The sequence below is a fragment of the Desulfoprunum sp. genome (assembly GCF_053613775.1).
Genome location: NZ_JBSHXH010000008.1, coordinates 575,710 through 691,052, shown reverse-complemented (window position 1 = coordinate 691,052; position 115,343 = coordinate 575,710). Strand labels below are relative to the sequence as shown.

Annotated in this window: 98 protein-coding genes and 2 pseudogenes (2 of these 100 only partly in view); 37 read left to right on the top strand and 63 right to left on the bottom strand. The window is 54.3% G+C overall.

Annotated features, from left to right (window positions below; all coding sequences use genetic code 11):
- The 6 genes and pseudogenes from ACWGKN_RS17875 to ACWGKN_RS17850 all read left to right on the top strand — a co-directional run.
- Positions 1-575: the 3' portion of a glycosyltransferase family 2 protein gene (locus tag ACWGKN_RS17875; RefSeq protein ID WP_452095725.1), read on the top strand. Its footprint begins 424 nt before the window's first position; 575 of the gene's 999 nt are visible here — the last part of the coding sequence; its start codon lies beyond the left edge, outside the window; it ends in the stop codon at positions 573-575.
- Positions 559-1,335, top strand: a complete 777-nt coding sequence (locus tag ACWGKN_RS17870) for a hypothetical protein (protein WP_452095724.1) — start codon at positions 559-561, stop codon at positions 1,333-1,335. The genes ACWGKN_RS17875 and ACWGKN_RS17870 overlap by 17 nt, the downstream gene beginning before the upstream one ends.
- Positions 1,328-2,671, top strand: a complete 1,344-nt coding sequence (locus ACWGKN_RS17865; protein WP_452095723.1) for a polysaccharide pyruvyl transferase family protein — start codon at positions 1,328-1,330, stop codon at positions 2,669-2,671. The genes ACWGKN_RS17870 and ACWGKN_RS17865 overlap by 8 nt, the downstream gene beginning before the upstream one ends.
- Positions 2,668-3,909, top strand: coding sequence for a Coenzyme F420 hydrogenase/dehydrogenase, beta subunit C-terminal domain (locus tag ACWGKN_RS17860; RefSeq protein WP_452095722.1), 1,242 nt, complete (start codon positions 2,668-2,670; stop codon positions 3,907-3,909). Before ACWGKN_RS17865 ends, ACWGKN_RS17860 begins: the two co-directional genes overlap by 4 nt.
- 66 nt (positions 3,910-3,975) lie before the next feature.
- Positions 3,976-5,201: pseudogene (locus ACWGKN_RS17855) on the top strand (ISAzo13 family transposase).
- Positions 5,202-5,300: 99 nt separating this feature from the next.
- Positions 5,301-6,581, top strand: a complete 1,281-nt coding sequence (locus tag ACWGKN_RS17850) for a hypothetical protein (protein WP_452095721.1) — start codon at positions 5,301-5,303, stop codon at positions 6,579-6,581.
- Positions 6,582-6,706: 125 nt separating this feature from the next.
- Here the strand turns inward: ACWGKN_RS17850 and ACWGKN_RS17845 are convergent, their stop codons facing one another.
- From ACWGKN_RS17845 to ACWGKN_RS17795, 11 genes are all read right to left on the bottom strand, one after another.
- A complete protein-coding gene (locus tag ACWGKN_RS17845) occupies positions 6,707-8,425 on the bottom strand; it encodes a transposase (RefSeq protein ID WP_452095720.1) in 1,719 nt (572 codons plus the stop codon).
- 496 nt (positions 8,426-8,921) lie between these two features.
- A protein-coding gene (locus ACWGKN_RS17840; protein ID WP_424255536.1) for an IS5 family transposase occupies positions 8,922-9,759 on the bottom strand; the annotation gives its coding sequence in 2 pieces (ribosomal slippage) (positions 8,922-9,348 and positions 9,347-9,759; 840 coding nt in all).
- A gap of 326 nt (positions 9,760-10,085) precedes the next feature.
- On the bottom strand, positions 10,086-11,228 hold the full coding sequence (locus ACWGKN_RS17835) for an IS110 family transposase (protein ID WP_452095719.1): 1,143 nt from the start codon (positions 11,226-11,228) through the stop codon (positions 10,086-10,088).
- Between the two features lie 282 nt (positions 11,229-11,510).
- A complete protein-coding gene (locus ACWGKN_RS17830; protein WP_452095718.1) occupies positions 11,511-12,389 on the bottom strand; it encodes a glycosyltransferase in 879 nt (292 codons plus the stop codon).
- 60 nt (positions 12,390-12,449) lie between these two features.
- Positions 12,450-13,406, bottom strand: a complete 957-nt coding sequence (locus ACWGKN_RS17825; protein ID WP_452095717.1) for a glycosyltransferase family 2 protein — start codon at positions 13,404-13,406, stop codon at positions 12,450-12,452.
- A 220-nt stretch (positions 13,407-13,626) separates the two neighbouring features.
- Positions 13,627-14,832, bottom strand: coding sequence for a glycosyltransferase family 4 protein (locus ACWGKN_RS17820; protein ID WP_452095716.1), 1,206 nt, complete (start codon positions 14,830-14,832; stop codon positions 13,627-13,629).
- Positions 14,833-14,873: 41 nt separating this feature from the next.
- Positions 14,874-15,794: a hypothetical protein gene (locus tag ACWGKN_RS17815; protein ID WP_452095715.1), complete on the bottom strand. Its 921-nt coding sequence runs from the start codon at positions 15,792-15,794 to the stop codon at positions 14,874-14,876.
- 6 nt (positions 15,795-15,800) lie between these two features.
- On the bottom strand, positions 15,801-16,844 hold the full coding sequence (locus tag ACWGKN_RS17810) for a lipid II:glycine glycyltransferase FemX (protein WP_452095714.1): 1,044 nt from the start codon (positions 16,842-16,844) through the stop codon (positions 15,801-15,803).
- The gene (locus ACWGKN_RS17805) at positions 16,841-17,860 is read right to left on the bottom strand and encodes a Gfo/Idh/MocA family protein (RefSeq protein WP_452095713.1); all 1,020 of its coding nucleotides are present in this window, start codon (positions 17,858-17,860) and stop codon (positions 16,841-16,843) included. Before ACWGKN_RS17805 ends, ACWGKN_RS17810 begins: the two co-directional genes overlap by 4 nt.
- A gap of 272 nt (positions 17,861-18,132) precedes the next feature.
- Complete coding sequence (locus tag ACWGKN_RS17800; RefSeq protein WP_452095712.1) at positions 18,133-19,638, bottom strand: hypothetical protein; 1,506 nt, start codon at positions 19,636-19,638, stop codon at positions 18,133-18,135.
- A gap of 37 nt (positions 19,639-19,675) precedes the next feature.
- A complete protein-coding gene (locus ACWGKN_RS17795) occupies positions 19,676-20,395 on the bottom strand; it encodes a polysaccharide biosynthesis/export family protein (protein ID WP_035225668.1) in 720 nt (239 codons plus the stop codon).
- Between the two features lie 256 nt (positions 20,396-20,651).
- Here ACWGKN_RS17795 and ACWGKN_RS17790 point away from each other — a divergent pair, with 256 nt between their 5' ends.
- Entirely contained in the window at positions 20,652-22,937 is a 2,286-nt protein-coding gene (locus ACWGKN_RS17790; protein WP_452095711.1) for a tetratricopeptide repeat protein, read from the top strand.
- Between the two features lie 1,013 nt (positions 22,938-23,950).
- Positions 23,951-24,613, top strand: coding sequence for an isoprenoid biosynthesis glyoxalase ElbB (elbB, locus tag ACWGKN_RS17785; RefSeq protein WP_424252708.1), 663 nt, complete (start codon positions 23,951-23,953; stop codon positions 24,611-24,613).
- A 28-nt stretch (positions 24,614-24,641) separates the two neighbouring features.
- On the opposite strand, the gene mnmE is transcribed toward elbB, so the two are convergent.
- The 6 genes from mnmE to rpmH all read right to left on the bottom strand — a co-directional run bounded on the left by mnmE (position 24,642) and on the right by rpmH (position 29,628).
- A complete protein-coding gene (mnmE, locus tag ACWGKN_RS17780; protein WP_452095710.1) occupies positions 24,642-26,030 on the bottom strand; it encodes a tRNA uridine-5-carboxymethylaminomethyl(34) synthesis GTPase MnmE in 1,389 nt (462 codons plus the stop codon).
- 90 nt (positions 26,031-26,120) lie between these two features.
- Positions 26,121-27,089 (bottom strand): Jag family protein, encoded by a 969-nt coding sequence (locus ACWGKN_RS17775; protein ID WP_424254797.1) that lies wholly within the window; start codon positions 27,087-27,089, stop codon positions 26,121-26,123.
- Positions 27,090-27,152: 63 nt separating this feature from the next.
- Positions 27,153-28,829 (bottom strand): membrane protein insertase YidC, encoded by a 1,677-nt coding sequence (gene yidC / locus ACWGKN_RS17770; protein WP_452095709.1) that lies wholly within the window; start codon positions 28,827-28,829, stop codon positions 27,153-27,155.
- 75 nt (positions 28,830-28,904) lie between these two features.
- Positions 28,905-29,099 carry a membrane protein insertion efficiency factor YidD gene (gene yidD / locus ACWGKN_RS17765; RefSeq protein ID WP_424254800.1) on the bottom strand — a complete coding sequence of 65 codons (195 nt, stop codon included), beginning with the start codon at positions 29,097-29,099 and terminating at the stop codon, positions 28,905-28,907.
- 33 nt (positions 29,100-29,132) lie between these two features.
- Positions 29,133-29,531: a ribonuclease P protein component gene (rnpA, locus tag ACWGKN_RS17760; RefSeq protein WP_452095708.1), complete on the bottom strand. Its 399-nt coding sequence runs from the start codon at positions 29,529-29,531 to the stop codon at positions 29,133-29,135.
- Positions 29,491-29,628, bottom strand: coding sequence for a 50S ribosomal protein L34 (gene rpmH, locus ACWGKN_RS17755; protein WP_183348282.1), 138 nt, complete (start codon positions 29,626-29,628; stop codon positions 29,491-29,493). Before rpmH ends, rnpA begins: the two co-directional genes overlap by 41 nt.
- A gap of 340 nt (positions 29,629-29,968) precedes the next feature.
- Between rpmH and ACWGKN_RS17750 the strand changes: the two genes are divergently transcribed.
- The 6 genes from ACWGKN_RS17750 (at position 29,969) to ACWGKN_RS17725 (ending at position 38,341) form a co-directional block, all read left to right on the top strand.
- Entirely contained in the window at positions 29,969-30,802 is an 834-nt protein-coding gene (locus ACWGKN_RS17750) for a class I SAM-dependent methyltransferase (RefSeq protein ID WP_424254790.1), read from the top strand.
- 76 nt (positions 30,803-30,878) lie between these two features.
- The gene (trkA, locus tag ACWGKN_RS17745) at positions 30,879-32,231 is read left to right on the top strand and encodes a Trk system potassium transporter TrkA (RefSeq protein WP_035225688.1); all 1,353 of its coding nucleotides are present in this window, start codon (positions 30,879-30,881) and stop codon (positions 32,229-32,231) included.
- 3 nt (positions 32,232-32,234) lie between these two features.
- On the top strand, positions 32,235-33,773 hold the full coding sequence (locus tag ACWGKN_RS17740; protein ID WP_424254788.1) for a TrkH family potassium uptake protein: 1,539 nt from the start codon (positions 32,235-32,237) through the stop codon (positions 33,771-33,773).
- Complete coding sequence (gene mnmG, locus ACWGKN_RS17735; protein ID WP_035225690.1) at positions 33,766-35,655, top strand: tRNA uridine-5-carboxymethylaminomethyl(34) synthesis enzyme MnmG; 1,890 nt, start codon at positions 33,766-33,768, stop codon at positions 35,653-35,655. The genes ACWGKN_RS17740 and mnmG overlap by 8 nt, the downstream gene beginning before the upstream one ends.
- 14 nt (positions 35,656-35,669) lie before the next feature.
- Positions 35,670-36,518, top strand: coding sequence for a prolipoprotein diacylglyceryl transferase (lgt, locus tag ACWGKN_RS17730; protein WP_424254786.1), 849 nt, complete (start codon positions 35,670-35,672; stop codon positions 36,516-36,518).
- A complete protein-coding gene (locus ACWGKN_RS17725; protein WP_452095707.1) occupies positions 36,518-38,341 on the top strand; it encodes a YgiQ family radical SAM protein in 1,824 nt (607 codons plus the stop codon). Before lgt ends, ACWGKN_RS17725 begins: the two co-directional genes overlap by 1 nt.
- Positions 38,342-38,806: 465 nt before the next feature.
- On the opposite strand, the gene ACWGKN_RS17720 is transcribed toward ACWGKN_RS17725, so the two are convergent.
- The 5 genes from ACWGKN_RS17720 to efp all read right to left on the bottom strand — a co-directional run bounded on the left by ACWGKN_RS17720 (position 38,807) and on the right by efp (position 44,194).
- Positions 38,807-39,709 carry a polysaccharide biosynthesis tyrosine autokinase gene (locus tag ACWGKN_RS17720; RefSeq protein WP_052159563.1) on the bottom strand — a complete coding sequence of 301 codons (903 nt, stop codon included), beginning with the start codon at positions 39,707-39,709 and terminating at the stop codon, positions 38,807-38,809.
- 56 nt (positions 39,710-39,765) lie between these two features.
- Positions 39,766-40,692 carry an ExeA family protein gene (locus ACWGKN_RS17715; RefSeq protein WP_424254782.1) on the bottom strand — a complete coding sequence of 309 codons (927 nt, stop codon included), beginning with the start codon at positions 40,690-40,692 and terminating at the stop codon, positions 39,766-39,768.
- Positions 40,693-40,718: 26 nt separating this feature from the next.
- Positions 40,719-42,314, bottom strand: coding sequence for an XrtA system polysaccharide chain length determinant (locus ACWGKN_RS17710; protein WP_424254780.1), 1,596 nt, complete (start codon positions 42,312-42,314; stop codon positions 40,719-40,721).
- 388 nt (positions 42,315-42,702) lie between these two features.
- Positions 42,703-43,623, bottom strand: a complete 921-nt coding sequence (gene epmA, locus ACWGKN_RS17705; protein ID WP_424254778.1) for an EF-P lysine aminoacylase EpmA — start codon at positions 43,621-43,623, stop codon at positions 42,703-42,705.
- 7 nt (positions 43,624-43,630) lie between these two features.
- A complete protein-coding gene (gene efp, locus ACWGKN_RS17700; protein WP_035225702.1) occupies positions 43,631-44,194 on the bottom strand; it encodes an elongation factor P in 564 nt (187 codons plus the stop codon).
- Positions 44,195-44,485: 291 nt separating this feature from the next.
- Here efp and ACWGKN_RS17695 point away from each other — a divergent pair, with 291 nt between their 5' ends.
- From ACWGKN_RS17695 to ACWGKN_RS17680, 4 genes are all read left to right on the top strand, one after another.
- On the top strand, positions 44,486-44,983 hold the full coding sequence (locus tag ACWGKN_RS17695) for a metallophosphoesterase family protein (protein ID WP_452095706.1): 498 nt from the start codon (positions 44,486-44,488) through the stop codon (positions 44,981-44,983).
- Positions 44,984-45,006: 23 nt separating this feature from the next.
- Positions 45,007-45,492 carry an HIT family protein gene (locus ACWGKN_RS17690; protein ID WP_424254773.1) on the top strand — a complete coding sequence of 162 codons (486 nt, stop codon included), beginning with the start codon at positions 45,007-45,009 and terminating at the stop codon, positions 45,490-45,492.
- Complete coding sequence (gene mutS / locus ACWGKN_RS17685) at positions 45,489-48,164, top strand: DNA mismatch repair protein MutS (protein ID WP_424254771.1); 2,676 nt, start codon at positions 45,489-45,491, stop codon at positions 48,162-48,164. Before ACWGKN_RS17690 ends, mutS begins: the two co-directional genes overlap by 4 nt.
- A 164-nt stretch (positions 48,165-48,328) precedes the next feature.
- The gene (locus tag ACWGKN_RS17680; protein ID WP_052159565.1) at positions 48,329-50,221 is read left to right on the top strand and encodes an N-acetylmuramoyl-L-alanine amidase; all 1,893 of its coding nucleotides are present in this window, start codon (positions 48,329-48,331) and stop codon (positions 50,219-50,221) included.
- A gap of 159 nt (positions 50,222-50,380) precedes the next feature.
- Here ACWGKN_RS17680 and ACWGKN_RS17675 read toward each other — a convergent pair whose 3' ends face one another.
- The 9 genes from ACWGKN_RS17675 to ACWGKN_RS17635 form a co-directional block, all read right to left on the bottom strand.
- Positions 50,381-50,794 carry a F0F1 ATP synthase subunit epsilon gene (locus tag ACWGKN_RS17675; RefSeq protein WP_035225714.1) on the bottom strand — a complete coding sequence of 138 codons (414 nt, stop codon included), beginning with the start codon at positions 50,792-50,794 and terminating at the stop codon, positions 50,381-50,383.
- A gap of 19 nt (positions 50,795-50,813) precedes the next feature.
- On the bottom strand, positions 50,814-52,235 hold the full coding sequence (gene atpD, locus ACWGKN_RS17670; protein ID WP_035225716.1) for a F0F1 ATP synthase subunit beta: 1,422 nt from the start codon (positions 52,233-52,235) through the stop codon (positions 50,814-50,816).
- Positions 52,236-52,282: 47 nt separating this feature from the next.
- On the bottom strand, positions 52,283-53,155 hold the full coding sequence (gene atpG / locus ACWGKN_RS17665; RefSeq protein ID WP_035225718.1) for an ATP synthase F1 subunit gamma: 873 nt from the start codon (positions 53,153-53,155) through the stop codon (positions 52,283-52,285).
- An 18-nt stretch (positions 53,156-53,173) separates the two neighbouring features.
- On the bottom strand, positions 53,174-54,697 hold the full coding sequence (gene atpA / locus ACWGKN_RS17660) for a F0F1 ATP synthase subunit alpha (protein ID WP_035225720.1): 1,524 nt from the start codon (positions 54,695-54,697) through the stop codon (positions 53,174-53,176).
- On the bottom strand, positions 54,698-55,243 hold the full coding sequence (atpH, locus tag ACWGKN_RS17655; protein WP_035225722.1) for an ATP synthase F1 subunit delta: 546 nt from the start codon (positions 55,241-55,243) through the stop codon (positions 54,698-54,700). It lies immediately after the preceding gene.
- Positions 55,240-55,941 (bottom strand): F0F1 ATP synthase subunit B family protein, encoded by a 702-nt coding sequence (locus ACWGKN_RS17650; protein WP_452095705.1) that lies wholly within the window; start codon positions 55,939-55,941, stop codon positions 55,240-55,242. The genes atpH and ACWGKN_RS17650 overlap by 4 nt, the downstream gene beginning before the upstream one ends.
- Positions 55,942-55,952: 11 nt before the next feature.
- Complete coding sequence (locus ACWGKN_RS17645; protein WP_035225724.1) at positions 55,953-56,378, bottom strand: ATP synthase F0 subunit B; 426 nt, start codon at positions 56,376-56,378, stop codon at positions 55,953-55,955.
- A gap of 290 nt (positions 56,379-56,668) precedes the next feature.
- Positions 56,669-59,317, bottom strand: coding sequence for an alanine--tRNA ligase (gene alaS / locus ACWGKN_RS17640; protein ID WP_452095704.1), 2,649 nt, complete (start codon positions 59,315-59,317; stop codon positions 56,669-56,671).
- A gap of 88 nt (positions 59,318-59,405) precedes the next feature.
- Positions 59,406-59,984, bottom strand: coding sequence for an isochorismatase family protein (locus ACWGKN_RS17635; protein ID WP_035225730.1), 579 nt, complete (start codon positions 59,982-59,984; stop codon positions 59,406-59,408).
- 641 nt (positions 59,985-60,625) lie between these two features.
- On the opposite strand from ACWGKN_RS17635, the gene ACWGKN_RS17630 reads away from it, so the two are divergent.
- Together ACWGKN_RS17630 and ACWGKN_RS17625 are read left to right on the top strand one after the other, a co-directional pair.
- The gene (locus tag ACWGKN_RS17630) at positions 60,626-60,913 is read left to right on the top strand and encodes an ArsR/SmtB family transcription factor (RefSeq protein ID WP_052159567.1); all 288 of its coding nucleotides are present in this window, start codon (positions 60,626-60,628) and stop codon (positions 60,911-60,913) included.
- Positions 60,914-60,960: 47 nt separating this feature from the next.
- Positions 60,961-61,176, top strand: coding sequence for a YgaP family membrane protein (locus ACWGKN_RS17625; protein ID WP_035225732.1), 216 nt, complete (start codon positions 60,961-60,963; stop codon positions 61,174-61,176).
- 30 nt (positions 61,177-61,206) lie between these two features.
- Here ACWGKN_RS17625 and ACWGKN_RS17620 read toward each other — a convergent pair whose 3' ends face one another.
- The 5 genes from ACWGKN_RS17620 to aroC all read right to left on the bottom strand — a co-directional run bounded on the left by ACWGKN_RS17620 (position 61,207) and on the right by aroC (position 69,647).
- Positions 61,207-61,431 carry a hypothetical protein gene (locus tag ACWGKN_RS17620; protein WP_035225734.1) on the bottom strand — a complete coding sequence of 75 codons (225 nt, stop codon included), beginning with the start codon at positions 61,429-61,431 and terminating at the stop codon, positions 61,207-61,209.
- 44 nt (positions 61,432-61,475) lie between these two features.
- Positions 61,476-65,753, bottom strand: coding sequence for a PEP/pyruvate-binding domain-containing protein (locus ACWGKN_RS17615; protein ID WP_035225737.1), 4,278 nt, complete (start codon positions 65,751-65,753; stop codon positions 61,476-61,478).
- Between the two features lie 121 nt (positions 65,754-65,874).
- Positions 65,875-66,879, bottom strand: coding sequence for a type I glyceraldehyde-3-phosphate dehydrogenase (gap, locus tag ACWGKN_RS17610; RefSeq protein WP_035225739.1), 1,005 nt, complete (start codon positions 66,877-66,879; stop codon positions 65,875-65,877).
- Positions 66,876-68,573: a glycogen synthase gene (locus tag ACWGKN_RS17605; protein WP_424254757.1), complete on the bottom strand. Its 1,698-nt coding sequence runs from the start codon at positions 68,571-68,573 to the stop codon at positions 66,876-66,878. Before ACWGKN_RS17605 ends, gap begins: the two co-directional genes overlap by 4 nt.
- Before the next feature lie 3 nt (positions 68,574-68,576).
- Positions 68,577-69,647 carry a chorismate synthase gene (aroC, locus tag ACWGKN_RS17600; RefSeq protein ID WP_035225741.1) on the bottom strand — a complete coding sequence of 357 codons (1,071 nt, stop codon included), beginning with the start codon at positions 69,645-69,647 and terminating at the stop codon, positions 68,577-68,579.
- A gap of 504 nt (positions 69,648-70,151) precedes the next feature.
- Here aroC and ACWGKN_RS17595 point away from each other — a divergent pair.
- The 5 genes from ACWGKN_RS17595 (at position 70,152) to ACWGKN_RS17575 (ending at position 73,856) form a co-directional block, all read left to right on the top strand.
- Positions 70,152-70,556, top strand: a complete 405-nt coding sequence (locus tag ACWGKN_RS17595) for a secondary thiamine-phosphate synthase enzyme YjbQ (RefSeq protein ID WP_035225744.1) — start codon at positions 70,152-70,154, stop codon at positions 70,554-70,556.
- A 12-nt stretch (positions 70,557-70,568) separates the two neighbouring features.
- The gene (locus tag ACWGKN_RS17590; RefSeq protein ID WP_035225747.1) at positions 70,569-70,829 is read left to right on the top strand and encodes a hypothetical protein; all 261 of its coding nucleotides are present in this window, start codon (positions 70,569-70,571) and stop codon (positions 70,827-70,829) included.
- A 3-nt stretch (positions 70,830-70,832) separates the two neighbouring features.
- Positions 70,833-72,611, top strand: a complete 1,779-nt coding sequence (locus ACWGKN_RS17585) for a UbiD family decarboxylase (RefSeq protein WP_035225748.1) — start codon at positions 70,833-70,835, stop codon at positions 72,609-72,611.
- Complete coding sequence (locus ACWGKN_RS17580; protein WP_424254752.1) at positions 72,602-73,348, top strand: pseudouridine synthase; 747 nt, start codon at positions 72,602-72,604, stop codon at positions 73,346-73,348. Before ACWGKN_RS17585 ends, ACWGKN_RS17580 begins: the two co-directional genes overlap by 10 nt.
- A 223-nt stretch (positions 73,349-73,571) precedes the next feature.
- Positions 73,572-73,856 carry an HU family DNA-binding protein gene (locus tag ACWGKN_RS17575; protein WP_035225750.1) on the top strand — a complete coding sequence of 95 codons (285 nt, stop codon included), beginning with the start codon at positions 73,572-73,574 and terminating at the stop codon, positions 73,854-73,856.
- A 41-nt stretch (positions 73,857-73,897) separates the two neighbouring features.
- On the opposite strand, the gene rimO is transcribed toward ACWGKN_RS17575, so the two are convergent.
- From rimO to hemL, 7 genes are all read right to left on the bottom strand, one after another.
- Entirely contained in the window at positions 73,898-75,265 is a 1,368-nt protein-coding gene (gene rimO, locus ACWGKN_RS17570) for a 30S ribosomal protein S12 methylthiotransferase RimO (RefSeq protein WP_035225752.1), read from the bottom strand.
- 1 nt (position 75,266) lies between these two features.
- Positions 75,267-76,001 carry a phosphorylase family protein gene (locus tag ACWGKN_RS17565; RefSeq protein ID WP_052159568.1) on the bottom strand — a complete coding sequence of 245 codons (735 nt, stop codon included), beginning with the start codon at positions 75,999-76,001 and terminating at the stop codon, positions 75,267-75,269.
- A gap of 105 nt (positions 76,002-76,106) precedes the next feature.
- Positions 76,107-76,358 carry an ATP synthase F0 subunit C gene (gene atpE, locus ACWGKN_RS17560; protein ID WP_035225754.1) on the bottom strand — a complete coding sequence of 84 codons (252 nt, stop codon included), beginning with the start codon at positions 76,356-76,358 and terminating at the stop codon, positions 76,107-76,109.
- Between the two features lie 83 nt (positions 76,359-76,441).
- Positions 76,442-77,164: a F0F1 ATP synthase subunit A gene (atpB, locus tag ACWGKN_RS17555; protein WP_035225756.1), complete on the bottom strand. Its 723-nt coding sequence runs from the start codon at positions 77,162-77,164 to the stop codon at positions 76,442-76,444.
- Positions 77,165-77,173: 9 nt separating this feature from the next.
- A complete protein-coding gene (locus ACWGKN_RS17550; RefSeq protein ID WP_424254746.1) occupies positions 77,174-77,578 on the bottom strand; it encodes an ATP synthase subunit I in 405 nt (134 codons plus the stop codon).
- 37 nt (positions 77,579-77,615) lie between these two features.
- Positions 77,616-77,846 carry an AtpZ/AtpI family protein gene (locus tag ACWGKN_RS17545; RefSeq protein WP_035225761.1) on the bottom strand — a complete coding sequence of 77 codons (231 nt, stop codon included), beginning with the start codon at positions 77,844-77,846 and terminating at the stop codon, positions 77,616-77,618.
- Positions 77,847-77,933: 87 nt separating this feature from the next.
- Positions 77,934-79,226: a glutamate-1-semialdehyde 2,1-aminomutase gene (hemL, locus tag ACWGKN_RS17540; protein ID WP_424254744.1), complete on the bottom strand. Its 1,293-nt coding sequence runs from the start codon at positions 79,224-79,226 to the stop codon at positions 77,934-77,936.
- 342 nt (positions 79,227-79,568) lie between these two features.
- Here hemL and trxA point away from each other — a divergent pair, with 342 nt between their 5' ends.
- The 3 genes from trxA (at position 79,569) to ACWGKN_RS17525 (ending at position 81,744) form a co-directional block, all read left to right on the top strand.
- The gene (trxA, locus tag ACWGKN_RS17535) at positions 79,569-79,895 is read left to right on the top strand and encodes a thioredoxin (protein WP_035225767.1); all 327 of its coding nucleotides are present in this window, start codon (positions 79,569-79,571) and stop codon (positions 79,893-79,895) included.
- A gap of 79 nt (positions 79,896-79,974) precedes the next feature.
- Positions 79,975-80,910, top strand: coding sequence for a thioredoxin-disulfide reductase (trxB, locus tag ACWGKN_RS17530; RefSeq protein ID WP_035225770.1), 936 nt, complete (start codon positions 79,975-79,977; stop codon positions 80,908-80,910).
- Between the two features lie 12 nt (positions 80,911-80,922).
- Positions 80,923-81,744: an outer membrane protein assembly factor BamD gene (locus ACWGKN_RS17525; RefSeq protein WP_052159569.1), complete on the top strand. Its 822-nt coding sequence runs from the start codon at positions 80,923-80,925 to the stop codon at positions 81,742-81,744.
- A 93-nt stretch (positions 81,745-81,837) separates the two neighbouring features.
- Here the strand turns inward: ACWGKN_RS17525 and ACWGKN_RS17520 are convergent, their stop codons facing one another.
- From ACWGKN_RS17520 to ACWGKN_RS17510, 3 genes are all read right to left on the bottom strand, one after another.
- Positions 81,838-82,284, bottom strand: coding sequence for an NIL domain-containing protein (locus tag ACWGKN_RS17520; protein WP_035225775.1), 447 nt, complete (start codon positions 82,282-82,284; stop codon positions 81,838-81,840).
- An 82-nt stretch (positions 82,285-82,366) separates the two neighbouring features.
- A complete protein-coding gene (locus ACWGKN_RS17515; protein WP_424254738.1) occupies positions 82,367-82,963 on the bottom strand; it encodes an AAA family ATPase in 597 nt (198 codons plus the stop codon).
- Positions 82,960-83,982 carry a hypothetical protein gene (locus tag ACWGKN_RS17510; RefSeq protein ID WP_035225781.1) on the bottom strand — a complete coding sequence of 341 codons (1,023 nt, stop codon included), beginning with the start codon at positions 83,980-83,982 and terminating at the stop codon, positions 82,960-82,962. The genes ACWGKN_RS17515 and ACWGKN_RS17510 overlap by 4 nt, the downstream gene beginning before the upstream one ends.
- 150 nt (positions 83,983-84,132) lie before the next feature.
- Here ACWGKN_RS17510 and ACWGKN_RS17505 point away from each other — a divergent pair, with 150 nt between their 5' ends.
- The 5 genes from ACWGKN_RS17505 to ACWGKN_RS17485 all read left to right on the top strand — a co-directional run bounded on the left by ACWGKN_RS17505 (position 84,133) and on the right by ACWGKN_RS17485 (position 91,483).
- Positions 84,133-84,642: a hypothetical protein gene (locus ACWGKN_RS17505; protein WP_452095703.1), complete on the top strand. Its 510-nt coding sequence runs from the start codon at positions 84,133-84,135 to the stop codon at positions 84,640-84,642.
- Positions 84,627-87,194 carry a protein translocase subunit SecDF gene (locus ACWGKN_RS17500; RefSeq protein ID WP_035225788.1) on the top strand — a complete coding sequence of 856 codons (2,568 nt, stop codon included), beginning with the start codon at positions 84,627-84,629 and terminating at the stop codon, positions 87,192-87,194. Before ACWGKN_RS17505 ends, ACWGKN_RS17500 begins: the two co-directional genes overlap by 16 nt.
- A 1-nt stretch (position 87,195) precedes the next feature.
- Positions 87,196-87,939 (top strand): YkgJ family cysteine cluster protein, encoded by a 744-nt coding sequence (locus tag ACWGKN_RS17495; RefSeq protein WP_452095702.1) that lies wholly within the window; start codon positions 87,196-87,198, stop codon positions 87,937-87,939.
- 31 nt (positions 87,940-87,970) lie between these two features.
- Positions 87,971-88,615, top strand: a complete 645-nt coding sequence (locus ACWGKN_RS17490) for an HAD family hydrolase (RefSeq protein ID WP_424254735.1) — start codon at positions 87,971-87,973, stop codon at positions 88,613-88,615.
- A gap of 354 nt (positions 88,616-88,969) precedes the next feature.
- A complete protein-coding gene (locus ACWGKN_RS17485) occupies positions 88,970-91,483 on the top strand; it encodes a ubiquitin-conjugating enzyme E2 (RefSeq protein ID WP_452095701.1) in 2,514 nt (837 codons plus the stop codon).
- 37 nt (positions 91,484-91,520) lie between these two features.
- On the opposite strand, the gene ACWGKN_RS17480 is transcribed toward ACWGKN_RS17485, so the two are convergent.
- Complete coding sequence (locus ACWGKN_RS17480; protein ID WP_035232616.1) at positions 91,521-92,492, bottom strand: KpsF/GutQ family sugar-phosphate isomerase; 972 nt, start codon at positions 92,490-92,492, stop codon at positions 91,521-91,523.
- A 428-nt stretch (positions 92,493-92,920) separates the two neighbouring features.
- Between ACWGKN_RS17480 and metK the strand changes: the two genes are divergently transcribed.
- Together metK and ahcY are read left to right on the top strand one after the other, a co-directional pair.
- On the top strand, positions 92,921-94,084 hold the full coding sequence (metK, locus tag ACWGKN_RS17475) for a methionine adenosyltransferase (protein WP_424254731.1): 1,164 nt from the start codon (positions 92,921-92,923) through the stop codon (positions 94,082-94,084).
- A 45-nt stretch (positions 94,085-94,129) separates the two neighbouring features.
- Positions 94,130-95,428: an adenosylhomocysteinase gene (gene ahcY / locus ACWGKN_RS17470; protein ID WP_035232612.1), complete on the top strand. Its 1,299-nt coding sequence runs from the start codon at positions 94,130-94,132 to the stop codon at positions 95,426-95,428.
- 211 nt (positions 95,429-95,639) lie between these two features.
- Here the strand turns inward: ahcY and ACWGKN_RS17465 are convergent, their stop codons facing one another.
- The 8 genes and pseudogenes from ACWGKN_RS17465 to dnaG form a co-directional block, all read right to left on the bottom strand.
- A complete protein-coding gene (locus ACWGKN_RS17465) occupies positions 95,640-95,882 on the bottom strand; it encodes a dissimilatory sulfite reductase D family protein (RefSeq protein WP_035232627.1) in 243 nt (80 codons plus the stop codon).
- A gap of 88 nt (positions 95,883-95,970) precedes the next feature.
- Positions 95,971-97,098 carry a dissimilatory-type sulfite reductase subunit beta gene (gene dsrB, locus ACWGKN_RS17460; RefSeq protein WP_035232610.1) on the bottom strand — a complete coding sequence of 376 codons (1,128 nt, stop codon included), beginning with the start codon at positions 97,096-97,098 and terminating at the stop codon, positions 95,971-95,973.
- A 55-nt stretch (positions 97,099-97,153) separates the two neighbouring features.
- Positions 97,154-98,435 (bottom strand): annotated as a pseudogene (dsrA, locus tag ACWGKN_RS17455) (dissimilatory-type sulfite reductase subunit alpha).
- A gap of 273 nt (positions 98,436-98,708) precedes the next feature.
- On the bottom strand, positions 98,709-100,292 hold the full coding sequence (locus ACWGKN_RS17450; RefSeq protein ID WP_424254726.1) for a glucose-6-phosphate isomerase: 1,584 nt from the start codon (positions 100,290-100,292) through the stop codon (positions 98,709-98,711).
- A gap of 61 nt (positions 100,293-100,353) precedes the next feature.
- Positions 100,354-101,016, bottom strand: a complete 663-nt coding sequence (gene rpe, locus ACWGKN_RS17445) for a ribulose-phosphate 3-epimerase (RefSeq protein WP_035232606.1) — start codon at positions 101,014-101,016, stop codon at positions 100,354-100,356.
- 68 nt (positions 101,017-101,084) lie between these two features.
- Positions 101,085-102,188, bottom strand: coding sequence for a DNA-processing protein DprA (dprA, locus tag ACWGKN_RS17440; RefSeq protein ID WP_424254723.1), 1,104 nt, complete (start codon positions 102,186-102,188; stop codon positions 101,085-101,087).
- 85 nt (positions 102,189-102,273) lie between these two features.
- Positions 102,274-103,923, bottom strand: a complete 1,650-nt coding sequence (locus tag ACWGKN_RS17435; protein WP_424254721.1) for a sigma-70 family RNA polymerase sigma factor — start codon at positions 103,921-103,923, stop codon at positions 102,274-102,276.
- 208 nt (positions 103,924-104,131) lie between these two features.
- A complete protein-coding gene (gene dnaG, locus ACWGKN_RS17430) occupies positions 104,132-105,958 on the bottom strand; it encodes a DNA primase (RefSeq protein WP_424254719.1) in 1,827 nt (608 codons plus the stop codon).
- A gap of 127 nt (positions 105,959-106,085) precedes the next feature.
- Between dnaG and ACWGKN_RS17425 the strand changes: the two genes are divergently transcribed.
- Positions 106,086-106,811, top strand: coding sequence for a hypothetical protein (locus tag ACWGKN_RS17425; RefSeq protein WP_035232620.1), 726 nt, complete (start codon positions 106,086-106,088; stop codon positions 106,809-106,811).
- 225 nt (positions 106,812-107,036) lie between these two features.
- Complete coding sequence (locus ACWGKN_RS17420) at positions 107,037-108,719, top strand: ABC1 kinase family protein (protein WP_452095700.1); 1,683 nt, start codon at positions 107,037-107,039, stop codon at positions 108,717-108,719.
- Positions 108,720-108,757: 38 nt separating this feature from the next.
- Here ACWGKN_RS17420 and ACWGKN_RS17415 read toward each other — a convergent pair whose 3' ends face one another.
- The 8 genes from ACWGKN_RS17415 to holB all read right to left on the bottom strand — a co-directional run.
- The gene (locus ACWGKN_RS17415; protein WP_424254717.1) at positions 108,758-109,459 is read right to left on the bottom strand and encodes a DUF533 domain-containing protein; all 702 of its coding nucleotides are present in this window, start codon (positions 109,457-109,459) and stop codon (positions 108,758-108,760) included.
- 126 nt (positions 109,460-109,585) lie between these two features.
- Positions 109,586-110,278: a triose-phosphate isomerase gene (locus ACWGKN_RS17410; protein WP_052159852.1), complete on the bottom strand. Its 693-nt coding sequence runs from the start codon at positions 110,276-110,278 to the stop codon at positions 109,586-109,588.
- Between the two features lie 28 nt (positions 110,279-110,306).
- Positions 110,307-110,633, bottom strand: coding sequence for a DUF167 domain-containing protein (locus ACWGKN_RS17405; RefSeq protein ID WP_035228676.1), 327 nt, complete (start codon positions 110,631-110,633; stop codon positions 110,307-110,309).
- 52 nt (positions 110,634-110,685) lie between these two features.
- Positions 110,686-111,606 carry a DivIVA domain-containing protein gene (locus ACWGKN_RS17400; RefSeq protein WP_035228675.1) on the bottom strand — a complete coding sequence of 307 codons (921 nt, stop codon included), beginning with the start codon at positions 111,604-111,606 and terminating at the stop codon, positions 110,686-110,688.
- Between the two features lie 43 nt (positions 111,607-111,649).
- On the bottom strand, positions 111,650-111,949 hold the full coding sequence (locus tag ACWGKN_RS17395) for a YggT family protein (RefSeq protein WP_035228674.1): 300 nt from the start codon (positions 111,947-111,949) through the stop codon (positions 111,650-111,652).
- Between the two features lie 15 nt (positions 111,950-111,964).
- Positions 111,965-113,896, bottom strand: coding sequence for a methionine--tRNA ligase (gene metG / locus ACWGKN_RS17390; protein ID WP_035228673.1), 1,932 nt, complete (start codon positions 113,894-113,896; stop codon positions 111,965-111,967).
- A 40-nt stretch (positions 113,897-113,936) separates the two neighbouring features.
- A complete protein-coding gene (locus ACWGKN_RS17385) occupies positions 113,937-114,839 on the bottom strand; it encodes a PSP1 domain-containing protein (RefSeq protein WP_452095699.1) in 903 nt (300 codons plus the stop codon).
- Positions 114,840-114,866: 27 nt separating this feature from the next.
- A protein-coding gene (gene holB, locus ACWGKN_RS17380) for a DNA polymerase III subunit delta' (RefSeq protein ID WP_424254710.1) crosses the window boundary here: on the bottom strand, positions 114,867-115,343 show its end. 570 nt of this gene lie beyond the right edge of the window; 477 of the gene's 1,047 nt are visible here — the last part of the coding sequence; its start codon lies off the right edge, out of view; its stop codon occupies positions 114,867-114,869.

The following is a 115,343-nucleotide window of genomic DNA, read 5'->3' as shown; positions in this document are numbered from 1 at the left end:
TCAAGCAGAGCTTATTTGTCAGGGAGTCTTTATTTAAAGGCTATGCATGGACATCCACAGTTTTAGCCAAACTTGAAACAATCATAGATGTTGGCCTGTTCGACGAAGAACTCTCAATCAATGAAGACACGGATTTATTTTTTCGGTTGTCCACTAAGGGAGGAGTTGTGGTGAATCCGAAAGTGCTGGCAAAAGCTTTTCGCAGGAATGAATCTGAAAGTATTAATCTAAGTGCTCAGTTTTTGGTAAATAAAGAAATGAATTATAAAAGTCTTATTAAAATATATAAAAAACTTTCCAAATACGATCTTTCAACAATGCAGCATTCTTTGGTGAAAAAACAATTGAGTAGTTCCTGGTTTGATTTAGGGATTGTTTATTATAATAATAAAAATCATAAACAAGCACGGTACTGCTTTTTTACATCACTTCGAGCCTATCCTACTGGAAAAAATTTAGCTAAACTGATACTAGGATTAATCGGTCAGCAAGGAATCAGTTTTATCGAAAAAAAAAGGCAACAAAAAAAGGGATTCCGGCGCTCAGAATATTATAATAATGACTCAGCTAAATAACATAACGCTTATTGCCGCAGTTAATAACCATTCGGTTTTAGAGTCGAACCTGCTCCGCTCCCCTCTTTTGAAGCACAAAAATGTCCAGTTCATCCCAGCGGAAAACTTTACAAGCGCAAGCCAAGCCTATAACTATGGAATAGCAAATGCCACTGGGAAATTCTTGGTTTTTGCTCATCAGGACGTTTATATCCCGGCACCTTGGCTTCATCAAATGGATAACGCCATTAATTTTCTCGAAAAAAAACGATTACCATGGGCTGTACTTGGAGCAGTTGGCGTGGATGGCAGCGGTATAGTGAAAGGTCGTTGTTGGTCTACAGGCCTGGGACGAGAGGTTGGCGTTTCGATTAGAGAACCAGAGCCAGCTGTATCAGTAGATGAATTGATTATAATTGTCAGAAAGCGTTCCGGCCTCACATTTGACAACAATTTACCTGGCTGGCATTTATATGGTACCGACATTGTCCAGGAAGCACTGAAGCAAGATTTTGGCGCATATATTATTCATGCTCCAGTCATTCACAATAGTTTACCTGTTCTAAGCCTGGACGCTGGTTTTGTAGAATGCTCTCGTTATTTGCAAAGAAAATGGACCCACCGCCTTCCTATCCAAACATGTTGTATCAGATTGACTCGTTTTGGCTGGCCACTTTTATATAGACGTATCAGGCAGTTACATGTTGCTTTGGATTCCAGAGACTCCTTTAGTCCACTACCGGACCCAGTAATAAAAGCACAAGAGTTAATGTATGAATAATAGAGCGGAAAAGGATATTATGCAGGGTAATTTTGTCCCCTACAAAGTTTGTTTAATGGGGGCATCACTGGATACAGGGAATAAGGGAGTGTCCGCTCTCTGTGCTTCGTTTGTAAAATCAATGCTGGAAGTGAAGCCTGATGCTGAAATCAAGCTTTTTCTTGGAAATCGATCTTCCAATCCGCAACAGCTGAAATTAGCAAAAAGGGATGTAGTACTTGAGGTCATTAACTTCAGAATGTCCCCTAAAGCTAAATTAGAAAAAAATCTATTATGGATTTTTTTTCTGGCATGTCTTCAGAAAATCACTCCTCTATCTCTCTGGCGGCAAAAAATTATTCATGGAAATTGTTGTTTACATGAAATAGCGCAAGCTGATTTTATAGGTGATGTTCGTGGTGGAGACAGTTTCAGTGATATTTATGGTTTAAAAAGCTTTATTATTTCTTCATTACCTGTAGTTGTTGTAATTCTGCTAAGGAAAAAACTTATTTTATTACCGCAAACCTATGGCCCTTTTGACAGCTTTATAGCAAAAATAATAGCGTGCTTTATAATTAAACATGCCGATAAACTTTATAGCCGTGACTTGGCCAGTATCGATTATGTTGAGAAATTGTCAGGAAACTGCTTAAATAAAAAGTCTATCCAATTTTGTCCTGACATGGCGTTTAAATTAGATTCTATTGCTCCAGAACATATTGATATTGCGCCACCATTAGAATTTGAAAAAAAACATCCACTGATTGGTATTAATGTCAACGGGTTAATGTATAATGGTGGTTACACAGGAAAAAATATGTTTGGCTTAAAAGTTATCTATAAAGAATTGATTGTTCATTTAATTGAAAAGATTCTTGAAGAGACCGAAGCACACGTTCTGTTCGTGCCGCACACATTTGGTGCTCCAGGCAATATAAATAGCGACCCGGATGCATCACAAAAGATTTTTTCATTGCTTGGTACAGGATGGAAAAATCGATTGCATATGGTTTCTGCTGAGTATGATCAATCTGGAATTAAGGGAGTTATAAATTTATGTGATTTCTTTATTGGGTCACGTATGCATGCTTGCATTGCTGCACTATCACAACATATTCCAACAGTTGGTATTGCCTATAGTAAAAAGTTTTTAGGTGTATTTGAGGCAATAGGGGCAGGTCAAACTGTGTTGGACGCAAGATCATTAACTGAAGATATCATTATTAAACATACTTTGAGCTTTTATCATCAACGAGAAACCATATCAATGGGCCTAGAAGGAAATATCTCTGAGGCACAAAAAACAATAACGGTAATGTTTAATAATTTGATTGATTGCCACGATACCAGATGAGATCAATAAAAAAAATACAAGATGTTGTTGATTGGGGTCTTTGTGTGGGCTGTGGTGCATGCTATGCATTGTGCGACATGGGTGCTGTCAGTCTTGTTAATATTGTTAATATAGGAGTCAGGCCCCAATTTAAAACAGATCTCTGTGAAAATTGTGTTGAGTGTTTGAGCATATGCCCAGGATTTTCTGTCGATGCAACCTTGTCCGCTCCGCGGACCGATGAAGAATATATTGATAATTTCTTAATTGGGCCGACTATCAGTATTTGGGAAGGATTCGCAACGGATAAAGAAATTAGATTCCGTGCTTCATCAGGTGGCTTATTGACTGCTCTTGCATTATACTGCCTTGAGAAAGAGGGGATGGAACTTGTTTTACACACTGGGGCTCATCCTGGAAAACCCTGGGAGAATAAAACCAGAATCAGCAAGTCAAAAGATGAATTGCTGACTAATGCTGGTTCACGGTATGTAACGTCATCTCCATGCGATCTGTTTAGAGTTATTGAAGAAAGCTCTCGACCTTGTGTTTTTATTGGAAAACCTTGTGATACTGCAGCAATTACCGCGTTAAGGAAGAAACGTCCTAAATTGGATGAGAATCTTGGGTTGGTTCTGACCTTTTGTTGTGCTGGAGTCCCCAGTGTCCTGGCCAGTTTGGACCTGATGAGAAAGTTTAATGTCAATAAAGAAGCAGTTACTCATCTTTCATATAGGGGAGATGGTTGGCCCGGAGGCTTCACCATAACAAGTAAGGATGGGGTGAAAAAAATTCTATCAAATTATACAGCGAGTTGGCATTTTTTACAAAAGTATCGTTCTTTCCGCTGCCATATCTGCCCTGACGGCCTAGGTGAGCTTTGTGACATTTCATGCGGCGATGCGTGGCACAGATACAACGAAAAGACCGACAACCCAGGCCTATCACTCGCCATGGTCAGAACGCACCGTGGGCAGGAGTTACTCAACAGGGCTGTAGCTTCAGGCTACTTAGAATTAACTCCTTCGAGTCCGGAGAGTGTAATAGAGGCTCAGGGTTTAATTGAAAGGCGCAAAGTAGTATTTGGTCGTCAGCTTGCAATGAAAATATTAACAGTGCCAACAACTAAGTTTATTGGCTTCAGGCTTTTCAAAACGTGGTCGCGGACAACACCAGTTGTTATGGTAAAGTCCGTACTTGGAACTTTAAGAAGGCTTATTCAGCGAAGTTTGTGGCATCGTAACAAACTGATACCCTAAGGGACATGGAAATTACTAAAATACCGTTTATAGTGTTTTCATATCGCAAACAAGGAGGAATTGCATATGAAGACATCGACTCTGGATCGGAATGGCGTGTCGCCCGAATTAGCTGAGATGATTTCACGGTTGGTCGCGTTGATCCCTTGGCCATCTCGTCGCCAGGCTATGGGAGACGTGGCAGTTACCATCCTGGATGGCAAACCTCGTGTTGCCGAAGATGAATTTGGCTGGAGCCGGTCCGCTGTGACCCTTGGTATCAACGAGTTCCGCAGTGGCATAATCTGTGTAAACGATCTAACCGAACGGCACAAACCGAAATCGGAGGAAAAGAATCCCAAGCTGTTGGATGATATCCGAAAAATCATGGAGCCATCCAGTCAAGCTGAACCCCGGTTACGAACAACGCTACTCTATACGAACATGACGGCGCAATCGGTTTTCGATGCCCTTGTTGCAGAAGGATGGTCGCCGGAATCACTGCCAACTGTACGCACCATTTCCAATATTCTGAACCGGCATGAATACAGGTTGCGTACAGTAGAGAAAACCAAGGTGCAAAAAAAACGGCGGAAACCGACAGCATCTTCGAAAATGTCTGGTACGTGAATGCCTGGGCGGATGCTGAACCTACCGCATTAAGGATCAGCATCGACACCAAAGCGACTGTGCATGTCGGCGAATATTCAAGAGGCGGTCAATCACGCGGCCGGTCTGCGGTTGAAGCCTTGGATCATGACATGCAGCCCAAGGAAAAACTTGTGCCTGGTGGGATACTTGAACCGGTATCCGGCAAGTCGTTCCTTTTTTTCGGCAACAGCTACAAAACCAGCGATTTCCTGGTCGATGGTCTCCTGCTTTGGTGGGAAGCAAGAGAACAGAATCTTTTTCATGTGAAGCAACTGGTCATCAACCTGGATAATGGCCCTGAGTGTAATGGCCACCGAAGTCAATTCCTGTATCGAATAGCAGAGTTTGCCGACTCGACCGGGCTGATAATCAGGTTGATCTATTATCCTCCCTATCATAGCAAATACAATGCAATTGAACGATATTGGGCCGGACTGGAGAAGTCATGGAATGGCTATTTGCTCGACAGCGTTGCTACGGTATTGAACCGTGCTGGAAATTTCGCTTGGCGAGGAATACAGGCCACCACAAGTCTCTTGGATGCTGTGTACGAAAGAGGGATCAAGCTCTGCGGTAAAGCAAAAAATGATCTTGAAAATCGCTTGCTACGCTCTACTGATCTGCATTGGTGGGATATTACAATCTATCCTGAAATGGTATAATTATAACTTCTGAATCCCTAACAGCTTACCTGATAATCACATCCACCTTCCGCCTGAATTATAATAGAATTAATTGCATATTTCACAGAGCAGGTACTTTTGAATAATTTCACAGTAATCTTTTTGCTTATAAATGTTGTCGTTTTATTGATTTTGCCTCGACGCTTCGCACCAGTACCTCTGCTTATTGCTGTCTGTTACATGACTTATGGCCAGGGCTTTTCCGTTGGCTCTTTTTCTTTTACGGTTATTCGAGTGTTGATCGTAACAGGAATCATCAGGGTGCTTCTCCGCGGGGAACGCATAAAAGGAGGCCTGAACAAGCTTGATTGGCTGATGTTGTTCTGGGCTTCCTGGGCTCTGACCAGCAGTTTGTTTCGGCCGGATGTAACAGCTGCCCTGATCTTTCGTCTCGGGCTTGTTTATAATACCTGCGGGATTTATTTTCTTTTTCGAATTTTTATTCAATCAGTTGAAGATGTTTGGAGGATGATTTATCTACTGATTTTCATACTTCTACCCATATCTTTTGAAATGATTAACGAGCACTTATTGAATCATAACTTTTTTTCTATCTTTGGTGGTGTGCCATCTATACCATTTGTTCGAGAAGGAAGTATACGGGCCCAAGGGCCTTTTAGACATCCCATTCTCGCTGGTACTGTAGGTGCGGTTTGCATGCCACTGGCAATTGCCCTCTGGAGTAAACACCGCAAAGCAGCAGTTATTGGAATGTTTTCTTGTGTCACAATTGTCATCTGTTCAAAGTCCAGTGGGCCTCTAGTCAGTCTATTAACAGGTGTTGGAGCTATGACTATGTGGCGCTATCGTTACAATATGAAAGCTCTACGTTGGCTGTTTGTAGGAGGTTATATTGTTTTAGATATTGTAATGAAGGCAGATCCATATTACCTGATGGGAAGAATACCCCTGGTTAAAGGGAGTACGGGATGGCATCGTGCAGAGCTTATTAATACGGCGATAAGGCATTTCAACGAGTGGTGGCTTTGGGGAACGGACTATACCCGGCACTGGATGCCAACCGGTGTGAGTTGGAGCCCCGATCACACAGATATTACAAACCATTATATTAAAATGGGCGTATTGGGTGGCCTTCCTTTGATGATACTCTTTGTTCTGATTTTGGCTAAGGGCTTTTCATATGTTGGCCAGGTAATTGCACAACCAGAAGATGCTATGTCACATGTTGTATTGTTCATGATCTGGGCATTAGGTGCATCACTTTTTGCCAATGCTGCTACTATGATTTCGGTTTCTTATTTTGACCAGTCATTTGTTTTTTTATATCTTGTGCTAGCGATGACAGGCTCAATTTGGTCGGATTGGAAAATTAAGAAATCAGGTAATCCTGTACCATGATTGTGATTCCATATTCTGATATGGCTGTCAAAGTCAATAAAGTAAAAGAGAACCGTTCCTTGCTTATAACACCGATTTTCGCGTCGGCTTTAACCGACACAATCATTAACATGCACCAATCCCGTTCAACTGAACTGGAAAGACAAGTTAGCGCCGTTCAGCCAGGGCATCTGTTTGGGCAGGGTTGACCAGGCAACGGACCGCAACACAGGATTATGGGCGCGCTTGGAGAACTTCACAGTGATGTTCCCGTCCCGAACTTCGACAGTACCCCCGCCCTTGACGAAGTTCCGGAAAATTTTTGCTGCATCGCAGTCTTCGAAACCACGCAATTGCCGGGCCAGACGGCAATACAGGGTATCTGCAATCATCGTCATGATCACATCAAAGTGGACCTTGATCAGGATCGGCGACGACAGGGCATTGAGATGGAAAAACTTGACCGCCTCGGCGATCCCATTTTCGACACGCCACCGCCTGGCGTAGTTGCCGACCAGCAGTTCCGCCGGCATCTCAAAGTCGTTGGTGATCAGAAAGGCCGGCTTCTCCCTGCCGTTGCCACGGACTATGATCTGCCGGACTTCGCCGACATAACCGCGCAGTGCAATTCTCGATTCGTGCACCATCGGTTGCGGATACTTACGTTTATCGTGGGGGATGGTAATCCGTTTCCAGGGCGCAAGTTTCTCCGTCTCCGCGACAAGCTTATGGCCCCGCCGCCTGAGGGTGATGAACCCGATCTTCTGGAGGTTGAGTTCGGAGAGATTCTCGTAGGTGGTCAGTTTGGAATCAAAGATGAACGTCGAGTCCATCGGCTTTTTGATGCCCCGCCAGAAGGAGAGAAAGGCGAGAATCTGGTCATCGGCCTCACTGCGCTGAATATCGGCGGCGGAAAAAAGAATCAGTCTGCTGTCGGCATCTTGGGCCAGGAGAGTAAGGGCCCCTTTCATCCGTTTGCCCCTGGCGCCGGCCCAGTGTTCCTGGAGAACCGATTCATCGCCGAAGTGCGGGATGGTGTGGAAATCAAGGTTGATGATCGAACCGGAACAAAGGGCCAAGCGCATGACCTGGCGGATGAAGGCATCCTGCAGGCGGAGAAGATGATCGGCGTCGAGGGAATACGAGTAGGTGGAGAGGGCGGTACATTTCGGCAAGACGTTGAGACCGGCGAAGAGGCCCGGCCCCGGATCGAAAACGTGCCCGTCGACATGGGCGTAGCGCTCGGTACCGAGAAGCTTCAAGGCCAGAATGGAGAAGAGGTAGTTGGTTGCGGAAAGGCTCTTGCTCTCCGGAAGCTTGGCCTCCTTGATAACGGCATCAAGATTGAGTTGGGCAATGAATGGAGCGAAGAGAAACACCCCGGCACCGGCGGATTCGAACCGTTGCCCCTCGAGTCGTTCGATTGCGACTGGTGCGGCAGCTTCCGGCGCCTCCGCCCCTCCAATGGTCCGGCCGATCTTCAGCTGGGTTCGTCGGGGAAGCTTTTTAAATCCTTCTTCGGCCAGGATACGTTCGATGGTGCGCACGGAAATGTCTATCGCCTCCCGGTGGAGCAGTTGGGAAATATCGCCGGCCGAGAGTTCGCGCTGCCGCCATGCAACAATTTTCTGCCGGGTTGCGGCATCGATTCTCCGTCGCGGGCGACTGCCTTCGGCCACTGCTTCCGAGAAGTCGATCTTTTCATGACGGAACTGATGCCTGAGAACACGGAGATAGCCGACGCTCAACCCGAAACGTTCGGCAACAATGTGGTCCGGAAGACGCTCGACAAAGGAAGCCCGTAGCGCTTCGTACTTGCGCTGCCATTTGTCGACCGGTTTGGTGAAAAAGTTGGCATCTCTCATGCCCTTGATTATACATAATGACGCTTATGCTAGTCAATTTAAAAACACAAAACAGATAAAATCAACGCAGGCCGAAATTGGGTTTCAAGGCTATATCCGTATGTACATGTAATTATATTATTTATTGACAAGGGTTCCTGTGGTCTGCTGACTATCCTCGTGTTTTATGTTTGTATTTTTGCATCCTTTAAGCGTCATTGCAGATAACAAAACAAGGGATATACCATACTCTCTTTGATAATATTATATTTTAAAACAGTATGTTACTCCTGGTATTGCATAGGGGCTGCCCTTTCGGGCATTAATCAGAAACGCTTCGCGAAAATCGGTGTTATAAGGGTTCGTTGTTGCGTATAAATCCCAGGGCAAAGACAGAGACGGGATCCTGTGGCGACGTTTGATCACTCTGATATACGCGGGTTGGTTACCGCATGACTTGGCTTCATCGCGGAGCTGCCTCTCTCTAAAAGCTGAAGTTCGGCCAAAGCCTTAGTGCTTATCCGTAAATAATGCCTACCTTTCGGAAGGCAATGATCGCCGCGGCCATATGCAGCAAGGCCGTATAGGTGTCCGCTCGCTTCTCGTAGCGGACCAAGATCTTTCGGAAGCGGTTGAACCATGAATGGCTCACCTCAACCACCCACCGCCTGGCTTTCCAAGCGGGATTGTTGCTTTTCTCTTGTATCTCCTCCCCGCGTGCTTTCACGTGAGGGATGTACTCATGGGATACAATTATTTGCTTGGCCGGATTGCCATCGTAGGCTTTATCGGCACACAGGTGCTGCTCAATATCTTTGGGACGCTCGATGACGATCTCCACCAACACAAGTTCCAATTGGGTCACATCATGCCGGTTGGCTCCGGTCACGACGAGCGATAACGGGACACCACGGCCGTCCACTAACAGGTGTCGTTTGGTTCCTTTTTTTTCCCCTGTCGGTCGGGTTCCGACCAACCGCTTCCTGCGCCAGGGGAGCCTTGACCATGGCTCCGTCAATGCTTTGCCAACTCCAGGCGATACCCTCCATTTCATCATATTCGGCAAGTCCGGCTCGCCAGAGTGCGAGAAAAAACCCAGCTTCCATCCATCGCATGAAATGAGCATGGATCGCACTGGGGCTGCCGTAAATCTCTTTGGGCAATGCCTTCCATTGGCAGCCAGTTCGCAACACATACACGATCGCTTCAAAGATACGACGCGGGAGCATCGGCTTTCTGCCCCCGCCCGGCTTGCGCTTGTAGGTCAGGTTCGGATCGCGTTGCGGCTTTGGAATAAGCGGCTCAACTCTTTCCCAAAACGAATCGGATACTTCCCACGACTTGATTTTTGCCATATTGTCTCCGTGATAGGGGTTCGTTATGGCTACCAGCATAGCAAAAATTATGAGGAAAGTATATTTTATTTACGGATAAGCACTTATTCGAATAGAATTGTCGAGGATTCTCCTGAACGTGATCGCGTCTCTGTCTCTGACCCGGGAGGGTTGTAGTTTTTTCGTTCGTAGTCTCCTGTACGCAATAAATAGATTTGTCGGTTTTGTCTATTGCCTGTCAATCTACCCCCGAGGGAGCTGTCGATCTTGCTGATGTGAGAATGGGCTCCTCGTAAAAGCTCGTCGGAGCAGCAGCAAGATCGACAGCGGGTTTGATCCCCGGGTTCTTAAAGGTCTGAATTTGATCGAACCCATTCCTCGGGCGCCGGAAGAATTGCCCGGGCGATGGCCCACATGAAAGCGGCAAGTTCGCGAGCCGTTGCCGTAATCACGGTATTGCGGTTCTTGCCTCTGGCCATCAGTCTTTTGAATCGGCCACAGAGCCGGATCTGGGCTTTCCAGGCTATCTGTCGAACCTCTTGGGGCAAACCCTCCAGTCGAGCCAGCAGGACTCGGCTTTCCCTAGCCGGGTGACAGTACGTATGGGCCGCTTCAGTGAGCGTCCTCCGGACATGGCCATTGCCGGTCTTGGTGATGCCTCCGCGTTTGACCGTTTCGCCAGAGGAGTGTTCGCTGGGTATAAGACCCAGGTAGGCCATGAGTTGTTTGGCCGAGTCGAAACGGGTCAGGTCACCAAGTTCGGCGACGGTGGTTGCGGCAACGATCAGGGAGACGCCGCGCAGCGCCTGCAAGGCGTTTACCAGCGGCGCCAGACGCCACTGCGCCACCAACTCCTGGATTTGCCGGGTGAGACGCTGCACTCGCTCCAACTGCTCGTGGACCGCATGGACATATTCCTGGAGGGCGATCTGCTGTGCCCGATGCGGCATCTTGATGTCGGCGATCCATCCCCAGTGGGCCTTGCTCCAATACGACAGCCCGCTGTAGCGGTAACCATGGCGCAGAAGAAAGGCCAACAGCACCTGGCGGGCCACGCGATGAGCCTTGACCGCATCCTCCCGGCCACGGGTCAGGTCGCGCATGGCTTCATCGTCGGTGGTTGGAACGTACACCGCCGTCAGTTCGCCCGCGCGGTGCAACCGGGCCAGATTCAGCGCGTCGCGGCGATCGTTCTTGATTCGATCGCCACTTTTTCGCGGTATCTTTGACGGGGCTGCCACGATACAGTCGAGCCCCATTTTTGTCAAAGAGCGGTAGATATCGTATCCGCAGGGGCCTGCTTCATAGACCAACCGCAGGCCAGCGCCTCCTGTGCTTTGCAACTTGCGGACAACCTTGTGCAGCGATGCAAGATCGCCGCTAATGCTGCCATAGAACCATACGTCTCCGTCTCGGCCTGCATCGGCTAATGCAACATCAATGGAGTTTTTGTGCACATCGAGACCGACAAATATGGTATTCTTCCTCATGACCTGCCTCCTTGGTTGTGGTTCTGTGGGGTGAACAACTTTCGCTCACAACATAACCCACGTTGGCAAGGGGCAGGTCTTTTCTTTCACTGACAGCCATTATGTCTAAACCAATTCAATTTTCTTTCTAAACCAATTCAATTTTCTTTCTGATTACCCACGAAACTCGTCCATATTTTCAGGGGAACACTTTTCCCAGTAGTATATTGACATATGTTTTACGATGTTCCATCATAACACAAAAGCTTGTGTGAAAAAAGTTGGTTCAATGGACGCTAAGCTTTATTTCCAGATCGTTTTCATTCCAAACATTTTTTTCATTTGTTCCTTTCTAAGATATTTTATCAATTTTTTATCAGCGACCTGGGGTATTTTGCCAAGATACCCTCCAAAAAACCCACTCAGAAGTGCAAACGACATGATAAAATATGGCTTTTCGAACATTCTTTTACTGCATTTACCTAGCATAAAAAGAGGATGATAACCCGTAATATAATTTGCCATCCCATTTTTATACCAATTTCTCCAGATACCATCTGCGGAACCGGTAGGCTTATGCTGTATTAACTTTAAATCGTTAAATCGCCTGGTTTTGTAACCCAGCATATTTGCTTTAATTTCATCTAAGGTGTCCCATCCCGGTGCTTTGATTAAACCACCAATTTCTTCCCAACATTTTTCCTTATAGATTTTTGTAGCACCTCGTACGTGAAAAATGGGATCTTTTTCTGTCACCAATTTTCCATTAACTGAACTATAGACAGTTCCCCCGCCAATACCTAATGCACTGTCTTTAAGAAAATAATCAAAACATATTTCAAAATAATCTTCTTGGAACGAAAGGTCGCCATCTAATTTTACTATAAAATCAAATTCTTTGACTGTAATCTGATTGTAAGCATCATAAAAAGCCTCTATAACGCCCCCCCCAGACTTTCTATAACCCCGATCAGCTCTATAAACAGCATTGATCCAATCATAGCTCTTTGCATATTTCTGAATTATCTCTTTTGTGCCATCGCTGGAACCATCATCTACTATCCACCATTGAAGAGGTTGGATAGTCTGTGACACCATTGAGAATATTGTTTTTTCAAGATATTCAACCTCATCTCTAACTGGTGTCACAACAACGTATTTAATATTTTTATTATTATACATGTGAATTTTAAAATTATTGCTTTAATCTTTAAAAAATAAATAAAAGTTAATCAAAAGAGGTTAGTCAGTTACAGAAATTGCTTCTCGCTTCCTACTCAAAAGAAACTTTAATGCAAACAAATGACGTTTAATCTTGAAGCAAGTAGACTCTCTTCTCGACGGTGCAATTGAATAGGATAATAGACCTACAACAACTCTTACTAAATGATGAAAGCAAATTATATGCAAGAAAACAATTTGCTCAAAAAAACTATGATGTTTTCTCCAATAATATAGCTTTGATCGCTGCATTTCTAGGTAAAACCTCACTGGGGCATTTTCGGAGCTTGCCCCCCCATAATGTATTGCTTGCACTGAGGGATAGTAAGTTCTCCTCCAGTCAGCAGCAGCAAACCTTTTACACCAGTCTAAATCTTCTGAATAGATGAAAAACATTTCGTCAAGCAAACCGACGTCATTCAATGCTTTTCTGTTAATAAACCAGAAACATCCACTAAGCACATCAACATCATGGATAGTATCGTGAGACCAGTAAGACATCATGTCTCCACAAAATAATTTTACTTTGGGAAAAATACTATCTAACGCAAGAGCACGACAAAACGAATTCCATAGATTAGGAAAACCTCTACATGAACGTTGCAATGTTTTATCAGAATTAAGTATCCTTGGACCAAGAATACCAATATCTTGGTTTTCTTCCATGTAGCACAACAGTTGATTAAAACAGTCCGGTAAAATTTCCACATCTGAATTTATAAGGCTCAGATATTTTCCACCACTCTGCTTAATTCCAATATTATTAGCCTTTGCAAAACCAAGATTGTCATGGTTGCAAATTAATTGCACTTTTGGAAATCGAGTCCGAACCATATCCTGGGACCCATCGGTTGACGCATTATCAACTACAATAACTTCTATATCGAATTTCTTGTTTTCTTTATAAATAGAATCTAAACATTTTTGTAGATAGTCTTTTGCATTCCAACTAACAATAATTATTGATATATCAACCATAAAAACTATTTTCCCAAATTAGTAATTCTTAAACTGTCGCATTAGGAGTTTTCCACTTTGACGGAATCACTCATAGTGCTGTTCAATCTTCAAATTTCTTTTCATTTTTTTAAAAAACTGTAATCTGTAGTGCCAATAATATCCATCATTAATTATCGACTTTAAAATTCCTTAACATAGGTACTAAGGTATCTGATTAATCTTACAAAAAAACAATGTGCTAACAAGAAAGTGTCGAATAGGTTTCATCTAGTATTTTTGCAGCGCAATCCCAGTTCAATTCATTTCTGATTCTGGCAAAACCGGCCAAACCTAATTCTTTACTCAATTTCTCATCGTGCAACAATTGTTGGATATGTTTAGCAAAACCAACTATATCTCCGGGCTCTGTTAATAGGGCAGATCCACCTGTTGAATACCGGGTCTCTTTTAAATCAAATGCCACTATTGGTTTTTCTGCAGCCATATATTCCATAACTTTGATAAATGTAGAATGAATATTCAATTCGTTTTTGGGAGCGGGCTCGACGCCGATGTCAGCTAAATATAAATATTCTTTTATTTTCTCTCTATCATAAATTACTCCTGTAAAATTAACATATTCATCAAGTTCCATTTTAGTTGTAGCTTGCCTCATTGAGGCTAGAGAATCACCTCCTCCTACAACGTTACAAATAAAATTTTTTTCATTCAAGTTATGAACTAGATAATGAAGCGCTTGTAATAATTCATCTACTCCATCCTGAGGGTTTATGGCTCCAATAAAGAGTAATATTTTCTTATCATTTTTTTTGTTTACAACCATTGAATTTTTAATGTCATCAGCATCTAACTGACAGTCTTTTAGTATTGGGTTATTTCTTACGATAAAAATTTTGTCTGAGTTGACATTATGTCTTTCCTGCTCAATTTCCTTATAAGTCGCATTGGTGGCAATTATGGCGTCTGCTAATTTGCAAGAAAACCTCTCACATTTGATGAGCGTATTATATATTAAGTCTTTTTTTCCTGAAAACCTTGACATATATAAGTTGGGTGACAAATCATGATGATCAAAAATAAATTTCATACCAAACAGTTTACTTAAAAGGCCAACAACAAAAAGTGTATCTGGAGGGTTATGAACATGAACTACCCGGTATTTCTTAAAAGGAGCAGAACAAAGAAAAATACATACAGCAACAAAGGTAAAGTAAAAATACTCTAAGATATAACGTATTTTTCCCAATTTCATGTCAGGCAATTCAGGAATCCTATATATTATAATATCACCATCTTTCTCAAAGTATTTCTCAGATTTTTTTTTCAGGGCAATAACAGAAATGCACATCCTTTCTCTAAGATGATATGCTTCCTTTCTAACGCGTATGTCAGCAGGAAAATAATTTTCAACAATCATCAAAATATTTGGTTTCTTTTTATGCATAATTTCGCTTCTTTTTTTTCCAATTTATTTTGTGGAGCCAATTAGCCTTTCTTGCAAAATTTTGCCATTTCACGTGGTAATGCATGCCAGAACTCCCCTTCATATTCCGAACGGATATATTCTAATAGTTCGATATAAAAATGTACTGGGTACTCCTCTTGACCGAGCGCATTCTCACCAAAGTTCATATAATCAGGATGGGTCAAGATCAATGCCATACCGCCCTGTTCAACAACCCAGTCCAATTTCTCTTTCCAGATAGCGATACTTTTTTCCTGCATCAGGACAAAGAGGGTAAAATCCTGTGGCAGGGTATATGGCAGTTCGACAAATCCATTGCCAAGGGCATTGGGATCGACCCAAAAAGGAAATATCGTCTTTCGACTCTCCGGTTTTGGTTCAAAAGGGTCGGTGTCAAAGGTTGAGGCATCATATTCGATATGTAACTGGTGTATCCATTCCAGATTGCAGTGCATTGCACCAGAACGAAACCCTTTGCAATCCCACTCTTTGAGATATGAATTGATCCGTTCAACACCTTTTGTGAATGTATTTTTAGATTTAAAAAGTTTGCCATCATGCTTAAGGTCGTGAACGCCTATTTCAAAATCATTATTTTTAAAATGCTGCCTCAAATCTGGTGACAGGGTATAATCACGTTCCGGGACAAAGTTAAAAGCTGAACGAAACCCCATATCCTGGTCAAGGTTCATAAGTGTTGCAGCATTGTCATATCCTTTTTTTGTATCAACATCGTGCGTAAGAACCAGTGCAAATTTTTTATTATCCGGCCACCCGGTCCAATTTTCTGGGGGTTTTGCGGTTCTTGAATCAATTGGCCATATGTCCTCGCAGGAGGTAAGTCTATTGAACAACAACTTTCTTCTTAAGAAGAGTTGTATTTTTCTCGGCAAAAAAGGCTTTAAAGTATAAAAAATATCTATGAAATAACTATTGATCAAAGTTACTTAACCTATATGCCGATAGCAGATCATCCCAATAATTTTCAGTATTGGTGCAGGCAGCTTGTTAAAAAAACTTGTATACCAACCAGCTACGGCAGGTGCATTAGTGATGTTTTTGTGTTGAAAAAAATACCGATAGTAATTAACCGTCGTTTCTTTAGCACCCCAGCCTGTCTTAAATTGTCTCAATCCTGTATGATCCTGCTCCGTTCTGCCGAGATTAAAACTACAAAATCCATGCCAAGAATAGTGTTCTAATGCTTTCCATATAACTAGATTATTTGCTCTCAGATGCTGGCATCGTTTATCCGATGCAGCGTACTTATATATTGCTTTATCGCCAAAATGAAAGCAGAGTGCCCCGGCAATAGCTTTTCCATGGTGGCGGGCTATCAAGAGGAGCCCATGTTTTTGTTTAATGACGAATTGATGTATGTTTTTAAAAAAAGAAAAAGGTTGCGGCGGGAGCCCATGCCTCTTTCTTGTTATAACATTCAAACGGTAAAAATCTTTCATTGATTCGAGCGAATCACATACGGCTACTTCCACTCCAACTTTTTGAGCCTTCCTGATATTCCTCTTGTGACTGTCACAAAAATTGTTATAAACGTGTTGCATACCTTGAGAGAGAATGATTATATGTTCATAACACCAGGAAGAAACCGGAATATTTTGATTTAAACCATCTCCACCTCTAATTTCGATATATTTCCAGTCTGCCTTTTCTCCATACTCCCTGATGGTGTTCCAAAATTTATCAGCCCTAAGTATATCATTGATAATCGGTTGACAGAAATCGGTGAATGGAAGCGACACCCCCCTCTTGCCAGTCAGAAAACTATCAATTTCCATTATCGGCACGAGGTCTGAGAGCTTGTCATTGTCTCTTACTGCAAAATAGAGTGGCGTATAGCCATAGGTGGCGTATAAAACTCTGGCCCAGTGCGAGGAATGAAAAAAAGTGCTCTCTGGTTGTGTCTGTAAAAGCTTATCCCATCCGGTAAATTGGAGCGGATTGATAATTTCAATTGTGGCGGTTTCACTCAAGAGACTTTTTTGATCTCCGTTTTGTTACCGCCATTTTTCAGAGATTTAGAGGCAGCCTCAAGGATTTGCACCACCCGCAGGCTTTCTTCCGCACCTGATAGAGGAGTGTCGCCGGTCTTGATGCAGTCGAGAAAGTGCTGACATTCTATTTTTAAGGGTTCGTCCTGTTTGATATAGGGCGAATACATGTCACCATAGTGATAGGAGTGTTGGAATTCAGCGAAGGTATCATAATGCGGTGGTGTCTCTACCCGCTTATCATAGATCTTAACCTTCTCGTTTGGCTCGATATCATTATAGACCAGCATTCTCTTGCTGCCTACGAAAGTCATTTCTCTTATCTTATTGGGGTCAAGCCAGCTGCTTTTAATGGTGGCAAAGCCATTGTCTTGAAAATCAATGGACATATTGGTTATATCCTCAATTCCCGCATTCACATGGGCCTTGCCCTGGCAGTTAACCGAAACCGGCTCCGATTCCATAATACTGAGGATAATGGAAATATCATGGGGCGCCAGATCCCACGCCACGTTGATATCTTTTTGGAATAATCCAAGATTCAATCGGCGGGCACTGATATAGAGGAGCTTGCCCAGATCACCGCTTTTAACAATTTCTTTTATGCGCCGTACCGTTTGAGAGTAGAGAAAGGTATGGCCCACCATCAGGGTAAGCTTGTTCTTCTCAGCCAGTTTTTTAAGCTGTACACATTCGTCAACCGAGGAGGCCATTGGTTTTTCTATTAAAGTATGTTTGCCGGCTTCCATACTTTTTTTGGCCAGTTCGAAATGCAGATGCACCGGCGTTGCAATGGCAATGGCATGAATCTCCGGATCGTTGACAATTGCATTGAAATCCGTGACCGTCTCAGTCCCAGGGTAGAGACTCTTCATGCGTGCCAACCGGGTGTTATCTATGTCACAGATGGTTTTGACCCGGCACTCCCCGAGTGCGTTAAAATTACGAATGAGATTCGGCCCCCAGTAACCGCAACCGACAATACCGATGTTAAGCATTTCTTCTCCTTGCTTTCATGAAGGTATTCACTGAATATGTTCTATTCTAAGTATATTGTGCCTTTTGTGAAATTACAAATCACACAACCGCGTCTCCACTTGTATTTCGAAAGGATGAGGCAATTTGCGTTGTCATTTCGAGCGCTAGCGAGAAATATCGACCTTCGTGGCAGGAGATCTCTCCCTGCGGTCGAGATGACAGCGGGGGAAGGTCGAGATAACCGGCCAAAAAGTCGAAATGACCAGGTTGAAGTTCGCGATACCGTCTTGTATTACCAGCGAAAAAGCTCCTTGGCGTAGGACAGGGTCAGCATGATCTGGTGCTCATCGTATTCATCACTTGGATCGTCGGAGGTCTGATCGGCGTACCGGTAACTGAGATCGAGGGCGTACCACTGCCAGAACTCGTAGCGTAAGGAGCAACCGGTATAGAAGCGCTGAGTTGTCACCGTTTCGATCAGGTCGTTTTCCAGTTGCTGGGCGGCATCGGGCGGTGGCAACGTGGCGCCCCCCCGGACGACCTCGTCCTGGTCTTCATCGCGATAGCCGGCAAACAGTGCCACGGTGGTTGATTGAAGCAGCTGATAGGAGAAATCGGCCCGGCCGTCCCAGTAGTCGATCAGGCCGTTCTCGTCGACCTCGCCGGTGAAGTTGCGGCGCTCCAGGCCCTTTTGCACGCCGAGGTGAAATCTTCCGCGTTCGATAGTGTAATCGGCGCCGATCTCGCCGTTGTAACCCCAGGTGTCATCCTGGCCGTCGGTCGTGGCATAGGAAGGCCCGGCCCCGAGATTGTAGGTAACGTGAGGGGAACGATTCCAACGCCAGCCGAAGGTCAGGTCGTGGATCTCGGAATCGCCCCGGGCTGCGTCATCGTAATCATAGACCGCAAGCCCGTATTCCAGGCTCAGCGGGTGGCGGGCAATGCCGTCGTACTCTACGCCGGCATCAGCATAATATTCTTTCAGATCGTCGGACGGTTCCTTTGCCACATCCCCCGTCTGTGATTCTGTGGCGGTTGCGGGTGTACCATTGTCCGACTCGTCGTAGAGGCCGCGGACATACCGTCCGCCCAGCGAGGCCTTCCACTCTCTGTCCAACCGATGGGCCAGCGCAATGCTGGCCTGATGCCGATCAAAGTCCTGGTAATCGTCATTAGCACCGTTATCGTTCCGCAGAATCCCATAGTCATATCCCAGGGAGAAGACACTGTCCTGGCCATAGGCGTAATCGGAGAGAAACTGCAGGGTGTTGGTCGTGTACTTCCGTCTTCCCTCTTTATCCGTGATCCGGTCGCCCTCACTCTGTCCGGCGGCCGCTGGCGTTGCCGTCGCTCCTGAATCCTGTGGCGCCGCGCTCGTCTCCGTCACCGCAGTGTCTTCCGCAATGTCGGACTGCAGCAGATTGTCGATTACCGACAGCGTCCAAGCCTTGCTCATCTGGTTGCGGTAGGACAGCGAGGCGGCGTGGTTGACCCCATCCTCCTCGTTGTCGTAATCGTAGTAAAAACCGGGCTGGTAGCTGAGGCCGAGGGAACTGCGCTCGGTGCTCCTGTCAATGGCGATCAGCGGCCGGATCAGGATCCGCTGATAGTCATCCTCGTCATCATCAACAGTAACCCCCGCCGCCTCGAGTTCTTCCGGGGAAGCCGTGTACTGCCGGTCATAGATGTCGACCCCGGTGCTCAGTCCTCCCCGCACGGCAACCACGGCGGCATCGCCGTCCGTGGACGGGTACAAGGTGAACAGGGCAAGCAGAACGGGAAGGCTGTATCGTTTCATGCATCCACCTCGGTGAAAGTTCTCAGATGTCCCTGCCTCAATGGACGATGATGGTGTCACCGGGCTGCACCATGATGTTGCGTTCCAGGTTCTTGCCCTTCATGAAACCGTCATAATCGAATTTAAAGGTATTGCCATCGAAAAGCTTGTCCTTGGGGCCATCCTTGCGGACCAGGGTGATCTTCGAATTGGCCCACTCGGTGAACCCGCCGCTCCGGGCGACGGCCTGAACGATCGTGATCGGATAGTCGAGCTGGAAGACCCCCGGCGTCGTCACCTTGCCCATCACCGTATAGCGCTGGCTGTTGCTCTGCACCAGGACCGTCGTCACCACCGGGTCATCGAACACCGTGGCGTAGATGACCTTCAGGTAGTCGGCCAGCTGCGTCAGGGTCAGCCCGGCCGCCTCGACATCGCCGATGTGGCGGAGGGAAACCTTGCCGTCGATCCTGACCTGGACCCCGCTGCCGGCTTCTTTGGCCGCCTCGCCGCCGCCTTCCCGCGCCGTGCCCTGGACCGGGGCGACTGCCATGTCGCCTTCGCCGTAAACGCTGATGCCGAGGATATCGCCGGCGCCGATGCGGTAATCGGTATCAGCCGCACCCACCTGGGCGCCGGCAAGGATGTCGGCCCTGGCCTTGGCCTTCAATTCTTCGGTCGCCGGGACATCGGCCGTCGACTGCGCCCCGAAGATCATCGCCGGCACCAGTGCGGCCGACAGGCCAATCAGGAAAAGGACAGCGGCTATCTTCTTCATGTGTCTCTCCTCATCTTGTTTATTTAATAAGCAAAATTTTTCGAACAGACCCGAACACCCAGTTGAACCCAATTATTTTCCGGATTAACGGAACTATTTCTTGGAAAACCGATCACGATCCCGGAAGAATAATCTTTTTCATATGAAACTGTGAGTTTTTTTTATACACTGTTGCATATCTGACGTCAGATGCTGCATTTGGCAAGCCATTTCTTCTAAAAAACGACATCCATCCCCACAACGACAGGTCCTGACCATGCGATTACACCGACTCCCGCTCTTCGTCCTGATCGGCATGCTGCTGCTCACCGTTGCCGCCTGCTCCAATCCCGAGGCCAAAAAGGACAAGCACTACCAGAAGGCCCTGGAGTACATCAAGCAAAAGGACAACAGCGCCGCGGTGATCGAACTGCGCAACGCCATCCAGATCGACCCGAAATTCGCCGCCGCCCGCTACCAGCTCGGCCTCCTGTACCTGCAGCAGAATGATCCCCGCAGTGCCTTTGCCGAACTGCAGCGGACTGCGAGCCTCGATCCGAACAACCTCGATGCCGCGGTCAAGGTCGCCGAATTCCAGCTGCTCTCCAACAACAAGGAGGAGAGCCGCAAATATGTCGACCGGGTTCTGGCCAAGGATCCCAAACATGCCGATGCCCTGGCCCTGCTCGCCAACATCGAGCTCATCGCCGGCAATTTCCCGGCGGCGGAAGAGGCCGTCGCCAAGGTTGACGCCAAGCAGCGCGAGACCGACCGCTTCTACAATATCCGCGGCCGGATCTACGGCGCCCAGCAGAAGTGGCAGGAATGCCGGGCGATGTTCGAGAAGGCGATCGAACTGGGACCGGATAATTTTGCCAATTACCGCACCCTGCTGCTGTTTTTCGAGCAGCAGAAGATGAACGCTGATGCGGAAAAACTCCTGGCCACGATCCAGGAGAAGTTCCCGGACAACGCCCAGGCCCATCTGATGATGGCGTCGATGTACCAATCGAAGAAAGAACCGGCCAAGGCGGTCGAGGAAATCAGAAAGGCCATCGCCCTCGAACCCGAGAATGTCCGTTACCGGCTGATGCTGGTCGATTTCTACAAATCGCAGAATCAGGCGGAGGCGGCGGAGAAGGAACTGCGCGCCGCCCTCAAGGATAAACCGGATACGATCGAATACCAGTCAGCCCTGGCCGAACTGCTGTTCGATCGGCAAAAGACCGATGAGGCGAAAACGATCATGGACGCCATCCTGGCCAAGAATCCCGAACATGGCGGTGCCAACCTCCTCAAGGCCAGGTTCCTGCTGAAGGAGGGGAAGAAGCGCGAAGCCGTCGACATCCTGACACCGCTGACCACCAATTATCCGAAATGGCCCGAACCCTACTTCTACCTGGCCGTCGCCCACCTCGGGCTCGGCGAGGGCGAACTCGCCCAGAAGGATGTCGACACGGCCCTCCAGCATGGTCCCGGAGTCAGCCGCTACCATGCGCTGGCCGCCCAGCTGGCCCTGATCAAGGGCGAGAGCGAGACCGCCGGCAAGGAGGCGACCATCGCCCTGCGGCTCGACCCCCGCAATTACGGGGCCGCCAAGATCCTGGCCAAGGCCCTGATCCAGGACAAGAAGTTCAAGGAGGCGGTGTCGCTGATCGAGGGCATGCTAAAGCAGGTGCCCGGTGACACCGATCTCATCGGCAACCTCGGCCTCGCCTACCTCGGGCTGAAGGACAAGGACAAGGCCAGGGAGACCTTCGCCCGCCTCCTCGAGGCCGCTCCCGACAACTCCAGGGCCCTGGCCTTCCTGACGGCCCTGACGGCGGACAAGGACCTGGACAAGGCCATTGCCTTCGTTCAGGACCACATCACCAAGGCCCCCAAAGCCGGCGGCCACTACATGCTGCTCGGCGACCTGCTGGCCCGGCAGAAGAAGAACGAAGAGGCCATCGCCGCCTTCAACAAGGCGCAGGAACTGGCGCCGGACAACCCCCAGCCGTACATCGTCACGGCCCGGCTGATGGCCTCCCTGGGCAAAACCGACCAGGCGGTCGGAGAATTGTCCCAGCTGCTGGTCAAACAGCCGGATTCCCTGCCTGCCAACATGGGGCTTGCCACCCTGTATGAAATCCAGGGCAAGCACCAGGAGGCCAAGGAGAAGTACAAGAAGGTCCTCACCCTCGACCCCAATTCCGCCGCTGCCGCCAACAACCTGGCCTGGATCATCGCCTCGGAGAAGGACGGCGATCTCGGCGAGGCCCTGCGCCTGGCGATGCTCGCCAAGCAGGCCATGCCCGACGAACCGCACATCGCCGACACCCTCGGCTTCGTCCACCTGCAGCGCCAGTCCTATCCGCTGGCCATCGCCCAGTTCCAGCAGGCCCTCGACAACCGCCCCGATGACCCGATCATCACCATGCATCTGGCCCAGGCCCAATACGGCAAGGGCGACAAGGACGAAGCGGTCGCGACGCTGAAGAAGGCGCTGGCGTCGAAGGACGAGTTCAAGGAACGGGGTGAGGCGGAGGGGATGCTGAAGCAGTGGGAGTCTTCTGCAAAATGAAAGTCGGCATGTCGTGGTAATCAGGCCTTCCCGCCTCTGTCGGCTCGACCTGCCTACTGCCATTTCGACCTGCCCCTTGGCATTTCGAGCTGCCCCCTTGGTATTTCGACCTGCCCCTTGGCATTTCGACCTGCCCCTTGGTATTTCGACCTGCCCCTTGGCATTTCGAGCTGCCTCCTTGTCATTTCGAGCGATAGCGAGAAATCTCGTCCTTCGTGGCAAGAGATCTCCCCCTTCCCCCGCTGTCATCTCGACCGCAAGGGAGAGATCTCAAGCAGGCCTGGGAGTAATCCTCAGCAGGAAAAAACAGATTTCTCGCTTCGCTTCGAAATGACAGAGGGGATGTTATCACGACCTTCGCCCTACCGGGAACAACGAGATTTCTCGCTAGCGATCGAAATGACAAGAAAAATGCTCGAAATGACAGTGGTGGGTATCGCGACCCTCCCCCGCTGTCATCTCGACCAAAGGGAGAGATCTCATGCGGCCATCATCCGCCCCAAGAAAGGCAGCCTCGGCAACACGAGATTTTTTCTCGCTTCGCTTCGAAATGACAGCGGGGGCGGGATCATGGCCTTCGCCCTACCGGGAACAACGAGATTTCTCGCTAGCGCTCGAAATGACAGAGAAAAAAAACGAAATGACAGCGGGGGCTTTATCACGGCCTTCGCCCTACCGGGAAGGTCGAGATGACAGAGGCGCAGGTCGAGATGGCAAGAAATTAGAAGTGGTTCAGAAACAGAAGGAAGCAAAAGCCGCCGGACGGCCCGATTGCCGCCGGAGTTAACCCTACAACGGCACTTATGAACATGTGTACCACATGCTGTAGGTCGCTTCGGAGTACGAATACTGCATATTGTGTCTATATTGACATGTTGCGTTGTAGGGTTAAGCCGTCGTCAAACAATAACCGTTACACAGAAATACCTTTCCGGCATAAGGGGCCGTAACGAAATGGTGAAAAATGTAACGGTTATTTCGTAACGGCCCCTAAGTAAACAGGGAGGAACACCATGAGCAGCAAACCATCGATCGCCGTCATCCTCGCCGGATGCGGCAACAAGGACGGGGCCGAGATCCACGAGGCGACCCTGACCCTCTGGGCCATCCACCGGCACGGCGCCGACTACCAGTGCTATGCCCCGGACAAGAAGCAGCACCACGTTCTCAATCACATCACCGGCGAGGAGATGGCGGAGGAGCGCAACGTCCTGATCGAGTCAGCCCGGATTGCCCGGGGCAACATCAAGAGTCTCGCCCAGTTCGACGCCACGGCCCATGACGTCCTGATCCTGCCCGGCGGTTTCGGGGCGGCGAAGAACCTCTGCTCCTACGCCTTTGACGGTCCCGAGTGCACGGTCGACGAGTCGGTCGCCGCCGCGGTCCGGGCGATGCATGCGGCCAAGAAACCGATCGGAGCCCTGTGCATCGCCCCGGTGATCCTCGCCCGTCTCCTGCCCAATGTCATGGTGACGGTCGGCAGCGATCTCCAGACGGCGGACAATATCACCCGGATGGGGGCCCGCCACCAGAAAACGACGCATGGCGAGATCGCGGTGGATACGACCAACCGGGTCGTCACCACCCCGTGTTATATGCTCGATGCCCGGGTGGACCAGATTGGCGAGGGTGCGGAACGGCTGGTTATCGCCCTATTGGAGATGGTCGGGAAATGATCGGCTGAGAAGCCGGCGGCGGCCGCAGCTATTTGCCAAGGCAGAACTGGGTGAAAATGACATCGAGGATGTCATCGGCGGTGGTGAGGCCGACGATCTCCCCCAGTTGCTCCAGGCATTCCTGGATATCGACGGCGATCAGGTCGCAGCTGCTGCCTTCCGCCAGCGAGGCTGCAATGCGGCTGCAGGCGGCCTCGGCCCGGAGCAGGGCCTGGCGGTGGCGCAGGTTGGGGGCGCAGCCGTCCTCCTGCCACTGGTCGCGGCCGCCGACCACGGCGGCGAAGATCGCCCGCCTGAGATCCTCGATCCCGGTCTTCAGCCGGGCCGAGATCCGCACCGCCGGGCCGGTTACCCCCTGCGCCGCAAAGTCCCTGGCCGTCTCCCGGCACAAATCCGATTTGTTGACCACGACGATCAGCGGCTTGGCCGCCACCATCCGGTAGAGGCGGAGATCGGCTTCGGTCGGGTCGCGGCTGCCGTCGACCATGAACAGCACCAGATCGGCCTGCTGCAGCAGCAGTTTCGCCCGCTTGATCCCCAGTTCCTCGACCTCCTCGGCATGGTCGCGAATCCCGGCGGTATCGATGATCCGCACCGGTATCCCCTCGATGTCGAGGTACTCCTCGATCGAATCCCGGGTCGTCCCCGGGATGGCGGTGACCAGTGCCCGTTCCTCCTGCAGCAGGGCGTTGAGCAGGCTCGATTTGCCGACATTGGGAACTCCGGCGATGACCACCGAGATCCCGTCGCGCAGGATCCGCCCCTGGTCGGCCGAGGCGATCAGCGCCTGCAGGGGCTGGGCGACCTGCTGCCGCAGAATCTGATCGAGATGGCCGTGGTCGACGATCTCGGCATCCTCGTCGGGGAAATCGATCGCCACCTCGATGAACGCCTTCATCTGCATCAGCCCCTGGCGGATGGCCTCGATCCGCTGATACAGTGCCCCGGCCAGCTGGGCCTGGGCCTGGTCGATGCCTTTTCTGGTCTTCGCCGCCAGGATATCGATCACCGCCTCGGCCCGGGTCAGATCGATCCGGCCGTTGAGAAAGGCCCGCTTGGTGAATTCACCGGGATCGGCGAGCCGGACGCCGGCGGCCAGGATCAGTTCGAGAATCCGGCTGAGCAGGAGATAGCTGCCGTGGCAGTGGATCTCGACGACATCCTCGCGGGTATAGGTGCGGGGGGCCTGCATGAAGACGGCCAGAACCTCATCGACGATCAGGTTGTTGCCTGGCTCGACGATATGGCCGTAGTAGAGCTGGTGACTGCGAAACCGGCAGCCGCGGTCATGGGGCTGAAAGAGCCGTTGCAGGACGGGCAGAGCCTGGCCGCCGCTGATCCGGATAATTCCGATCCCTCCCGACCCCGGCGGGGTGGAAATGGCGGCGATGGTTTGCTCGGTTCTGTCTGCAGGCATCACGGCACCGATCGGCCGGTGGCCGACACCGGCACTTGAGGAAGAGGAGAAGGGACGCTGTGCGAGCCGCTGGACGTTACATCAGTCGGCTCAACTGTCGCTCTCATCGGCCGGCGACCCGTTGCCCCGACCCTTGCGGCCCCGCGGGGCCGGCTTTTTGCGGCCGCCGTTGGGCCGGCCGCTGCCGCCCTTGCCCGGCTTGTAGATGAGGATCTTCTTGAACAGGCCTTCGCCGACGGAGCGGCTGCGGATCTCCTTGTCCTCCTGGAGCACCATGTGGACCTCGCGCCGTTCCGAGGGATTCAGGCCGGGGATGGTCTGGGTCTTGCCGTCCTCCTTGACCAGGGCGGCCAGTTCGAGGGCCTTTTCCCGCAGTTCCTCGATCCGTTTCTGCCGGAATTCGCCGACGTCGATCGAGATCCGCAGCCGTTCTTCGGTCTTGCGGGCGACGATCTTGCGCAGGAGGTACTGCAGGCTGTCGAGGATCTTGCCGTCCTGGCCGGTCAACTCCTCCTCGTGCTCGCCGTGGATGGTGCAGACCACCGCCAGGCCATGAACCTCGACCTCGACCCGGGACGGGATCTTCATCAGCTCGAGCAGCGTCGCCAGTTCAGCCTGGACGAGGGCAACCGCGTCGGCGCTGGCCTCGCCCGCCTCCTCCTCTTCCGCCAGGACCTCCTCGGCCGGTTCCTCGGCCGGGCTGTCGACGACCGGCTCAACCGGGGGCGGCGGAGTCTCCTTTGCCGGGGTCTCGCTCCGTTGCCGCCGAGCCGGCCTCTCATCCTTTTTCCGGGCCGGCGGGGCCAGTGGCGGCGGCTCGACGCTCACGGCTGCCGGCTCGACACTCACTGCTGCCGGTTCCCTGCTCACTGCCGGCTCGACCCTTTTAACCGCCGCCCGGATATGGGCCTTCTTCCGGCGCAGCCCGAAGATCCCGGTCGATCCGATCTCGACCACCTCGATATCCAACTGTTCCTGCGGCACGTTCAATTCGGCGCAGGCCTGTCTGATCGCATCGGCGACTTCCTTGCCATAATAATCTTTCTTATTCAACGACATCGAATATCTGCTCCAGGTTGTTCTCGATTCAGCGTAGTCTCACGGCCTGTCGGCCGCCATTGGTCATCGCACCTTTTCAGGCACGGGCTTGCTGGTCCGGTTGATCATATACTGCTGCAGAATCGCCAGCAGGTTGTTGACAAACCAGTACAGCACGAGGCCGGAGGCGAAGTTGAGGAACATGAAGGTGAAAACGACGGGCAGAAACATCATGATCTTGGCCTGGGTCGGGTCCGCCGTCGTCGGCGTCAATTTCTGCTGCAGGAACATCGAGGCGCCCATCAGCAGCGTGAGCACGGGAAGCCCGCCGAGATACGGGAGATCGAACCCGATCCACAGCCGGTCGGGGGCCGACAGATCGGTGATCCACAGCATGAACGGGGCATGGCGCAGTTCGATGCACTGCAGCAGGACCTTGTACAGGGCGAAGAAGATCGGGATCTGCAGGACCATCGGCAGACAGCCGCCGAGGGGATTGACCTTGTAGGTCTTGTAGAGGCTCATGACCTCCTGGTTCATCCTGGCCGGGTCATCCTTGTACTTCTCCTTGATCTTCACCATCTTCGGCTGCAGCTTCTGCATGTTCTTCATCGACTTCATACCCTTCTGGGTAATCGGCCAGAAGACGGCCTTGAACAGGACGGTCACCAGGATGATGGCGATGCCGTAATTGCGGCAGAAACCATAGAAGAAGTTGAGCAACCACAACGTCGGTTTGGCGATTATGTCGAACCAGCCGAAATTGACGGCCTTGTCGAGATTGTACCCGAGCTCCTTCAGCAGTGTCAGCTTCTTCGGGCCGTAAAAGACATGATAGGCATATTCTTTCGCCTGCCCCGGCTGCAGCGTGTCGAGGCTGCCGGCGACGACGGTGGCGGTGACGGCATCCGTTCCCTGCATCGTGAAGCTGACGCCGCTGTCGGCCACCGGGATGATCCCGCAGAGGAAATAGTTGCTGGCGTAGCCGGCCCACTCGACCTTGCCCTGGATGGTCTTGGCGCCGTCGGCGAATTCCTTGGCCTTGACCTCATGGAGTGCGCCGTTGATGAAGGCGGAGGGACCGGCAAAGAGAAACTTGCTGGAGGCATTGTCGCCCCCCTCGAACGGGCTGTTGACCTGATGCAGTTGGGCAATCCCCTGCAAGGGCTGGGTTGAGGTGTTGGCCACCTTGACGGTCAGATCGATCAAATAGCTTTTGGTGTCGAAAGAAAACCTGCGCTCAATTTCGAGACCGTTGCCGGCACTGGCCTTCATGGTCAGAACGGCCTTGCCGTCCTTGCCGAAGACGACCTCCTGGGCATCGCCGGCATACAGCAGGCCGGCAGGGGCGGCGCTGCCCCATGAAAATTTCAACGGCCATCCCTGGTCGGCAGTGGTCTTCACCAGTTCTTTGCCCGGCGAGTCCTTGGCGATGCTCTCGGCATGCTCCTTCAGCACGAAACTCTTGATCGCCCCGCCGTCCTCGGTAAGCACGGCCTTGTAGAGGTCGGTTTCGACAGTGATCTCGCGGGCCGGGCGATCCGTCCTGACCGGTACGGCCGCGCCTGTCGGTTCGGCCTGGGGGGCGGTCAGAGCAGGGGCGGTATCGGCCTTCTTGTCGGTAGAAACGACCGCCGGCTGCTCCTTCGTCTGCTCCACCGGCGCCTGGGATTTATTGCCGAATCCGACAAAGAGATATTGATATCCAAGCAATATGACGAATGAGATGATGATTGCCACAAAGGCTCTATAGGTATCCATGCATGTACCGTCTGATGTTGATCCGCCTGCACACCGGTCAGATTGTCGGCCCGGAGGCTGACATTCAACGAGGTTTTACCTGACAGGGTCGTAGCCGCCCGCGGAAAAGGGGTGACAGCGAAGGATGCGGCGGAGAGAGAGGAATGATCCCCGGAAGACTCCATATTTTTCAATTGCCTGAATTGCGTAGGCGGAACAGGTAGGGGTGAAGCGGCAGCATGGGGGGAACAGCGGGGAGATGAGGTACTGGTATCCTCGAACGAGGATCACAAGAAAACGTCTGGCTATCTGAGAAATGCCCACTCAGACCTCCTGGCCGGTAAATCTGCCGGCGAGTGAGGCCACGAACCGGCTGATATCAACAGGTGCAGGCAGGGAAAAATCAGGACGAACGGCAAAAACGATATCCGCCCCGGGCGGATACAGTTCCTTGTCAAGGCGGAAAGATTCCCGGATTATTCGCTTAATGCGGTTCCGCTTCACAGCCCCTCTGATTTTTCCATGCACGCTGATGCCGATCCGGCTGCGCCCTTCGGTATTGGTACGGCAGATAAGCGTGAACCCCTTGCCGTGCAAGCGCTTTCCCTGGCTGTACACCTTGTCAAACTCCCATCCCTTGCGAATCAGGGATTGCTTTGGAAGTCCATGCTGTTTCAAGGGATCAGGCTGACAGACGTTTCCGCCCCTTCGCCCGACGGGCATTGAGTATGGCGCGACCGGAGCGAGTCCGCATTCTCTCGCGAAAGCCGTGGGTTCGCTTGCATTTCAAATTGCTGGGCTGGAAAGTACGTTTACTCATTTTTTTAATCCCTTTGTTTTACATCCATGCAGTTTCATGGGGCTTTTGAAGTGATGGAGACCTTGGCCAGCCTATCCGGCAGGTATTCTGCTGACCGACACGTCTCTTGCCGCTACCATAGCCTTCCAGACAGGAAGGACAGGAAATCCGAAAATTACAAAAGAACCATATTAATCATAGAAGCCGAATACTGTCAAATAATTTCACCAGCCCCACCCGCCTCATCTTGCACATGAACCCGCAGTATGCTACTGTTGAGTGCGGATTTTCCGTCTCAACGCGGGGGGCTCAGCCCCTGTCGTCCCCTTCGTCGCCATCCGTTGCACCCACAAAATAACTTATGACTGTAGACCGCCTTGCCACTTTTTCCGATCTCGACTGGGATCAACTCTGGCGCAACGCCCGGTCCAGGAAATCATGGGGAAGCAGCAGCGCCGCCGACTGGGACAGGAAAGCGGCCTCGTTCGCATCCCGCAATCAATCCTCGCCCTTCGTCCCCCTGGTCCTGTCGCATATTCCTCTGACCCCGTCGACGACGGTCCTCGATGTCGGCTGCGGCTCGGGAACCCTCGCCCTGCCCATCGCCAGGCAGGTCAGGTCGGTCACCGCCGTCGATTTTTCCGCCGGCATGCTGTCGGCCCTGACTGAGATGGCAACCCAAGCGGATATCACCAACATCAGGACCATCCAGGCTAGCTGGGAGGATGACTGGTCGGCGCTCGGCATCGGCCGGCACGACATCGCCATCGCCTCCCGCTCCCTGGCCGTCGCCGACCTCCGGGCCGCCCTGCAGCGCCTCGACGACCATGCCTCGGCCTCGGTCTTCATCGTCGATCGGATCGCCCCCACCCCCTTCGACCCCGCAGCCTTCGCCGCCGTCGGCCGGCCGTTCGAGGGCGGGCCGGATTACATCTATGTCCTCAACAGCCTCTACTCCATGGGAATCCACCCCGACGTCGCCATCGTCAGCCTCGACCGGGAGGCGGAGTTTGCCGATCTTGATGACGCCATGGACTCCTATCGCTGGATGATCAAGAACATGTCGCCCGAGGAGGAATCCGCCCTCCGCCGCTATCTGGCCCGGAACAGCCGCCCCGGCGAAGGCGGGCGGATCGTGGTCGAACGCGGCTTTACCCCCCGGTGGGCCTGCATCCGGTGGGACAAGAGCCGATGATGCCGCCTTCTCCTCCCCTCTTCCGGCCGCCGGGCACCAGGCCTGTTCCGGCCGCCGCCATCCGAGGTCTCGACCCATGCGTATCATAATCGTCGGTGCCGGACAGGTCGGATTCCATATCTGCGAGCGGTTCTCGCTGGAAAACCAGGATGTGGTCCTGATCGATACCGACGACAAAAAACTCAAGCGGATCGAACGCGATCTCAACATCATGACCATCCACGGCAGCGGCGCCTCCGCCCGGATCCTCGCCGAGGCCGGGATCGCCAAGACCGACCTGTTCATCGCCGTCACCGACAGCGACGAGGTCAACCTGATCGCCTGCATCATGTCCAGTCAGTACAACGTCAAGACCCGGATCGCCCGGGTCCGCAACCAGGACTTTCTCGAAGAGGGCATGTTCCCGAACACCAAGGTCCTGGACATCGACATGATCATCAGCCCGGACCAGGCGATGACCGATGAAATCGTCAGCCTCTGTCACATCTCCGCCGCCTTCGACATGGCCAAGTTCGCCGACGGCCGCCTGATGCTGCTCGGTTACCTGATCAGAGAAGGCAACCCCCGCCTCGGCATGACGCTGGATAAACTGATGAAGGCCCATGGCTCCCACAATTTCATCATGACCGCGATCATCCGCGGCCGGGACACCATCATCCCCCGCGGCAGCGATGTCATCCAGGCCGGCGACAAGATCTATATCATGGTCAGGCGCGAGGACATCTTCCGGGTCGAAAAGTTCTTTCACCTCAGCAGCCAGACCCCGCACAAGGTCTTCATCATCGGCGGCGGCCGGATCGGCTATGCCGTCGCCCGGGCGCTGGAAGACCTCAACATCGAGGTCTTCCTGGTCGAAAACAGCCGCCAGCGCTGCGAATTCCTGTCCGAGAACCTGGGGCGGACCACCGTCCTCAATATCGACGGCCTCGACGCCCACGACATGCTCGACGAGGGGATCGACCAGGCCGATCTGGTCATCTCGCTGACCAGCAGCGACTCGAACAACATCATGTCGAGCCTGCTGGCCAAATATCACGGCGCCAGGCGGTGCATCACCAAGATCACCCGCCACGATTTCGTGCCGCTGCTCGGCCAACTCGGCATCGACATCGCCCTCTCCTCGCGCCAGGTCGCCGCCAGCATGATCCTGCGCTTCGTCCGCCGGGGGGCGGTCGGCACCGTCGCCACGATCATGAACAGCGATGCCGAGGCGATGGAGATCAAGGTGCCGATGAACCGGAATTTTGACAATGTCGCCCTCAAAGATCTCAATTTTCCGACAGGAGCGATCATCGGCGCCATCGTCCGGGGGCGGAAGATCCTCATCCCCTCCGGCAACACCCGGGTTCAGGCGGAAGACAACCTGGTCGTGTTCTTCACCCGTGATGCGGTGAAAATGCTCGAACAGTATTTCGACCAGGAAGAGTAGGCGATGCGGACGAGCGGTGTACTCAACCTGCTGGGCAAGCTGCTGATACTGCTGTCCCTGACCCTCATCGGGCCGATCCCCTTTTCGCTCTATTACGACGACGGGATGCTCCGGTCCTTTGTGCTGTCGTCGCTGATCGGCGCCGGCAGCGGCGGTCTGCTGCTGCTGCTCTTTCCGCCGGAGGAAGACCTCGGTTACCGCGAGGGCTTCGCCATCGTCACCCTGAGCTGGCTGGCGATGGCCCTGCTGGGGGCTCTGCCCTTCTACATCTCTGGCAAGATACCCGCCTTTGTCGATTGCTATTTCGAAGCGATGTCCGGCTTCACAACCACCGGCTCGACGATCCTCGTCACCGTCGAGGTCCTGCCGAAGAGTCTGCTGTTCTGGCGCTCCCTGACCCATTGGCTCGGCGGCATGGGGATCATCGTCCTGACGATCGCCATCATGCCGCTGCTGAAGGTCGGCGGCACCCAGCTGTTCCATGCCGAAATGCCCGGTCCCACCAAGGACCGGCTGGCCCCCCGGATCCAGGGCACGGCGAGGATCCTCTGGAGCGTCTACGTCTTCCTCACCCTGATCGAGATGATTTTGCTGATGGCCGGGGGCGTGGATTTCTTCGACGCCCTCTGCCACGCCTTCGCCACCCTCGCCACCGGCGGTTTCTCGACCCATACGGCAAGCATCGCCTACTTCGATTCCGCCTATGTCGAGGGGGTGATCATCGTCTTCATGCTGCTGGCCGGAATGAACTTCACCCTCCATTTTCATGCCTTCACCGGCAACTTCCGCACCGTCATCAAGAATGAGGAACTGCGCCTCTACCTCGCCATTGTTTTTCTCTCGACCCTGATCATCACGGTCGCCGCCACCCTGGCCGATCCGGCGTATAATATCGTCAAAAATTTCCGCGACGCGATGTTCATTGTCGCTTCGCTCGTTACCACCACCGGTTTCGGCACCGTCGATTACGAACTCTGGCCGCCGGTCTGCCTGATGGTCATCATCGTCCTGATGTTCATCGGCGGCTGCGCCGGTTCCACCTCCGGCGGCATCAAGGATGTGCGGATCCTGCTGCTGTTCAAATACGCCCTGCTGCAACTGCGCCGCCTCGTTCATCCCCATCAGGTGCAGACGATCAAACTGGGGGCGACCCGGGTGCCCCAGGAGATCCTGATCGCCATCCTCGGCTTCTTCGCCCTGTATCTGGTCGTCTTCTTTCTGGCCAGCTTCATCGTCACCGCCACCGGGGTCGATATCGTCACCGGCACCAGCGCGGTCATCACCACCCTCAGCAATGTCGGCCCCGGCTTCAAGGTCGTCGGGCCGACCCAGAATTTCAGCACCCTGCCGGAGCTGGCCAAGATTGTGCTGATTATCTGCATGCTGGCCGGCCGGCTCGAGCTCTACACCGTCGTCGTGCTGTTGACGCCGGCCTTCTGGCGGATGGCGCGGAAACCGTCCCTCCGCACCTTCTCCCTGTACAACAGGCTATCGGCTCCTGTTTCCCAATCCCCAGTATTGAAAGACAACATCCATGAATGAGTATGATATTGCCGTGATCGGCGCCGGCCATGCCGGCTGCGAAGCGGCGCTGGCCGCCGCCCGGATGGGCTGCCGCACCTTCGTCGCCATCATCAACGCCGACACCATCGGCGCCATGTCCTGCAACCCGGCGATCGGCGGCCTGGCCAAGGGCCATCTGGTGCGGGAAATCGACGCCCTCGGCGGCGAGATGGCCAGGAACATCGATGCCACCTCGATTCAATTCCGCCGCCTCAACACCAGCAAAGGCCCGGCCGTCCGCTCGTCACGGGCCCAGGCCGACCGCCTGCTCTACCGCCTGCGGATGAAAGCGGTGCTGGAGAACCAGCCGAACCTGACCCTCTGCCAGGCCACGGTCGACAGCCTGCTGGTCGACAACGGCCGCATCGTCGGCCTCAGGACCTCGATCGACCAGGAGATCCGGGTCCGGGCGGTGGTGGTCGCCACCGGCACCTTCCTCAACGGTCTGGTCCACATCGGCCTGAAGAACTTTCCCGCCGGGCGGATGGGCGACGCCCCCTCGACCCGGCTCGCCGCCTGGTTCAAGGACCAGGGGTTCAACGTCGGGCGGATGAAGACCGGCACCGTCCCCCGGCTGGCGGCCCACTCCATCGATTACTCGGACCTCGAGGCCCAGTACAGCGACGACCCGCCGGCCCACTTTTCCTTTGCCTCCAAAGGCCGCTATACCCTGCCGCAGCTGCCGTGCCATATCACCTACACCAACGAGCGGACCCACGAGATCATCCGCCAGGGCATCGACCAGTCGCCGATGTATGCCGGCATCATCGAGGGGATCGGGGCCCGCTACTGCCCGTCGATCGAGGACAAGGTCATGCGGTTCCCGGAGAAGGGGCGGCACCAGATCTTCCTCGAGCCGGAGGGGCTGGACACGGTCGAGGTCTACCCCAACGGCCTGCCGACCAGCCTGCCGCTGGCCACCCAGACCGCGATGATCCACAGCATCAAGGGACTGGAGCGGGCCCAGATCATCCGTCCCGGCTACGCCATCGAGTACGACTACGTCGATCCCCTGGAACTGCACCCGTCGCTGGCGACCAAACGGCTCGAAGGCCTCTACCTCGCCGGCCAGATCAACGGCACCTCCGGCTACGAGGAGGCCGCCGCCCAGGGCCTGATGGCCGGGATCAACGCCGTCCGCTACGTCCAGGGCAAAGAACCGGTGGTCCTCGACCGCTCCCAGGCCTATATCGGGGTGCTGATCGACGACCTGGCGACCTGCGGCACCCGGGAACCGTACCGCCTCTTCACGTCCCGGGCCGAATACCGCCTGCTGCTGCGCGAGGACAACGCCGACACCCGGCTGAGCCGGATCGGCCATGGCATCGGCCTGCTCGATGACGCCTCTTACCAGCGATTTCTCCACAAGGAGCGGGGAATGGCGGAGGGCATGGCCCTGCTCGACGCCGTCGCCGTCAAGCCGACGGTCGCGGTCAACGGGGCGCTGACGGCGCTGGGCCAGATCGGGATCAAGCAGAAGAGCAGCCTGACCGAACTGCTGCGCCGCCCCGGCCTGACGATCGACCAGCTCACCGGCCTGCCACTGGACGCTGACGAACAGCAGGAGGTGGCGGAGCTGGCACAATCACCGGTCAAGGATGAGATCCAACTGCAGATTAAATTCGCCGGCTATATCGAGCGGCAGAACGAACAGGTGGAGCGCTTCCGCAAGATGGAGTCGCTGATCCTGCCCGACGATATCGACTACAAGGCCCTGTCCGGCCTGTCCAACGAAGTCGTCGAAAAGCTCAGCCGGGTGCGACCGCGCTCGCTCGGCCAGGCATCACGCATTTCGGGGATCACGCCGGCCGCCATTTCGGTGCTGCAGGTCCACATTAAACGGCTCAAAGCCCAGAACTGAACCCTTCATCCACCATGCCCACACCCTTCGTCCACTCCTTCGACCCGGTCGCCGTCAGCCTCGGTCCACTGCAGATCCGCTGGTACGGCCTGATGTACGTGCTCGGCTTCACCGCCAGCTACTTCCTGGTGCGTTACCAGATCCGCCGCCGGCAATTTGCGGAGCTGGAAATGCATTTTGAAAACCTTAACCTGGTCCTGATCCTGTCGGTGATCCTCGGCGGCCGTCTGGGCTACGTCCTGTTTTACAATCCAGCCTACTACTTCCGCCACCCCCTGGAGATTCTCGCCACCTGGGAGGGGGGAATGTCCTTCCACGGGGCCTGTCTCCTGCTGATCGTCAGCGGCTGGCTGTTCTGCCGCAAATACGGGATCGATTTCTGGAAGGGTGCCGATATCTATGTCGCCACCTTCCCCATCGGTCTGGGCCTGGGCCGGATCGGCAACTTCATCAACGGCGAACTCTTCGGCCGGCCGACCGATGTCCCCTGGGGCGTGATCTTCACCGACGGCGGCCCGGTGGCGCGCCATCCCTCCCAACTCTACGAGGCCCTGCTCGAGGGATTACTCCTTTTTGCCCTCCTCTGGTCCGTGAAGGCCCGACCGTGGGAGCAGCGGTCGGGCTGGCCGCACGGCAGCATCTTCGCCCTGTTTCTCATCGGCTATGGGGTGTTGCGGATGGTGGTCGAGCTGTTCCGCGAACCCGATCCCCAGATCGGTTTCCTGTTCGGGCTGGTGACGATGGGCCAGAGCCTCAGCCTGGTCATGGTGGCCGGCGGCCTATTCCTGTGGATGTTCCGAGTCCGGAAGGAGAAGAACAGAGGGGGGGCACCGGTCGCCGCTTCCCGCCGGAAGCGCCCCTGATGATCGCCATGCGGCAGCACACAATTCCACTTCCCGGCGACCGCCGCCCCCTGCCGATCTGCTGGGAGGAATGCCGGCGGCGGGGCTGGGACGAGCTCGACATCCTGCTGGTCACCGGCGACGCCTATGTCGATCACCCCTCCTTCGGAATCGCCCTGATCGCCCGGCTCCTCGACAGCCGGGGCTATCGGGTGGCGATCCTGCCGCAGCCGCGGTACGACCGGCTCGACGACTTTCGCCAGTTTCCCGCACCCCGCCTCTTCTGCGGCATCACCGGCGGCAATCTCGATTCGATCGTCGCCAACTATTCCGGCAACGGCAAGGTCAGGGACTTCGACGCCTTTTCCCCCGCCGGTAATCCCTGGCGAGGGGAGGAACGGTCCAAGGCCAACCGCCGCCGGCCCGACCGCGCCGTCCTGCTCTATGCCCAATTGGCCCGCGCCGCCTTCGGCGAGACCCTGCTGGTCCTGGGCGGGATCGAGGCCTCGCTGCGCCGCTTCGTCCATTACGATTACAAGCAGGAGAAGTTGCGGTCCTCCAGCCTGACCGACGCCAAGGCCGACCTGCTGGTGTATGGGATGGGGGAACGGGCGGTACTGACGATCGCCGAGCGGATCGCAGGCGGCGAGGCCACGCTGGATGGAATCCCCGGCACCTGCCGCCGCCTGAGCGACAAGGAGCGGCAGGAAAAACTGCCCGACATCGCCGGCGCCCCGGCCGATCATTGGCTGCTGCTGCCGTCATGGGCCGACATCGGCCGCAATCCCGCCCTGTTTCTCGACCAGGAACTGCAGCTCGACCACCATGCCCGGGCCGCATCCGGCAAGATCGTGCTCCAGCGGCAGCAGAGCCACTGGGTGATCCAGTATCCCCCGGCCGCCCCGCTCGGCAGCGAGGAACTCGATGCCCTTCATGCCCTCCCCTTCAGCCGCAGGCCCCATCCCGCCGCCCCCGACATCCCGGCCTACCGGATGATCCGGGATTCGGTGACCATCGTCCGCGGCTGCTCCGGCAACTGCTCCTTCTGTGCGATCACCAGGCACCAGGGGCCGAAGGTGATCAGCCGCAGCCGGGAGTCGATCGTCACTGAGGTCAAGTTGCTCAGTCGGATGGACGATTTTGGCGGGACCATCAGCGATCTCGGCGGGCCGACCGCCAATCTCTGGGGCACCAGTTGCGCGATCGGCGGCTGCGCCAGGAACGACTGCCTCTACCCCCGGGTCTGCCCCAATCTCCAGGTGGCGGAGCAGGAGTTTCTGCAGCTGCTCGATACCGTCGCCTCCGTTGCCGGAATCGAGCACGTCTTCATCTCCTCCGGCCTGCGCATGGGACTGCTGCTCAAGACCCCGGCCCTGTTGCGGCGGATCATCGAGCGCCATACGCCGGGAGCGATGAAGATCGCCCCGGAGCATACCGATGCCGATCTCCTCACCCTGATGCACAAGGAACCGCACGCCGTGTTGCGCCAGTTTATCCGGACCTGCCGGCAGATGGCCAGGGAGCTCAGCCAGGATCTGCGTTTTTCCCCCTATATCATCACCGCCCATCCCGGCAGCAGCGAGAGCCAGGTCAGGCAGCTGGTCAAAGATCTACGGGCCCTCGAGCTGCAAGTCCGCGCCTTCCAGGACTTCACCCCGACCCCGGGGACGATATCCACCGCCATGTTCGTCACCGGCCGGCGTCGTGACACCAAAGAGCCGTTGACCGTACCGAAAAACGCCAGTGAGCGAAAGAAACAGCGGGAGATCATCGAGCGGGAGTATCTGAAAGCTTCAGGACCGGCCCGGGCGTCACGACCGGCCCGCCGCACCACGAAGCGGTGACGGTGTCACGGACCTACGACCGGCAACGCTGTCGTGTTCTGCCGCTGCCGTGTCATTTCATTTTCCCCGCTGTCATTTCAATTCCCCGCTGTCATTTCGTTTTCCCGCTGTCATTTCGTTTTCCCCTCTGTCATTTCGAGCGAAGCGAGAAATCTCGTCGTTCCCGATAGGGCGAAGGGCGCGATGCCGCCCCCGCTGTCATTTCGAAGCGAAGCGAGAAATCTCAATGTTCACGGGCATGCCCCTTATTGCGGCTGATGATCGCTGCAGGAGATCTCTCCCTGCGGTCGAGATGACAGCGGGGGATGGTCGCGATGACAGTGGAAGGGATGGTCGGGACGACAGTGAAGGGATGGTCGGGACGACAGTGAAGGGATGGTCGCGATGACAGAGGAAGGGATGGTCAAGATGACGGCGGCTGCCACCGGTGATTTCTTCCGATCGAGATGACAAGGCATCAGACGTTCATTTCGCAACAGCCTCGGCCTTGTCCGCCCTGTCATAGGAACCGTAGTAGGTATACTGGCCGAGCATCTTCTCCTCGAGGTAGCGGCGTTCATAGCCGTTGAAAACGATACCGATCACCTTCTCCCTGCCGATCAGATCGATAATTTTCCTGATCTGGGTCCGGCTCGAAGCTCCCTGGCGCACGACCAGCACCACACCGTCAATTTTCTGTACGAGGCCGATGACCTCCGAGGCGGCGAGGATCGGTGGGGTGTCGAAGATGACGAACCGATCGGCGTATTCCGCCGCCAGATCCCGGATCAGGCCGTCCATCCGCGCCGATCCGAGCAGCTCCGCCGGATTGACGGGCGGCTTGCCGCTTGGCAGGATGCTCAACTTGTTGATTGAGGTTGGGACAATCAGCTCGGCGATATCGCCCCCCGTTTGCAGAAAACTGGCCAGGCCTTTGTGTTGGGACAGGCCGAAGAGGCCGGCCAACACCGGCCGGCGCAGATCGCAATCGACAAGCAGGGCCTGATGATCCACCCCCTGGGCCATCACTATGCCGAGGTTGGCGGCGACAAAACTTTTTCCCTCCTTCGGCGCGGTCGACGTCACCATGATGGTCCGGCACGGGGTGGTATCGGTGTCGGGATGGAGGATGCGCGAGCGCAGGACCCGGAACGATTCGGCCGTCTCGGTGGAAAAACTCACGGCCTGGCTCAGCCGTTCATCCCACCTGCCGGAATGCTGCGGGGGCGAACCGCCCGATGGTCGCGACGGTTCATGCGGGCGAGCTTGCTCCTCCGCCCGCGGCCCGGCATCAACCTGCACCACAGGGCGGTTCTCCGCATCGTGGCGTTCCTCGGTACTGGTGGTGCCAACCCCCGACTTCTCCAGGGCCTGCGTAAATTTTCCCATGCTGTTCTCCAGTTCAAGCCCGCTCAAAGATCAGGCGCTGCCGTTGGTTGTTCGATTTACCCGTTGGTATACGCAAGATACAGCCCAAGCCCCATGGCCGCAAGAATGGCGATGGCGGCGGCGATCCACACCGGTCGCATCCGACTGGCGGGTCGAGGCAGCGAAAATGTCGCCTGCTCGCCCGGGATGGCCAACTCATCGGTACAGGCGCGGATGATCGTTTCGTCGATGACCAGGGCATCGGCGGCAAAGGCGCTGACGAGGGCGTTGTCGCAGAGGATATTGATCAGCCGGGGATTGCCCCCCGTCGCCCGGTGAATGAGGTCCAGCGCCTTTTCCGTAAACAGCTTCCTTCTGACCGCCCCGGCCCGTTCCAGGCGAAAGAAGATGTACTCCCGGGTGTCGTCCATCGACAGGGGCTCAATATGAAAGCGGATGGCCACCCGCTGCCGGAGTGGGAGCAGGCGTTCGTCGGCCAGGCGCTCGAGCAGTTCCGGCTGACCGATCAGGAAGATGCTGAGGGCGGCCTGATCCTCGGGCGGCAGATTGGCCAAAAAGCGGATTTCCTGGAAGAGCTCGAACGGCAGGGCATGGGCTTCGTCGAAAATCAGCAGGACCCGACGCTGTTCCTTTCGACAGTTCTCGATGAACTGGGAGAAGAGAATCAGGAATTTGGCCTTGTTGCCATCGAAGGGCAATCCCAGCTTCAATGCCAGATAATAATAGAAATCGGCGATTTCCAGGGTGGGGTTGGACAACACGCAGAGATGGTGCGGGCAATCGAGACTGGCCGCCAGGACGTTGACCAGGGTGGTCTTGCCGGTGCCGATGCCGCCGGTCAAGACCAGAAAGCCCTTGTTGGCGACGACACCATAGCGCAGCACCGACAGGGCCTCCTTGTGCGATTCGCTCAAGAAGAGGGTCCCGGCATCGGGGATCAATTCAAACGGCTTGTGCAGCAGGCCGAAGTGTTGACGATACATGGTGGCGTCCCGGAGTAGGCTGTCGGCTAGACGACGATCAGGCCACGTCGCCAGCAATAGGCATAGAGCACGGCGATTGCCGCGAAGGCAACGACCGCGGCCAGCAGCCCCAGTTGCAACTTTCTCCTGCACCAGGTCTGCTCCCGCTCGGTTTCGATGAGGGGGATGGTGCACAGCACCGGCACGCCGAGATAGGCCTCGATGTCATTCAGGTCCCGGAACGAGGGGTCGAGAAAATCCCAGACCAGGGGGACGCCGAACCCGAGACCGAGACCGCAGAACAATGCGATACCGACAATTTTGACGAAATCGGGCTTGATCGGTTTTTCCGGAAAACGGGCCGAGTCGACGATTTTGAACTGGCTGCCCTTCTGGCGTTTTTCGAGGTTGAGCATCGACTTGGCCTGGAGATCCGAGGACACGAGCAGATCGTAATGGCGTTTCAACTCCCCATACTCGCGGGTCAGGGCCGACCACTCGGCCTCGCGGACCGGGGCCGCGGCGACCCATTCCTCGTACTGGGCGATGGTCTTTCTCAGGCCTTCCTTCTCTTCATTGATATTTCTGATACTCAGCTGGATACTCTTCAACTGGGTCTCGAGCTGGAGGATCACCGGATCAGATGTCCCCTGAGACTGGGCGGATGAACCGGTCAGGCCGCCATCCGGCTGGACCCGGCCTGTCGCCAGATCCTGTTCCAGCCGGGCGATCTGCCTTTTGGTGCGTTTGATCTCCGGATGATTTTCGGTGTATTTGATCTCCAGACTCTTCAACAGGGCCCGGAGCTGGACCAGCCGGTCGGCGGGGCTGACGGCAATGTCCTGTTGGGCGGCGCCACCCCTGGTGGTGCCGTCGGCCGTCAGCAGATCGGTCTGGGCGATCATCTTGCGCCGGTTGGAAATCTGGTCCTGGATCAGGATCATCGTCTTCTCCAGATCCTGGATGCTCTCCTGCTTCGCCTGGTACTGCTCCTGCAGGCCGATCAATCGCTCCACATTGGTCTGCCGCTGTTCCGGCAGCTCGTTGTAATGTTTGAGCTTGTAGTCGCGCATGACCGCCTCTTTCCGGTCCATCACCGTCTTGGCCATCTCCAGCTCGTCGCTGGCATAGGCCGAGGTCTCCGTGGCCCGCTCCTCGCGGTACTTGAGGTTTTCTTCGATGAATTTGGCTGCCAGGGCATTGGTGACCTTGACCACCTTGTCGGGCTGGCTGCCGGAAAACCGGATCTGGAAAATATCGCCCTGCTTCGACGGCTCGATCTCGATGTCCTTGCGCATCAGATCGACCACGTCTTCCATCGGCAGTTTCTGCCGCATCTCGGGGTAAAGATCGAGGGTGGTGATGACGTTTTCGAGGTTGGTCCGGCTGGTCACCATCTGGCTCAAGGTCGAGACCACGTCTCGGATGGCCGAGGCCATATCCGGCGACAATTTACTTTGGCTCGGATTGACCGACTGCTGCTGATAACTGAGCAGGGAAGTGGACTGATAGACTTTGGGGGTGGTCAGATATACAGCAAGGCCGGCGGGGAGACTGATCAGGATGGCAGCGACGATAAAGCCCTTCCAGCGGACGAAGAGATCGAGATATTTTCTGATTTGTTGATGCTGTTGCTGTTCCATTGTTCCAGAGCATCCTTGTTGGCAGGCGATTTAACAAACGACAGGATTCGCTGTCCTTGAATAAGCATATGGCACGATAGCATCTTTTCAGGTGTTCATGCCACTATTCTTTCTTCGAAAGGGAACTTGCCGCCAGGGCCCCTGTTGGTCGCGATAACAGCGCATGAAAGGGTGAAAGCCAGGGAGGTGGCCACGATGCCAGTGCGCGTTGTTCCCGCCAGGGCGAAGGAGGTGATACCGCCCCCGCTGTCATTTCGAAGCGAAGCGAGAAATCTCGTGTTTTCCGAGGCTGCCCGCTTTGCGGATGATGACTGCTGGAGGAGATCTCTCCCTGGCGGTCGAGATGACAGTGGGGGATGGTCGAAACCACCGAGGCGGAGAGGCCCCCTCAAAAATCTTCCGGGGCGAAAGACACCGCCTTGCCGATCTCCCCGCACCCGGTGAGCAGCATGAACAGGCGATCCACCCCCAGCGCTATTCCGGCTGCAGCCGGCAGCCGCTCGAGGTCGGCGAGAAAGCGCTCGGGCATCCCGCCATGGAGAAGTCCCATCTTCTCGATACGACCGAGCTCATTGGAAAACCGTTGCCGTTGTTCGTCGGAATCAGTCAACTCGGAAAATCCATTGGCCAGTTCAACCCCGTGCAGATAGAGCTCAAACCGTTCCGCCCGGGTCGGCTGGCCCGGCTTTTTCCGCGCCAGGGCGGCCATTTCGACAGGATAATCGTAGAGAAAGAGTGGCTTGTCACATCCAAGGTTCGGTTCAATGTGTTCGACCAGCATCTCCTCAAAGCAATCACCGGCCATGCTCCGTTCCAGGGACAACGGGCTGTAGCGGCGAAAGGCATCCTCAACGGACAAGCGGGGCCATGGCCGTTCGAGGTCGAACCGCAGAAACACGTCGGCTTCTCCCCCGGATGCTGTTCCGACCACGTCCTTTGCCATACGGTCGACAACCTCGGCGAGGAGGCATTCGCAATCGTCCATCAGTTGCCGATAATCGGCATCCAGGCGGTACCATTCCAGCATCGTGAACTCTTCGAGATGGTAACGGCCACGTTCACCCTTGCGGAAACAGGGACAGATCTGAAAGATTTTGTCACAGCCGGCAGCCAGAATACGCTTCATGCAGAGCTCGGGCGAGGTCTGCAGATACTGGCCCTCGGCAGCGAGGGGAACAACGTTGCTCTCGGGGATGATGACGGGCTGCCGCAGAGGGGTATCGACCTCGAGGAAGCCGCGGGAGGAGAAAAAACGTCTGATTGAAGCAAAAAGGGCCGCACGGAGGTGCAGCCCCTGGCGGTCGAGCATGGTCCGTCTATTCCTTGACCCTGGTCACGTAGGCGCCGGTACGGGTATCGATCTGGATCTTGTCCCCCTCCTCGACAAAGGGTGGGACCTGGAGAACGTAGCCGGTCTGCACCGTCACCGGTTTGGTATCGGTACCGGAGGTGTCTCCCTTGGCCCACGGGTCGGCCTGGGTCACCACCAGATTGACGAAAATAGGCAGGCTGACATCGATGGCCTTGCCGGCGAAAAACAGCACCTCGACCTCCATATTGTCGATCAGGAAATTGACATTGTCGCCGAGATGTTCTTTCGATATCGACAATTGCTCGTAATTGTCGATATCCATGAAATGGTACTCGTCTTCCTGGTTGTAGAGATATTGCATCTTCCGTTCTTCGAGATCGGCCTTCTCGAACTTATCGACCGAGCGATAGGTCTGGACGAGCTGGTTGCCGGTAATCATGTTGCGCATCTTGCACCGGTACAGGGCCTGCCCCTTACCAGGTTTCGAGAATTCGAAATCGATGATGATATAGGGATTGCCGTCAATCTGGAGCTTGAGGCCCTTGCGCAGGTCGGAAGCATTGTACATCGCTGTTCTCCGTGCTGTTTCGGTCGTGCCGAAAATGGATAATGAGTACTGTCCCCCCACTCCGGGAATACGTGACTATGGGACATCCTGTTTTTATCAGTTTAACCTTTCATTATAACTTTTCATCACCTGTTTCCGCAATCATTATCATTTCCCGATTGCCCGCACCCGCTCTCCCGGCCGATATATTTTCCGGTTCAGCACCGTTGACTCGACCAGGTTTTTTTCTATGGCACGGGGAGGCAAACCGGTATAATGCGCTTTTCATCTTTTCGGAGGAGTTCGTCCATCATGCTGCACATCGGTATCCTTTCTGACACCCACTTATCGGCGTGCACCGACCTGTTTCAACGGCAGGTCAGGCACGCCTTTTCCCACTGCCAGGCCATCATCCATGCCGGCGATCTGGTCGACCAGCGGATTCTCGCAGCTTTTTCCGGCCAAGAGGTCCATGCGGTCCATGGCAACATGTGCAATACCGACACCCAGGCGGCGCTTCCGCCCCACAAGACAGTCGGATACGGTCGCTTTACCATCGGCATCTGCCATGGGGCAGGCAACCGACTGACCATCGAGGATCGGCTGCTGCAGCTGTTTCCGGCAGTCGACTGCATCGTCTACGGTCACACCCATATCCCCCGGCGCACGAAGATCGGCAATCTCCTGCTGCTCAATCCCGGCAGTTTCAGGGGCACCGGCCGCCATGGGGCCATGGGCACCTATGCCGTGCTGACGATTGACGAGCATCGCCTCTCAGCGTCGCTGCACGAATTGCCGGCCGATGTATGAAAAACCTCTGGACCCCATGGCGCATGGCACATGTCACCGGGCGGGCGCAGCCGATGCCGGGCTGTCTCTTCGACCCCCCCGGAGATTCTCCGTATGACAAGGATCTGCTCCTGCTGTACCGGGACGGCCTGACCATCGTCCTGCTCAACCGTTTCCCCTACAGCAACGGCCATCTGCTCGTCGCCCCGCGCCGTCATGTCCCCTGCCTGACCGATCTCGAACCGCGCGAATGCACGGCACTGATGCTGATGATCCAGCGGTCGGCGGCAATCCTCAAGGCCCGCCTGGCGCCGCATGGACTCAATATCGGCTGCAATATCGGCACGGTCGCCGGGGCCGGCATTGCCGATCACCTCCACTTCCATCTGGTGCCCCGATGGGAAGGCGATCATAATTTCATGACCGTCATCAGTGAGATCAGAACGATACCGGAACATATCGACCTGACGTTCGACCGCCTTCTCCCCGCTTTTCTCCCTCGTGTTCAGGAGCGACAGGAACCTGCATGACGACCGTAGTCAAAATGACGCCGATGCTGCAGCAGTATCTCGAGATCAAGGGCCAGTTCGAGGATGCCATTCTGTTTTACCGGATGGGCGATTTCTATGAAATGTTCTTCGACGACGCGATCACGGCAGCGAAGGTGCTCGGCATCACCTTGACCTCCCGGAGCAACAAGGATGATGAACATCGGATACCGATGTGCGGTGTCCCCTTCCACTCCGCGTCCGGCTATCTGGCCAAACTGATCACCGCCGGACATCGGGTGGCCATCTGCGAACAAACGGAGGATCCCGCCCTCGCCAAGGGCATCGTCAAACGCGAAGTCGTGCGGGTTCTCTCCCCCGGCGTGGTTACCGACAGCCAGATCCTCGACGACCGGAGCAACAACTACATCTGCGCTCTCACCCGTCCGGCAAAGGCCCCGATGTACGGCCTGAGCTTCCTCGATGTCAGCACCGGCCAATGCCTCGTCGGCGAGGTGGAGGACGCCTCGAGCGACGGCAGCCTCGTCCTCGACCAGATCACCCGCCTCGCCCCGGCCGAAATTGTTATCAATGGCGAAGAAACCGAGACCATCGCCAACCTGAAGCGCTCGATCACCGCCATGCTGCCCGGAATCTGTTTTACCGAACGCCACTCCCGCTGCTTTTCCCCCCAGGTCGCCGTCGAACTGCTGCACGAGCACTTCAATGTGGTGACGCTGGACGGTTTCGGCTGCGGTGCCTTGACGTCCGGTATCTGTGCAGCTGCCGTGCTCATCGAGTATGTCGGGGAGACCCAGAAAGCGGCGATCGACCATATCGAGAAACTCACCCCCCTCGATCTGTCCTCATTTCTCCAGATCGACGATGCCTCACGCCGCAACCTCGAATTGACCCAGACCACCATCGGCGGTAAACGCGAGGGCAGCCTGCTCTCGGTCCTGGACCAGACCTGTACGCCGATGGGGGCACGATTGATGAAGCACAATCTGCTCTTTCCCCTCCAGGAATCGGCACCCATCCTAAGTCGACTGGATGGTGTCGATTTTCTGTACAAGAATGGGGACATCCGCGAGCATCTGCGGTCGCTGTTGAGCCGGATCTACGATATCGAGCGCCTCAACAGCAGGATCATGCTCGGCACCTGCAACGGTCGGGATCTACTCGCACTTCGCGATTCGGTTGCCTCACTTCCCGATTGCGTCGCTCTGCTTAATCGCTGCAGTACCGAAAAATTCGCCGATATTGCCGCGGAATTCGACCCCCTCGTCGACATCCATGCATTTCTGGATTCTGCCATCCATCCCGAGGCGCCTGTTTCCGTACGGGAAGGAAACCTGATCCGGGAGGGGTTCAACGCTGAACTCGACGAGTTGATCCAAATCCAGAGGGACGGACGGCAATTGATCCTCGCCCTTGAAACCAAGGAAAAGGAACAATCCGGTCTCCCGAAATTGAAAATCGGGTTCAACAAGGTATTCGGCTACTATATCGAGATCAGCAGAGTCAACCTCGACAAGGTCCCCGATTACTATATCCGCAAGCAGACCCTGGTCAACGCCGAGCGTTTCATCACCCCCGACCTGAAGGAGTTCGAAGCCAAGGTCCTCGGCGCTGAAGAGCGCAGGCTCGATCTGGAATACCAACTGTTCTGCGTGATCAGGAACGAACTGGCCGGAATGAGCAATCGCATTCTCGGCACCGCCCGTGCGCTCGCCGAGATCGATTTTCTCTGTTCCCTCGCCGAAACGGCGCAGAGCTACGCCTATCACCGCCCGTTGATCGATGAATCCGAGGTGATCCATATCCGTGAGGGCCGTCACCCCGTCATAGAACGCGGCATTCCGACCGGAAAATTCGTCCCCAACGATATCCTGCTGGATCAGGAGGAACAGGAGGTTTTGATTATCACCGGTCCGAATATGGCCGGAAAATCTACCATCCTGAGACAGACTGCACTGATTGTGCTGATGGCCCAGATGGGGAGCTTTGTTCCCGCCGACTATGCCAGGATCGGTATAGTCGACCGAATTTTCACCAGGGTCGGGGCCATGGATGATCTCCGCCGCGGTCAATCGACCTTCATGGTGGAGATGAGTGAGACTGCCAATATCCTGAATAATGCGACATCCAGAAGCCTTGTCATACTCGATGAAATCGGCCGCGGCACCTCCACCTACGATGGCTTGTCCATCGCCTGGGCAGTCGCTGAAGAACTTGCCAAGAAAGACAACAAGGGGGTAAAGACCCTGTTCGCCACCCACTATCACGAACTTATCGACCTGGCCCTGACTCTGGAGCGGGTGAAAAATTTTTCGGTGGCGGTCAGGGAATGGAATGATTCGATCATCTTTCTCCACAAACTGGTGGAGGGCGGAACCAATAAGAGTTACGGCATCCAGGTCGCCGGGCTGGCTGGAGTGCCAGACCATGTCATCCAGCGTGCCGAAGAGATTCTGAAAAACATTGAACAGAGCGAGTTCGATCGCGAAGGTGATCCGTATATCGCCAGGACCAGCAAACCGAAACGAGGCAGGCGGAAGACCCATCCAAACCAGTTGCCCCTGTTTCAGCCAGGCCCCGATCAGGTCAGAGAGTTTATCGATCGATTGTCAGTCGACGATCTGACGCCTCGACAGGCCATTGAAGCCCTCTACACCCTGAAAGGTCTGTGCAGTCTTAAGGATATCAATTGATTTATTGACTTTTAGGTGAAAGTACCTCATCTATTCATTCTGCTATACAAAACTCTTTTTATACATTCAGTTATACTGACATGGCCGTCTTTTCCGCCTTCGATTTCACAGAGGCGTACCGCAAGTATCTAACCATTTTGGTGCCATAGATTGTAATCTACGACATGTTTCGTCCTTGCATCTTTCTTTTCGCCCTGATCGGACTCATCATATCAGTCCCCTCTTTTTCGGCGCAATCCGGTAGACTCCTCGATGAAAGTCAACTGGCTGCCCCCAGATCTCCCAGCCCAAGCCAACTCTACGATCAAGCCAAGTTTTATTTCAACCAACTCGAGAATAAGAGTTCACTTGCCCGATCAAGGGAAAACTGGCTCAAAGGAACGCGTAATTTCAGACGGGTCTACCTGCTGAATCCCAAATCAGAGCAGGCTCCAGCCTGTCTGTACATGCTTGGCAACATGTACCGCAGCATGTACGAACGTTTCAGTCTCGGCATTGATCTCGATGAATCCCTCTCTTATTACAAGGACGCTTCCCGCCTCTTCCCAGAACATTCTCTCGCCGATGATGCGCTCTATTCGGAAGCGCTCGTCTATCTTGAATTCAAAAAGGATCCGAAAAACTCGGCGATAGCCCTTGAAAAGATCCTGGCACAATATCCTCATGGAGATTTTCACTCGAAGGCTGCAGAAAAACTCAAAGTCCTCTCCAAGGATTACGACATCCCCTTGCCTCGCTCGCTTACAGGCAGTTCTCAGATCAATCAACTCAATACGATTCATCCTGTCAAGTTCTGGTCTTCACCCGAGTACACTCGTGTTGTGGTCATGTCCGACAGTCCTATCACTTACAACGAGGTTGTGCTCAAGGAACCGCAGGGCCCCCCCAGAAAGTTATATATTGATTTTAAAAACAGTTATATTCACCCCGATCAGCGACGCAAGATAGTTGTTCAACAAGGTTTTCTCAAACAGATTCGCATCGATCAGACTCGAGCTGACACAGTTAGAGTATTCCTTGATGTTGACAAGATTGAGAGTTACAAGATTTTCAGTCTGCCGAATCCATTCCGTATCATCATCGACGTTCGCGGGGCCAAACAGTCGAACGTGTCAGCCTCCAAAAAACTGCCTGTCGATCAACCGACAATATCGTCCCCGGCAAAACCAGAATTGTCAAAATTAGAATTAACCGGCATTCAACAGAAAACTCCTTCGACTGAGGGAGAAAAGCAATCTGCGGCTGTCGTTGCTGTCATTCGGAAAGATCGGACCAAACGACTTCACCCACCACCCGACTTACCCAAGGAAGAATCTCTTCCAAAAAGCCAGGGCAAACTCTCCCTTGCCCAACAATTAGGACTTGGTGTCAGGAAAATTGTTCTTGATCCCGGTCACGGCGGAAAAGATCCTGGGGCGATGGCTAACCAGATGCGAGAAAAAGATATCGTCCTGAAAATCGCACAGGTACTCAAACCAAAATTGGCAAAACAGCTCAATTGTGAAGTGATTCTGACTAGAAACGAAGATATTTTCCTTCCTTTGGAAGAGCGTACCGCCATAGCCAATACCGAGGAAGCCGACCTGTTTATCTCACTGCACCTCAATGCTCATCCATCTCAGGAGACTCGTGGGCTTGAAACGTATTTCCTGAACTTGAGTACGAATGCAGAAGCTATGAGAGTTGCGGCCATGGAGAATGCGACATCCACACATCAGATGAGCGATCTTGAGAGTATCCTCTCGGATATTTTGAAAAACTCCAAGATTGACGAATCTTCACGACTCGCCAAATATGTCCATAAATCGATGCTGACCGGACTCAATGATAAAGATTTTGGAGATGTCAGGAATCTTGGGGTGAAACAGGCACCTTTCTATGTTCTGATCGGAGCCCAGATGCCATCAATCTTGTTGGAAATCGCCTTTATCAGTAACAAGAAAGATGCGGAAAACCTGAAAAACCAGCAATTTGTTGACACTGTGACAAACGAGATCGTCAAAGGAGTTAGTCTATACATCCAAACCAATACCGCCAGCCTAAGCGCCTCTCCCTGAGTAAAGCCACTACTGTACTGAATGCCTGAAATACTCCAATCAAGAATTTCCCACTCCAAAAGCGTATCTCTGCATTCCAAGTACGATATCGTTCAACACAAAGAGGAAAGGCCATCTGATCCCGGATGGCCTTTCCTTTTGTTATCACTTACTAGTCAATCAGACATTCTTTGCTGTCTTGATTCTAGCCATCGCCCTTTTGAGCGCAGCCTCCGCGCGAACTCTGTTGAATTTCTCATCATGCTGGGCAGCCTGAGCCAATCGCTTCTCTGCGCGCTCTTTAGCCCGCATTGCACGATCAACATCGATTTCACTTCCAAACTCTGCACTTTCTACGAGGAAGGTTATTTTGTTGTTTGAAACCTCACAGAAGCCGCCACTAACCATCAGAGCTTCACGTTTACGCCCCTGCTCATACGTCAGTGTCCCAATCTTTATCGTAGATAAAAAGGGCGCATGATTTGCAAGCACACCAAAGTCACCCCCGTATCCCGGTGCATTAACGATATCAACATCCTCGCTAACGACAGCACCTTTGGGAGTCACAACCTCCAGTCTTATCTGTTGTGCCATGAAATTTACCCCTCAAAAATTAGGCTTGGGCTTTTGCCTTTGCATCCTTGGCTATTGCTTCGTCAATTGATCCGACCATGTAGAAGGAGTTTTCATTCAGGTCGTCATGCTTTCCTTCAAGGATCTCTTTGAATCCCTGCACGGTGTCGGCAACCTTGACGAACTTGCCGGCCATGCCGGTGAAAACCTCGGCAACACTGAAAGGCTGCGACAGGAACCTCTGGATCTTCCTGGCTCGAGCGACGAGCATCTGATCCTCTTCGGAAAGCTCCTCCATACCGAGAATGGCGATAATATCCTGCAGGTCTTTGTATTTCTGAAGTGACACCTGAACTCCACGAGCGGTTTGATAGTGATCCTCGCCGATGACGTTCGGATCAAGAATACGGGAAGTGGAGTCAAGGGGATCGACCGCAGGATAAATACCAAGCTCGGCGATCTGACGCGAGAGAACAACGGTACCGTCAAGATGGGCAAAGGTCGTTGCCGGCGCCGGATCGGTCAAGTCGTCAGCGGGGACGTAGACGCACTGTACGGCCGTAATCGATCCCTTTGTCGTCGATGTGATACGTTCCTGCAGCGCTCCGAGGTCTGTCGCCAGAGTCGGCTGATAACCAACGGCCGAAGGAATCCGGCCAAGCAGAGCCGAAACCTCGGATCCGGCCTGAGTAAACCGGAAGATATTGTCAACGAAGAAGAGGACGTCCTGGCCTTCCACATCACGGAAATACTCGGCCGCGGTCAGACCGGTCAAGGCGACACGGGCACGGGCACCCGGCGGCTCGGTCATCTGACCGTAGATCAGGGCTGCCTTGGGCAGTACGCCGGATTCCTTCATCTCATGGTACAGGTCGTTGCCTTCACGGGTCCGCTCGCCAACGCCGCAGAATACCGAGATGCCACCGTGATGCATGGCGATGTTGTTAACCATCTCCATCATGATAACCGTCTTGCCGCAACCGGCGCCGCCGAACAGTCCCATCTTGCCGCCCAGTGGGAACGGAACAAGCAGATCGATGACTTTGATTCCGGTCTCGAGGACCCGCACCTCGGTGTCCTGTTCGGTGAACAGCGGCGCATCACGATGAATGGGCATCGTTTTGTCGGAATTGATCGGTCCCAGTCCATCAACAGGCCGGCCGACAACATTCATGATCCGGCCGAGAGACGGAGTCCCTACGGGGATGGTGATCGGCTTTCCGGAATCCCTGACCTCAAGTCCGCGCACGAGCCCGTCCGTCTGATCCATGGCGATACAACGGCAGAGATTGTCGCCGAGATGCTGAGCGACCTCGATGACGAGGTTGTCAGGCACATCGGATATGCCGGGATTGCTGACAAAACAGGCGTTCATGATGTTAGGAAGCTTGCCTGCCTCAAACTCGACATCAATGACAGGGCCAATTACCTGTGTAACTTTACCAATTTTTTGCTCACTCATAGGGCTTTACCCCTCCTTAGATGTATTTGATTTTCGTAGGTCAATTATTATTTAAGGGCCTCGGCACCGCCAACGATATCCATCAGTTCATTGGTAACGGAGGCCTGGCGAGCCTTGTTGTACACGATTGTCAAATTGGCCACGATATCCTTGCAGGCGTTGGTTGCATTATCCATTGCCGTCATGCGTGCCGCATGTTCACTTGCACCGACCTCAAGCATCGCTTGATAGATCAAGACGTTCAGATAAAGAGGCTGAAGAACGTCCATGATCTCTTCGGTCGAAGGTTCGTATATATAATCTCCTGAAATTTTTTTCGCCTTCTCCGTGCCGACGACCTGAACCGGTTGTACGGGAAGGAAGTGGGTGAACGTCGGGGCCTGGACAGCCACCGATTTAAACTCACCGTAGATCACCTCGACTTTGTCACTGTTCCCCTTGAGGAAATTATCGGCAACATCGGAGGCAACCTCTCGGGCGTTGAACATCTGGAAGGTACCCATGATATCCGTGAATTTCTGTCTTACTTTCCCGGTCTTGTTGAAGGTCTGAAAACCTTTCTTGCCGACACAGACAACACTGACCTTCTTGCCTTCGGCTTCGTATGCCTTGATCTTTTTCAAAGCCAGCCTGACAATATTGGCGTTATAGGAACCGCACAGCCCACGATCGGAAGTTACGACTACCAGTTCCACCGTTTTTACATCACGCTTTTCCATCAGTGGGAACTGATCGGTCGTTGCGCCCGACGAGAGATTCGACATCGCCTCATTGAATTTCTGCGTATAAGGCCGGAATGCCTCCATCTTCTCTTGTGCACCGCGAAGTTTTGCCGCAGCGACCATATTCATGGCCTTGGTGATCTGCGATGTCTTCTTGACACCCTGGATCTTCGTTTTGACTTCTTTTAAGCTCGGCATATTTGGACCTATCTACTATTAGTTAAGACCCTTGGTTGCCTTGAACGTATCACCAAAGCTGGTCAGTGCTTTATTGAGTTTCTCCTTGATCTCGGGTGTAAACTCTTTTTTCTCTCTGAGGTCTTCAAAGATCGATGGATCATTCGACTCGATATAGGAGTAGAGTTCCTTCTCATAATCGGCCAATGTATTCACCGGCAGCTTATCGAGGAAACCGTTTGATCCGGCATAGATGATCGTGACCTGTTTTTCCATCGGCAGCGGCTGATACTGCGGTTGCTTGAGGATCTCGACCAGTCTTTCGCCTCGGGTAAGCTTGGCCTGAGTTGCGGCATCGAGATCTGAACCGAACGCGGCAAAGGCGGCCAATTCACGATACTGAGCGAGATCGAGACGAAGTGTACCGGCGACCTGCTTCATCGCCTTCACCTGGGCCGCACCACCAACACGGGATACGGAGAGTCCGACGTTGATGGCAGGTCGGACACCGGAGAAGAACAGGTTCGGTTCGAGATAGACCTGACCGTCGGTGATCGAGATAACGTTCGTCGGAATGAAGGCGGAAACGTCACCGGCCTGGGTCTCGATGATCGGCAGCGCCGTCAGGGAACCGGCGCCAAGGGCGTCGTTGACCTTGGCGGAACGTTCGAGCAGACGGGAGTGGTTGAAGAAAATATCGCCCGGATAGGCCTCACGTCCTGGCGGACGACGGAGAAGCAGTGACAGTTCGCGATAAGCAACGGCCTGTTTCGACAGATCGTCATAGATGATCAGGGCATGTTTGCCATTGTCACGGTAGTACTCTCCCATCGAGCATCCGGCAAACGGGGCGACATACTGCATAGGCGCCGGATCGGAGGCACAGGCGGCAACGACGGTCGTGTACTCCATCGCCCCATGTTTCCTCAGGGCCTCAACGACGAGAGCGACCGTCGATTTCTTCTGTCCGACCGCAACATAGATGCAATAGACATCGGTATTCTTCTGGGCGATGATCGCGTCCACACAGAGGGCGGTTTTACCGATCTGGCGGTCGCCAATGACCAGTTCACGCTGGCCACGACCGACCGGGGTCATGGCATCGACCGCCTTGGCACCGGTATAGCATGGCTCATGCACACCCTTTCTGGCGATAACACCGGGGGCAAGGACCTCAATCTTGGATGAAAGATCGGACTTGATCGGCCCCTGTCCATCAATCGGCTGTCCGATACCGTCGACAACCCGGCCCAGCATCGCCGGCCCTACGGGAACCTCGGCAATTTTTCCGGTTCTTTTGACAACATCGCCTTCCTTGATATTGGAGACGTTACCGAGAACGGCGCAACCGACGTTATCGGCCTCAAGATTCAGAGCAAGCCCCATGATTCCACCAGGGAACTCGAGTAGCTCCATGGCCATGCAGTTCTGTACGCCATAGACACGAGCGATACCGTCACCGACAGAAATGACGGTCCCGGTCTCGTTCAAATCAACACTGGTCTCGTACTCACTGATTTGGTCCTTGATGATCTGACTAATTTCTTCAGCTTTGATCTGCATCTATTCTCTCCCTTTTATGGAATCTTTTAAACCTGCAAGTTGTGTTTTGATACTGCCATCCAGCACGAGATCGCCGACCTTGGCGATTATCCCGCCGATGATCGATGGATCAACGCTGGAGGTCAGTTTCACTTTCTTGCCTGTCAGCTTTTCTAAAGTTGCCTGAACATTCTCCTGTAATTCAGCACTGAGCTCAATCGCCGAAATAACATGGCCGTGACTGATATTCTTCTCACTATCAACCATGACCTGAAACTCTTCTGCAATCTCCGGCAGGATCACGATTCTTTTTTTCTGAACCAGCAAAGTGAGGAAATTGCCCATGACCTTGTCGACCCCCATGGACCTGATCATTCCGGTCATGACCTTTTCTTTGATATCTAAGGGGTACAATGGATTAGTCAACGCATCGGCGACCTCGGGGGTGGATACATAGAGTTTGGCAACTCCCTGCAGGATCTGATTGTATTCATCATAATTCTTCTGCTCTTTGCCAACGATAAAGAGCGCCTTGGCGTATCGGCGTGCGAGGATAGTCTGTTTCACTGTACGGCCCCCACTTTAGCTAAATAATCTTCAACAATCTTCACCTGATCGGCAGGGGTGAGATTTTTCATGATCAGCGATTCAGCCATAGCAGCAGCCTTGTCGGCCACCTCATCCTTCAGATATCGCCTTGCATCCATAATTTCCTTTTGAATCGCCAACTCGGCCTGTCGTTTGATATCGGCAGCCGCCAGCTCCGCTCTCTCGAGAATTTTGACTTTCTCCAGTTCGGCCTGGGCGACCGCTTTCTCGACAATTTTATCGATATCCTTTTCGACAGTTGCGAGCTTCGACTCGAAATCCCGATATGATTTTTCAGCAGCGGACCGCTTTGCCTCCAGCTCCTCAATCTCGTCCTTGACCCTCTTCTGCCTGCCGGCAAGACCTGCACCGATCGGTTTGGCACCGAATTTGACCAGAATGAACATCAATACGACGAAGTTGACGACACGCCACCCGAGATCTTTCAGTTTTTCCGCCGAAAGGCTGTTTTTCACCGCACCATGCCCACCTTCAGCCGCAGCTCCATGCCCCTGTTCTACAGCAGCGGCATCGCCATTCGCCTGCCCTGACGCAACCTCGTGGACCGCACCGGATGTTTCCTGACTGGCCTGTTCAGTCGCCCAAACAGATCCAACGGACAAGGCAAACCATAGAGCTGCCGTGACCAGAACCATCAGTCGGGCTACTTGTTTCACTCCTCTCATCTCTATAGACTCCTTCCCAGAATTTTACTGGCCATATCGTTTGCGAATCCATCAAGATTAGCCTGAAGGCCTGCCCTGGCACTATCGATCTGAGCCTTGATCTCAGCAAGTTGCCTGTTCTTGCCCTCTTCAGCCTCTGCCTTGATCGCACCGAGCCTCTGCTCTCCAGCAGACTGGGCCTCGGCCCTGGTGGAATCAAGAGCGGCCTTGGCTTTTCCCGACGCCTTTGCCATTTTTTCATCAACTTCCTGCTGGCGAAGCCTTGCATTCTTTTCAAACTTCGAAATTTCGCCCTGCATCCCCTGTTGCCTTTCCGCCCTCTCCTTCAGGATTTTCTTTACCGGTTTGTAAAGAACTCCATTGAGAAGGAACATGAGGATGATCATGTTCACAATCTGGATCAGCAACGTGATGTCCATCGTTATCATGTTAGTAAGCTCCCGATTAACTTTGATAACAAAAAAAACTTAACATTCACTCAGTGAATGTTGACCGCAAAGCGCAAATGCCGAAAATTGAAAATTTTACGAGCAAAACAAGATTATCCCACGTAAAAATGAACCACCATTCACTACAGCAAAAAAATCTTTACTGTAAATATGTCAACGTGTCAACCAATTTATAAAACGCAGAAAATGCGATTTTTCTGGTATTTTCAGGGCTCCCACGGCTTGTCAAATCCACCGGTCGTCGATTTTTTCCACTCGCCGACCACCGATTAATTTTTCAATATTGCTCCGACAACCATTGGAACCGAGGCGATCGCCTCTCCGATCTTGTCGGTCAACGGTCCTCCAGCCTGAGCCATATCCGGCCGGCCTCCGCCCTTGCCGCCGACAATCACGGCAACCTGACGCGCCAGATCCCCGGCCTGTATCCTTCCGGTCAGGTCATTCGACACCAGGGCCAGGATCGCCGCCTTCCCTTCGATTACCCCGCCGAGAACAGCAACCCCGGACGGCAGAAGATCTCTGACCTTATCCCCGATCTCCCGCAGCGTCCTGGCACTGTCGAGTGAAAGTTCGACCGCCAGTACCTTGACTCCGGCGACGTCGATGGTCTTGTCCAGCATGCCGTCAAGACGGGTCGAGGCAAGACGGGTCGACAGATCGGCGATCTGTTTCTCCAGTTGTTTCTGGGTGTGGAGCAGGGTCATGATTTTGGCTGGCACTTCGTCTTCACGGGCATTGAGCAACCGGCCGATCTCAGTGTCACGGCGGCAGACCTTGCGCACGTACTCGAAGGCCGTCCTCCCGGCGACCGCCTCGATCCGGCGGATCCCGGCAGCAATCCCGCTTTCGGAGAGGATCTTGAACAGACCGATCTCACCCGATGATCCCGCATGGGTGCCGCCGCACAGTTCCGTGCTCACCTCGCCGATATTGACCACCCGGACATCATCGGCATATTTCTCGCCAAACAGGGCCCTGGCGCCTGCACGGATAGCCTCCTCCTTGGCCAGAATTCTCGTTTGCACCGGAAAATCAGCCCGGATCTGGCCGTTGACGATGTCCTCGACCCGCTCGATTTCCTCCTGGCTCAACGGTGAAAAATGCGTAAAGTCAAAACGCAGCCTGCCGGGTCCAACGAGAGAACCGGCCTGCTTGATGTGATCGCCCAGTACTTGAGTAAGGGCAGCATGGAGCAGATGAGTGGCCGAATGGTGGGCGGCAACCTCTTTACGGCCGCCGCTCGCGACGGTCAGGGTCACCTTCTGCCCGACGGCGAGCTCGCCCTGGACGATCACGGCATCATGGAGAACCACGGCCTCGCCCTCCAGCGATGTCGTATTGACCTCCGCCTTGCCGTTTGGCCAGCGTATCACCCCGCTGTCGCCGACCTGACCGCCGGATTCGGCATAAAACGGGGTCGTCGCGACAATGACTTTACCACTGTCACCGGCGCTGAGTTTTCCAACCGACTCCCCCTCGCCGTCGATCAGGCCCTTGATTGCCGACTCGATTTCCAGGCAATCATAGCCCACGAACTCCGTTGCAATACCCGCTTCGAGCAGGGTTTTGACCCCATCCTCCCTGAGGCGCAGCCCTTCGTCCTTGCGCGAGGATCGCGATTTGAGGCGCTGCCCCGTCATCGCCTCCCGATATCCGGCCTCGTCGATCACCAATCGCCGTTCATTGGCGATATCGCGCACGATGTCATAGGGAAATCCATAGGTATCGTACAGCTTGAAGACAAAGGAACCAGGGAGGGTCTGAGAACCGGCGGTTTCGAGCTTTGCGATTTCTTCTTCGAGAAGCTGCAGTCCATGCTCGAGCGTTTCCCGAAACCGCTCCTCCTCGTTGGGTACGACCTTGCCGAGAAGAGAGGTCGCCCCCTGCAGTACCGGGTAGGCCCCCTCCATCGCGGCGACTACCGTCACGACCACCTGTTCGAGGAAATTTTCGGTCAGGCCGAGATTTCGCCCATAGCGGACAGCACGCCGCATGATCCGCCGCAGGACATAGCCCCTCCCCTCATTGGACGGCAACACCCCGTCGGCAACGAGAAAGGCGGTGGCCCGGGCATGATCGGCGATCACCCTCATGGCCGTGTCGTCGCTGCTGTTCTCCTTGTACCTTTTTCCGGAGAGCTGCTCGAGCTTTTCGATGATCGGGGCAAAGAGATCCGAATCGTAGTTGCTCAATTTCCCCTGGAGGACGGCCGCCACCCGTTCAAGCCCCATGCCGGTATCGATACTGGGTTTGGGCAAGGGGGTCATGGTTCCGTCTTCCGCCCTGTTGAACTGCATGAACACGAGGTTCCACAATTCCAGGAACCGATCGCAGTCGCACCCCAGCGCACAGTCGCTCCTGCCGCAGCCCGCCTCGACACCCTGGTCGATATGGATCTCGGAGCAGGGACCGCACGGACCTGTGTCCCCCATGGCCCAGAAGTTATCCTTCTCTCCCATGCGGACGATCCGTCCCTTCGGCAGATCCTCGACCTTCTCCCAGAGTCCGAAGGCCTCGTCGTCGTCCTCGAAGACGGAGACCCAGAGCTTCTCGGGCGGCAGGCCGAGTTCCCGGGTGAGAAACTGCCAGGCATACCGGATCGCATCGTCTTTGAAATAGTCGCCGAACGAGAAATTGCCGAGCATTTCGAAAAATGTATGGTGCCTGGCGGTGTACCCGACATTTTCCAGGTCATTGTGCTTGCCGCCCGCCCTGACGCACCGTTGGCTGGTGACGGCCTTGGTGTAGGGCCGTTTATCCTCGCCCATGAACACCATCTTGAACTGCACCATGCCGGCATTGGTGAAGAGCAGGGTGGGGTCATCCTTCGGGATGAGGGGGGAACTGTCTACGACGGTGTGCCCTTTGCCTTCAAAGAACCGAAGAAACTTCGATCGAATTTCGCTACCTTTCATGAACAAGTCGACTCGTTGTGTCAATTGAGTAAATTAGAGCCAGCTACGCTGACTGCAAGACCATTGTGTCTGGTCAACATATCTTTTCTTAAGCGGAATGACCGATGATCAGCGGCAACACCTCTTTGAAGGTCGGCGTGCCGGCACGGCCCAGAAGTTCGTAGATGATCATCTCGGAAGGACCGATCACAGCCCCGAGGTCCCTGAGACGTTGCAGGGCCAGTTGATGGTTGCCCACGTCACGCGACGAGACCCCATCGGCAACAATCCAGGGTGTTTTTCCCAAGGCCAGGATCCCGACCGCAGTTTGGTATATACAGATATGCGATTCGACCCCGCAGAGAATGACGGTTGTAACCGATTCGGGCAAAGATGCGTAGAGTTCCCGGGTCGGCCCGTTGGCCAGAGCTCCGAACTCCACTTTATCAGGACGCGGGATATCGCCCATCATCGATTCGAGATCGGCGACATACGGCCCGAGACCTTTTTTATACTGGGTATTGGCGATGATCGGCAGCTTGATGATCCTGGCGAATTGCAGCATCAACCTGGTGGTCGCCACCACACGATCCTTGCCATGGATCTGGACCATGAGACTTTCCTGCAGGTCGACCAGATGCAGGCAACAGTTTTCCAATCTCAACAATCCGATTTTCTTCCCGTCCATTCAGCCTCCTCTTCAGTTACATTCCCCACCAATCCCGGGGAAGCAGAAATATTCCGGAGGAATTAAAACTGACCCCCGGCTCCCGTTTACTGAATTCGAGCCCCACTGCCGACGACAACCCAATAAACTCTTTTCTCTGCAGAGATTCAAGTTTATCCTCTCCGCCGGCAAAAAAAATGACCCCGCAATCCGGCGCAGGGAGCGCCCGACGGCAGGCTGCATCCAATCCTGATCTGGTTTCACGCTCCACCGGCCGTAACATCCTCTGCCGCCACTGACATGACTATCTAACAATATGATTTCACGGATCATAATAAATTCAGGACGTATTAATTGCATTCACGTGTATATTGCATGTAAATCGGCTGCGGGATCTCCATCTCCGACCATCGGCATCCTGGTGCGACGGATTGGCCTCGAATCGAACAATCACCCTGCCGCTGTCGCACCTAACCGTTCGTTGGCTCAACCAATACTCTACTCAACCGGCAATCCGGTCCGGATCGTTCGGCCCATCGGATCCATCCGCCAATGTTGTCGCAACGGTTTTATCTTTTGAATCCTTGAAATTTTTCTTTACAAAATATTCGAAGCTAATTAACTAATTTGTGAAATACTTTTTACTCTACAAGGACGCATGTATGAAAGATGAACAGATCGATGCGGTTTCAAAACTGCTCAAATCCATGTCCCATCCGATCCGCCTCAAGATCCTCTGTCTGCTGCAGGACCAGGAGTTGTCGGTCGGAGAAATCAGGGACAGTGTAAAGACAACGAACGCGAATGTGTCCCAGCATCTCAACATCCTGCGGGGCCAGGGAATTATCGATTTCCGCAAGGATGCCAACTTCATTTACAACCGGATCACAGACAAACGCATCCTGGAACTCATCCAGAAGATGCATGTACTGTTTTGCCCGGATAATTAAGGTGGATAGTAGCGGGTTGTTCGTCAGACAGCAAAAGGAGAACAGCAATGGTTATACTGGACTGGGTTCATACTCTGGCGGGCTTGTTCATACTCCTCAGTCTCTCACTCGGGGTTGAAGCGAGTCCAATCTTTCACAGCAAATACTGGCTCTTGTTTACCGCATTTGTCGGTCTCAACCTCTTTCAATTCGGCATTTCCAAATTTTGTCCACTGGCGCATATCCTCAAGCGGCTCGGGGTCCCGGAAACGCGTTCGCATTGACTCACATTGCCGGGAGGCCCCACCCCGCCTTTATTCAACAATCATCCTCGCGTTACATGAGGCCTGCCAGCAGCACTGGAGGTGATGGCAGATCTCCCGCCGCTGGAAGCAGGGTTCATACCCCTCCTTCTCCTGGATACTGCAGATCAATTCCGCCAGCTTGATGCCTTTGGTCTGTGGGAGGCCAAAATGCAACGCCTTTTTCCTGGCCAGTGAGAACAGTTTCGGTCCTTTGACATACTCTTTTTTCGACATAGCCTCCTCCTTCAACGCCAAAGCATCGTAACAGCCGAAATCCATCAGATCGGCAGGATGTGATATTCTTCGCGGATGAGGTGCTTGCCGCGCAGGACCGCCCCGGTCCTGCCGTCGATGGAGACCTCATCACCAAAACCGAGACGGATGCCCCCGATCTCGCAATACTGCCCGGTGTCGTACACCCGCAAGGCCTTGCAGCCGACCACACAGGTCTTTTCGAGCCGCACGGCGACCACGGACGCATGCGATGTCTGACCACCTCGCGAGGTCAGCAGTCCATCCGCCATATTGACAACCTTGATATCCTCCGGCACCGTATCCTGCCGGATCAGGATCAGCGGGGTCTTCGGCAGGCGCCGGCGCAACTCGTTGATATTCTCTTCGGTAAAAACGGCAAGTCCCGAGAGCGCCGAACCGGACACCCCGATCCCCTGGCCAAGATGTGAAGACACAAGTTCCTCGCTGTCGACAAAGACATTGAGATGCTCCTTCTTTTTGATGGTGATCATATCCCTGGTCTGGAGAAGATAGAGATCCTCCGGTTTCGGCCCCTCGAAGGTGAATTCTATCTCCTGGGGGTTCCATCGTTTCTCATAGACCAACTCCCTCGATATTTCAAGCAGGCGGGCGTAGATCGCCGGGAACCGCCGTTCAAGGGTATCCTCCACCGCCCGGCCGTCCAACTGGGCCTGCTCCATCGAGACGGCGCAGCTGGTGACGAGCCCGGACACGATGTCTTCGCCCTGGTCGCCATAGGCATAATCGCCCCACAGGGCGACCCGCTGGACCTTGCGGTATGGATGCGAGGTGAACACGACCCCGGCCCCGGCGGTATCGCTGCGATTGCCGAAGACCATGGCCTGGACGATGACCGCGGTCCCCCAGGCATCGGAGACATCCATGATCTTGCGGTAATCGAGGGCCTTGTCGGTCCCCCAGGAATCGAGCACCAGTTCGATCGCATTGACCAACTGCAGCCAGGGGTCGTCGGGTATCCCGAGCCCCCGCTTGCGGATCAGCTTCTTATACGACAGGGCGAGCTCCCGCATCTGTTCCGGGGAAAAATGCCGTTTCAGGCTCACCTGGTGCTTGGCCTTGGCCTCGTCCATCAGGACCTGGAAATCCTCCCGCTCCATCCCCGACACCATGGCCCATGACTGGAGGAATCTCCGGTAATTGTCCCAGGCGAGGTAGGCATTGTCGTGGCGCTCGACATATTCTTCGATCAGATCCTCGTTGAACCCGACATTGTGGACGGTGGCCATCATGCCCGGCATCGAGATCGCCCCACCGCTGCGGACGGAGAGCAGCAGCGGCGCATCGGGAGAGCCGAATACCTTGCCGTTCAGACGCTCGACCTCATTGAGTGCGGCCCTGATCCGACGCATGAAATCTTCCCGGGCCTGGGAGAAGCCGAAGACGACATCGCGGCAGCGGAAGACCTCGGTGGTGATGACAAAGGCCGGCGGCACCGGCTTGCCGTCCGATATCAGGGTGGCAAGATTATACCCCTTGTTGCCGAGGTGGATGAGATTATGGGTGAACGGGTTGAGCCGGTGCAGCAGGGAGATGGCCTTGTCGGGATTGTAGGTCATCAACAGGTCGAGCCGGTTCTGGTCGAGGATGGTCTTCTGGTTCTCCAGAGTCTGAATGATGCGCAGGATGAAATTGTCGAGATGCTGCAAGCCGAAGGTCGAGGCGATCAGGTCGCGGAAAAAGGCCTCCGACAACCGTTGCACCGAGGTGCCGACCTCGCCCTCGTCGTACAGGCTCATGAATTTCGGCAGAAGGTTCTGCCGACCGATCTGGGGGATGATCAACGACAGGTTGTTCTGGTGAATATTGGTGTAGTAGGCATAGATGATGTCTTTGACTCCCTCCGAGAGGCCGCGGAAGATATCGAGGTACTGGGTGTAGGAAAAGCGGCGCACCTTGAGCGAACTCGAAAGCAGCGACAGATAGGTATTGAGCCGGCGGGAACTGATGCCGTCGATCCGCAGGGCCTGCATGAACAGCTTGATCGACCGGACGATACTGAAGAACGTGGCCTGGGTGATGAAGGTCAGGTTGACGGTGACCGAGAGTTTCTCCAGGTAGATATTGGCCAGGTTCTCCAACCTGAAGGTCAGGCTCAGGGCGTCGAATTTTCTTTCCTTGTAGCGGCCGTAAACGGAGGGGATATCGACCGCGATATGGCGTTTGTAATAGATATCCTCCCGCGCCTCGAATATCTCCGGAGAAAGGATGATTTCCTTCAACCCCTCGAGACTGTCGAGCAGGGCCTCGAGACAGCTTTCGGTGTCATCGTGCTCAAGATTGACCAGCAGTTTTTCCATCTCCGGGAAACCGTCATGGACGGCCTGGAGCAACTCCGACCGCAGCTCCTGGAAACCGAGCATGTACTTTTTGTACAGCAGCCGGTACATCTTGACCAGGAGTTCGAAACGGCGGACTTCATTGGCGTCGATATCCTCCTGCCGCCTGAGAAATTCGGTGACGGCCTCCTGGTCGACCGCCAGCAGATCGTTGATCCGTTTGAACGACAGCTCGTCCCAGAGCCGCTGGACGAGCAGATGCTGACCATCGACGAACGGTCCATTCACCTGTACCTGATTGAATACTTCAACGGGGAGAAACGGGTGGAGCAGGTTCTTGTCCCTGGTCTTCCAGAACAGAAAGATCGCCTGGATGAAATCGACGATCAGGTTGGAACTCTCGACATGGCCCTGTTTGCGCAGGAAATGGATCAGGACATCCTTGCGCCGATGGATCTCGTCGAGTTCGGTCGAGACATCGCGCAGTTCCCCTTCCGACCCGATCTCGTTGTAGAATACCGGCATCAGCTTGGTGAACTGCTTGGCCAGATTGTAGATCGGCTCGATCGGATGGTTCAGCAGCTCGGTGATGTCACGCTGGAACAGATCGGTATCCTTGACACAGGTGCCGGACAGCTTCAGATGGATGATGAGCGCGGAAAACAGCGTCGAACACCATTTCGGCTCGCGCATGATCAGATGCAGCCACACCCGGATATTACTGAGATGGGCAGGGTTGGCCAGCGGTTGCCAGTCCTCGTCGACCCCTCTGACATTGGCATGCTGGAAACCAAAACGCACCACTCCCCAGAGAAAGGCCTCGACCATCCGGCTGTTGCCACGATCAAAGACCTCTCCGCCGAGGACCTGGATGCACTGCAACGAGGTATGCGGATATTTGCGAACGTTGACCTTGAGCAGTTTGAAGGTGATGAGCAGGAACTCTTCGATCTCCTCGAAACTCTGCTGGCGAATCAGCTGCACCAGGCTGCGGTTGATTTCCCGCAGCATCTCCTCATGGATCAGGTGCAGGCCGGCTGTATCCATGATCTTGAAAAGAAATAGCAGCTTGTCGTTTTCGACCCCCGGATCGAGGGCGGAACGTTGCCCTTCTCCCGGCTGCCCATCCCCAATCTGCTCGACCAGAAGGTTGGGTATATCACGGTAATACTTGACGATATCTATCCCGGACGGGAGTTCCAGGATGCAGCGCAGGCTGCCGATCGGATCCCCCGCGAGATCGAGCCCTTCCACCGTCGCCAGGTGTCCCTGAAGGGTTTCATGGGAAATCCTGGCAAAAATCCCGCCGAACCGGAAGTCCCCCGCCTCGATGCCGCAGCGATCCAGAAACCATGGCAGCGGATCATCCTCCTGCAACCAGTAGTGGTAGGTCTTCTGCTGGACTGTACGGGCGAATTCAGCGAGCGGCAGGAAATCGAACGACGATGTGCCGTCACCCGCCAATTCAAGAATGCGGCCGGCGAATTTCTTGATCGGATGTTGACCGTGGACGATATGGGTCAGGATGATGTTTTCTTCTTCCCCTTCCTGCCCGATCCTGCGCAGCAGCTCGTTGAGAGGATCGGCAAACCGGCAGATACTGTTCGAATCAAGGAGTGAGACGATCTTCTCCAGCCACAGTATCAAGGCGCCGGCCGTCTGGTCAAGGAGGCCCGGACTGCGGCGGGAATCCTCCACGACCCCGAGAAAAACCCGGGAAAACAGCCGAAAAGCCTCCGGGCCCCGGGGATGGGCGATGAAATGGTTGCTGTTTTTCAGGACAAAACTGCGCAACTGGGGCAATATCAGGTTCCAGTTGCGGAATGGATGACAGATCTCATAGAGCAGTTTCTCGAGATTGGCATGGATCCCCCTGTACTTGCGGACAACATCGAGGAGCAACCGCAGGTCATCCGCGATCACCACCTCGCCGGCGGTCTCCAGCAGGTTCGCCCGCAGGGCGTCGGATTCGATATCGAGTTCGATATTCAACGTTTCTACCATGTCATTGCAAAGGAACAGGGCCGGAGTGCCCCTCCGGCCCGATCATTCTCAGTCCACCATCCCCCTGGCTCTACACCTGTCTTCCCAAAGGAGCCTGCTATACTGCCGGGGGGGTCCGGAACTACAGCAGCTTGTTCGCCTCCATATGGAGGATCAGATCAAGCATCCGATTGGAATATCCCCATTCGTTGTCATACCAGCTCATTACCTTGACCATCTTGCCGATGACCTTGGTGCACTTGCCATCGACTGTCGACGAATGGCTGTCGCCCTTGTAGTCGATGGAGACCAGCGGCAGATCGGTATAGCCGAGATACCGGTTGGCTGCCTCGCGGAGGGCCTGGTTGACCTCGTTCACCGTCGTCTCTCTCTCGACCTCCATAACCACGTCGACAATGGACACCGTCGGGGTCGGCACCCGGATGGCCAGGCCATCAAATTTTCCCTTGAGTTCCGGGATGACGAGGGACACCGCGGCCGCCGCCCCGGTCTTGGTCGGGATCATCGACAGGGCAGCCGCCCGCGCCCGGCGCAGGTCGGAGTGCGGGAAATCGAGGAGCCGCTGGTCGCCGGTATAGGCGTGGACGGTGGTCATCAGACCCCTCTGAATGCCGAAGTTGTCGAGGATGACCTTGGCCACCGGGGCCAGGCAATTGGTGGTGCAGGAGGCATTGGAAACGATATGGTGGACGGTCGTATCGTATTCGTCTTCATTGACGCCCATCACAAAGGTCTTGACTCCTCCTTTCGCCGGGGCGGAGATGATCACCTTGCTCGCGCCGGCATCCAGATGGGCCTGAACCGAGTCCTGGTCAACGAAGAACCCCGTGCATTCGGCAACATACTCCACCTCGGCATCCCCCCAGGCGATATCGGCGGGATTGCGATGGCTGGTGACGGCGATATGGCGGCCGTCGACGATGATGCCGTTGTCGTCGGCGGCCACCTCCTTTTCATACGTCCCCATCACCGAATCATACTTCAACAGGTGGGCCAGGGTGGCGTTGTCGGTCAGGTCATTGATGGCCATGACTTCGACTTCGGCAAAGGCCGCATCTTTGCTGATGGCCCGAAAAATGTTTCTACCGATGCGGCCGAAGCCGTTGATTCCGATCCGTATAGTCATTTCTGTCTCCTGTTATCCAATGTGATTACCGGGGTCGAGTCCGGAATGTCAGTCCCTGATACGGATGCGCTCATCCATCGCTGCAGCCGGGCCTTTTCGTAGAGTCGCAGATAGGCCTTCATGACCTGGGCCCAGGTATGCCGTTCCTGGATCCGCAGCACGGCATCTCGCTGCATCTGGCGCAGCCGCTGCGGCTTGCCGAACAAGACGATGGCCCGTTCGAGGGCCTCCTGCAGGTCGGCCACCCCGCCACGGTAGGCGATGCCGGTCTGGCCGTCGACGACCTTGACCAACCCCCCGACATGATGCACGATCGGGATATTGCCGAACAGCTGGGCGATGTAATCGGTGAGCCCGCAGGGTTCATAGCGCGAGGGGATGACGAAGAAATCTCCCGCCGCGTAGACCTGATTGGCGCCCAATGGGCTGAAGCCGCGGAAAAAGCAGACCCTGCCGGCCAGCCCCTTCGTCTCGACCAGCAATCGCAGTTTTTCTTCCTCAAGCCGATCACCGCTGCCGAGAAAGAGCATCTGGCACTGGGGATGGCGCCGCAGAAAACCGACCAGCGCGGCACTGAGGATATCGATCCCCTTCTGCTCGCTGAGACGGCCGATAAACGTAAAGAGGGGGATATCGCTGTTGTTTTCCAAGGTGCCGATGATTTCGAGACCAGCCACCGGCGATTTCCGGCCCACCGCTTCGAGGAGGGCGGCCTTGCACCGCTTTTTCCCGGCGAGCGCATCGCCTGGGTCGGCCGGGTCGAAGGCCGCGGCGATACCGGCCCTCTGCGGGTCCGACGGGTTGAAATCCGCCGGATCGATGCCGTTGGTGACCCCTTCGATGACCACCCCGCGATCGGCAAGCAGATGGCCGAGCCAGCCGGTGATACGATCATCATCCGTTTCCTGGAGTTCCCGGGCATAATTCTCACTGACGGTATTGAGCAGGGCATAGCGGCTGGCGGCAAGAAATGGATCGAAGGCCGCAGCCAGACAGTTCGACTCGATGAAGTGTCGCGGCAGACCGGTGATGGCCTGGGCAAAGGGCAGGTCCGCCACCTCCTGATGGTAACCGATCCCGGCGTTGTGTACGGTCACCAGACAACCGGTCCGGCGAAAATAGCTCCTGAGCCCCGGGCATTCATTGATCAGCGCCGGGACGAGCGCCGTATGACCATCATGGCAGTGGATGACGTCGGGGTGTTCATCGAGCAGCATCATCAGTTCAAGCGCCCCTTTCTGCAGCAGGATGTTCATCGCGAAATAGTCGATATGCCCCTTCCCGGCCTGTTTCCAACTCTCAACGGCCTCTTCCCGGGGGGTATAGGTGTACACATCCATCTTCTCCCGGAATCGGTCCGATTCCGGCAGATACACCGTCACCCCACCCAGCCGGCAGGTCCAGATCCGAACATCCTCCCGCCGTTCCTGTCCGGCATAGTTCATATCCACGGTGAACAGGAGCGGGCGCCGGGCGAGGTTGTCCTGCAGCAGTCGGCAATCGAATTTCGCCGGATCGATAAACCCGTACAGGGGCAGCACCACCCGGACATCGCAGCCCCCCACTGAGGCGAAACATTCGGCCAGCTGCTTGCTGACGTCCTTGACGCCTCCGGCACCGGCGATTTCGCCATATTCCCGGGTCAGCATCCAGATCTTACGGATGGTCTGCGCCTGTATGTTGTTTCGCATCATTTCTCAACGACCTGCGCAACGTTGGCGGAGGAGGTGGTCGATCAGCGTCAGCCGGACCATGGCCTCGCATACCGGAATGATCCGGGGGATCGCTGAAATGTCATGTCTCCCTCCGACCTTGATGGTGACTGCCTCTCCGGCGCGGTTGATCGTCGCCTGCGCCTTGGCGATGGAGGGGATCGGCTTCACCGCCACCCGGATCACCAGTTCCTGGCCACTCGAGATGCCGGCGAGCACCCCCCCGGCATTGTTACTCGCAAAACCTGTTGTCTTGATACTATCATTGTTTTCAGATCCCAGCAAATCAGCGGCGGCGAAACCGGCGCCGAACTCGACTCCCTTGACGGCCCCGATCGACATCAACCCGTGGGCCAGGTCCGCCTCGAGCTTGTCGAACACCGGCTCGCCGAGACCGGGAGGGCAGTTAGCCCGGATCTCGACGATGCCGCCGACGGTGTCCCCCTGGCCGCGAACCTCCCTGACCCGCCGGTCCATACGTTCTGCCGCTTCCGGGTCCGGGCAGCAATAGAGATTGTCATGGATGGCGGCCATTTCGCGACGCGAGATGCGGATGCCGCCGAGGGCGATGGTACAGGCGACCACCTCGATCCCATGGTGCTGCAGGATCTGGGCGGCAACCGCCCCGGCGGCCACCCGGGCGGCCGTCTCCCGCGCCGAGGCCCGCCCGCCGCCGCGGTGGTCCCGGATCCCGTATTTCGCCTGGTAGGTAAAGTCGCCATGGCCGGGACGGAAGACATCCCGAAGGTCGTCATACGACGTCGAATGAGCATCCTTGTTGAAAACGATCAGCGAAATCGGCGTCCCGGTCGTCCTGGGCCCCCCCTCCCCGGCAGGGGTGAACACGCCGGACAGGATCTCGATTGTATCCGGTTCCTTCCGCGGGCTCGAGGCCCCGCCCTGCCCGGGCCGTCTTCTCGCCATCTCCCCCTGGATTCTTTCGAGATCGAGGGCGATGCCGGGAGGACAGCCATCGATGACCGCTCCTATCGCCGTACCATGGGATTCGCCCCAGGTCGTGACCCGGAAGACCCGCCCGAATGTATTCCCTGCCATCACGCCACTCCTTCGCCTTGTCGCCGGCGGTATGCCCCAATGATCATTGAGACGAACTCCGCCCGGCCCTACCTGTTGGTATCTACGCTCAGATGCGCTGCCTTACGGTAAAACGGCTCCCGTTCCGCCAACTCTTGGCCGACGCTGGTTTTCCCTGCCGCCCTGAGCCCAATGAGACAAATCGATTCATCCATTCCAAACGCATTCTCCCTATTCTATGCTGATGCCATGCTCTGTCAAGCCAAGAGACAAGAATATCAAGTATCTATTTGATGATCCACAACGAATTTAACGGTCAGCGATTCGATCCTCTATTCCAGGGTTGGGACGTTGACTGTGAAGATGAAAAAGCATATATTGAGGATTATTGGAAATCATCATCACAATGGCGATTGTAACCCGCATTCTATCAACCGGCCATTCATCCTTTCGTTTTGCGGGTTCGGAGACTGATCTCGCTCTTTTCTGAAGAGTCCAGCCTGAACCACTACCTCCGGGGCATACATGAAGAGCGGTCAACTGTCAGTCTCCTCCAAACGTAACATGGAACTGATCGATATTACTGACGATATAAAATCATTACTGACGCCTGCCGCGGTCGGCACGGGGCTCATCCATCTCTACAATCCCCACACCACCGCCGGACTCACCATCAACGAAGGGGCGGATCCGGCGGTTCGGGAGGACATCATTGCCGGCCTGTCGGCATTCATTCCCCTGCACTTACCGTTCAAACACGCGGAGGGCAACTCTCCCGCTCACCTCATGGCCTCGTTGATCGGTTCTTCCCTCACCCTCCTGGTCGAGGACGACCGGCTTGTTCTCGGCCAATGGCAGCGGGTCTTTTTCTGTGAATTCGACGGCCCCCGCAATCGTCACATCCTCTGGCGCCTCGCCACCACCCTCTGACAAGAATATATCATGGACAACAGCGCACTATCACCGTCCCAGATCTGTTTCGGTCTCGATCTTGATCTCGATCGCCGCTCTTTTTCCTGTTTTCTGCAACTGGCCGGCACCAGGGAATTCGCCGACATCCTTGCTTCACGCCTCGACAGCGGCGAAATCGAGCAGTTTGTCGATATGTTCACCGGCCTGTTGCGAAAGCATATCTCCAAATCCGAATACCATCATCATTTCCTGCACGACGATTCCCATCACCACGATGAGAGCGAGGAGTAGACAGTGGCCGGGCATACGCTTATCGACCTTCGCAGCTTTCTCGACCTCCTGCAGCGGGAGAACGAGCTTCTCGTCATCGAGGAAGAAGTCGACCCTCATCTGGAAATCGCCGAAATTCACCGCCGGGTCATCGCCAAAGGAGGCCCCGCGCTCCTCTTCACGAAGGTCAGGAACTCGCAGTTTCCAGTCACGACCAACCTCTTCGGAACGGCGAAAAGACTGGAACTAGCCTTTGGCCGGCGACCACAGCATTTCGTCCAGGGGATTGTCGACCTTGCCGAATCGATCATGCCGCTTTCGATCGGCAATATCTGGCAACGTCGGAATCTCCTTCTCGAAGGACTCAGGATCGGACTCAAGACCTCAACGACCGGCCCGATTCTCGAAAACTGCCAGACACCGCCCCGCCTGAGCAGCCTGCCGCTCCTCACATCCTGGCATTCGGATGCGGGCCCATTCGTCACGCTCCCGCTCGTCTACACCGAACATCCCGGCGGACGCGGCCACAACCTCGGCATGTACCGCATCCAGCGCCATGACGACCAGACGACGGGGATCCACTGGCAGATCCACAAAGGAGGCGGGTATCATTATTTCGAAGCGGAGAAATTGAACCAACCCCTGCCACTGACACTCTATGTCGGCGGCCCGCCGGCCCTTATCCTCTCGGCGATTGCGCCCCTGCCTGAGGATGTTCCCGAACTGATCCTGACGTCCCTGCTCCTGGGGTCGAAGCTACAGATGACCAGGGACCCGCGCGGCGGCCATGACCTGGTATCCCATGTCGAATTCGCCATCAAGGGTATGGTGCCGCCGCATGTACGAAGGCCTGAAGGTCCGTTCGGCGACCACTACGGCTACAATTCACTGCAGCATGACTATCCCGTCTTCAAGATCAGCCATATCTATCACCGGAACAAGGCAATCTACCCGGCCACCGTTGTCGGCAGGCCACGGCAGGAAGATTTTTTCATTGGCGACTTCCTCCAGGATCTGCTTTCCCCGCTTTTTCCCCTGGTCATGAAAGGAGTGCGGGAGTTGAAAACGTTCGGCGAGACCGGCTTCCACTGTCTCGCCGCCGCCCGCGTCACCGACCGCTATCCGCGCGAGGCCTTTGCCAGCGGCCTCAGGGTACTTGGGGAGGGACAGCTCTCCCTGACAAAGTTCCTCATTGTCACGGACGGAGACATCGACATCACCGATTTTTCGATACTCTGGCCTCATGTCATCGAACGCGTACGCTGGGACCAGGATCTCTTCATCTTTGCCAACGTTTCCCAGGACACCCTCGACTATACCGGCCCATCGGTCAACAAGGGTTCCAAGGCGATGCTGATGGGACTGGGCAAGGAAAAATGCCGCGACCTTCCGCGGTCATTTTCCGGCAATCTCCCACCGGGGTGTTCGAAACCGAAGGTGTATCTGCCGGGAACGCTGGTCCTTGAGGGAAACGCCTACGCCACCGATCCATCCCTTGCCGCCACGGTTGCCGGGTGGGCCGACCTGCGCGACTGGCCTTTTGTTCTCGTCGTCGACGACTCCGACAAGGCCACCTGTTCGATGCTGGAATTTCTCTGGACCTTCTTCACCCGTTTCGAACCCGCCGCCGACATCCATGCCTCAGCCGTCACCGCGAACCGTTTCCATGTCGGTCTGCAACCGCCTGTCGTCGTCGACTGCCGAATGAAGCCCTGGTACACCGACATTCTCGAAGTGGACGAGGCAACGAAAAAACTTGTTGATTCAAAGTTTATCAGGATGATTCCGCATACATGGCGATGAACGATCCAATACGACTGCAGAAATACCTGTCACAGTGCGGCATCGCCTCACGTCGGAAGGCTGAGGAGATGATCAAAGCGGGACGGGTTGAGGTGGATGGGGCCATTGTCACCGATATGGGATATAAGATCATCCCCGGCAAAAACATCATCAAATGCGACGGCCAGACCCTCTCCCCACGGAACAGGCTGATCTACGTACTCCTCAACAAACCCAAGGGGTATGTAACCACCCTGTCCGATCCCCAGGGCAGGCCGATTGTGACCTCTCTCCTGACGGGAATTTTTGAACGGGTGTTCCCTGTCGGCAGACTCGACCTCGATACCGAAGGAGCGCTCATCCTGACAAACGATGGAGAATTTGCGCAGAAGGTGCAGCATCCAAGTCATGAGGTCACCAAGACCTACGAAGCCCTTGTTGCCGGCCATCCATCGAAAGAACAACTTGCACAACTGGAAAAAGGCATCTTTCTTGAAGGGAAAGTCACTTCGCCGGCCAACCTGATAGTTTTAAAAAAAATAAAACACGCCACATTGATCCAGATCACCATCCATGAGGGCAGAAAACGCCAGGTGAGAAAAATGTTCGAAGCCGTCGCTCACCCGGTCCTGCATCTGAAGCGAATTGCCTATGGATGTCTACGCTTGCACCGCTTGCCTACAGGAAAATTCAAGCTGCTCGACTCCGGAGATCTGGAAAAGATTTTTTTAGAATTCCCTTTACAAACTAAAAAATAGCTGATTAAATCTAAACAGTTAGACGGGAGTATGGTGAATTATTCAAACATACCTGCTATATTTAACTGATTATACTCAATAAATATTTCAACTTCTGTTTATCGACAATTAACAAGTGAACTTTATTTGGCTTTTTCGTTGACCGCCGCACTGAAAAACAGCCTTTTTCAGTGCTCCCCATGTTCGGGGGCACATTAGGACTTCCGGAAAACAGGAGAAAGGTATGAACAAATCAGAACTCATCGAAGCCCTGGCGCAGGAAATCAATATACCTCATCGCGAGGCCGCCGCGATCACCAACACCATCATCAACACTATGACGGAGGCACTGGCCAAGGGTGAGAGCATCGAGATACGGGGATTCGGAAGCTTTGTCATCAAGAAATATGATTCCTACGAAGGACGGAATCCCAAGACCGGAAAAAAGATCAAGGTCAAACCCAAAAAATTGCCTTTTTTCAAAGTCGGCAAGGACCTGAGAGAGCAGGTCAACTCGAACAAGAAGTGACGGCAGGGACTCGGGCAGCACATTCCTGTTGGCCGCGGTTTTCAACTTGCTCGCACATTGCCCCCTGCGATATCCGTTTCAACAATCTCTCCAACAAGATCATACACATGGGCCTCGGTGATATGTACCTGAACTATATCACCGGGGTTTGCCTCGCCATCGACGATATAGACACAACCGTCGACATCCGGTGCCTGAAATCGAGTCCTTCCCTCCAGTAGCAGATCAGATTCGCCGCTGAGCCCTTCTATCAGGACAGGTTCCATACGACCCATGTATTTCTGCTGCACCTGCGCGGATATATCTGCCTGGATACTCAACAGATGCCTGCGCCGCGCATCCTTTTCCTGTTCCGAGCACTGGTCTGGGAAATGCTCCGATGCGCACCCCTCCTCGTTGGAATAGGCAAATATACCCACGTGATCGAATCGCAGATCACGGAGAAACTGTTCCAGGAGGAGGACATCCGCCTCCGTCTCCCCCGGGAAGCCGACAAGAAGCGTGGTTCGTAAAGCAATCGCCGGCAGACGGAGACGGATCTTCTGAACAAGGCGGTACAAATCTTCCCTCGAGTACCGCCGATTCATGGCCGCGAGAACCCGCGTGCTCGCATGCTGGATCGGTATGTCAAGGTATGGCACAATTCTGGGCTCATCGGCCATGATATCAAGCAGGTCGTCATCCACCCCGGAAGGATACAGATACATCAATCTCAACCATGGGATTGTTGTAGCCGCCAACAGTTGTTCCAGCAAGGAGCGCAAATTTTCCTTTTTATCCCGTTCGGTGCCATAGGCTGTGAGATCCTGGGCAATCAGCGACAGTTCTTGCACTCCCTTTTCCTGCAACATGAGCGCTTCATGAACGAGATCGGCCATGCCCCGGCTTCTGAGCCGGCCGCGGATTGCCGGAATCATGCAATAGGCGCACCTGTTGTTGCACCCTTCTGTTATCTTTAACGAAGAACGAAAATGAGGAGTCGTCAGAATGCGTGGCTGTGTACTGTTGGTGACATGCTGCACCGGGATGTCGATCCGGGGCGTGGGGCGACCGTGGAACAGTGCCTCGAGGTATCCTGCCATATCCTTCCCACCCTCGGTGCCGATAAAAAAATCAACCTCCGGGAGTTCGGACAGCAGCTGGTCTTTATACCGCTGTACCAGGCACCCGACCACCACCAGTTTTTTGTCGGGGAATTCCTTCTTCACCATCGCCAACTGCAGAGTTTCTTCGACCGCTTCTTCCACGGCAGACTGGACGAAGCCACAGGTGTTGATCAGCAGTACCTGCGCGACAGATGCGTCCTCGACGATCTTCCACCCCGCCTGAACCAAGGCGCCAAGGATGATCTCCGAATCAACGAGATTCTTGGCACAGCCGAGGCTCACCATATACACTGTTCGTTGCATGTTACTCCTCGGCAAATATATCTTCTGAAACAAACGACTGTGTCAGTCTTTTGTTGATTTTCTGAAAATGCGGATCCTTAAAACCAGGCTTCCACTTTTCTCCCAGCAATTCGTCCGAGACCAGGAATAGAGCGGCGAATTCGATCGATCTGAAGGTGCAGACCGAACAAATGGCGGAGTATTCCATATCGACACCGATAACGTTTTCCTCTCGCTGAAGTTTCTGCAGCAAGGTCCGGCTCTCCCGGTACGGTGCATCAGTCGACCAGATTCTGCCTGACACCGGTTCGAGACCTTTGTCGGACGCCCATTGCAACAACATGTTCGAGAGCCTGGGCGAGGGAGCAGCCGCAACTCCAGTCCGGTAATAGTGCGAGGTCCCCTCTCCCGACAACGGGTTCCCGCCAATCACGACATCACCTATTTTCAGATCCGGTGAAAGCGCACCACACCAACTGAGCATGAAAATACGATCGACCCCGAGGGCAATCAATTTTTCTACAACCATGGCCGCAATCGGTGAACCAACGGCAGGCCCTGCAACACAGTTCCGACCGGCATTGACGGAGAGCTTTGAATGGGGGAATCCCCTTATCTCGCCACCCCGTTCGACAACCAGGGAGTGGCCGAGAGCAGCCTCCTTCGGATTGACGAGAATTATCCCGGTGCGCGGCAGGAGATTCTCATGTTTGCCCCGTCTCGGGATGATGATCGCATCGTCGTCGCTACTTTTCATCTGCCGGCAATCGTTTCAACATACTTTGTATATAAACACGAAAAGGGCCGCAGATTTCTCTGCGACCCTTTTCATCCAACCTGTTTTCAACAACTGGTCTTCAGCTTATCCAAGCAGCGGATTTGCATACAGAAGAATCAGGGAAATAACCAGTCCGTAAATCGCAATCGACTCGGCAAGAGCCATACCAAGGATCATGAACACCATCAACTTCGGCTGTACTTCGGGGTTCCTTGCCAACCCCATGGTCGCACCCTGACCAACCGAACCGATACCGATACCGGCACCAAGACCGGCAAGGCCGATAGAGAGGGCTGCACCGATACAGATCAACGCCAACTGAATGTTACCTTCCATTTTTTTCTCCTTTAAAAATTATATATGTTTGGCCTTCTTCCTAAAAAGCATACGTTCTACAATCGCAACCGCATCCCGCCTCATCAATGGGCATGTTCCTTCGCCTGGCCAAAATACACCACGGTCAGCAGGACAAATACCATTGCCTGGACGAGGGAGACCAGAACACCGAGAATCATGATGGGCAATGGAGCGAAAAATGCGCCGGCGAGCATGAAGAGAATTCCCAGCAGTGTTTCCTTCGCCATGATGTTTCCGAAAAGACGGATGGAGAGGGAGAGCAGACGGGCGAAGTTACTGATCAGCTCTATTGGCAGCATCAGTGGAATAAGCCACCACATGGGACCGATGAAATGTTTGTAATAACCGATGCCATGGGTACTGAAGCCGATGATATGATGGGTAACCCACACGATGATCGTCAGGGCCAGCGTTGTATTGATACTGGCGGTCGGGGACATGAACCCCGGGATGAGACCGATCAGATTGGCGACGGCAATGTAAAGACCGAAAGTCGCGATCATCGGGAAGAACTTATCCGTCATTTCACGTCCCATGTTGTCGGCAAAGAACTCGTCCATCCCTCCGATAACAATCTCCCAGAAATTCTGGCCCTTGCCGGGAATCATCTCGAGATTCCCCAGGGTGAGCTTCGAGACAATGAAGAGAAAGGCCATGACCAGCCACGTATAGGTCATGTATGGAGCGCATAATTGCTCGAGAATGGTATGCCCCACAGGTCCGTGCGGTACTGGAAGCCCAAGTTTCTCAAGGATGATCGAAATAAATAGTATCGGATGTTCCATAATCCCCTCTTACCTCCTCCCACTGAAGAAATAGCGCCAGGCCACACTTACCGCGGTAATCGTAACCGTAAACACTACCGTTGACAACCCCAATATCAATCCAAAGATATTGACCTTCTTATACTTAATCAGGACAAGCAGGACAATACCTATAATTACAATCCGGACCCAGAATTTGATAATATAGCCGATCCGGCTCCTTTTGATCTTTTCTTTCTCGGGAATCGGTGCCGTTGCAGTCAGTGATCCGAAAAATCTGATTACATCGTTATGTGATACCCAGAAGCTCAGTATCGATATGACGCCTCCGACAAACACCGACCAGGAGAAGAAAACGGAATGAAAAACCAACGCACCGAGTGTCAGAATTGCCAGATACACCCAGCTCATGACCTGCAACTTCGGCAGGGACATCAAGTCATCCGTCACTCTATCGCCTTCCGGTCAATCACTACTTTTTGTCCTGATGACGCCAAACTATGTCCAACAGGTTTTTGAAACCGGCGGCAATGCCGAACGCCAGACCGATAAATGTGAACCATGGCGCCGTCCGGCCGTCGAACACCTTCTGGTCGAGGAGAATCCCACCGCCCAGACCGACAAAGATCGCGGCAACAAATGTAAACCCGACATGACCATAATTCGCCAGCAAGTGGATCCATTCATTCTTCAAATCCGACATCCATTTCTCCACTTTCAGGGGCGCGATTTTCGGTCCTGATATAACAGGTTCTGGTATCACGCCTCTATGCCAAAGTCAATCGGTTTTTCACTTTTCGAGCAATTTCTTGAATGACCATTCAGTCATTTTTGCCGCTGTATCGAGATCTTTTTCCGTATGGGCCATGGACACGAAGGCCGTCTCGAACTGCGATGGCGCGAGATATATCCCCTTGGCCAGCATCTGACGATAGTGTTGACCATATCTCCCGGTATCCGATCGCATCGCCGAGTCGAAGTCGTTTACCGGATCGTCGGCGAAAAACACGGTCAACATCGAGCCGACCCGGTTGAACTTCGCCGCAATCCCGGTCTCCCGACCGATACCGTTCAACATCTCCGCAAATCGCGCCGACCTGCGTTCCAGTTCCGCATACACGCCAGGCCGCTGCAGTTCTCTCAACATCGCAATTCCTGCCGCCATCGCCAGTGGATTCCCGGAAAGTGTCCCGGCCTGGTACACCGGTCCATCCGGGGCGACACAATCCATGATCTCCGCCTTACCGCCATAGGCCCCGACCGGCAATCCACCGCCGATAATCTTGCCCAGACAGGTCAGATCGGGGGTGATCCCGAATCGTTCCTGAGCTCCGCCATAGGCCAGACGAAAACCGGTAATGACTTCATCAAAGATGAGGAGAATATTCAATTCTTTCGTCAGCTGACGGATACCTTCGAGGAATCCGGGAGCCGGGGGGACGCACCCCATATTGCCGGCGACCGGTTCGACGATGACGCAGGCGATCTCCGAGGCCTTCCGTTTTAATGTATTTTCCAGACTTTCCAAGTTGTTGTAGGGGACTGACAGGGTATTCTTGACAATATCGTCAGGAACCCCCGGGCTGCCGGGAATCCCGAGCGTCAGGAGTCCCGATCCGGCCTTGACCAGAAACGAATCGGCGTGGCCGTGATAGCATCCATCAAACTTGATCACGATGTTCCGCCCGGTATACCCTCGGGCCAGGCGCACCGCGCTCATCGTCGCCTCAGTACCCGAGTTGACGAATCGCACCTTCTCGATCGACGGAACCGCCTCGACCACCATCGAGGCCAGATCCACCTCTGTCGGTGTCGGTGCCCCAAAACTGGTGCCATCGACCGCTGCCGCCTGAATTGCGGCTATGACGGACGGATGTGCATGCCCTAGAATCATCGGCCCCCAGGAACCGACGAAATCAATGTACTCGTTACCGTCAACGTCGATCAGCACAGGCCCCCGGCCTCGTTTGATGAATAATGGATCGCAGCCGACCGATCGACAGGCCCTGACTGGACTGTTTACCCCCCCGGGGATGACCCGTCGGGCCGCTTCAAACATTTCATCGGAAACTGTTCTTTTCATATACCCTCTTATCATGAAACCCAGGTCAGGGTGTTGACGGCTGCAAATCAGCCATTATTGTGGTGAGTGGTAGCCGCCTGCACATCCGTTTACCGCAGGCCGAGCGGCATGAAATATAGCACGCAGCCTGAAGAACTGTCAAACAGGAACCGTCTTGATCCACGGTGATAATTCCATCATTTGAAGGATTTCCTGTGCCGATGGGCCGGTCTTCGCGCCAATATTTTTGCTTGTCAGCGAAATATCCAACAGGTAAACTGAATTCACATTTCTTCGGCTGCAAGCCAATCCAGCAAGATCACGGCTCAATGATCCAATTCCGAACGAGAGGAGAAACACGCAATGGCAAATGATAAGGTCCAGCAGATTAATGATGCGGATTTCAGTGCAATGATCGGTTCAGAACAGCCGTCGCTGGTAGATTTCTGGGCTCCCTGGTGCGGTCCCTGCAAGGCGATCGGACCTGTGGTCGAAGAACTGGCAGAGGAATATGCCGGCAAGGTGACAATCGCCAAGATGAATGTAGACGAAAATCCAGTGACTCCCGGAAAGTATGGAATCAGAGCGATTCCGACCCTCATCCTGTTCAAAAGAGGAGAAGTGGTCGACCAGATAACCGGTGCTGTCGGCAAGGGCCAGCTCATCGACCTGATCAAGAAAGCCCTCTGATCCTGCTCCGCGCTGTCTGCCATCCAGGGGCATCCCCTCTGCAGGCAGCGCCATCCTCCTCATCGAATATCTTTACTTCATGCAGAAAAATCATTTCGACCTCGTTATCCTCGGCGGAGGGCCGGCCGGTCTATCTGCCGGACTCTATGCAGCGAGGGCACGACTCGATCATGTCATGGTCGAAAAAGGAGCCCCTGGCGGGCAGGTGCTCCTTACGGACTGGGTCGATAACTATCCAGGCTTTCCCGACGGAATTTCCGGTTTCGATCTGGTTGAAAAGATGTCCGCCCATGCCCGTCGTTTCGACCTGAATATCCTCACCGCGGAAGTGGAACACGTCGACCTGAGTGATCCTGCACACAAACACCTGACCCTCGATAACGGCTCGATGATCAGTTGCCACTCCCTCATCATCTGTACCGGTGCCAGGGCGAACACCCTCGACATCCCGGGCGAGCACGAACTCCGTGGCAAAGGGGTCTCCTACTGCGGCACCTGCGATGCGCCATTCTACAGGAACATGCATGTGGCGGTCATCGGCGGCGGCAATACCGCGATCCAGGAAGCCGAGTACCTGACCAAATTTGCCAGCAGAGTGACCGTCATCCATCGCCGGGATCAATTACGGGCGACCAAGATTGTCCAGGAGATAGCCTTCGCCAATAACAGAATCGATTTCATCTGGAACAGTCGAGTAACCTCCATCGAAGGGAAAAAGGGGGTGGAGCGGCTTCATCTTGTCGACAACAGCGGGAGGGCATCGACTCTCGATGTCGAAGGCGTATTTGTCCTCATCGGCGTTACCCCCAACAACGCATGCCTGCCTCTCGACCTGCTGCAGGCCGACAAATGGGGTTTCATCCCAACCGATGCCGAAACCTGCACCGCGGTCGATGGAGTCATGGCCGCTGGCGACATCCGCAGCAAGGCAGTTCGCCAGATCGTCAATGCGGCAGGAGAAGGAGCGACCGCCGTGCTTGCTGCTGAGGCCTACCTGCAAAGCCTTAAACGCTAACACCGGAGAACAATGCACAACTCAAACCCCATTTCAATCAAAACCTGCTGTAGATCGATATCCATCAGATTCTGTATCCTCATTCTCCTGCTGAATGTCGCCGGTTGCGCAAAGATGAAGGACATGCTGACCTTCACCGGAGGAGCCGAGGACGCAGCCACGCTTCCCGTCCAGAATCTGGTGACCAAGGGGATGGACGACTATGCAGTCGGGAAATACTTTACCGCCCTTGAGTATTTTCAGGAAATCCTTGACCGTTATCCATTTGCGCCGGAGGCCACGCTGGCCGAACTCAAGGCTGCCGACTGCAATTATTTCCTCGAGCATTATGCCGAGGCCCTGGTCCTGTACGAGGCATTTGAGGAGAAGCACCCGACCAACGAGGCAATGCCGTACGTCATTTACCAGAAGGCCATGTGCAACTACAAGCAGATCGACCGAATCGACCGTGACGTCTCGGGGGCGGAGAAATCCGTCCAACTCTTCAGCCAACTGATACGGGCCTACCCGAATTCACCTTACACCTCCGAGGCCAAGGCACGGATCAAAGCAGCCCGTCAATTCATCGCCAACCATGAATTCTTTGTGGTTGATTTCTATATCAGGAGAAATAAGTTAAGCGAGGCTGAAACGAGATTGAAGTATATCCTGGCCACCTACCCCGATGCCGAGATAGCTCCTCGGGCCAAGGAACTCCTGGCCCAGATTCAGGCCGGCAATCCCCCGAAACAGACCCTTTCTTCCTGGCTGCCCAAAGTTGCCCTTCCGGACTGGGCAAAATTCTCATCTTCTTCGGAGGAAGAGGCTCCGGAAAATCAGGCCGCGAAGGACTGATTGCAAACCATCACCGCCGTACTTGGATATCCGAAACGCCGATGAAAGGATTTCATCGGCGTTTTCGTTTTCAGTTGGGCAAACCGTTATCGATCAAACGATAAGTTCCTCCGGCACGACCCATTCCTCAGCGAGCGACACCGCCATCGCCCGCACCGGGCACACCGTCACGCAGAGGCTGCAGCCGGTGCACTTCTGCGGATCGAATTGCACCTCCATCGATGGCCGCTTGATCGAGAGCGCGCCAACAGGGCAGACTCCGGTACACGCGCCGCATTGGAAACATTTCTCATCATCTCGATGGATCCGTGCAGCCAGTCGCTCGACCTGGACGCCCAACCCTTTCAAGTACTCGAGGCCGGCATTGACATTGTGCTTGCTGTTCCCCTTCAGTTCGAGGATCATGACCCCTTCTCTCTGCAGAAGGATATCGGCCTTGAGAATATTGAATTCGATATCATATTCCTTAACCAGTTGATAAATAAAAGGCCGGTCGCTTGTCTCTTTTGGAAACCGCAATACGTAAATCTGAGTAAACACGTGGCGTCCTTCATTGGTCCCTGACTGATGAGACCGCTTAGTATTTATCTTCGCTCCTGCATCGCACCGATCACCATGTCGGCTATGCGGCATGAGCCCCATTCACCTTCTCCTGCACCGCCTGCTCCAACACAGACAGCAACACTGCCAGCGACCTGTCGGTATCAATGCTCACCAATTGACCGGATTCCAGTTCGTCGGGAGGCATGAAACGCTCCTTCTGGTGCTGATAAATTTCCCACCGGCCATCGGAAACCGCATCGGGGTCAATCTCCCTCTCGGCCAGTCTTTTTTTCACCGTCGATTCAGGGCAGGTGCAGTGGATAAAGAACAGTCGGCATTGCCCAGCAAGTCCCTGCCGGAGACGATTGCGCTCCTGCTGCGACTGATATGAGGCATCCAGGACAACACAGGCGTGGCTGTCTCCAGAGAGGTATACCTGAGCGCGACGCAGCAGTTCGTCATAGGTGCGACGGGTGAAATTGGGGGTATACATGCCCTCGTTAAAGGAGTCCCGGCTCCGGCCCCGCGGTTCCAGCCCCGCCAGTTCCTTACGGACAACATCGGAGTTGAGATAGAGCCCCCCCAGCCGTTCAGCCCAGGCCTTGGCCAGGTAACTTTTCCCCGTGGCCACCATGCCGAAAAACACATAGCCTGTTTTCCTCGTCCCGGGATTCAAGATGACCTCCCGGCATAGGACTCGGCCAGGGCGAAACAACTCCCGGCCCGCTCCCTGCATTCACCGGCCGTGCGTGGGTTCACCCCGGGATCAACGGCGGTCAACAGATTGATCTTGCCACGCACATAGGCACGATAGCATTTGTAGAACCCGAGCATGGACAAGAGTCCCGGATCCCCCGATGCCTCCATGAACCGTTGTATAAAATACTCGGAGAGATTGTGCAAGCCATGGAGATCGAGGTCCATCGCCAGAAAGGCCACGTCAGCGGCGATATCGGTGCAGCGAAGGCGGCGGCTGAACTCGATGCAGTCGAAGATGATCACCTCGTCGGCGAGACAGATGTTCGCCGTGTGCAGATCGCCATGACAGTCACGTATCCTCCCCTCCGCCATCCTTCGTTCAAAGAGGCGACGATGGGCAAGGAACCCGGCGGCGAAATCGCGTATCCGGTCGAAGCGCTCTCTATCAAGCCCTGTTTGCCCAATATACGGCGCGGTCTGTTTGAAATTCTCCATGACGCTGCGGCCGACCTCCCTGACACTGCCGAAACCCGTCACCTTCGATGAACTCTCACTCCGTTCATAAAACGGCACCAGTCGGGTCACGATCCTGTCAATATCGTGACCATCGACCTCACCTTTCCGGATCAGCCGATTCATCATCCGCTCTTCCGGAAGCCTGGCCATCTTCACCCCATATTCCACCTTCCGGCCTCGGCCTCCAAGGCCATATACGCCGTCGTCACACGTCAGCCCCACCAGATCGAGATAAACGTTATCCGGACAGAGGCGGCGATTGAGCAGCAGTTCCTGCCCGCAGTAATAGCGCCTGCGAGCGAGCGTCGAAAAATTGAGAAACCCGAAATCGACCGGTTTTTTCCATTTGTAGACGAAGGGGCCGGCAAGGACAACAAAAGAAATGTGGGTCTGGAGCAGCCGAACTTCATCGACCGGATGCGGATACACATCGGCATTCATGAGAAACTGAATGTATTCCGGCAATCTTTCCGGATTCATCTCATCATACGCTCCTGCCACCGACTTGACCATTGATTCGGCGAACCATCGATCTGATGCAATCATAGGTCAATGATACCATGAAATTGACCATGGCGTAAGTCTCGGCATATCCTTTCCCTCGGCTCCAGAACATGCTCATTTCCCGCTATGATGTATCACCAACCGGCTGATATCCTCAGCGCACGAGAAATAAAAACCGGCAGTAGTCATCAGGCCGGGACTATTGCCGTCGTCTGTGCGGGAAGCTCAGATAGGCCAATAACAGAGGAGACCGCCGTAGCCGCTCAAAGTCTGGACAATCCCATCGCCAGAATCTACGACGTCGGTATCGCCGCGCTCCCGGGCATGCTCAACAGCCGTGCTCCTGGGTTGGCGGTGGTCAATATCAACAACGGTTTCAGTGCCGCCTGCATGGCCCATGCGATCACTCTCGACCAGAACCGTCCCCTTCCCCATGAACAACCGGATTCCGCGTCGGTCAAATCGGTAGATTCGGTCTCATTTTCGAGCAGATACCTCGCAGGACCTTGCAAGATTCATGCGTTGGGGTATAATCCTCAGGTTCTGAAAAAGGAATTCACCGCTTTACAAACATATCTGGCAACCTGTAGCACAACGGTTACGCAAACTTCGGGATATCCATGCAAACATCACTGAAACTCAAACTGGGCCTGCTGATCTTTCTCGTCGCCCTCGCCGTCGTCACGATTGTTCCCTCCTTTTACTCGGCGACCCCGGACTGGTGGAAAAAGTACATGGCCCCGGAGGGATTGCGGCTCGGCCTCGACCTGCAGGGCGGCATGCACCTGGTGCTGAAGGTCGATCTGCAGAAGGCGGAGGAGAACTCTCTGGAACTGGCGGCCAACGACCTCAAGGATACACTGGCGGAGCAGTCGATCAGTGCCATCCAGACTCCATCCCCTGCGGCTGGTTCCATCGTTTTCACCCTCCCCAATACCGGTAGCGTCGAGCAGGTGCAGAAGCTGATTGCGGACGATTTCCCCGATATTGATACCAAAATTGAAACACAGGAGGGCAGCTTTCCTCGTATCATCATTACCTTGAGCAACGAGAAAAAAGACTATATCAAGACCCATTCAGTCGACCAATCCCTTGAAATAATAAGGAACCGTATCGATCAATTCGGGGTCGCCGAACCAGTCATCATCCGCCAGGGCACCGATGAAATCGTCATTCAGCTGCCGGGCGTCCGCGATCCGAAACGGGCCATGAAACTGCTTGGCGACACGGCTCAACTTGAATTCAAACTGGTTGCCGAACCGGCCGGCCTGAACCTGGCGGAACTGATCGACCAGGCAAAAACCTCCGGACAATGGAAGGATGGCGAGGATCAGAAAAAGCTCACCCGAGCCCTGCAGAACAGGTTGCCCAGCGATACATCGATCCACTTTGAGAAAAAGGTCGATCCCAAGACGAGGGTCGAGACCTTGAGCCCCATCCTGCTGGAGAACAAGGTGCTGATGACCGGTGATATGGTCAAGGATGCTCAGGTCCGTATCGGCGGCAGCTTCAACGAACCATACGTCAGTCTGGACATGACCGGCAGAGGCGGCAAACTGTTCGGCCAGCTCACCGAAAAAAATGTCGGCCGGCGCATGGCCATCGTCCTCGACAACAACGTCCGCTCCGCCCCGGTCATCCGTGAGCGGATCCTCGGCGGCTCGGCCCAGATCTCCGGCAGCTTCACCCATGAGGAGGCCGCCGATCTGGCCATCGTTCTCCGTGTCGGCGCCCTGCCCGCCCCGGTCAACATCATCCAGAACCTGACCGTCGGGGCCAGTCTCGGCCAGGATTCGATCAACAAGGGTCTGGTCTCCGGTGTCTTTGGGACGATTCTCGTCGTCGGGTTCATGCTTATTTATTACCGGACATCCGGCGCCATAGCCAACGCCGCCTTATTCCTTAACATCCTTTTTCTGTTCTCCGGCCTCGCCATCCTCAATGCCACCCTCACCCTTCCCGGCATCGCCGGCATCGTGCTTTCGATCGGTATGGCCGTCGACTCCAATGTTCTGATATTCGAGCGTATGCGAGAGGAGTTGGCGATCGGAAAAACTGTACGGTCGAGCATTGAAGGCGGTTTCGACAAGGCCTTTTTTTCCATCATGGACTCCCAGGTCACCACCCTGATCACCGCCGTCGTCCTGTTCATGTTCGGCACCGGCCCCATCAAAGGGTTCGCCATTACCCTCACCCTCGGCATTCTCTTCAATCTCTATACCGCCCTTACCTGCTCGGAGATGATGTTCAACATCCTCAATCGCTTACGCCCGATCAAACAAATCGTCTATCTGAACTTTATCGAAAAACCCAATTATGACTACCTGCGGATCAAAAAAATTTCATTCATCATCTCCGGGGTCACCTCCCTTATCGGCATTATTGCCCTGATTCAGATCGCCCTCGGCAACGCCAATCTCGGGGTCGATTTTGCCGGCGGGTCGCTGCTCAATTACCAGGCCGACAAGCCCTTTGAGCTGGCGGAGGTCCGCAAGGTGTTCGCCGACAACAATCTGGAGGGGGTTGATCTGCAGGAAGTGGAGAACGAATCGCGGTTGATCGTCAAGGTCAAGAAAAGCGAAGAGGTCCTCTCCGGAATCAGCGACAGCATTACCACTATCCTCAACAAGGATCTGCCCGGGAGAAATTTCGCCCTCGAAAGCCAGTCCGAGATCGGTTCCTCGGTCAGTTCCACCCTGCGCAACAAGGCCCTGCTGGCGATCACCCTTTCCTTGTGCGGGATTGTCTTCTACCTGGCCATCCGCTTTGACCTCCGGTTCGGCCTGGCCGGCATGCTCGCCACGCTGCACGACGTCTTCTGCGTCATCGGCATCTGCTGGCTGCTGAATATTGAGATGAACCTGCTGTTAGTGACCGCGCTATTGACTCTCGCCGGCTACTCGATCAACGACTCGGTCGTCGTGTTTGACCGTATCCGTGAAAATATTCATAAATATCAAGAGAAATCTTTATATGAGACCATAAACCTCAGCGTCAACGAAGTGTTGAGCCGGACCGTCGTGACAGGGTCGACAACACTTCTGGTCCTGTTGTCCCTCTTCTTCATGGGGGGGTCGGTCATCCATGATTTCTCGCTGGTGTTGATAATCGGCATCCTGATCGGCACCTATTCTTCTGTCTTTGTCGCCAGTCCCATCCTGACCCTCTTTCAGGAAAGGAAGATCTGAGATGGGACTGAGCCAGGCCGATCTCGCCCACCTGCCGGCCAACACCCGGCCACTGGACAGGAATACGCCGTTCACCTTTTCCTGCCACAGCGGCCTGGATTGTTTCACTGAATGCTGTCGCCTGCTGGAACTGGCCCTGACCCCGTACGACGTCCTGCGCCTGCGGCGCGCGACCGGACTCAGTTCCAGCGATTTTTTAGAGCACTACGTGATTATTGAGGATTCGGAAGACGAGACGTTTCCCAGGCTGTACCTGACGATGGTGGATGACGGGAGGGCGAGCTGCGCGTTTGTCACCGCGGCCGGCTGCACCGTCTACCGGGATCGGCCGGGGGCCTGCCGCGTTTACCCGCTCGGTCGGGCATCGAAGCACGGCGCCTCGGGGGACACCGAAGAACATTACATCCTGATCCAGGAACCACACTGCCACGGTTTTCTTGAGCAGGTAACCCAGACGGCTGAATGCTACTGCCTCGATCAGGGCCTTCTCGAATACAACCGATTCAACGACAAGGTCGCGTCGATTTTGAAACACCCTCAAGTTCGCAGTGGAAAAATCCTGCAACCTGAAGAACGGCAACTGTTTCTGCTCTTCTTATATGATCTCGATCGCTTGCGGATAGAAATCAGCGGCGGGGTGATTCCGGATATGACGCCAATCGCCGTGCAGAAAGTTATTTCCAAAAACGACGAGGAACTGCTGCTCTTTGCCATCGAATGGCTGAGACAGCGGCTCTTTGTCTGATCTCCCTGTCCTCTTTTCGATTTTGCAACCCATGCTCAAACTCATTGTATTCGACTGCGACGGCGTCCTCTTCGATTCCAGGGAATCGAACCGGCAATTTTACAATCACCTTCTGCGCCACTTCGGCAAACCGCCGATGACCGAAGAAGAGTGTGATTTTGCCCATATTCACAGCACGATGGACGCTATCGCCTACATATTTCGCCACTATCCTGAATTGGATCTGCAAGAAGTCGACCGCTTCAGGTTGACATGCGATTATGGTCCTTTTCTGCAAATGCTTCAGGTAGAGAGGGACCTGATAACCTTCCTCGATACCGTCCATCCTCACTATCACCTGGCGATATCGACAAACCGCACCAACACGATTGAGCCCCTGCTGCAGAAATTCGAGCTACGACATTATTTCGGCAAGGTTATGACGGCGCAAAATGCGAAACGTCCCAAACCTGCCCCGGATGCACTGCTGGAAATTCTCTCTCACTATGATTGCAGACCAGACGAATCGATTTATATTGGCGACTCAACCATTGACCAGTTACACGCAGGCTCCTGCTCCGTCCCCTTTATCGCCTTCAAGAATCGGTCGCTGGATGCGGCCTACCATGTAAATGGATTCATGGAAATCCTTACCCTGTCACCGTTTACTGGACATCACCAGGTGAAAGACGCCTGATTCCAGCCTCTAATTTTAACCGATCCGTCCCTTACCGAAATATTATCTCCTCTCCTTCTGCCTTCAGGTGCGACTGACCGGTGCAATCCGGTTCTACCACATTGAGATCATTCACGAGAGATCACTTCGCCCAAATGTGATTCGACAGCAGGGGCAATCTATATTTCGTTCCGCCTCCTTACGTCCATGAAGCATCGTTCATCGCCGACTCGAGCAGAATGATCACATCGATGAGCGGAGATTCCACCTCATGCTGGAATCGATCCGTTTTTTTTTGTGTTATGCAAGGAAGTTGATATACTGCCTGGGCAAATTTGCCTTACCGCATTCAATTCTTCTGGGGAACCGGCCGCCATGGGTGCTGAAACACAGCTGTTGGTTGTGATTTATGAAGAAATCGAGACACATTTTTCCAACCATCCGTTCATCGCCGTCCGACCCGTCAACGGCAGTCCCCCTGACCAGTACGAGGTAACCTATTCCATTCAAGGCATCTGCAAGGATGACAGCGGTCGTCTCCAGCACTCTTCACGTCACGTCGTATCCATTTCAATCCCATTTGGCTTTCCTCACTTTCCTCCTCACTGCAGACCCCTCACTCCAATCTTCCATCCTGATTTTGATCCGGCAGCCATAAGTCTCGGAGAGTTTTGGATCAACGGTCGCTCCATTCCAGATCTCATCGTTTTCATAAGCAGAATGATAAACGGAGAACTGTTTTCAATCGAGAATTCGTTTAACCGGGAAGCCGCAGCATGGTACCGTGACCATGCCGACAGACTCCCCTTTGCCAGACTCGAAGGCCATTCGGCTGCCAACACCGATGCTTCGCTTCCGCGCGAATCCCCAGCCGAACCGATTGAAATCGATATGCTTGAAGATGCAGCCTGCCATCCCGGCCTCTCCGAAATCGGTCTTGTCCGCACCGACCTGTCAGCAAAGACCCAGTCCGACAATGCGGCTGCCAACCTTGCACAGAAACCAGATCCAGAAGTTGATATGGAAACCATCTGGCTCCTGTCTGGGCAGAAACGGTTCTATCAACTACGGAATATCCTGAAAAATTTCACTGGGCACATGACGCTGGATGGGATAGAAGAATTGGTGGATCGGATGAACACATCCATCCATGAAGCCCGTCAAATCCACAGAGAAGGCGAGGAATTCGAACACCGTGGATTTCCGGCAAAGGCCCTTGAGAAATACACTGCCGTCGAGGAACTGGTAAGCGATTTTCCCAAAATCGAGGAAGATATTCGTCGCACCGGGCAAGCCAAGGATCTTCTCGGTGACTGGGTTCAGGGGAAGGAAGATACTCACCCTCAAGAACCAGCCTCGCACACCAGCAAAAGCGGCACGAAGAAGCAAAAGCGCCATTCCGGCGACGCTCCACCAACAGATCGCAGTGAGTCCAAACCCAACCGATTGCAGCTATCGCGAATCAATTTCATGCCTGTCGCGATTTTTGCCGGATTGATGATCATCACCGCACCTCCCGCCTATGTCTACTTCTCCGATACCGGCCGATACAATCGGGCTGAGCAATTATATTCCGAGTGTACAGCCCAATTGAATACCAGGCGATTCAAGGAGGCATCCCAGGACTGCAGTGCCGCACTCAAACTGGCACAGGACATCACGATCATTAAAAAGCAAGAAGGCACTGAGCTGATCGGAAAGATTGATGCTCTTCTCAACTCTGAAGATCTGCGACAGGGGTTGGTGGGCAATATCCTGGTTAACGGCACATACCTTCCCCGATCATTGGCTGATTCCCTAATAAACACCCAGAAAAACATCAAGGAAGGTGATCGGCTGGCTTCCGGCGCGGACTGGGAAAAAGCCATTGAGGTGTATAAAAATGGAATACTCGCCCTTGAAAAAGAACAAAAAATTGACCCGTCAGTCCTGGGTGAGCTCAAGTCGAAACTTCATCGTTCCCAAACCCATCTTTCCATAGAGAAGGGAAATGATACAATGACGAAAAAGGAGTGGCAGAAGGCGATTGATCATTTCAATGACGCGTTAGTTCATCTACAGCCACTCCCTCCTGAAGAACGGAAGGAATTCATGGCTTCCCTGCAGCCACAGCTCAACAGGAGCACCTTCCAACTCCTCAAACAGCAGGGCGACGAGTTGTTTGCCTCCTCCGATTGGACTGGAGCCTTCACATCTTTTCAGGAAGCTATCAGCCTTGGAGGCAAACTCGACCAATCGGAGAGATCCACTCTCAATTCAATCCAGATTGATATCGTCAGGGCCGAACTCTATACCACAATCAAGGAAGGAAAGGCTGCCTTTGCAAACAATGAATGGGACGAGGCGATCAAAAAATTTGCGCGTGCCAGTAAGATCCTGATGGATAATCCAGGATTACTGAATCAGGAAGATGCTGACAGGAACCTGCGTAAATTGTCGAGGATCATGCTTCAGGCTTCAATTATCCGGGATCAGCAGAAAGTGGAAAAACTTATTGCAGAAAAAAGATACACCGAAGCGAGAAAGGATCTTCAACAGATTGCCATGTACATCGATAGCAGCCCGCTGAAATCTGAAAAAGAATTTGAGGCGATTCGTCGAAAAATAAGTGCAACTATCGACACCACCCTGAAGGCACAGGTTATCAGCGATAAGATCTCCTATCTCGAAGATCATTTTCAGGCTATCTTTGCCGAAAACTATTCTGCTGCGCCTCCCGAATCACTCATATCGCCTGTCATCACCTTTATCAAGGAGGAAGACGACAAACTGGTGTTTAAAATGCGATGCACGGAAAATGGCAAAGGAAAACCCTTAAACCTGATAATGTATTACAGTTTTAAAAAAACCACCGGAACATGGGCATTCCACAGTAATACGGACGAATAAGACCGCTATTCAGTGGATGATTGCTCCCTGTCCAGTCCTATACCAGGAAACGAAACTCTCCCTTTCCGAGAAGATTGTGAAGGTGAAGGATCCCAACCAGTTTCCGTTCGCTATCGATTATCGGCAGTACTGTAATTTCATGACGCTGCATGATGGACAAGGCATCTGCAGCCTGCATGTCAGATTCGATGCAGATGGGGTTGGCAGTCATCAATCCACACACCCCGACATCAGATAGACCGACATCTCCCAGTACGTACCTGCGAACATCTCCATCCGTCACGATGCCGACAACATGATCAGACAGATCGACAACCAGGACCGCACCCAGGTTCTTCTCGTTCAGAATCCGAACTGCCTCTGCTGCAGTAAATTCTTGCGTTATTACAGGTATATCTCGCCCTGTAAGCATAACCTGAGATACCCGGACCTTCAAACGTTCTCCAAGACTTCCACCGGGGTGGTTGAATCTAAAATCTTCGGCCTGGAATTTTTTCCTGTTGAGAAGCACCACGGATAAAGCATCTCCCATGGCGAGAGTTGCCGTAGTACTCGCGGTTGGAGCCAGCCCAAGGGGACAAGCTTCCTTCGGCACCGCTATATCCAGTACGACATCAGCAGCCAGGGCAAGCAGTGAATTTTTCCCTCCAGTCATTGCGATGATCTTGTTTCCGCGTTTTTTCATGCTGCTGAGGAGCGCGTTTAATTCGATGGTCTCTCCTGAATACGATATTGCCAATATAACATCTGTAGAGGTAACCATCCCCAGGTCGCCATGCATGGCCTCAACCGGATGAAGAAAAAAGGATGGAGTTCCGGTACTATTCAAAGTTGCCGCTATTTTCTGACCAATGATGCCTGACTTTCCAATCCCGGTTATAATCATTCGGGTTGGACATTCCATTATGAGATCAACAGCACGAAGAAATTCCTGATCGATTTTATCACGTACTGCTGTAAGTCCTTGTACTTCAATGGTAAAAACTTTCCGGGCCTCTTCAATCGACATTATTCAACTGAACCTCGCTCTTCTATCTTGATAAAATCTTGTCAGAATGTTTTTTTTGACCAGCAATTCCATTTTTCGCTTATTGTAATTTGCCTTCGAGGCAGATCATATTACTGTTTTCTGATCATTGTTCAAGCATTGACATCGACTTGCTGTTTGGCGACTGATCGGTATAAAAGGTCTTAATCTGCTTTATTTTCTTGCATATCAGCGACATATCCGGTTTTTCATCACAAAAGGTCCCTTCGTTTTAAATCAAGCTTTTCTTGCCAGTTTAGATTAAAATAGAAATTTTTGAGAAATGAAATACCACTAATTCAATATCCCTTTGCATTTTCCAGAACAACATCCACCACTCACTATCAGAGTACGGTCAAATCCCCCATTGATTCATACACATCCTTCCTCTTTTGCAAACGGAGTTATCCATGTCCAATTACATCTTTACTTCTGAATCAGTCTCCGAAGGCCATCCTGACAAAGTTGCCGATCAGATATCAGATGCAATCCTCGATTCTATTCTGCTCCAGGATCCTCATGCCCGGGTTGCATGTGAAACTATGGTTACCACGGGTATGGCGATCATCGCTGGTGAGATTACAACAACAGCTTGGGTAGATATGCCTGATGTCGTTCGTCAAACCATAAGGGAAATCGGCTACAACTCCTCCGACATGGGGTTCGATTGGCAATCATGTGCTGTTCTGACTTCCATTGACAAGCAGTCAGCCGATATCGCGCAGGGTGTTGATGAAGGCAAAGGACTCGATCTGGACCAGGGTGCAGGAGATCAGGGACTGATGTTCGGGTACGCCTGCAATGAAACCGATGTGCTTATGCCGATGCCTATCTATTACGCCCACCTCTTGACGAAACAACAGGCTGAAATTCGTAAGGCAGGGAAATTGCCATGGTTACGGCCGGATGCAAAAAGCCAGGTTACCATCGAATATGCCGATGGAAGACCGAGGCGTATCGAGGCCGTTGTCTTATCTACCCAGCACGATGATACCATCAGTTATTCAGATTTGAAAGAAGCGGTAATGGAGATGATAATCAAGCCTGTGCTACCGCAGAACATGCTTGACCCCAACACCAAATTCTATATTAATCCGACCGGTCGCTTCGTCATTGGTGGGCCTGTCGGCGATTGCGGAGTTACCGGCAGGAAAATCATCGTCGACACCTATGGCGGTAAAGGCTCCCACGGCGGTGGCGCCTTCTCAGGGAAGGATCCATCGAAAGTCGATCGCTCATCATCGTACATGGGGAGATACGTCGCTAAAAATATCGTCGCTGCCGGGATTGCCTCCGAGGTCGAGGTGCAGATTGCCTATGCCATCGGCATATCAAAACCGGTTTCAGTCAATGTCAACAGCTTCGGAACCGGTAAAATTTCTAACGACACCATTCGAGAGCTGATACTTGAATTTTTTGATCTCCGCCCTAAGGCGATTATTCAGCAGCTCGATCTTCTCCGCCCGATATATCGTCAGACCGCTGCGTATGGTCACTTTGGCAGAGAGGAAGCAAATTTTACCTGGGAGCGGACGGACAAGGCCGATATTCTTCGAGATGCAGCCAAAATCTGAAGCGTACTCATTCATTCCTCAACCATTGATCTTATCAGGTGCCGTATGACTATTTCTACCACGGATTACAAAATTTCGGATATCTCACTTGCTGATTGGGGCAGAAAAGAGATTGCCATAGCCGAAACCGAAATGCCCGGGCTGATTGCCCTTCGCGAGGAATATCGCGGCAAACAACCGCTCGAGGGCGCTCACATCGCCGGATGTTTGCATATGACCATTCAGACAGCGGTTCTCATGGAGACCCTCGTCTCCCTTGGTGCGGAAGTACGGTGGTCCAGTTGTAACATTTTTTCTACCCAGGATCATGCGGCAGCGGCGATGGCAGCTGCCGGTATACCAACGTTTGCTTGGAAAGGAGAAACTGAAGAGGAATTCTGGTGGTGCATCGACCAGACTATATTCGGACCCGATGGTTGGAGGCCGAATATGATTCTCGATGATGGCGGTGATCTTACACTTGTCATGCACACAAAATACCCTGACGAGCTTAGGAATATCCGTGGTATAAGCGAAGAAACAACGACTGGGGTGCATCGCCTTAACGAGATGGCAAAAGCGGACAAGTTGGCATGCCCTGCCTTCAATGTCAATGATTCTGTGACCAAATCGAAGTTCGACAACCTGTATGGATGTCGAGAATCCCTCATTGACGGTATTAAACGCGCCACCGACGTCATGATTGCCGGCAAGAACGCCGTCGTCGTCGGTTACGGTGATGTCGGCAAGGGATGCGCCCAGGCATTGCGTGGGATGGGCGCTACCGTTTTTATCATTGAGATCGACCCTATCTGCGCATTACAGGCAGCAATGGAAGGGTACAAGGTCGTGACGATGGAAGACGCCTGCTCTTATGGAAACATCTTCGTGACATGCACCGGTAATCTCAAAGTGATTACCAGAGAACACATGGAGAAAATGCCCGATCAGGCAATCGTGTGCAATATCGGCCATTTTGATTCAGAGATCGATATTGCTGCCATCCGCAGCCTCCAGTGGGAAAACATCAAGCCTCAGGTCGACCATGTGATCTTCCCCGATGGGAAAAGAATTATCATACTCGCCGAGGGGCGACTCGTTAATCTTGGTTGTGCTACCGGTCATCCCAGTTTTGTCATGAGCAACTCATTTTCCAACCAGGTACTGGCCCAGATCGAACTGTGGCAAAATGCAGAGAGATATGAGAAGAAGGTCTATTTCCTACCGAAAAAACTCGACGAAATGGTTGCGGCGATGCATCTGAAGAAAATCGGGGTGCAATTGACCAGACTAACCCAGGAACAGGCTGATTATATAGGGGTGTCTGTCGATGGTCCCTATAAACCAGAGTATTATCGATATTAGCCGCCCGCATCCACCAAGGTGGTTGCCATTTTTTCCCTGTGCTCTGTACCGTCACATCCCAGGTTTAGCGGTGACAGGGGACAGGGAAAAATCGTTTGCACCACGCGGTATACGCATCCTCTACACAACATCCCTGTTGACTCAAAAAAAATGGGTGAAGAGAATTTTCTCTTCACCCATTTTTTAAATCATCAACGAGTTGAGCAGAAAATCAGATGCCCCCTGATCCTTCCTCGTTTTTAATACGGCTTTTCAATGCATACATCGTGGTCGAACCTGATGACCAGAACATCAATTTCCCTTCTTTCACCAAATCATTGGCAGCGTTTTTGATATCACGGGGTTTGGCCTCAGGATCGCATGCGTAGAAATCCTTCACGTACAGCTGTGGCTTAGGAGATTTCTCACTTTTCTCCAAGATTGCAGCTTTCAGATCATCTTTACTAAGGGCCATGGTAAATCTCCTATTTTTTGGGTACTTAAACAAGCACCAAAAGGTCTGACCGGATTGCTCCAGTCAGACCCTGATTTTCTGCAACTAACTACTTTATATGGCTTGTGTACTTGAACTGCGTACTCGTACGCCAGGTATCGTAGGCCAGACGATAGTCATCGATGCTCTTCTCGGTGAATGGAATTTCACACTCCTCAAAGAACTTCTCCCAGCCAATCCTTTCAGCCCACTCTCCAAGCCGCTCATACTTCTTGGCGCCCTGGGCATAGGCCTCGAGGATCTTCTTAATGGCGGCTACAGTCTCAGGCCACCGGGGAGTTGTATTCGGGAGGAATGGGATAACCAATTTCGAGAACTTCGGCATCGATCTGGAGTTGGAAACCTTACCGCCGACGAGGATGGCGATACCGTCACCCTCGGGGTCTGCCAGAGGCATTGCCGGGCACATGGTGTAGCAGTTACCGCAGAACATACACCGCTCGACATTGACCTGTACCGTTTTGATTTCTTTTCCTTCAACCGTTGCCTTGGCCGGTTTTACAGCGCCCAGCGGACAGGAAGCGATCGCCAGCGGCAGCTCGCAGACACCGGTGATACGGGAATGGTCGATCATCGGCGGTTTACGGTGCACACCGAGGATGGCGATGTCCGATGCATGAACCGCACCGCACATGTTCAGACAGCAGGCCAGGGCAATACGGCACTGGGCCGGCAGGGCCATCGAAGTGAAGTAGTCAAACAACTCATCCATGACGGCCTTGACCACACCAGACGCATCCGTTGCCGGGGTATGGCAGTGGACCCAACCCTGGGTGTGGACGATATTGGTTACACCGGCACCCGTGCCACCAACCGGGAATTTGTTGCCGCGGCTGGCGAGGTCATCGAGCAGAGGCTGAACCTTGGCCTTGTCATCGACCATGAACTCGACGTTGTTCCTGGTGGTGAAACGCAGGTAACCGTCGCAATGCTTGTCAGCGATATCGCAGACCTCGCGAATATACTCAACAGACACCAGGCGGGCCGTTCCACAACGAACCGTATATACCTCTGCACCCGTTTCTGATTTATGCATCAGAACACCCGGCTTCAGGATCTCATGCCACGCCCATTTCCCCTTGTTCTCTTTGATGACCGGTGGATGGAACTGCTCGTAGTAGGGAGGGCCGAGATCCGAGATCCGACCGTCCATTGGTTTATCGGGATTATAACCCATGGTAAGTCTCCTTATATTGATTATGAGATGAAACTTTGATCAAAGCTTGTACTCATCAAGCTGCGTGACGGGCGCGGAATTCCTCAACATTGCGCTCAAAACCACCGGGAACCTCTTCGTCTCTCCAGAAGACATAGGGGTTGGACCGCGGTTCTTTTACATGCTGCGGAATCGGCTCGATGCCCATGACACTCAGGAAGGTCGGCAGACCAACACGCTGCATGGTCTCACCGACACGCTCACGGTTCTTACCGACTTCCATCCACCAATCCCATATTTTCTCAATAAATTCAGTCAATTCTGCAAACTCGTCGTCTGCCGACACCTTGATGAAGGGCAGAATCATCGTGGCAAACTGGGCGCCGTCAAGAATCGGGGCCTTTGCACCGACACAGACCGTAGCACCGGTATCGACACCAGGACGGAGCGCACGCGGCATGACGTTGATACAATGCATGCAACGGGTACATTCCTTGTCATCGATCTTCAGCTCGCCGCCTTCCATCCACATACACTGGGTCGGGCAGAGAGCAACAACCTCTTTCTCGATGTCGAACTTGCCCCAGTCACGGCCGCTGTGGGCGCCTGCATTCGACGGATAGTTGCCTGCGATATATTCCTTGACGGCAGCCTGGTCAATACGGATATTGTCCCTCCAGGTGCCGATTACCGCCACATCGGAACGGGCGATCGCGGCAACACAGTCGTTCGGACAACCGAGAGAATTTGAACTTGAACTTATAGGGGAAGGCCGGACGATGAATCTCATCCTGATACCGCATGGTCAACTGATGGCAGCATTCCTCGGTGTCATAACAGGACCATTCGCAGCGGGACTGGCCAAGGCAGTTGGCCGGGGTTCGGAGGTTGGAGCCGGAGCCGCCCAGATCCTGTCCCATATCATGGGTCAGATCCCAGAACAAGGGCTCCAGATGCTCGGTGCGGGTACCAAGAAGGATGATATCGCCGGTTGAACCATGGAAATTGGTCATACCGGAACCGTGCTTCTCCCACAGGTCCATCATCTGACGCAGATGCTTGGTCGAGTAGTATTTTGAGGCAGGTTGGGCAACACGAACAGTGTGGAAATGTTCAACACCAGGAAACTGTTTCGGCACATCCGAATAACGACCGACGATGCCACCACCGTATCCGAAAACACCTACGATACCACCGTGTTTCCAGTGGGTGATCCTGTCTTTGTACGACAGCTCAAGCTGACCAAGAATATCCCAGCACTCCGGCTTTTTCTCGGCCTGCCGCTTGAGATCGGTAACGAAGCTTGGCCATGGGCCACTCTCCAGTTGATCCAACAAGGGCGTCTCATGCTTTGCCATGAATTCCTCCTTTGAATTTCTGTTTATACTGCAACCTTAACCTCTAAATCCTATCAGCAGTTCTCATTTCCCGGCGAATGAATGGAAACCTCGTGACTCATCCGCCCGGCCTGCTCATCGCTCCGTCACAAGCTGCGAGAAGACAGGAAAAAACTAAGCCTTTGACTATTCATTCAGCAGTCGAGAATATCGTTGTATATCTCGTTTGTCAACAAAAATCACGTCTTCAGGGACGCCTTGAATGAACAACCATTCACCACCATACGCTGTCCGTCAGCCTGTTTTACAGGCGGCTTCCAGCAGTTTCAACTCAAGGCTTTCAGGTTGACTTTGGCCGCCGGTCATACACTCGAGAAAGCGGGTTGCCAACGCCTTGCCCAACTGTACTCCTTCCTGATCAAACGAGTTGATATCCCATGCAAATCCCTGAAAAACAATTTTTGCTTCATACAGAGCAAGCAAGGTTCCCATGACTTCCGGAGTCAAACTGCCTCCAATCAATACAATTGATGGGCGGTTACCTGGAAAATGCTTATTCGGATTTCTGTCCTCCTTTCCCGTTGCCAGGGCGACGGACTGGGCGAGGAGATTGGCGAACAGCTTTTGTTGCGATGAAGTCCCAGCCACCTCCAGGTCTTCTCCCCGCTGGCTCCTGATAAATCCGATAAATTCCACCGGCACGATCTCCGTACCCTGATGCAACAATTGATAGAATGCATGCTGCCCATTCGTGCCGGGTTCTCCCCAGAGCACCGGTCCTGATTTGCCGGCGATTTTCCGTCCATTCCTGTCGATTGATTTGCCGTTGCTCTCCATGTCGCATTGCTGCAGGTGAGCGGGAAATCGATGCAGGGCCTGGCTGTATGGCAGGACTGCGACAGTCGGATAACCAAGATGATTATGATTCCAAATACCGAGTAAGGCCAAAAGGAGGGGAAGATTGCGGCGGATATCGGGCTCTTCGGCCAGAAGATCCATCTCGGCTGCGCCATGCAGAAATTCAACGATTTTCTCATACCCCAGCGAAAATCCAAGCGTCACCAGGCCGACCATCGAGGTGAGGCTGTACCGCCCGCCGATGTAATCATACATGTAAAACGCGCGAAGGTACTGATCGGGATCATCCATCGGACTGCCTTTGCCGGTTACGGCAATGCAGTGATGCCGAGGTTCGATGCCATTTCTCCGTAACGCCTGGCAGACAAGTTTCTCGTTGGCCAAGGTTTCCATGGTGGTGCCACTCTTCGACACAATCACTACAAGCGCTGTCTTCAAAACAACTTTTTCGAGAACAGCCGCGGCATCATCCGGATCGACATTGGAAATAAAATGGATATCCCGGTCCTTTCTACCGAACGCACGAAGAGCTTCGTACACGGCTCGCGGGCCGAGGTCCGACCCTCCTATGCCCACATGGATCAGCGTCCGGAACTTTTCCCCATCGACATTGCAGACTTGACCGGTTTCCACATCGTTCAGGAAATTCTTCAACTTTTCCAACTCGCTCTTTGCCTGGGCAGTGGCAGCGGGTTCAGCCGGATTCTGACAAAATATGTCACGACAGGCCGTATGCAGAACCTGCCTGTTTTCGCTGGGCCATCCTTCGATGCGATTTATCACCACTCCCTTTCGCATCTCCTTGAATTGCTCCACCAGACGGCATTCATCGGCAAGATCCTGCAGGGCAGCCAACACCTCATCGGTTACCCGCTGCATCGAATAGAGCATCCTCAATGATCCCGCCCGGCAAACATATCTTTCAAGTCGCCCCGCCGCGGTCAAAGCATCCGGCGCCGTCAAGTCATAAGGCCGCTCGGCGAGTTGCTGCAGCCGTTTTCCGGCGGTAGTTTCATACATGCCGCAGTATCCCTTTCCCATAGTCGCCCACTCCTCAGATTCCCCCCCTGGCTGATCACACTCAGATTTCTGCGAGTCTTCTCAATTCGGCAATGGTAGCCGCGTAATCATTGCTGCCGAACACCGCCGAACCGGCCACGAAAATATTGGCTCCGGCCTCAACGACATCGGCAATAGTCTTGCTGCTTATCCCGCCATCGATCTCTATATCCACCTCGATCCCCAAGGCCTCGATGCGTTGTCGAAGTTTTCTGATTTTTTCCAAGCAGGAGAGGATAAACGACTGCCCTCCAAAGCCAGGATTGACCGACATCAGCATCACCAGGTCGATTTCCTCAAGGATATAATCCAGAGTGGACAGCGAAGTCGCAGGATTCAGCACGACACCGGCCCTCTTGCCGAGGTCCTTGATCCTGGAGACCGTCCGGTGCAAATGATGTCCGGTTTCAACATGCACCGTTATCCAGTCGGCACCGGCATCCGCAAACGCCTCAATATACGAGTCAGGATCTGAAATCATCAGATGGACATCGAGTTCTTTGGTGGTGACCGCCTTGGCTGCTTTAACAACGAGCGGCCCGAGGGTGATGTTGGGAACAAAATGCCCATCCATCACGTCGATATGGATAATGTCGGCCCCGGCCTGATCAACCGCCCGGATCTCATCACCCAGGCGAGTAAAATCGGCCGAAAGGATCGACGGGGCTATCAGTATCCGTCCCATCTCGCATTCCTTTTTGATCACAATTGATTGATCTGTTGACGCCGGACCTGACCCGGCTCCGGCCTCGTTCACATATCTCCGGGAGACAGTTTCCTGACGGCATCGCCCGGCAGCATCTCAATGAGCCCCTCCAGTTCGAGCAGGAGGAGGAGCTGATTGAGTCTGGCGGCAGTCAGCCCTGAATCGCTGCACAGCCGCTCGCGTCCCTGTGGGTAGGGTTCGATATGCTGGAGCAGTTGGAGCGCATCCGGATCAACGGTACAGGAGTGGATATCGACAGCCTTCCCGCTTTCACTGCCGGAATTATTTGCCAGATCCAACTCCTCCAGCACGTCACGAGCAGATTGTACCAACTTTGCTCCCTCTTTCAACAACCAATGCGTTCCTTCACTCTTGAAGGAATCCACTTGTCCGGGGACGGCGAAGACCTCCCGGCCGGATTCAAGGGCCATCTGCGCGGTAATAAGGGATCCCGATTTCTTTGCCGCCTCAACGACAAGGACACCTAGGCTCAAGCCGGCAATAATCCTGTTTCTTGCTGGAAAGCGGAACCCCTCCGGAGTCGTCCCGAGGGGGTATTCAGTGACCAGCAGCCCGGACTGACCAATCTGTTCATAGAGACGGCGGTTCTGTATGGGATAGATAACGTCGAGGCCGCAGCCAAGGACGGCGATCGTCTCTCCCCCGGCGGAGAGCGCCCCGGCATGGGCCTCGGCATCGATGCCCAGCGCCATGCCTGATACGATGGTGAGAGAGGGAGCAAGATCGGCGGCAAGCGAACGTGCCGTTCTCCGGCCATAGGCCGTCGAGGCCCGGGAGCCGACGATCGCGAGACAGCTGCGGTGCAACAGTTCCTTGCGACCGCGAACAAACAGAACGGGAGGGGGGTCCGCTATCTGGCGAAGGAGCTCGGGATAGGCCGGATCGCCGAAGTCAACGGCGAGACAGCCCTTTTTCAGGAGCAACTCGAGCTCAGTACTGCCGCGTCGCCGCAACGCCTCGGGACAGGCCAGCGCCCCGACCTGCCGTGGCTGGATCCCAGGGACTTTGAGGAGCTTCGTTTGGCCTACGGCAAGGACCAGCTCAGGGCTGCCAAAATGTTCGACAAGACGCCAGAAACCGGTAAGGCCCAGGCCGGGTGCCAGGCAAAGACTGATCCAATCAAGGACCATAGACCATCCTCTTTTATCTGAATCGGCGTTCTTCGTACGGTTTGAGATGGCCCTTCAGTATCACGGGCCAAGGGTGCTCGAAGCATTAATCGGTCATAAAGACCCGAAGCTCTTCAATCCTCGAAGGGTGTTTCAGCTTGGCGATGGCCTGCGCTTCAATCTGCCTGATTCGCTCTCTGGTCACGGCGAAACACCTGCCGACTTCTTCCAGGGTGTGATCGCAATCGGCGTTGATGCCGTACCGCATCCGAAGGACCTTGGCCTCACGCGGAGTGAGGGAGGACATCACCTGGCTCAGGCATTCCCGCAAACTCGACACCATTGATACCTCATGGGGACCGGGGCGTTCACTGTCTTCTATGAAATCGCCGAGGTAGGTCTCGCCATCGTCCCCGACCGGGGTGTCGAGGGAGATGGCATCCTTGGCAATTTTCAGTGCCGACTTGACCTTGGAGACCTCGGTACCGAGCTGCTCAGCCATCTCTTCCGGGGTAGGTTCCCGGTGTTCCTCCAACAGAAAATCCTTCGATACCCTGAGAAGACGGTTGATTGTTTCGATCATGTGCACCGGTAGACGGATCGTCCGTCCCTGGTCGGCGATGCCGCGGGTGATCGACTGCCTGATCCACCAGGTGGCGTATGTACTGAATTTATATCCCCGATGATAATCGAACTTTTCCACGGCCTTCATCAAGCCGATATTTCCTTCCTGGATGAGATCGGAAAACTGGAGGCCGCGATTGGCGAATTTTTTCGATACGGATATAACCAGACGCAGGTTGGCCCGAACCAGGGCCTCCTTGGCGTATTTGGCCATATCCCTTCCCGCCTCGATCTCGTAGAGGGCCAGTTTCAGACTCTTGTGGTCAATACCGGACTGACGGAGGAGTTGCATGTCCACCAGTTCCTCAATTTCATGGGAGTTCAGTTCGGCGGTCGGGGAGATCGACTCAATGTCCCGCACGCTCATCAACTCGACAAAGACCTTGCGGAATCGCCTCGACAAGTCTTCAAGACCAGCGGCTACAGCGTTGACACATTCAGAGCAGACAATCCAGTTATGGAACAGTTTGACGATTTTTTCGCCGATTGTCTCAACCTCCCTCTGAAGCTCAGCAAATTTAGCCACCCCTGGGGTAACAGTCAGCATCTCCTGCAGCATCTGGGTTCTTTGTCTATCCAGATCAACCGCGGTATCGACACTCTCGAGGAAGGCCTTGCTCTCCCTCTCAACCAGTTCAGCCTGATCTTCAGGTACACTGTTGATGATACTACATATTTTCTCTTTATTTGTTCTGAGATCTTTCGCCACCTCGATCAATGCAGGTATGGCAAGGGGGGTCTTGAATGCGGCACTCTGTATTCTCCGCTTCCCCTCTTCCATCATCTTCGCCAGTTTCAACTCCTCTTCATGACTGAGCAAGGTCAGTGAGCCCATTTCGCGAAGGTAGATGTTCATCGGATCGATGGAGTGCGCCCCATCCTTGCTGGTCCCTCGTGAAGTACGGCGGCGATCACTTTTCCTGCGCCCGGAAAAAGGGGTGTCTTGAGGGTCTCCCGACGCCGCTGCCCCGCCATCTGAATAATCTTCAGCCAGTTCAATAGGGATGACTTCATCATCGGCCTTATATATCCCGGTGAGTTCGTAGATCGATGCATCATCATCGATGGCAAAAAAATCATCGTCTAAATCAAACCGGTTCCGATTCTCAAAGTCTCGTTCATTCGAAGCCATGCGATTTCTCCCACCACTAACCACGATTTGGCATACTTGCAGCCAAGGGACATCCAGCCGGTAATCCGCTCCCCTATGGCATATACATAATCAATAAGATCGTATTATTCAATCACACCATGTGATACCAGGATAAATAAAAACCAATGTCAAGTCCTCTTTTTCTTCCTTTACGCAGGTGGGTCGAGGGGCCAGGATAGAACAGATTTCAGCGCTCCACGCCCTGCAATTGACGGTCGACCTCCTGTTTTTCCACCATCAGGAGCTGTAACATTTTGATATCGCCATGCCGCTGCGACGTAAGAATTTTTTGTTGCAATTCCATAGATTTTTTCCGCAGCACCTGATTCCGCAGCCAGCTGAGCAGGTCTTCGAGCTCTTCTTCGGGAGAAGTCGGGAAGACCGGGTCCCCGGATTGCCCGGAGGCTTTCATCAAGAGATCCGCAACAAGGGCCCGCTCCGCACCTTCCGGAAGCAGGGAGAGCAGTTCCTCGGGCTCGATTTGATCCTTCCGGACAAATATCGCCTGCATCTGGAGAAAAAGAACCTCTCCCACCGTGCCGGCAAGAAAATCACGTAATCCGGTTGACTCGAGATTTTTGAAATATTGGGGATGAAGCACCATGAAACTGACAAGATGCCGCTGTGATCCTGATAGCGATGCGCCCTTTTCGATTTCCGGGTTACCGGTTGCTCGTTCGAACGATTGTTCACGGCGTTGTCCGCCTGCCCCGGTCTTGGCTTTCCAGGACGATTCCATCTGTCCTGCCGGCAGTCCGAGCTTTTCACTGAAATGGGCCAGGACCACGGAGCGCTGCAATGGTGACACGGCCGCCTCAGCGATGGGTTTCAGCTCCTGCATGATCTTCAGCTTTCCGTCAAGAGTCAGGCCATGTTCACGTATCAGTGACTCAAGGACGAATTCCGGGAGTGGCTCGGCCTTCTCAACTATACTCCTGAGCGCATCGGCCCCTTCCTGACGAACATAGGTATCCGGATCGTGACCGACAGGCAGAATGGCGATCCGACCGGCCATCTGCTCTGCAAACAAAAGCGGCACCGCCCGCATCGCCGCTTTCTGGCCGGCTGAATCCCCATCAAAGAGCAGAATCACTTCTTCAGCGAAGCGATGGAGCAGACGCAGCTGCTCCCGGGTCAGGGCGGTTCCGAGCGGGGCCACGACGTTGCCCATCCCCTGTTCCACGAGCGAGATCAGATCGAAATTTCCCTCGACCACAATGGCCTGCCGCAGCCGCCGGATGAACTCACCCTGCTGAAACAGCCCGAGCAGGGCCCGACTCTTATTGAACACCGGACTCTCGGGTGAATTCATATACTTGGGCTGTCCATCGCCGAGGATCCGGCCGCCGAAACCGATCACCCGGCCCCGGATGTCCAGAATCGGAAAGAGGATCCTGTCACGGAAGCGGTCATAGCAACCGCCATTGTCCTTTTTGACCAGCAGGCCCAGTTCTTCAGCGATACGCCTCTCTTCGGCCGGCAGCTGCCGGACAAGAAAGTCCCAGCCGGCACCGTCAACGGAAGGGGCATAGCCGATCCTGTATCGATCCCGGACAGCGGTGCTCACCCCCCGCCTCTCGAGATACTCGCGGGCCGTAGCAGCTCCTGGTGATTCCAGCAGATATCGACCGTAGATCTGAGCACACCTGTCGTTGACCGCGAACATGGCCTGACGTTTTCTGGCCAGTTTTTCCTCGGCTTCGGAGCGGGGCTTCTCCGGCAGGGCAATCTGGTATCTGGCGGCAAGTTCTTTCAAGGCGGCAGGAAAGTCGAGGTTGTGGTACTTCATCATGAAGGTGAAGACATCGCCGGATTCGCCGCAACCGAAACAGTGGAAGAACTGCTGCCCCGGATGCACCGTAAACGATGGAGTTTTCTCTCCATGAAAAGGACAGAGGCCGAGGAACCTGGTACCGCTTTTTTTCAAGTCGACACACTCACCGATAATCTTGACGATATCCGCCTGATCCTTGATCTGTGCAGCGATGTCTTCCCGGGACTCCTGAGGTTTCATTTCGTTTTCCAAAATGGGTGATGATTCTCGGCCGGCAAGGGACTATACTGCAACCTTGTCCGGCCGTCTCCATGGAAGCCGGCCGATTACCGACTTTCTACCGAAATGGCCTGGAGCGCATTACGCCATGGATGATATCACAAAGATACTGTCGTTTGAGGTCAAAAAAGAGATCGCCGAGCGATATTTCGGTTTTCGCAAACGCATCGAGGACGACAAAGGCCTCTATGAACAGCGCCTCACGGCCTCCTCGCTCGAGTTGGAAAGCAGTATCGGGTTCGATCTGATCCGCATCTATATCCTCCTCCACGACGAACAGCTCATCCATCGTTTCATCCGTCTTATCGGCCTGCCGCAGGAATTCTTCTATGACCCCTATTTCGTCCAATCGGCGTCGATCCGGAGACGGGTCTTCAGCGGCATGAAATCCAGGGGGTGGTCGAGGCGGGCGCGATTTCGCAACATGTTCTACGATGTATACGAATCGCTGGCCGGCCATGTGGAATCCTATCGAAAAACACTGTCGGAACTGACCGAGGAACAGGAAACCATTCGTGAACAGATCAACCTGTTCTACCGCAGGAATGATATCGACAGCATTATGAGCTTTATCCGCCGGATTGACAACCCCGATCCCAGCGAGTTGATGGCGGCGGCCACCATCGACGCCCAGCACGGCCTCGACGAGAAGATGCGGCTGCATCCTCCTCTGCCGGCCTGCGACCTGCTGCCGCCCATCCCACCCCTCCCCGCATTGGACGCTATCCGCCCCGAGTTAAAGCAGTTGGTCAACGAGGCCTATAAGATACCGAGGCAATGGCGGCTTCGCGACGAGGTCCTGCCGCTCGCCTGAGATCGGGCGCCCCCGTGCCCCCCCCCTGCCGGGCGGGGTGATCGACCGGCCCGTGCGGATCTCCGGGACCGGCGCGACCGGGACTCGGAATTGATTCGATTTGCTTTTTTTCCCGGAGGCACTGTATCGTTGAGTAAATGGGGCTCTCCCCCGCCGCCGCTCGCCGCGCCGAACCCGATCCAATCCGGCAACGTCCGGCTTGCTATCCGACTATCCCGGCCTCTTATGAAAATTACCACCATCACCCGGACCATTCGCAATACCAAACGGCTGGCGGAGATCATCAAGGTCCTGTCCGCCTATGGCTTCCGCCAGGTCCTGGTCGATTCCGGCATCAGTCGTTTCCTCGACCGGGAAGTCGAAGGCCCGGATGCCGCCGCACCCAGCACCATCCCCCGACCGGTCCGGTTTCGCCGGGTCCTCGAAGAACTGGGCCCGACCTTCATCAAATGCGGCCAGATCCTGTCGACCCGTCCCGACCTGATCCCTGCCGAATGGGCCGAGGAGTTGAAAAAACTGCAGGACAGCTGCTCCGAGGTCCCGTTCAGCGAGATCTACGAGGTCCTGAGCATGGATTTCCCCGGGCGGCTCGACGAGCTTTTCTCATCGATCGAGGAAACACCGATTGCCGCCGCCTCGATGGCCCAGGTGCATCGGGCCACCCTCCGCGATGGCCAGCAGGTGGTCATCAAGGTGCTGCGACCGGACAGCAGGCAGCTGGTGGAAGAAGACATGGCCCTGCTCGAGACCCTGTCCCAGATCGTCGAGCAGTACTTTTCCAACCTCGGCTACAGCCCGGTCGCCGTGGTCAAGGAATTCTCCCGGGAACTGGCCAAGGAGGTCAACCTGATCTATGAGGGGCAATCGACCGATCGCCTCCGCCGCTATTTCGAGAACGACTCGAATATCCATTTTCCGAAGGTCTACTGGTCGGCTACGACCCGCCATGTCCTGACCCTCGAGGAAATCCACGGCCGTCTCCTGTCGACCATCCAACCGGACAGTCTCAGCCCGCAGGAACGCCGGGCCATAGTCGCCAAAGGGACCGACGCCGTGTTCAAACAGTGCCTGCGGTTCGGGTTCTTCCATGCCGACCCGCACCCCGGCAACATCTTTCTCCTGGCGGACGGCTCGATCTGCTTCATCGACTGCGGCATGACCGGCCAACTCGATCGGAAGACCACCGAGCAGCTCATCGATCTGGTCGCCGGGGTCATTCGCGGCGATATCGAGCGGTTGTGCCGGGTCGTCGTCGAGCTGACCGACACCGACCCGGCCAAGACCGATCAACGCGATTTCCGCGCCGATCTGCAGCACCTGATCAGCCACTTTCAGAATGCCGATCTGCAGCATCTCGACATCAGCACCCTGCTGACCGAATTTTTCGAGATGCTGCAGAGCTATCACCTGCAGTGCCCCGGCGACTTGATGCTCCTGACCAAGGCCCTCACCACCATCGAAGGGGTCGCCGCCCATTTCGACCCGACCTTCGATGTCCTGGCCCATGTCGAACCGCAGATCCAGGAAATCGTGCTCAACCGCTACGGCTTCAACGCCCTCAAGGACCGCCTGCAGAAGGCGGCGACCGGATATTTCGAGCTGTTCGAGTACATCCCGAAAGATATCCAGAGGTTCCTCGACCATGTCCGCCATCGTCGGTTCACCCTCAATCTGGAGATGAAACGGATCGAGCACATGGCCGACAAGATCGACCTGGCCAGTCGGGTGATGGGCATCGCGATGATCATCGCCGCCCTGATCGTCGGCTCATCGATCCTCATCCTCGCCGACCAGCTGTCCGATCAGCAGGGATTCCTCGGCACCATGGGCCTTTTCGGCCTCGGCCTGGCCGGGGTCTACGCCGTTGGATTTGTCATCTCCTTCCTGTTGCCGAAAAAACGCAAATAACCCGGGCGAAACGGGGAGACAACGGGTGAAAACCGGGTTTAGCGGTTCTGTTCCTCGATAAACGTCTGTACCGCCGGACTGAGGCCGAGGCCCGTGGCCAGTTCGTTCAACCATTTCCTCTCGGCCTCGGAATCGACCTCAATGGCAGAAAATGCCAGCATATACATAGCCTTGGCGGCGGAAGGGTCACTGATCCCAGCCACCAGAGCAGCAACATCCCTGGGGTGGTGCAGTTCGTCCAGCAGGAACATCCTCTCCTCCTGGGTGAGATCGATGGTCCGCAACCTGTCGAGGATCGCCCGCTCCTCCTGCTCATCGACCGTCCCATCGGCGTGGGCGGCGGCAACCATGACCTGGATCATCCTCCGGGCGATGTCCTCCGAACCCGATGCCGATGCCGATGCAGGACCGGCGGAGACCGGCGCCACCGGGGGAGCGGCGGTCCACTGGGGGGGCGGGACAGGAGGGGGAGTTGCGACCGGGCCGCCGCCGGTCTGGCCGGGGACGGAGGATGGAGGCGGGGGCGGCGCGGCCATGCCGGGCATCGCCATCCCTCCGCCCGTCTTCTTATCCTTCAACACCTCGTAGGCACCGACGGCAAGGCCGATAGCCGTCATCAGACCCGCTCCGGAGGTCAGCCCGTTCATCAGCTTTTTCTTCCCCTTGCCGTGCCCTTTGCCATGCCCTTTGCCAAGAACTCCCCCCAAGAGCTGTCCCAACAGTTTTTCAGCGTTTATCATATCAGTCCGTCATTCATAAATATTTTTTATTACCCAGCGTTTTCCGCACCGCACTCGCATCGAGTCCGGCTGCATCAACCCGACACCATATGACCGGGGATATCGATCCATGGCGACAGCGCCGCCTCAACGAGCCCCGGCAAGATTACAGATTCCGGCAAACGAATCGGCCTCAAGACTCGCGGCCCCGACCATCACCCCGGAGAGCCCGGGCAGCGCCAGGTACTCGGCAGCATTGTCAGGCGTTATCGAGCCGCCATAGACTATCGCCCGGTTCGGATGCATCTCGGCGATAAACCCGATGCCCTCACCGACCTTCTCCGGCGATTCCGGTATCCTGAAGGTCAGCGGATCGACCGGGCAGTAGGCGATGATCATTTTTTCACAATCGATATCGGTCAAAGGCGCCAGCTGCGACATCGCCGAGGCCGGTTCGACACAGAGAACAGGCCGCAGTCCGAAATCCACCGCCTCATGGACCTTGTTGACCACATCCTGAATGGTTTCATGAAAATAGCGGCGGCGTTCCGAATGCCCGACAATGACATAGTCGGCGAGGCCGCGCACCATATCGGCGGCGATCGCCCCGGTGTAACCGCCTTTCGGGAAGGGCGAGACATCCTGGGCCGCCAGGGAGACTCTGACGAGACCGAGTTCCTTGACATGAACGGCCAGTTGGGCCAGACAGATGAACGACGGGGCGATGACGACCTCAATCTCCGGCGCCGGCCGATAGAGAGAAGCAAAGGTATCGAACCAACGACGGGCATCATCGAGGTTCTTGTGGCATTTCCAGTTGCCGATGACAAACCGCTTCATACTTTCCCCCTTTTCAACAGCGTAATGACTATCCCCTCAGGACAATCGGCTCGATCCGCTCCTGCAGTTCGGCGAAGGTGACACCAGCAAGAATGAAAAGTTTGCGCCGCGATTTATCACCGCTGGACAACTTTATGTTTTTCTGAGATATTTTAAATAAATCAGCAAGAAATGCGGCAACGGCGCGATTCGCCTTGTTGTCGACTGGAGGGGAGGTGATCGCCAGTTTCAGGCAACCGTCATGGATACCGGTGATGCCGGATTTGGAGGCCCTTGGCTGCACGTAAACCCAGATGCCGACTGTGCCGTCTCTCTGTACTGTCAGGCAAGGCATCGCCGATTCGCCGGTTTCCATCGTCGTTCCCCAACCTGATCCGTCGATACCGAATTCCTTGTTTCCGCGATGATCAGGACAATTTCAGGTTGATATCCTCAAGTTCATCTGAATCGATCGCCCCAACATCCGGCAGTTGGATTGTCTGAAACAATTCCATCAGGTCTCCTTCCTGCTCCGAATCCCGACTATCGGAAAATATTTCAAGTTGCTGGAGGTAGGCGTTCAACTGCGATTTCAACTCCTCCCGTACCTCCATCCGCCTGTTCTGCAGCCTTTCAATCTCAATCGGGAGACGCGCCAGTTCTTCATGGGCCTTGCGACGGAAAAGCTCGACATCCTGCCGTGCCTTCTCCACCATCTCCCTGGTCTCTTCTTCCGTTCGTTTTCTCAGGTCTTCAGAGAATTTCTGGGCGGCCACAATGGTCGTCTTGAAGTCCACCTCGCCCTTCTTCAGTTCCTGGTTCTGTTGTTCGAGCAGTTCCAACCGCTGGCGCAGCTGTTCATTTTCGAGTCGCAGTTGCCGGCCCTGTTCCTTCTCCTCGGCAACCCGCGACTCGACTGCCGCCGTTTCATCCCGCAGCCGGATCGCCGCCTTTTCCTGTTCCGATTTCATCCGCTTCTCGACCGCATCCACCACTTCTTTCGCCAGGTCGGCCTCCTTACGGCTGCCATCGAGTTGAGCCTTCAGCTCCTGCATCTCCTGCTGCACAGCGAGAACATCATCGCCCTTGCGCCTCACCCCGATTCGGGACTGCTCAAGTTCGTCCTGCAGCGATTTGATTTCCTTCTGCAGTTTCTCCCGCTCTGATTCGAGGGCGTGTTTCTCTGCGGTCAATCCTTCGATGTCCTCGGCCAGAACCCTGTTCTGCTCGTACAGTTCATAAAACTCCTCTGCCAGCAGGTCCAGGTAGGCCTTTACCTCAATTGCATCATATCCTCTGAATTTTACTTGAAATTCTTGATCTTTTATAACCTGTGGCGTAATAGACATGAGGATGCTCCGTTGAAGAAATTGAAGAACGAACCGGCAGCCGCTACCCCAGACTCATGGCAAGACCTTTCAAGGTCGGGACCAGGAAATACTGGAGGAACATGATCACCAGGATCAGGATCATCGGCGAGAAATCGATACTTCCCATATTCACGGGTAAATACCGGCGGATACGCCGAAGCGGAGGCTCGGTCACTTCATACAGAAAGCGGACTATCGGATTGGAGGGATCGGCGCTGACCCAGGAAATCACCGCCCTGCCAATGACGATCCACATATAGGCGACCAGAAGAAACTCCACCAGTTGTGCTACGGCCATCAGAAAATTATTGAGTACGAACATGTTCTTCCTCTTAACTCAAGCCACCTTGCTGCCCGCCGGAATCTCATCACTGACGGTCGCCAGGACCAGACGCTCCTTGCCATCGACCATGGTCCTCGCCGCGAGAACCATCCCCTGGGATTCGATGCCCATGAGGGTGGCCGGTTTCATATTGGCAACCACCAGCACCTGCTTTCCCACCAGTTGTTGCGGAGTGTAGTATTCCCCGATACCGGCGACGATGGTCCGCTGCTCCGGCACCAGGACCGTCAGCTGCAGCAGTTTTTCCGATTTTTTGATCTTCTCCGCGACGATGATCTCTGCGACGCGCAGATCGACATTCTGAAATTGGTCAAAGGTCAGGACATTGGCGGCAGTCGTTGTCTCTGCTTTGGTCTCCGCTTTTTTCTTCCCGGCCGCAGGCTGGGACTCTCCGGTTTTTTCCTTTTCGACCCGGGGGAACAGCGAAGCTGTCGGCTGCAGTTCGGTCCCGACCGGGAGCAGTCCCCACCGGCCGCACCCGGCCAGGCTGGAAACAAGCTCATGATCGGGGTCCAGCCCCAGTCCGCGGGCCATCTTCGCCGCCGCCCCCGGCATGATCGGCCGCAGGACCATGGTCAGCAGCCGCAGACACTCGGCCAGGTTGTAGAGGACCGTATGCAGCCGAATGGCCCGGGTCGGGTCCTTGGCCAGGACCCACGGTTCGTTGGTGACGATATACTTGTTGGCCTGGCTGATGACCTCCCATACCGCCTGAAGGGCGCGGTGGAACTGGAAACCGTCCATCGCCTCGCGGTATATCGGCAGCATCTGCTCGACCGCCTGCTGCAGCACGGCATCACCTGAACTGTCCGGACTAGGGACCAGGCCGGCGGTATATTTCTGCAGCATGGCGACCGATCGGCTGAAAAGATTGCCGATATCATTGGCCAGGTCGGAATTCTTCCGGGCGATGATGGCATCCCGGTTGAAGGAGGCGTCCAGGCCGAACGACATCTCCCGCAGGGTGAAATAGCGCAGCGTATCGACCCCGTATTCTTCGACCAGCTGGGCCGGGCGAACGACATTGCCGATACTCTTCGACATCTTGGTATCATCGACATTCCAATAACCGTGTACATGCAGCCTGCGGTACAGCGGCAGGCCCATGGACATCAGCATCGTCGGCCAGTAGATGGCATGCGGCTTGAGGATGTCCTTGGCGATCACATGTTCGGCGACCGACCAGTAGCGCTCGAAATCGACGCCGTCAGGGTAGCCGATGCCGGTCAGGTAGTTGATGAGGGCGTCGAACCAGACATAGGTGACAAAGCCGGAGTCGAAGGGCAGTTCGATGCCCCAGGTCAGACGGGACTTCGGGCGCGAGATGCACAGGTCTTCCAGCGGTTCGGAGAGAAAGGACAGCACCTCGTTGCGATACCGTTCGGGGGTGATGAACTCCGGATTGTCATGGATGTGGCGGATCAGTCGTTCCTGATACCGTGACATCCGGAAAAAATAGTTCTGTTCGGCGATTTCCTGCGGCGGCACCTGATGGTCGGGACAGAGCCCGTCGACCAGTTCCTTCTCGGTCAGGAAGCGCTCGCAGCCGCGACAGTACAGCCCTGAATATTCGTCGAAATAGATGTCGCCGCTGGCATGGACCTGCTGCAGGATCGACTGGACCACCGCGACATGCTGCGCGTCGGTGGTACGGATGAAATGATCGGGCTGGATGTCAAGGAGGGGCCAGGTCTCCCGGAAGAGGGCGCTGATCCGGTCGGCATAGACCTTGGGCGGGACATCCTCTTTCGCTGCGGCCTCGGCGATCTTGTCACCGTGTTCATCGGTGCCCGTCTGAAAGCGCACCGTATCCCCGGTCAGGCGGCGATAGCGGCTGTAGGCGTCGGCGACAATGGTGGTGTAGGCGTGGCCGAGATGCGGCTGGGCATTGACATAATAAATGGGGGTGGTGATATACGTCGTCATCGATTGATCTGCCTGTGGCTATGCCGGCTGGTTGCAACCGTCATTCCTTGACCTTTCTATCCTTCCTGATGGGCCGTTCGGTCTTCAACGGTTCACAGGCCTGCCATTGATCTTTCTGCAGCTGCTCGTCCTCACCTTTTTCATTACTCACCACTATCGATTCCTGCAACGGATTCTGTCGCTTAACCATGTAACATTCGTCACCGATCATGATTTTCTTGCCTACTTTCGGCATCCCCTTGCGCTGTTTCCGATAGATATCGTACTCGTAGGTCAGGCAACACAGAAGCCGGTTGCATAGCCCTGAAATCTTGGAAGGATTCAGGGGGAGATCCTGTTCCTTGGCCATCTTGATCGAAACCGACTCGAATTTCTTGATGAAGGAGGCACAACACAACTCCCGGCCGCAGGTCCCGAGTCCGCCCAGCATTTTGGTCTCATGCCGGACACCGACCTGCCGCATCTCCACCCGGGTCCGGAATTCCTGGACCAGGTCCTTGACCAGATTGCGGAAGTCAACCCGATTGTCGGCGGTAAAGTAGAATATCATCTTACTGCCGTTGAAAAATTTCTCGACCCGGACCAGGCGCATCTCCAATTCATGTTTGGCGATCAGATGGACACAGGTCGCCTGCGCCTGCTTTTCCTGGTCGATAAGCAGCGCATAGCGTTCCTGCTCTTCCGCAGTCATCTCCCTGGTGATCTCGAACGAGGCCAGCCGGGGCTTTTCGGTCCACATGCAGGGGGGCGCCACGGCGACGATATGGGCCGGCTCGAACCCATGATCGGTTTTGACCATCACCCCCGTCTCACGTTTCAACCCCGCCGTCGAAGACGAGGCGGTAAACTGCTGGCCATCTTCCCGGAAGCGGATATGATAGAAGACGTCGTTGGCATCGGCCACATGCACCGGTACAGACAACCCCTCATCCTTTTCCGTCATTTCACGTAACTCCGTTGATTCCATTTCTTACTCGATCCACTCCACCTGGCTCGCATTGGAGGGGCCGGCCAACTTGAACAGCAGGACCTCGCAGACCAGATTCCGGTTGCAGTTTCGGGCCAATTGCCGCTCGGCGATGGTGATCGCTTCCAATGTATCAAAAAACCTGTGTAAACTCCAGTCATTCACCCTGTCCCGCCCCGTACCGCGCCCCCCCTCCTCCTGCCAGCCCGAGCGTTCAGGCAGGCCGCAGGCCAGCATCAGCCGGTCCCGCAGCCAGAGGCGGAGCAGGCCGAGCAGCGAAGGCAGATTCTCCTTCACATCCGCCATCATCTCGGCAGCCTGGAGCAGGGTGCCGGCGTCCCGGTCGGGATGAAGCGAGGGATTTGAGAGCACCGCCGTCACCTTCCTCATCACAGCGATCATCTCCGTTTTCAACAGCAGCAGGGCGCGGCCGGGACTTCCCTCGGCCAACCTGGCCGCCAGTTCGGCCGTTTCCTGATC

Excerpts from the sequence above, each read along its gene's own strand:
- ACWGKN_RS17870 (WP_452095724.1), top strand. The coding sequence starts at position 559 with ATGACTCAGCTAAATAACATAACGCTTATTGCCGCAGTTAATAACCAT.
- ACWGKN_RS17865 (WP_452095723.1), top strand. The coding sequence starts at position 1,328 with ATGAATAATAGAGCGGAAAAGGATATTATGCAGGGTAATTTTGTCCCC.
- ACWGKN_RS17860 (WP_452095722.1), top strand. The coding sequence starts at position 2,668 with ATGAGATCAATAAAAAAAATACAAGATGTTGTTGATTGGGGTCTTTGT.
- ACWGKN_RS17845 (WP_452095720.1), bottom strand. The coding sequence starts at position 8,425 with ATGAGAGATGCCAACTTTTTCACCAAACCGGTCGACAAATGGCAGCGC.
- ACWGKN_RS17835 (WP_452095719.1), bottom strand. The coding sequence starts at position 11,228 with ATGAGGAAGAATACCATATTTGTCGGTCTCGATGTGCACAAAAACTCC.
- ACWGKN_RS17830 (WP_452095718.1), bottom strand. The coding sequence starts at position 12,389 with ATGTATAATAATAAAAATATTAAATACGTTGTTGTGACACCAGTTAGA.
- ACWGKN_RS17825 (WP_452095717.1), bottom strand. The coding sequence starts at position 13,406 with ATGGTTGATATATCAATAATTATTGTTAGTTGGAATGCAAAAGACTAT.
- ACWGKN_RS17820 (WP_452095716.1), bottom strand. The coding sequence starts at position 14,832 with ATGCATAAAAAGAAACCAAATATTTTGATGATTGTTGAAAATTATTTT.
- ACWGKN_RS17805 (WP_452095713.1), bottom strand. The coding sequence starts at position 17,860 with ATGCTTAACATCGGTATTGTCGGTTGCGGTTACTGGGGGCCGAATCTC.
- ACWGKN_RS17800 (WP_452095712.1), bottom strand. The coding sequence starts at position 19,638 with ATGAAACGATACAGCCTTCCCGTTCTGCTTGCCCTGTTCACCTTGTAC.
- ACWGKN_RS17795 (WP_035225668.1), bottom strand. The coding sequence starts at position 20,395 with ATGAAGAAGATAGCCGCTGTCCTTTTCCTGATTGGCCTGTCGGCCGCA.
- ACWGKN_RS17790 (WP_452095711.1), top strand. The coding sequence starts at position 20,652 with ATGCGATTACACCGACTCCCGCTCTTCGTCCTGATCGGCATGCTGCTG.
- elbB (WP_424252708.1), top strand. The coding sequence starts at position 23,951 with ATGAGCAGCAAACCATCGATCGCCGTCATCCTCGCCGGATGCGGCAAC.
- mnmE (WP_452095710.1), bottom strand. The coding sequence starts at position 26,030 with ATGCCTGCAGACAGAACCGAGCAAACCATCGCCGCCATTTCCACCCCG.
- ACWGKN_RS17775 (WP_424254797.1), bottom strand. The coding sequence starts at position 27,089 with ATGTCGTTGAATAAGAAAGATTATTATGGCAAGGAAGTCGCCGATGCG.
- yidC (WP_452095709.1), bottom strand. The coding sequence starts at position 28,829 with ATGGATACCTATAGAGCCTTTGTGGCAATCATCATCTCATTCGTCATA.
- rnpA (WP_452095708.1), bottom strand. The coding sequence starts at position 29,531 with ATGCCCGTCGGGCGAAGGGGCGGAAACGTCTGTCAGCCTGATCCCTTG.
- rpmH (WP_183348282.1), bottom strand. The coding sequence starts at position 29,628 with ATGAGTAAACGTACTTTCCAGCCCAGCAATTTGAAATGCAAGCGAACC.
- ACWGKN_RS17750 (WP_424254790.1), top strand. The coding sequence starts at position 29,969 with ATGACTGTAGACCGCCTTGCCACTTTTTCCGATCTCGACTGGGATCAA.
- trkA (WP_035225688.1), top strand. The coding sequence starts at position 30,879 with ATGCGTATCATAATCGTCGGTGCCGGACAGGTCGGATTCCATATCTGC.
- ACWGKN_RS17740 (WP_424254788.1), top strand. The coding sequence starts at position 32,235 with ATGCGGACGAGCGGTGTACTCAACCTGCTGGGCAAGCTGCTGATACTG.
- mnmG (WP_035225690.1), top strand. The coding sequence starts at position 33,766 with ATGAATGAGTATGATATTGCCGTGATCGGCGCCGGCCATGCCGGCTGC.
- lgt (WP_424254786.1), top strand. The coding sequence starts at position 35,670 with ATGCCCACACCCTTCGTCCACTCCTTCGACCCGGTCGCCGTCAGCCTC.
- ACWGKN_RS17725 (WP_452095707.1), top strand. The coding sequence starts at position 36,518 with ATGATCGCCATGCGGCAGCACACAATTCCACTTCCCGGCGACCGCCGC.
- ACWGKN_RS17720 (WP_052159563.1), bottom strand. The coding sequence starts at position 39,709 with ATGGGAAAATTTACGCAGGCCCTGGAGAAGTCGGGGGTTGGCACCACC.
- ACWGKN_RS17715 (WP_424254782.1), bottom strand. The coding sequence starts at position 40,692 with ATGTATCGTCAACACTTCGGCCTGCTGCACAAGCCGTTTGAATTGATC.
- ACWGKN_RS17710 (WP_424254780.1), bottom strand. The coding sequence starts at position 42,314 with ATGGAACAGCAACAGCATCAACAAATCAGAAAATATCTCGATCTCTTC.
- epmA (WP_424254778.1), bottom strand. The coding sequence starts at position 43,623 with ATGCTCGACCGCCAGGGGCTGCACCTCCGTGCGGCCCTTTTTGCTTCA.
- efp (WP_035225702.1), bottom strand. The coding sequence starts at position 44,194 with ATGTACAATGCTTCCGACCTGCGCAAGGGCCTCAAGCTCCAGATTGAC.
- ACWGKN_RS17695 (WP_452095706.1), top strand. The coding sequence starts at position 44,486 with ATGCTGCACATCGGTATCCTTTCTGACACCCACTTATCGGCGTGCACC.
- ACWGKN_RS17690 (WP_424254773.1), top strand. The coding sequence starts at position 45,007 with ATGGCACATGTCACCGGGCGGGCGCAGCCGATGCCGGGCTGTCTCTTC.
- mutS (WP_424254771.1), top strand. The coding sequence starts at position 45,489 with ATGACGACCGTAGTCAAAATGACGCCGATGCTGCAGCAGTATCTCGAG.
- ACWGKN_RS17680 (WP_052159565.1), top strand. The coding sequence starts at position 48,329 with ATGTTTCGTCCTTGCATCTTTCTTTTCGCCCTGATCGGACTCATCATA.
- ACWGKN_RS17675 (WP_035225714.1), bottom strand. The coding sequence starts at position 50,794 with ATGGCACAACAGATAAGACTGGAGGTTGTGACTCCCAAAGGTGCTGTC.
- atpD (WP_035225716.1), bottom strand. The coding sequence starts at position 52,235 with ATGAGTGAGCAAAAAATTGGTAAAGTTACACAGGTAATTGGCCCTGTC.
- atpG (WP_035225718.1), bottom strand. The coding sequence starts at position 53,155 with ATGCCGAGCTTAAAAGAAGTCAAAACGAAGATCCAGGGTGTCAAGAAG.
- atpA (WP_035225720.1), bottom strand. The coding sequence starts at position 54,697 with ATGCAGATCAAAGCTGAAGAAATTAGTCAGATCATCAAGGACCAAATC.
- ACWGKN_RS17645 (WP_035225724.1), bottom strand. The coding sequence starts at position 56,378 with ATGATAACGATGGACATCACGTTGCTGATCCAGATTGTGAACATGATC.
- alaS (WP_452095704.1), bottom strand. The coding sequence starts at position 59,317 with ATGAAAGGTAGCGAAATTCGATCGAAGTTTCTTCGGTTCTTTGAAGGC.
- ACWGKN_RS17635 (WP_035225730.1), bottom strand. The coding sequence starts at position 59,984 with ATGGACGGGAAGAAAATCGGATTGTTGAGATTGGAAAACTGTTGCCTG.
- ACWGKN_RS17630 (WP_052159567.1), top strand. The coding sequence starts at position 60,626 with ATGAAAGATGAACAGATCGATGCGGTTTCAAAACTGCTCAAATCCATG.
- ACWGKN_RS17625 (WP_035225732.1), top strand. The coding sequence starts at position 60,961 with ATGGTTATACTGGACTGGGTTCATACTCTGGCGGGCTTGTTCATACTC.
- ACWGKN_RS17620 (WP_035225734.1), bottom strand. The coding sequence starts at position 61,431 with ATGTCGAAAAAAGAGTATGTCAAAGGACCGAAACTGTTCTCACTGGCC.
- ACWGKN_RS17615 (WP_035225737.1), bottom strand. The coding sequence starts at position 65,753 with ATGGTAGAAACGTTGAATATCGAACTCGATATCGAATCCGACGCCCTG.
- gap (WP_035225739.1), bottom strand. The coding sequence starts at position 66,879 with ATGACTATACGGATCGGAATCAACGGCTTCGGCCGCATCGGTAGAAAC.
- ACWGKN_RS17605 (WP_424254757.1), bottom strand. The coding sequence starts at position 68,573 with ATGATGCGAAACAACATACAGGCGCAGACCATCCGTAAGATCTGGATG.
- aroC (WP_035225741.1), bottom strand. The coding sequence starts at position 69,647 with ATGGCAGGGAATACATTCGGGCGGGTCTTCCGGGTCACGACCTGGGGC.
- ACWGKN_RS17595 (WP_035225744.1), top strand. The coding sequence starts at position 70,152 with ATGAAGAGCGGTCAACTGTCAGTCTCCTCCAAACGTAACATGGAACTG.
- ACWGKN_RS17590 (WP_035225747.1), top strand. The coding sequence starts at position 70,569 with ATGGACAACAGCGCACTATCACCGTCCCAGATCTGTTTCGGTCTCGAT.
- ACWGKN_RS17580 (WP_424254752.1), top strand. The coding sequence starts at position 72,602 with ATGGCGATGAACGATCCAATACGACTGCAGAAATACCTGTCACAGTGC.
- ACWGKN_RS17575 (WP_035225750.1), top strand. The coding sequence starts at position 73,572 with ATGAACAAATCAGAACTCATCGAAGCCCTGGCGCAGGAAATCAATATA.
- rimO (WP_035225752.1), bottom strand. The coding sequence starts at position 75,265 with ATGCAACGAACAGTGTATATGGTGAGCCTCGGCTGTGCCAAGAATCTC.
- ACWGKN_RS17565 (WP_052159568.1), bottom strand. The coding sequence starts at position 76,001 with ATGAAAAGTAGCGACGACGATGCGATCATCATCCCGAGACGGGGCAAA.
- atpE (WP_035225754.1), bottom strand. The coding sequence starts at position 76,358 with ATGGAAGGTAACATTCAGTTGGCGTTGATCTGTATCGGTGCAGCCCTC.
- atpB (WP_035225756.1), bottom strand. The coding sequence starts at position 77,164 with ATGGAACATCCGATACTATTTATTTCGATCATCCTTGAGAAACTTGGG.
- ACWGKN_RS17550 (WP_424254746.1), bottom strand. The coding sequence starts at position 77,578 with ATGTCCCTGCCGAAGTTGCAGGTCATGAGCTGGGTGTATCTGGCAATT.
- ACWGKN_RS17545 (WP_035225761.1), bottom strand. The coding sequence starts at position 77,846 with ATGTCGGATTTGAAGAATGAATGGATCCACTTGCTGGCGAATTATGGT.
- hemL (WP_424254744.1), bottom strand. The coding sequence starts at position 79,226 with ATGAAAAGAACAGTTTCCGATGAAATGTTTGAAGCGGCCCGACGGGTC.
- trxA (WP_035225767.1), top strand. The coding sequence starts at position 79,569 with ATGGCAAATGATAAGGTCCAGCAGATTAATGATGCGGATTTCAGTGCA.
- trxB (WP_035225770.1), top strand. The coding sequence starts at position 79,975 with ATGCAGAAAAATCATTTCGACCTCGTTATCCTCGGCGGAGGGCCGGCC.
- ACWGKN_RS17525 (WP_052159569.1), top strand. The coding sequence starts at position 80,923 with ATGCACAACTCAAACCCCATTTCAATCAAAACCTGCTGTAGATCGATA.
- ACWGKN_RS17510 (WP_035225781.1), bottom strand. The coding sequence starts at position 83,982 with ATGAATCCGGAAAGATTGCCGGAATACATTCAGTTTCTCATGAATGCC.
- ACWGKN_RS17505 (WP_452095703.1), top strand. The coding sequence starts at position 84,133 with ATGATGTATCACCAACCGGCTGATATCCTCAGCGCACGAGAAATAAAA.
- ACWGKN_RS17500 (WP_035225788.1), top strand. The coding sequence starts at position 84,627 with ATGCAAACATCACTGAAACTCAAACTGGGCCTGCTGATCTTTCTCGTC.
- ACWGKN_RS17495 (WP_452095702.1), top strand. The coding sequence starts at position 87,196 with ATGGGACTGAGCCAGGCCGATCTCGCCCACCTGCCGGCCAACACCCGG.
- ACWGKN_RS17490 (WP_424254735.1), top strand. The coding sequence starts at position 87,971 with ATGCTCAAACTCATTGTATTCGACTGCGACGGCGTCCTCTTCGATTCC.
- ACWGKN_RS17485 (WP_452095701.1), top strand. The coding sequence starts at position 88,970 with ATGGGTGCTGAAACACAGCTGTTGGTTGTGATTTATGAAGAAATCGAG.
- ACWGKN_RS17480 (WP_035232616.1), bottom strand. The coding sequence starts at position 92,492 with ATGTCGATTGAAGAGGCCCGGAAAGTTTTTACCATTGAAGTACAAGGA.
- metK (WP_424254731.1), top strand. The coding sequence starts at position 92,921 with ATGTCCAATTACATCTTTACTTCTGAATCAGTCTCCGAAGGCCATCCT.
- ahcY (WP_035232612.1), top strand. The coding sequence starts at position 94,130 with ATGACTATTTCTACCACGGATTACAAAATTTCGGATATCTCACTTGCT.
- ACWGKN_RS17465 (WP_035232627.1), bottom strand. The coding sequence starts at position 95,882 with ATGGCCCTTAGTAAAGATGATCTGAAAGCTGCAATCTTGGAGAAAAGT.
- dsrB (WP_035232610.1), bottom strand. The coding sequence starts at position 97,098 with ATGGGTTATAATCCCGATAAACCAATGGACGGTCGGATCTCGGATCTC.
- ACWGKN_RS17450 (WP_424254726.1), bottom strand. The coding sequence starts at position 100,292 with ATGTATGAAACTACCGCCGGAAAACGGCTGCAGCAACTCGCCGAGCGG.
- rpe (WP_035232606.1), bottom strand. The coding sequence starts at position 101,016 with ATGGGACGGATACTGATAGCCCCGTCGATCCTTTCGGCCGATTTTACT.
- dprA (WP_424254723.1), bottom strand. The coding sequence starts at position 102,188 with ATGGTCCTTGATTGGATCAGTCTTTGCCTGGCACCCGGCCTGGGCCTT.
- ACWGKN_RS17435 (WP_424254721.1), bottom strand. The coding sequence starts at position 103,923 with ATGGCTTCGAATGAACGAGACTTTGAGAATCGGAACCGGTTTGATTTA.
- dnaG (WP_424254719.1), bottom strand. The coding sequence starts at position 105,958 with ATGAAACCTCAGGAGTCCCGGGAAGACATCGCTGCACAGATCAAGGAT.
- ACWGKN_RS17425 (WP_035232620.1), top strand. The coding sequence starts at position 106,086 with ATGGATGATATCACAAAGATACTGTCGTTTGAGGTCAAAAAAGAGATC.
- ACWGKN_RS17420 (WP_452095700.1), top strand. The coding sequence starts at position 107,037 with ATGAAAATTACCACCATCACCCGGACCATTCGCAATACCAAACGGCTG.
- ACWGKN_RS17415 (WP_424254717.1), bottom strand. The coding sequence starts at position 109,459 with ATGATAAACGCTGAAAAACTGTTGGGACAGCTCTTGGGGGGAGTTCTT.
- ACWGKN_RS17410 (WP_052159852.1), bottom strand. The coding sequence starts at position 110,278 with ATGAAGCGGTTTGTCATCGGCAACTGGAAATGCCACAAGAACCTCGAT.
- ACWGKN_RS17405 (WP_035228676.1), bottom strand. The coding sequence starts at position 110,633 with ATGGAAACCGGCGAATCGGCGATGCCTTGCCTGACAGTACAGAGAGAC.
- ACWGKN_RS17400 (WP_035228675.1), bottom strand. The coding sequence starts at position 111,606 with ATGTCTATTACGCCACAGGTTATAAAAGATCAAGAATTTCAAGTAAAA.
- ACWGKN_RS17395 (WP_035228674.1), bottom strand. The coding sequence starts at position 111,949 with ATGTTCGTACTCAATAATTTTCTGATGGCCGTAGCACAACTGGTGGAG.
- metG (WP_035228673.1), bottom strand. The coding sequence starts at position 113,896 with ATGACGACGTATATCACCACCCCCATTTATTATGTCAATGCCCAGCCG.
- ACWGKN_RS17385 (WP_452095699.1), bottom strand. The coding sequence starts at position 114,839 with ATGACGGAAAAGGATGAGGGGTTGTCTGTACCGGTGCATGTGGCCGAT.